This is a genomic window from Pseudomonas sp. Y3 TE3536 (assembly GCF_053629175.1).
The window spans coordinates 5,098,287-5,213,629 of the sequence record NZ_JBRJHU010000001.1 but is presented as its reverse complement, the minus strand read 5'-3'; the positions used below and the strand labels follow the sequence as shown (position 1 = coordinate 5,213,629).

Sequence of the window (115,343 nt, the reverse complement as noted above, 5' to 3'; positions counted from 1 at the left end):
CTTGAAGCGCTGTGCGCAGACGACTGCATCCTGGCCAGCAACACCTCGTCACTCTCGATCACCAGCCTGGCCGCTGGCTTGAAGCGCCCACAGCAAGTGGTGGGCATGCATTTCTTCAACCCGGCACCGTTGATGGCCCTGGTCGAGGTCGTTTCGGGGTTGGCTACCGACCCAGCCGTGGCTGCCTGCCTTTACGACACCGCCAAAGCCTGGGGTAAACAGCCGGTGCATGCCCGCTCAACGCCGGGCTTTATTGTCAACCGTGTAGCCCGGCCGTTCTACGCCGAGAGCCTGCGCCTGTTGCAGGAAGGTGCAGCCGATTGCGCCAGCCTGGATGCGCTGTTGCGTGACGCCGGCGGCTTTCGCATGGGGGCCTTCGAGCTCACCGACCTGATCGGCCATGACGTCAACTATGCCGTCACCTGTTCGGTGTTCGAGGCGTTTTATGGCGACTTCCGCTTCCAGCCTTCGCTCGTGCAAAAGGAGTTGGTGGATGCCGGGCGCCTTGGCCGCAAAACTGGCCAAGGTTTCTATAGCTACGCCGAAGGCGCCGAGCGCCCGCAACCTACAGCGCTGCAAAGCACGGCGCAGGTTGAGTCCTGCGTTATCGAGGGGCATCTGGGCGTCATGCAGCCCTTGGTCGAGCGTTTGCGCGACAGCGGCATCGCCGTGACCGAGCGCGCCGGCAGTGGCGTGATCCAGGTCGGCGATGCCACGTTGGCGCTTTCCGACGGCCGCCTGGCCACGCAGCGTGCCCGCGAAGAAGGCCTGCGCAACCTGGTACTGGTCGATCTGGCCCTGGACTACAGCACGGCTTCCCGCATTGCGATCAGTTGGTCTGCCGACACCACCCGTGAGGCCCGCGACCAGGCCGTTGGCTTGTTAACCCGCGCCGGCCTGAAAGTGACCGCAGTCGCCGACCTGCCTGGCCTGGTCGTGTTGCGTACGGTGGCGATGCTGGCCAACGAAGCCGCCGATGCCGTGTTGCAAGGTGTTGGCTCGGCGGCCGATATCGACCTGGCCATGCGCGCCGGCGTCAACTACCCCTGCGGCCCGCTGGCCTGGGCCTCGCGCATCGGCATAAGCCAGACCTTGCGTGTACTCGACAACCTGCAGCGCAGCTACGGCGAAAGCCGCTATCGCCCTTCCCTGCTATTGCGCCGCTGCGAAGCCCAAGGAGGCAATCTGCATGACTGAAATCGAGCTGGCACAAGCCTGTGCCGATGCCATGTTTTCCCGCGATCACGCCACCCAAGGGCTGGGCATCAGCCTGCTCGAAGCCGGCCCTGGCCAGGCGCGCCTGCGCATGCCGGTGCGCGCCGACATGATCCAGGGCCACGGCACCTGCCACGGTGGCTTCCTGTTCGCCCTGGCGGATTCGGCCTTCGCCTTCGCCTGCAACAGTTACGACCAGGCCACCGTGGCCCTGGGTTGCAGCATCGACTACCTGGCGCCGGCACTGCGTGACGACGTGCTGACCGCCACGGCCAGCGAAGTCAGCCGCAAAGGCCGTACCGGCCTGTATGACGTTCGCATCGAGAACCAGCGCGGTGAGCTGGTGGCGATGTTCCATGGCAAATCCTACAAAGTACGCGGCACGGTGCTCGCGCAGGAGACACAAGATGACTGAACACACCCTGGCCGATGCGCTGATCATCGACGCCGTGCGCACGCCGATCGGCCGCTACGCCGGCGCCTTGAGCGGCGTGCGCCCCGACGACCTGGCCGCCATCCCGCTCAAGGCCCTGATCGCCCGCCACCCGGAGTTGGATTGGGCGGCAGTGGACGACGTAATCCTCGGTTGCGCCAACCAGGCCGGTGAGGACAACCGTAACGTTGCCCGCATGGCCAGCCTGCTGGCGGGCCTGCCGATCGAGGTGCCGGGCACCACCCTCAACCGCTTGTGCGGCTCTGGCATGGACGCCATTGGCAACGCGGCCCGTGCCCTGCGCTGCGGTGAAGCCGGGCTGATGCTGGCCGGCGGCGTGGAGTCAATGTCGCGTGCGCCGTTCGTCATGGGCAAATCGGAGCAAGCCTTTGGGCGCGCCGCTGAACTGTTCGATACCACCATCGGCTGGCGCTTCGTCAACCCGTTGATGAAGGCCGAACATGGCACCGACTCGATGCCTGAGACGGCTGAGAACGTCGCTGCCCGTTTCGGTATCTCCCGTGAAGACCAGGACGCCTTCGCCCTGCGCAGCCAGCACAAGGCTGCCGCCGCCCAGGCCCGAGGCCGCCTGGCCCAGGAAATCGTGCCGGTCGAAATCCCCCAGCGCAAAGGCCCGGCCAAGCGCGTCGAGCACGACGAACACCCGCGTGGCGACACCACGCTGGAGCAGTTGGCCAAGCTCGGCACGCCGTTCCGTGAGGGTGGCAGTGTCACCGCTGGCAATGCCTCTGGCGTCAACGACGGTGCCTGTGCACTGCTGCTGGCGAGCAGCGCAGCGGCCCAGCGCCATGGCCTTAAAGCCCGCGGGCGCATTGTCGGCATGGCTGTGGCCGGGGTCGAGCCGCGCATCATGGGCATCGGCCCGGTGCCGGCTACCCGCAAGGTGCTCGAACTCACCGGGCTGTCGCTGGCCGACATGGATGTCATCGAGCTAAACGAGGCCTTCGCTGCCCAAGGCCTGGCGGTATTGCGCGAGCTGGGCCTGGCCGACGACGACAAGCGGGTCAACCCGAACGGCGGCGCCATTGCCCTGGGGCATCCGCTGGGCATGAGTGGCGCGCGCCTGGTCACCACCGCACTGCACGAACTGGAAGAAACCGCCGGACGCTACGCGTTGTGCACCATGTGCATAGGCGTTGGCCAAGGCATCGCCATGGTCATCGAGCGCCTCTGACCAACGGCTTGTTACCGAACGCAACGCAGCCGGTTATGCTGCGCCCATGACACTCACCGCCCGGCTGCGAACCCGCGCCGGTCGGCGTACAAGAACAATTCGAGTGAAGCCATGAACATGTACCATGATGCCGATCGTGCCCTGCTTGACCCTATGGAAACCGCCAGCGTCGACGCCCTGCGCCAGCACCAACTCGAGCGCCTGCGCTGGAGCCTGAAACACGCCTACGACAACGTGCCGCTGTACCGCAAACGCTTCGACGAATACGGCGCGCACCCCGATGACCTCAAGTCGCTCGACGACCTGGCCAAGTTCCCCTTCACCGGCAAGAACGACCTGCGCGACAACTACCCGTACGGCATGTTTGCCGTGCCCCAGGAAGAGGTCGTGCGCCTGCATGCCTCCAGCGGCACAACGGGCAAGCCGACCGTGGTCGGTTATACCCAGAACGACATCGACACCTGGGCCAATGTGGTCGCCCGCTCGATCCGCGCCGGCGGCGGGCGCAAAGGCGACAAAGTGCACGTTTCGTACGGTTATGGCCTGTTTACCGGCGGCCTCGGCGCGCACTATGGCGCCGAACGGCTGGGGTGCACGGTCATCCCCATGTCCGGTGGCCAGACCGAGAAGCAGGTGCAGCTGATCCGCGACTTCCAGCCCGACATCATCATGGTCACGCCCTCTTACATGCTCAACCTGGCCGACGAGATCGAGCGCCAGGGCATCGACCCGCACGACCTCAAGCTGCGCCTGGGCATCTTCGGTGCCGAGCCCTGGACCGACGAACTGCGGCGCTCCATTGAGCAGCGCCTGGGTATCCAGGCCCTCGACATCTATGGCCTGTCGGAAATCATGGGGCCCGGTGTGGCAATGGAGTGCATCGAAACCAAAGACGGCCCGACCATCTGGGAAGACCACTTCTACCCCGAAATCATCGACCCGGTTACCGGCGAGGTGCTGCCGGACGGGGAATTGGGCGAGCTGGTATTTACCTCGCTGAGCAAGGAGGCGCTGCCGATGGTGCGCTACCGTACCCGCGACCTGACCCGCCTGCTGCCAGGCACCGCGCGGCCGATGCGGCGGATCGGCAAGATCACCGGGCGCAGTGACGACATGCTGATCATTCGTGGGGTCAACGTGTTCCCGACCCAGATTGAGGAGCAGGTACTCAAAATAAAACAGCTTTCAGAGATGTACGAGATTCATCTGTATCGCAATGGCAACCTGGACAGTGTCGAGGTGCACGTAGAGCTGCGTGGCGAATGCCAGGCGATGGACGAGGGCCAACGCAAGCTGCTGATCGGTGAACTGACCAAGCAGATCAAGACCTACATCGGTATCAGCACCCAGGTGCGACTGCAGCCCTGCGGCACGCTCAAGCGTTCTGAAGGCAAGGCGTGCCACGTGTTCGACAAACGGTTGGCCAGCTGACTTATCAGCTGCCTTTTTACGGCCCCGGCTCAGTCCGGGGCTTTTTTTTGCCTGCCCTTTCGCAGTGCAAGGCTGCTCCTACAGGTGGTGCACGCCCTTGTAGGAGCAGCCTGGTGCTGCGAAAGGTCCGCAAAGCGATACATAAATCTTATTCGATACACATAAAACTGTTTGACGTTATGTTTTGTATCGCTTACAAATGACTCATGCCTTAGCAGGAGTCGGAACATGTACGCACAGCTAGTCGAAACCGGCGTCAAACGCGTCAAGTCCCTGGACGAAATGTCGCCCGAAGAGCGCGACTTCCAGGAAAAGATCGACGCCGAGATCAAGATCGAAGCCAAGAACTGGATGCCCGAGGCCTACCGCCAAACGCTGATCCGGCAGATCTCCCAGCACGCCCACTCGGAAATCGTCGGCATGCTGCCCGAAGGCAACTGGGTCACCCGCGCCCCAAGCCTGAAACGCAAGCTGCAACTGATGGCCAAGATCCAGGACGAAGCCGGCCACGGCCTGTACCTGTACAGCGCCATGGAAACCCTCGGCGCCGACCGCGACGAAGAGATCGCCAAGCTGCACAGCGGCAAGGCCAAGTACTCGAGCATCTTCAACTACCCGACCCTGAGCTGGGCCGACATGGGCGCCGTAGGCTGGCTGGTCGATGGCGCTGCGATCGTCAACCAGGTGGTGCTGCAGCGCACCTCCTACGGCCCCTATTCCCGCGCCATGATCCGCATCTGCAAGGAAGAGAGCTTCCACCAGCGCCAGGGCTACGAGCTGCTGCTGACCATGATGCGCCACGGTACCCAGGCTCAGAAGGACATGGTTCAGGACGCCATCAACCGCCTGTGGTGGCCGTCGTTGATGATGTTTGGCCCCAGTGACGAGCACTCCCCCAACAGCGCCCAGTCGATGGCCTGGAAGATCAAGCGCCAGACCAACGATGAGCTGCGCCAGCGCTTCATCGACCAGACCGTGCCACAGCTCGAGCTGCTCGGCTGCACCGCGCCCGACCCGCACCTGAAGTGGAACGAAGCCCGCGGCCACTACGATTTCGGCGACATCCAGTGGGACGAGTTCTACGAAGTCATCAAGGGCAACGGCCCCTGCAACCTGGAACGTGTCGCCACCCGGCGCAAGGCCATCGAGGACGGCGCCTGGGTACGCGAGGCCGCCGTGGCCTATGCGCGCAAGCAACAGAACAAGAACGCCGCCTGAGCGGCGATTGATGCGGAGATCGAAAATGTCTGTCTGGACCCTCTACGAAGTGTTCGTGCGCAGCAAGCACGGCCTGAACCACAAGCATGTCGGCAGCGTGCATGCCGCCGACGCCGCCATGGCCATCGAGAATGCCCGTGAGCTGTACACCCGCCGCAGCGAAGGCGTGAGCCTGTGGGTGGTGCCATCAGCGCTGATCACCGCCTCCTCCCCTGACGAGAAAGACCCGCTGTTCGCCCCCTCGGACGACAAGGTCTACCGCCATGCCAGCTTTTACGAGCTGCCCGACGAAGTCGGACACATGTGAGGTTGGCCATGCATAAAGAAGCGCTTATCCCCTATTTGCTGCTCCTGGGCGACAGTGCCCTGGTGCAGGGCCAGCGGCTCTGTGAATGGTGCGGCCACGCACCGGCCATCGAGGAAGAACTGGCCTTGATGAACGTCGGCCTCGACTTGGTCGGCCAAGCCCGCAATTGGCTGGACTACGCCGCCGAATTGCTCGACGACGGCCGTGACGCCGATGCCCTTGCCTACCGCCGTGACGAACGCGCCTACCGCAACCTGCTGCTGGTCGAACAACCCAATGGCGACTTCGCCGTGACCATGACCAAGCAGTTTTTCTACGACGCCTGGCACTTCGCGGTACTGCAGGGCCTGGCTGCGTCCCGCGATGAGCGTATCGCCGGCATTGCTGCCAAGGCACTCAAGGAGGTCACCTACCACCTGCGTCGCTCCGGTGAGTGGGTGCAACGCCTGGGCGGCGGCACCGACGAAAGCCGTCGGCGCATGCTAGACGCCATCCCGGCGCTGTGGCGCTTCACCGTTGAACTGACCGCGGGTAGCGACAGCGAAGTTCAGCTGGCCGAAGCCGGCATCGCTGCTGACCCGACCGCCGTCGGCGCGGCCTGGCTCAAGCAGGTAAGCGCGATTTTCGACTCGGTCGAGCTGCCACTGCCCAAGGCCGCCAGTTATTTCTACCTGGACGGTCGCAAAGGCCTGCACACCGAGCACTTGGGGCTGTTGCTGGCCGAAATGCAGTTCCTGCCACGGGCCTACCCCGATGCGACCTGGTGAGCTGATCGCCAGCGACCTCGGCGCCCGTGCCGCCCGAGGCGACGACCTGGCCCGGGCCTGGGCGGTGCTGGAGCAGGTCATGGACCCGGAAGTGCCGGTGGTGAGCGTGGTTGACCTGGGCATTGTCCGCGACCTGGACTGGCGCGCCGGCCACCTGCACCTGGTCGTCACGCCAACCTATTCCGGTTGCCCGGCGACCGAGGTGATCGAGGCCGATATCCGTGACGCGCTGCAACAGGCCGGTTTTGCTGCCCCCGCGCTGGAGCGGCGCTTGACCCCGGCCTGGAGCACCGACTGGATCAGCGACCTGGGCCGCCAACGCTTGCGCGCCTATGGCATAGCGCCGCCCGAAGGCAGCACCAGCAAGCGCAGCCTGCTCGGTGAGGCGCCCCAAGTGTGCTGCCCGCAGTGTGGCAGCGCGCATACCGAACTGCTCAGCCAGTTCGGCTCCACGGCTTGCAAGGCGCTGTACCGCTGCCGCGAGTGCCTGGAGCCGTTCGACTATTTCAAATGCATTTGAGCCGTGGAGAACACCATGAGCCAGTTTCACAGCCTGACCGTCAAGCAAGTACGCAACGAGACCCGCGACGCCGTGTCCATCGTCTTTGACGTACCCGAGCACCTGCAGACGCAATTCCGCTTCACCCAGGGCCAGTACCTGGTCATGCGTACCCAGCTGGATGACGAAGAAGTGCGTCGTTCCTATTCGATCTGCAGCGCCGTGCAGGACGGCGAGCTGCGTGTGGCTGTCAAGCGCGTGCCAGGCGGGCGTTTTTCGGCCTTTGCCAATGAAGTGCTCAAGGCTGGCCAGCAACTGGAGGTGATGCCGCCGTCGGGCAGCTTCTTCGTGCCGCTCGACCCCGCCCGCGAAGGTCACTACCTGGGCGTTGCCGCCGGCAGCGGCATTACGCCGATCCTGTCGATCATCGCCACCACCCTGGCCACTGAACCGCACAGCCGTTTCACCCTGCTCTACGGCAACCGCTCAAGCTCTGGTGCGCTGTTCCGCGACAAGCTCGAAGACCTGAAAAACCGTTACCTGGACCGCCTGAACCTGATTTTCGTGTTCAGCCGCGAGCAGCAGGACGTCGACCTGTACAACGGCCGGATCGATGCCGACAAGTGCGGCCAACTGTTCTCCCGTTGGCTGGACGTCGCCACGCTGGACGCTGCGTTCATTTGCGGCCCCCAGGCCATGACTGAAACCGTGCGTGACAGCCTGCAGGCCAACGGCATGGCCAAGGACCGCATCCACTTCGAACTGTTCGCCGCCGCGGGCAGCGAAGCGCGCCGCGAAGCCCGTGAAGCTGCGCGCCAGGTGGATTCGGCGCTCAGCCATATCACCGTGATCAGCGATGGCCGGGCGCTGAGCTTCGACCTGCCGCGCAACAGCCAGAACGTGCTGGACGCCGGCAACGCCATCGGCGCCGAACTGCCGTACTCGTGCAAGGCCGGCGTGTGCTCGACCTGCAAGTGCCGGGTGATCGAAGGCGAGGTCGAGATGGACAGCAACCATGCGCTGGAAGACTACGAAGTGGCGGCGGGGTATGTGCTGTCGTGCCAGACCTACCCGGTGAGCGACAAAGTGGTGCTCGACTTCGACCAGCTCTGATACCTGGCCTGTGTGGGAGCGGGCTCGCCCGCGAAGAGGCCCTAAGCACCACCGCAACGCCTGTGTGACCTCAAAAACAACTACAACACCAAGAGATCGCTTGCCATGACCCCCGAACGCATAGAAAGCATCGCCAACCATCCCGACTTCCAGCACCTGGTCCGGCGCAAACGTCGCCTCAACGGCACTCTGACCCTGGCCATGCTGGTGATCTACTACGGCTTCGTCCTGTTGGTGGCGTTCTCCCCCAGCACCCTCGGCCAATCGCTCAGCGGTGGCGTGACCACCGTTGGCATGCTGGTGGGCGTGCTCATGGTGCTGCTGTCGTTCGCCCTCACCGGCATCTACGTGCACCGCGCCAACAACGTGCTCGACCCGCTGAACGACAAGGTCAAGCAGGAGTGCGCGCAATGAACTGGACTGCCATTTCGATGTTCATGGTGTTCGTCTGCTTCACCCTGCTGGTAACCCGCTGGGCCGCACTGCGGACCCGCTCGGCGAGTGACTTCTACACTGCGGGCGGCGGCCTGACCGGCATGCAGAACGGTTTGGCGATCGCCGGCGACATGATCAGCGCCGCGTCTTTCCTGGGCATCTCGGCCATGATGTTCATGAACGGCTACGACGGCCTGCTCTACGCCCTGGGTGTACTGGCCGGCTGGCCAATCATCCTGTTCCTGATCGCCGAACGCCTGCGCAACTTGGGCAAGTACACGTTTGCCGACGTCGTGTCCTACCGCCTGGCGCAAACCCCAGTGCGCCTGACCTCGGCATTCGGCACCTTGGTCGTCGCGCTGATGTACCTGGTGGCCCAGATGGTCGGGGCCGGCAAGCTGATCGAGCTGCTGTTCGGCATCAGCTACCTGTACGCGGTCATGCTAGTCGGGGTGTTGATGGTCGCCTACGTGACCTTCGGCGGCATGCTGGCAACCACCTGGGTGCAGATCATCAAGGCCGTGATGCTACTGTCCGGCACCAGCTTCATGGCGTTCATGGTGCTCAAACACTTTGGTTTCAGCACCGAAGCGATGTTTGCCAGCGCCGTGGCCGTGCATGCCAAGGGCCAGGCGATCATGGCGCCGGGTGGCTTGCTGTCGAACCCGATCGATGCGATTTCCCTGGGGCTGGGCATGATGTTCGGCACTGCCGGCCTGCCGCATATCCTGATGCGTTTCTTCACCGTCAGCGATGCCAAGGAAGCGCGCAAGAGCGTGTTCTACGCCACCGGTTTCATCGGCTACTTCTACCTGCTGCTGATCGTCATCGGCTTTGGTGCCATCGTCATGGTCGGCACCGAGCCGTCCTACCGCGATGCGGCAGGCGCGATCATCGGCGGCGGCAACATGGTCGCGGTGCACCTGGCCCAGGCGGTGGGTGGCAACCTGTTCCTGGGTTTCATCTCTGCCGTAGCTTTCGCCACCATTCTTGCGGTAGTGGCAGGCCTGGCCCTGTCCGGCGCTTCGGCGGTTTCCCACGACCTCTATGCCTGCGTGGTACGCAAAGGCCAGGCCACTGAACAGGAAGAAATGCGTGTCTCGCGTATCGCCACCCTGGTGATCGGCTTGCTGGCAGTGGTGCTGGGGCTGGTGTTCGAGTCGCAGAACATCGCCTTCCTCTCCGGCCTGGTACTGGCCGTGGCTGCATCGGTCAACTTCCCGGTGCTGCTGCTCTCGATGTTCTGGAAGGGCCTGACCACCCGTGGTGCAGTGTGCGGCAGCATGGCCGGTTTGCTCTCGGCCGTGGTGCTGGTGGTACTCGGCCCGGCAGTGTGGGTCAACGTGCTGCACAACGAACAGGCGCTGTTCCCTTACAGCAACCCGGCGTTGTTCTCGATGAGCCTGGCGTTTTTCGGCGCCTGGGTGTTCTCGGTCACCGACACCTCCGCGCGTGCCAGCGAGGAGCGTGGACGCTACCTGGCGCAGTTCATTCGCTCCATGACCGGTATCGGCGCTGCCGGCGCCAGCAAGCACTGACTTCGAGAACAACCATGTCGGGTACAACAACAATGAACCGCACTCGCTTCTCTTCTGCCGCTTGGCTTGCCACGCTCGCCCTGCCCTTGCCGGCCATGGCCGACTTCGTCAGCGACAGCCATGCACGCCTGGAAATGCGCAACCACTACATCAACCGCGACTTCCGCCAGAGCAATGCCCCGCAGGCCAAGGCCGAGGAATGGGGCCAAGGCTTTACCGCCCGCGTGGAATCCGGCTTCACCGAAGGCCCGGTGGGCTTCGGCGTGGACGCCATGGGCCAGCTGGGTGTCAAGCTCGACTCCAGCCGCGACCGCCGCAACACCGGCTTGCTGCCCTTTGGCCCGAACAGCCACGAGCCTGTCGATGACTACAGCGAGCTGGGCCTGACCGGTAAAGCACGGGTTTCCAAGAGCACCCTGCGCCTGGGCACCCTGCAGCCGATCCTGCCGGTGGTGGTGTACAACGACACCCGTCTGTTGTCTTCCACCTTCCAGGGCGGCCTGCTGACCAGCCAGGAGCTCAATGGCCTCACCGTCAACGCCGGGCGCCTCACCAAGGCCAACTTGCGCGATTCGTCCGGCCGCGATGACATGGGCTACGGCGCAGCCAGCAGCGACCACCTGGATTTCGGCGGCGGCAGCTATGCCATCACCCCACAGACCAGCGTCAGCTATTACTACGCCAAGCTTGAAGACATCTACCGCCAGCAGTTCGTCGGCCTGGTCGATACCCGTCCACTGGGCGAAGGCCTGAGCCTGCGCAGCGACCTGCGCTATTTCGACAGCCGTAACGACGGCGCCGAGCGTGCCGGCAACATCGACAACCGTAACTTCAACGCCATGTTCACCCTCGGCGTCAGGGCGCACAAGTTCACCGCCACCTGGCAACAGATGTCCGGCGACAGCGCCTTCCCCTTCGTCAACGGCGGCGACCCGTTCACGGTCAACCTGGTGACCTACAACACCTTCACCCGCGCCGGGCTCGATTCCTGGCAGGTGCGCTACGACTACGACTTCGTCGCCGTGGGCATCCCTGGCCTGAGTTTCATGACCCGCTACACCGACGGCCGCCACGCCGAGACCGCCACGGTCAGCAACGGCCGTGAGCGCGAACGCGACACTGACCTCACCTACGTCATCCAGAGCGGCCCGTTCAAAGACGTCAGCCTGCGCTGGCGCAACGTCACCTTCCGTTCCGGCAATGGCCTGACCAATGCCGTGGACGAGAACCGCCTGATCATCGGCTACACCTTGGCGCTGTGGTAACAGCGCCCTTCCCCCATTAGAACAGCATGGAGAACAGCATGTCTGACGCCCCAACCCTGCAAAGCTTCATTGCCGGTCGCTGGATCGGCCAGCACGGCGCCCAGGCCCTGCGCAGCGCCTTGAACGGTCACGTTCTGGCCTACAGCCATGAAGAGCGCCCGAATTTCGCCGAAGCCGTGGACTTCGCCCGCGCCCGTGGCCTGGCCGCCCTCATGGCCATGGACTTCCAACAGCGCGCCGCCCGCCTCAAGGCCCTGGCCTTGTACCTGGCCGAGCGCAAAGAGCAGCTGTACGCCTTGTCCCACCACAGTGGGGCCACCCGCGCCGACAGCTGGATCGACATCGAAGGCGGTAACGCCACACTGTTCGCCTATGCCGGCATCGGCAGCCGCGAACTGCCCTCCGGCAACCTGGTGCACGAAGGCCCGGCCATACCGCTGGGCAAGCAAGGCCACTTTGCCGGCAGCCATATCCTGGTGCCGCGTGCCGGGGTCGCCGTGCACATCAACGCGTTCAACTTCCCGATCTGGGGCATGCTCGAGAAGTTCGCCCCGACCTTCCTGGCTGGCATGCCGTGCATCGTCAAGCCCGCCACCTCGACCAGCTACCTGACTGAAGCCGTGGTTCGCCTGATGAATGCGTCGGGCCTGTTGCCCGACGGCAGCTTGCAGTTGGTGATCGGCAGCACCGGCGACTTGCTCGACCGCTTGCAGGGCCAGGATGTAGTGACCTTTACCGGCTCCGCCGATACTGCTGCGAAATTGCGCGTGACGCCGAACCTGATCCGCAACTCGGTACCGTTCACCGCCGAAGCGGATTCGCTGAACTGCGCGATTCTCGGCCCGGACGTGACCCCGGACAGCGAAGAGTTTGACCTGTACATCAAGGAGGTGGCCCGCGAAATGACCACCAAGGCCGGGCAGAAATGCACCGCCATCCGCCGCGCCATCGTCCCGGCCAAGCACATCGATGCCGTCGCTACCCGCCTGCGCGAGCGCCTGAGCAAGGTGGTGGTGGGCGACCCTTCAGTGGAAGGCGTGCGCATGGGCGCCCTGGCCTCGCATGATCAGCAGCGCGACGTTGGCGAGCGTGTACGCAGCCTGCTGCAGAGCTGCGACCAGCTGTTCGGCGCCAGTGACGGTTTCGCGCCGCGTGGTGAGGGTGTTGCCGAGGGCGCGTTCTTTGCGCCGACCCTGCTCCAGGCCCGCGACCCGCATGCAGAAGGCGGTGCGCACGATATCGAAGCGTTCGGCCCGGTCAGCACGCTGATGGCCTACGATGACCTTGACGAAGCCCTGACCCTGGCTGCCCGCGGCAAGGGCAGCCTGGTGGCGACCCTGGTCACTGCCGACCGCGCCGTTGCCGCCAAAGCCATCCCGGTGGCGGCTGCCTGGCACGGCCGCCTGCTGGTGCTGGACCGCGAAGCCGCGCTGGAGTCCACCGGGCATGGCTCGCCGCTGCCGCAACTCAAGCACGGCGGCCCTGGCCGCGCGGGTGGCGGTGAAGAGCTGGGCGGCCTGCGCGCAGTCAAGCACTACCTGCAGCGTGCGGCCGTACAAGGCTCACCGAGCATGCTCACGGCAGTAACGGGCGAGTACGTGCGCGGCGCAGAAGTGATCGAGAGCGAAGTGCACCCGTTCCGTCGCTACTTCCAGGACTTGCGTATCGGCGAGTCACTGTTAACCCACCGCCGTACGGTAACTGAGGCAGACCTGGTCAACTTCGGCTGCTTGTCGGGTGACCACTTCTACATGCACTTCGACGAGATCGCCGCCAAGGAATCGCAGTTTGGCAAGCGTATCGCCCATGGCTACTTCGTGCTGTCGGCAGCGGCAGGCCTGTTTGTATCCCCTGGCGCCGGCCCGGTACTGGCCAACTACGGCCTGGATACCCTGCGCTTCATCAACCCTGTAGGCATTGGCGATACGATCCAGGCGCGCCTGACCTGCAAGCGCAAGATCGACCAGGGCAAGGCTAGCCCGTTGGGGCAGCCGCAAGGCGTGGTGGCGTGGGACGTTGAGGTTACCAACCAGCTGGGTGAGCTGGTGGCCAGCTATGACATTCTGACCTTGGTATTGAAGAAGGTTGACTGAGTAGCCTACCTGCCAAACGATGGGCTGCCTCGCAGCCCATCGCTCATTCATTCATCAACCCACCACGGCTGGGTCACCCACCGATTGATTGGGCTTGCTCCCGGAAATACGCCAGCTCACGGCAGTAATCCCATACCGTTCGGCCATTGGCCTGCTGACTTTCTTGATCTTTTCCCGCCCGAATTTCGGAATGATGCCGATGCCCGCATCACAGCTGGCCCAATGCCAGGCCTCGGCATTGTCCAACCGTTCCAGGCGGATGATGAAACTGCGCGGTTGGCCATGCAGTTGGTAGTCGATGATGTACAGCTGTGGACCAGGCATCGCAGGGGCCTCCTCTTCTCCATGGATGACCTTTTGATTGATCTGGGCAGTGCCAGAAAATTCAAAAAATTTGCCAACCTAGGTCAATCGTTACGATCGCCGTCCGCCGCCATGGCTGTTCTGGCCACCCTTGCGGCCGGCTTCAGCGGCGCGTTCACGGTCGTTGGCGAAGTTGCCGCCCGACACCTTGCCGCCTTTGTGCCCGGCGCGTGAGGCTTTTTCCCGGTCGTTGGCGAAATTGCCCGAGTTGGTTTCCTTGGTGCCGCCGCGCTGGCTGGTACGTTCTTGATCACGTGCCATGTGGTATCTCCTTGCGATGGAAAGGGTGCTGGGCCGTACCTTGATTCCGAGCCAGCAAAAACGGGCAATGCTCAATCGAATTGCACACGGCTGACGGGTGGCGCCAAACGTCCCCAGGCCAAATGCTTGCGTGGCGGCATTAGGCATGCACGCTCCACTGGGTGGAATCGGACTCGATCGGCAGTTCGTCGATGGCATGGATCAGCCCGCTCTCCAGTGCCTCCTCGGGCCCCAGTATCCGCGGGTAGGCCATCAGGTAACGGGGCACGTCCAGCACTTCGGCACTGCCTTCGGTTCGCTCTGCCACGATTTGAGCGTACAGCCGCAGGTCGTAATCCAGGCTCATGGCGTATTCGGCCATCCTGGCGTGGTCGACCGACCCGTGCAGCGTCCAATGGAAGGGGTGAAACAAGAATTTGCTGAACGCGCAGGCGGTGCGATGCTCGCCCGCCAGAAACAGGATGTTGCCCATCGATTCCACCGTCCCCAGGTTGTGGGTATGCAGCGGAATCGGCAGCGCCCGCAGGAAGTTGTACAAGGTAAACCCGTAGCTGCACTCCCCGCCCATGGTCGCGATGTTCAGTTGCAGCAGCTGTGCGCCCTGCTGCATGGCGCGCGAACAGGTGTTGATCAGGTTGCCGCAGGTGGATGAGTTGATCGGCCCGGTGAAATGGATGATGTGTCTGGCCATGTTTGCCTCCAGGGTTGGCGGTTCATGCCGGTGAATGGCCAATCCGTCATGGGGTGTAGTCGTCTTTTGCACCCGCTATGCGGTGGAGACGCCAACTGCGGCAAAGTTCAACTCTGCGTGCATTCCCCGTTGGTCAACCGTGCTGAACCTCACGGCCGCGCATCAGTCGCACCTTCAGAGCGACCTCTCAAAAAGCTGGCAATGAGGAAGGCAGCGTGAGCGAGATCCGTATTGGTATATCAGGTTGGCGCTATGGCCCTTGGCGCAAGGATTTCTACCCCAAAGGGCTGCGCCAGGACAATGAACTCGCGTTCGCCTCGCGGGCAGTCAACAGCATCGAGATCAATGGCTCGTTTTATAGCCTGCAGACGCCCGAACGGTATCGGGGGTGGCGTGAGGAGACGCCAGACGGCTTTGTATTCTCGGTAAAGGCACCGCGCTACATCACCCATGTACGGCGGCTCAAGGACATCGAAGCGCCGGTGGCCAATTTCTTTGCTTCCGGGCCTTTGTTGCTGGGCGACAAGCTGGGCCCGTTTCTGTGGCAGTTCCCACCCAACATGAAGTTCGACGAAGCACGCTTTGCGCGGTTTCTGGCGCTGCTGCCGCGTAACCGAAAAGCGGCGCGCGAATGCGCACAAGGGTGTGACGAGCGGCTCAAGGGCAATGGCGGCACTGACATCAAAGGCAACGCACGCTTGCGCCACGCCGTGGAAATCCGCCACGAGAGCTTTCTTTGCGAAGCCTTCGTGAAGCTGTTGCGCAAACACCGTGTGGCGCTGGTCGTGGCCGACAGTGCAGGGAAATGGCCCTATGTCGAAGATGTCACGGCCGATTTCGTCTACATGCGCCTGCACGGTGATGTGGAGCTCTACAGCAGTGGCTACACGGCGCAGGCCTTGCGCCGCTGGAAACAGCGCATTCTGCGCTGGAGCCAAGGCAGCCAGGCAGACGACGCACACACCGTGCTACCCGGGGCACCGCCCAAGCGGGCCACGCGTGATATCTACTGCTACTTCGACAACGACCAGAAGGTCCATGCGCCCTACGATGCCCGGCGCCTTCTGGAGAAGTTGAAGCTGGACTATGACCTGCTCACCGAACCCGGTGTCGAGCCGGAGGTTGAGCTGTGAACAAGACCTTGCCCACACCGCGCTGCATCATCGACAACGTCACCACGGTGCAAAGGCTGACCGTGCTGACCCTCAACGTGCACAAGGGCTTCACCGCCTTCAACCGGCGTTTCATCCTGCCTGAGCTGCGCGATGCCGTGCGCGCCACCGGCGCCGACCTGGTGTTTCTTCAGGAGGTGCACGGCAGCCATCAGCAGCATGCCGAGCGCCACGCAGCCTGGCCGGAAACGCCGCAGTACGAGTTTCTGGCCGACAGCATGTGGCCGCAGTTCGCCTATGGCCGTAACGCTGTGTACCCCCATGGCGACCACGGCAATGCCTTGCTGTCGAAATTCCCCATCAGCCAGTTCGACAACCGGGATGTTTCCATCGACGGCAATGAGCAGCGTGGCCTGCTCCATTGCCGCCTGGAGGTGCCTGGGCATAAAGAGGTGCATGCAGTGTGCGTGCACCTGGGCCTGCGGGAATCACACCGCCAGCGCCAGGTGCGCCTGTTGCTGGAGCTGCTCGACAGCTTGCCGCCCGATGCGCCGGTGATCATTGCCGGCGATTTCAATGACTGGCGCCTGAAAGCGGATGTGGCGCTGTCCGAACACCTGGTCGAAGCCTTTGGCGAGCGTTTCGGCACCCCGGCGCGCAGTTTTCCGGCGCGCTTGCCGCTGCTGCGGCTTGACCGCATCTACCTGCGCAATGCCATGCCGAGCAAGGCGCAGGTGCTGTCGAAGTACCCATGGTCGCACCTTTCCGACCATGCCCCCCTCACTGCGGAGATCAGCCTATGAACCGACCTTGGCTAGAGGGCAACAGCGTGCAGCTGTTGATCAATGGCGAACAGTATTACCCGCGCGTGTTTGAAGCGATGGCCCAGGCGCGGGAGGAAATCCTGCTGGAGACGTTCATCATCTTCGATGACAAGGTCGGCCAGCAGTTGCAGCAGGTGTTGATAGACGCCGCGCAGCGCGGCGTGCGCGTCGAAGTGGCGGTCGATGGTTACGGCACTGCCGACCTGCCCGACACGTTCATCTCGGCCATGACCGAAGCCGGCGTCAACTTTCATGCCTTCGACCCGCAGCCCCGGCTGGTGGGCATGCGCACCAACCTGTTCCGCCGCCTGCACCGCAAGATCGTGGTCATCGATGGGCAGCGCGCGTTCATCGGCGGTATCAACTACAGTGCCGATCACCTGGGCGACTACGGCCCCATGGCCAAGCAGGACTATGCCGTGGAGGTTACTGGCCCGGTGGTCGCGCAGGTGCATGCCACCAGCCGTCGCCTGATGTCCCCTGTGCTGCAGCCACCCAGTGAGGTGCGGCCTGTCACCGAGCCCACCGGGGCTATCACTGCCCTGCTGGTCGAGCGCGACAATGGCCAGCGCAGAACGGCCATCGAAGCCCAGTACCTGCAAGCCTTCCGCGCTGCCCGGCAGCGTATCGTGGTGGCCAATGCCTATTTCTTTCCGGGTTACCGGTTGCTGCGGGAGCTGCGCAATGCGGCGCGGCGTGGGGTGGACGTGACCTTGATCTTGCAAGGCCAGCCAGACATGCGCTGGGTGCGGGCCTTGTCGCGGCTGCTGTACAACTACCTGCTGCGTGACGGTGTGCACATTCATGAATACTGCCGCCGGCCTTTGCATGGCAAGGTCGCGCTGGTCGATGACCAGTGGGCCACTGTCGGCTCGAGCAATCTCGACCCCTTGAGCCTGTCGTTGAACCTTGAAGCCAACCTGTTCATCCGCGATCACGGCTTCAACCAACAATTGCATCAGCACCTGCAGTCGCTGGCCAGCGAACAGTGCAAGGCCGTCACCCTGGAACGCATGGTGCGCGGTTACTGGTGGCGGGCGCCGCTGATTTTCCTGTGCTTCCACGCCATACGTCACTTTCCGCGCATTGCCGGCTGGTTCCCGGCGCACCGCCAGCGCCTGCGCTCGGTGCAGCCGGAGGTGGAAGCCCACGGCGATATGCATGAGGGCCAGACGTGATGGCGGGTAAACGTTGGCAAATCTGGGCCAAGCGCCTGTTCACCTTGCTCTTCCTTTTGTTGATTCCAGCCTTGCTGTTCATGCTGGCGCGCAACCTGGACTGGAACGAGGTGCGCCAGTCGCTGCTGGCCTACAAGCCTGGCACTTTAGCGATCGGGTTGGCGGTTGCGCTGTTCAGCTACCTGACGTTTGCCAGCTACGACCTGCTGGCGCGTGCCTATACAGGCCACAACCTGCCTGCCAGGCAGGTGTTGCCTGTGGCTTTCGTCTGTTATGCCTTCAACCTTAACTTCACCACCTGGGTGGGCGGCGTCGCGTTGCGTTATCGGCTGTACGGCCGGCTAGGTCTGGATACCGCGACCATTACCCGCATCCTGACCCTTGGCTTACTCACCAACTGGATGGGCTACATGTTGTTGGCGGGTACGGTATTCGCCCTGCGCCTGGTAGACCTGCCGGACAGCTGGGCAGTCGGGGCAACGGGGTTGCAACTGATCGGTTTTGGCTTGCTGGCAATCGCCATCGGCTACTTGCTGGCCTGCGGCTTTGCGAAAAAACGCACCTGGCAATGGCGTGAACACGAAGTCACCTTGCCTGGCTGGCGTCTGGCGCTGGCCCAGGTTGCCCTTGGCGCCAGCAACTGGGCGTTGATGGCCCTGCTGATCTTCTGGCTGCTGCCTGGCGAAGCCTTCTACCCGTCGATCCTCGGGATACTGCTGATCAGTTGCGTGGCGGGCGTGGTTGCGCACATCCCGGCTGGGCTTGGCGTGCTTGAGACGGTGTTTCTGGCGTTGCTGCATGGCCAGATGCAACAGGGCACGCTGGTAGCGGCATTGCTGGGGTATCGCACGCTGTATTACCTGCTACCGCTGCTGTTGGCAGTGATCACGTACCTGATTTTGGAGAAACGCGCCAAGGCCATGCGCCAGCGTGATAATCCGGCCTAAGCCTCTACAAGGGCCTCGGCCCGGGAAATTGGGGCTGCTGCGCAGCCCATCGCAGCGGTTCGGCGCCCCGACAAGCCAGCTCCTACAAGGAATCTCGCTCTCCTGTAGGAGCTGGCTTGCCTGCGATGGGCCGCGCAGCGGCCCCGATCAATTAGGACTTATCTTCCTCATCAACCACATCATCGGTCCACGGCTCACCGTCCAATGGTGCCGAACGCGCCAGTTCAGCCTCATCCAACCCAAAACCACCGCCAATCTCGTTAGCATTGACCTGCCGCAACGACTGGTCTGCCGGCCCTTCGCCGTCACCCTCTTCAAACGGGTCGCGAGCACCGGTCTCGTCCAGCAAGGTATCCGGGCTCATGTCGTCATAGGTGACGTTATCCTCGTGCAGGCTGTCGCTCAACGCTTCGCCACCCGTCATACCGCTTTCGGCGACGCGCTGTGGCGGAAACTCCTGCTCATCTTCACGGGCAGGTCGTTCGTCGCCCACCCGCCCTTCGCGTTCGTCGTGACGGTCACTGAAGTCCAGCTCATGGACACTGCCCATGCGGTCTTCGGTGTCGTCGATTTCGGTAGGTGTGTAAGGCTTGGGTTCATCGGGGCGAGACATGTGCGTACTCCGTCAGTGGGCTATACACGGTCGACTGCGCTCACCACGGGAAAATTCAGAGTTTTTAAGCCGGGGGCTGGGCCGCTTGTTGCGCACGGTGCAGTTCATTGGTCAGGTGCAGCCGCATCGCTGCCCGGGCGGCATCGGCGTCCTGGTGCGCGAGTGCAGCATGAATCTGCTCGCGCTCACGCACCTGTTGTGCGCGTTGCTGTTGGGTGACGTTGCTCTGCGCGCCACGCATCAGGGTATCGGCCAGGTGGCGCATGGCATCGATAAAGAAGCTGTTGCCGGTGCACAGGGCAATTTGCAGGTGAAACTCGAATACGATGCGCGTGCTGTCCTGGTGCAACGGCCCCACGGCATTGGCTTCGCCCAGGGCGTCGGCAATGGCCTGCAACTGGCTTGACGTAGCACGCTGCGCAGCAAGCGCGGCGCACTCCACCTCCAGGCTCAGGCGCAATTCGATGAGCGCCACCGCATCGAGGGCGCTGCCCTTCTCGTGCTGGCTGTCCTGAAAGTCGCCTGGCCGGGTGGTGTCGACCACGAACGTGCCGATGCCTCGGCGGGTCTCGACCAGGCCCTCTGCCTGCAGCCGCGACATCGCTTCGCGAACCACGGTACGGCTGACCTTGCGCGCCTCGGTAAAGGCTTGTTCGGTCGGCAACTTGGTGCCTGCCGGTAGCTCGCCGGCCAGTATGCTACGCGACAGTTCAAGCACCAGTTGCTGGGCCAGGCTGACACGTCGTTCAGGGTTGACACGCTCCATCAGAGGATCCATTCAAAAACCAGACGATGAACGATTGTAACCGCAGTTTTACGTCAAAACGCACTATAATGCCCGCTGATCTCACAAGAGCACGATGATGTCTGACCTCACGGCTATTGCCCGAATCAAACCTCGCCGCCTGGCCGAATCGTTGGTCGAACGCTTTGCCCAACGCATGCGTGATGGCACCCTCAAACGCGGCGACAAACTGCCTACCGAAACGCAGATCATGGCCGCCGAAAGCGTCAGTCGCTCGGTAGTGCGTGACGCCTTGTCGCGCATGCAGGCGGCAGGCCTGGTCGAGACCCAGCATGGCGTCGGCACCTTCGTCCTCGACATGCCGGCCCCCGAAGGCTTCAACGTCGGGCCCGCCACCATTGTGCTGTTGTCCGACGTCCTCGACCTGCTGGAGTTCCGCCTAAGCCTGGAAGTCCAGGCTGCAGGCATGGCCGCCGAACGGGCCACGCCACAGGCCATCGACGAGCTGGAACAAGCACTGCACGCGTTGCTGCAAGGCCCGGAAAAGTCCGGTAGCACCACCAACGCCGACTTCCAGTTCCACCTGAAGATCGCCAAAGCGGCCGGCAACCCGTACCTCATCGACATCATGAAACACTTGGGCACCAAGCTGATCCCGCGCACCCGGATGAACTCCGCCTATACCGGGCAGAGCAACCGCAGCACCTACCTGGCGGGGATCAACGCCGAACACCAGCAAATCTTCGACGCCATCGTCAGCAAGCAGGTCGATGCAGCGCGTGCGGCCATGTTCCTGCATTTGAGCAATAGCCGCATGCGCCTGCGCGAGGCGCAGAAACACCAGGCTGTCTACAGCGAGTGAGCCGCTTCAGGCGCCGGTTGCACATCCTCGAAGACCAACCCGTCGCTGGCACTGACCTGCCACGGGTTGGCACTGCCGGTTCCGCTGAAGTGGACCGTGTCGAACCGTGAGCCCTTCAAACCATCGATCTTGGCCTTGGCCGGCCCGCTGAAACGCACCCGCTCGAAGGACAGGCCTTGGTGGTAAGCGCCGTGCAGGCTGTCGCCCTTGACCTCGATCGCCGCCAGTTGGGCATTCTCGACCGTTACATTGCTAACCCGCACATCGCGGAACTGGCCGGCGATGGTCGACTTCTTGTAGTCCAGCTTGGCGTTCGGGTCGTTGTAGTCGAGGGTGAAGATGAACGCCTGCTTGACCGTATTGCGCATCGCCGAATCGCGGAACACCACATTACGCGCGCCACCGCCCATGAAGTTGGTGCTCTTCATGCGTAAGCCGGTATCGGTGCCGTCAGACACGTTATCTTCGGCCAGGATGTTCTGGATCCACGCCCCCGTGTGGCTGCCAGCCACGACCATGCCGTGGCCCTTGCGGAAATAGTTGTTGAAGATCCACGCGTCTTCCTGGGGCTTTTGCTTGACCGCATCGGCGCCGGTGCCGGCTGCGAAGTTGACGCAGTCATCGCCGGTGTCGAAGAAGTTGTTGAACACCAGTGCGCCGCGGCTGTTGGCGAATTCGATGCCATCGCCGTTGTTGGCGTCGTAGGTCTTGTGCGTGGTGTTGGCCAGCACCACGTTCTCGGTCTCCAGGTTCATGATGCCGTGATAAGCCGGGTTGAGGACCGTGAAGCCGCCATAGAACACGTTCTTGACGTTGCGCAAGGTGACCAGCGACGAGCGCATTTGGCCATAGGCGTCCTTGACGTTCATGCCTTCGGCCACGGCGCGAGCGACCTGGGCTTTGGCCAGCACGCCGTCCTGCAGGTAGCGGGTGTTGTCGCTGGGCAGGTAGAACGGCAGCGGTTGGCCACGTTCATCGACGATGTCGGCGTTGCGCTTCCAGCCATTGCCATCAATGACCCCCTTGCCGACGATGCGTATGTTCTCGAATGCCTGGTGCGCACGCGGGTCACGCGGCAAGGCGTTGATCAGCGAGGCCGGGCGTACGGTGGTGGAGTACGGGTACTGGATATAGCCATCGCGGGGGTAGTCTTCGGCGCGCTCGGACCCGAGCAGGGTCGCGCCCTCGGCGATTTCCAGGGTCATGTTGCTTTTGAGGTACAGCGCGCCGCTTTTGTAGGTACCTGCTGGCAGCAGCACTTTGCAGCCGACGGTACAGGCGTCGATGGCCTTCTGGATGGCGGCGGTATCGAGGGTCTGGCCGTCGCCCTTGGCGCCATAGTGGCGCACGTTGAACAGTGCCGGCACGGCGGTGGTACGTTGGACGATTACCGGGCTGTCGGCCGATTCCTTGCCGGCGTGGTCCACCGAACGCACGGTGAAGCGGTATTCGGTGTCGGGCGCCAGGCCAACTGCGGTGTAGCTGTGGATGGCGATACGGTGGTGGAAATTGCGCGTGTCCTGCTCGTAGAAGCGGTCGATATAGGGTTTGGCCGGGGACACGTGCCCGTTGTTGGCGTTGCTGCCACCGAGCAGCTTGCCATTGGCGTAGACGTGGTAATCGGCGATGTCGGCAAGGTCGGCGGGTTTCTCCCAGACCAGGATTATCTGCTGGTCGTCGTAGGCCAGCGTCGGCACCAGGACTTTGCTCGGCGCTTCGAGTGCCCAAAGGGGTGAACTGAAGCCGAGTGCCAGGACAGTCAGCAGTGATCGGGTGGTCGCGGTGTTTGCATGCGGCATGGGGTTATCTTCCTTGTTATAGCGCTATGCACAGTCGTTGTAGGAGCAGCCTTGTGCTGCGAAGAGGCCATCCCAGCCCAAGAAAAACGGTGGGTAATACCGGCCTCTTCGCAGCGCAAGGCTGCTCCTACACAAAGCGTGTGTCAGCTGACGTTACGTACTGATTCAGCACTGAAATCGCGGCTGGCCTGCACCAGCATGCGGGTGTAGTCGTGGCTGGCCAGGTCCTGGCTCAAGGCTTGGCTGTCCAGGCGCTCGACAATCCGCCCCTGTTGCATCACCGCGACCTTGTCGCACAAATGGCTGACCACACCCAGGTCGTGGGTCACCATCAGGTAGGTGAGTTTCTCGCGCTGACGCAGGTCCGCCAGCAGGTTGAGAATCTCTGCCTGCACCGATACATCGAGCGCCGACGTCGGCTCGTCCAACAGCAACACCCGGGGTTCGAGAATCAGCGCCCGGGCGATCGCCACGCGCTGGCGTTGCCCGCCTGACAGCTGGTGCGGGTAGCGGTAACGGAAGCTGTCGTTCAAGCCGACCTTGACCAGGATGTCGTTGATGCGGTCATCGCGCTCGCCCAGGCCATGAATAGTCAATGGCTCGCGCAACGCGGTGTCGATGGTGTGCCGCGGGTGCAGCGAACCGTAAGGGTCCTGGAACACCATCTGCACCTTGCGAAAGTGCTCCTTGGGCAACTTGTGCTGCAGCGGGACGCCGGCAATGCTCAGCGCCCCGCTCCAGTGCCGGTACTGCCCTGCCAGGCAGCGCAAGACCGTGGTCTTGCCCGAGCCCGACTCGCCTACCAGGCCGAACGACTCGCCGTCTTCGACCGTCAGGTCGACATCGTGCAGCACCTGGTTGCAGGCGGCGCCCACACCAAAACTCAGGTTCAGCGATTGTGCTTGGATCATGCTCATGTCAGTTCCCTCAGCAGGTGAGCCACAGCGGGTCGCGTTGCAGGACCGGCAGGCGTGGGCGGCGGTTGTCCATGCTCGGCAGGGCCGCCAGCAGGCCACGGGTATAGGGGTGTTCGGCATATTGCAGGTCGCAGGCGGCCAGCGACTCGACCACCCGCCCGGCATACATCACCAGCACTCGGTCGCAGTAATTGCGAACCAGGTTGAGGTCGTGGCTGACGAAAATCAGCCCCATCTGCTGTTCCACCACCAGTTCTTCGAGCACATTGAGCACCTGCTGGCGTACCGACACATCCAGCGCCGAGGTCGGTTCATCCGCGATGATCACCTCCGGGTTGGTGATGACCATCATGGCGATCATGATGCGCTGGCCCATGCCGCCGCTGACTTCATGCGGGTAAAGGTTGTAGACCCGCTTGGGGTCACGGATGTGGACCTTTTCCAGCATCAGCAAGACCCGCTCGCGGGCCTCGCTGCGGCTGGCCTTGTGGTGCGCCAGGTAGGCTTCGGCAATCTGATCGCCCACCTTGACCACCGGGTTGAGCGAATACTTGGGGTCTTGCATGATCATCGAAATGCGCTGGCCGCGAATCTTCTGCATGGCCTTTTCGCTGGCACTGAGCAAGTCGACATCGCCGAACTGCAGGGCCTTGGCAGTGATCTGCGTGCTATTGGGGTGCAGCTTGAGCAAGCTGCGCCCGACGGTGGACTTGCCCGAACCGGACTCGCCGACAATGGCGAGCTTCTCGCGGCCCAAGGTGAACGACACATCGCGTACCGCGTGCATTTCTTTCTTGCCATTGACGAAGCGCACATTGAGCGAATCGACAGTGAGTTTGAGCGTCGACATAAAGCCTCCAGTTACTCGCTACGCGGGTCGAGAATGTCCCGCAGGCCATCGCCCAACAGGTTGAACGCCAGGCTCACCAGCATGATCGCGGCCCCCGGTACGGCCACCAGCCACCAGCATTCGAGCATGTAGCGTCGGCCGGTGGAGATCATCGCGCCCCACTCCGGCAACGGCGCCTGCGCGCCCAGGCCAAGAAAGCCCAATGCAGCCGCGGTGAGGATGATGCCGGCCATGTTCATGGTCAGGCGGATGATCACCGACGACAGGCACATCGGCACGATGTGGCGCAGGATGATCCGCGTCGACGACGCGCCCTGCAGCTCGACCGCAACGACGAAGTCAGCCTTGCGCAGCGACAGCGTTTCGGCCCGCGCCAGGCGAGCGATCGGCGGCCATGAGGTCAGCGCGATGGCGACCACGGCATGCTCCAGGCCAGGGCCGAGCGCGGCGATGAACGCCAGCGCCAGCACCAGGCTTGGGAACGAGATGAAAATATCGGTGATACGCATGAACACGGTGTCGACGACGCCACCGAAATACCCCGACACCGTGCCGATGAACAACCCGATCGGGCCGACGATCACGGTCACCAGGGTAATGATGTAAAGGGTGATACGTGAGCCATACACCAGCCGGCTGAAGATGTCGCGGCCGTACTCGTCGGTGCCGAACCAGTGCGCGGCACCGGGCGCCTGCAGGGCGTTGGCGAGGTTTTGCACGACCGGGTCATGGGTGGCGATCCACGGCGCGAAGGCGGCGACCACCACCAGCAGCAAGGCCACCAGCAGGCCAGCCAGGGTCATCGGGTTGCGCAGCAGGTGGCGCAGCACCCGCAGGCTGCTTTTGTACAGTGCATCGACACTTGAAGCGGGTGTGTTGTCGGCCTGCGGCTTGTCGCTTGAAACGGTAGAAGACAGGTTGGCAATCATCGGCATGTTCTCGATGTGAAATCATGGCCACCTGGGGCGCCCGCAGACGCCCTCGGCAGTGTTCAGCGTTGCTTGTAGACGCCCAGGTAACGGGTCGCCTCGGCGTCATCGCCGGTGAAGCCCTTGACGTCCACTGCACTGACGGCGGTGTCGGTCATCTGCGAGATCATCATGATCGGGCCGACCTGTTGGTCGTAACGCTGCTGTGCCTGGTGGTACAGGTTCAGGCGCTTGCCGGCGTCACGCTCGACCCCAGCCTGGTCGATCAGCGCATTCAGCTGTTGGTCGAAGAACGACGCGCGCCAGCCCTGGAAGTTGGGCAGCCCGGCGGCATCGCTGTTGTCGGGGTTGTAGACGAAGGTGCGCAGGCTGAAGTACGGGTGCGGGTAGCGTTCGGCCCCACGGGCCACGATCATTTCGAAGTTGCGCGCACGCATGGCGCCGTACACCTGGTTGCCGGTGCCGGTGACAATGCTGGCCTTGATGCCGCCTTCGGCCAAGGTCGATTGCATGCGCGCGGCAATGTCGATGAAGGGCGGTTCGGACAGCGTCCGCAGGGTGGTGCTGAAGCCTTGCGGGTAGCCGGCTTCGCTCAGCAACGCCTTGGCTTTGGCCACGTCGAGCCGGTAGCCAGGGTCTGGCAGGCGCGCGTCCAGGCCCAGTTGCATCGGCTGCTGGTTGAGCATGCCGTAATGCGGCATGACCTGTTCGTCGATGCCTTTGTAGTCGATCAGGTAACGTACGGCTTCGCGCACCTTCGGGTTGGCGAACTCGGGCTGCTTCATGCTCATCGCCACGTAGTACATGGTGCCGCGCTGCAGGGGCTGCACCTGCAACTGGTCAGAGCGCTCGACGGCTTTGATATCCGGTGCGGCCATGCCGTAAGCGAGGTCCAGGTCACCGCGTTCGAGCATCAGGCGCAGCGATTGCGACTCGGTCATGTGCCGCACCAGCACCCGCTTCATTTTCGCCGGGCCAGCCCAGTAGCCGTCAAAACGGTTCATCACCAACGCATCGTTGGCACTCCACTTGGCCAGCGTGAACGGGCCGCTACCCGCTTCATGGGTGACCAGCCAGGCGGCGCCGAGGTCGCCGTTTTTTTCGTGCTTCAGCACTTCTAGGCGGTCGACGATGACCGCACTGGGCGAGGTCGCCAGCGAGTCGATCAGCAGCAGCGGGTCGGTCGGTTGTGGCAAGTCGACCACCAGGGTCTGTGCATCGGTGGCGCGGATCAGCGCCTGGATGTTGTCGACGTTGTAGCCGTAGGCCTTCCAGGTGGTGGCCAGGCCGAAGTTGAGCTTCATCACCCGGTACAGCGACCAGGCCACGTCCTCGGCGGTCAGCGGGTTGCCGGAATGGAATTTGACGTCGTTGCGCAAATGGAAGGTGATCTGCTTGCCGTCTTCGCTGATGTCCCAGCGTTCGGCCAGCTGTGGCAGGTGTTTTTCCGGGTTGCCCTGGTCGCGCTTGACCAAGGTGTCGTACAGGTTGGCGTTGACCCCGGAGGCATCCAGGCCCGGCGCATTGGCCGGGTCGATGGAAAACAGGTTGACCATGCTCATGCCGATGATCAACTGGTCGGCAGGGGTCTTGGCCTGCACGGCGGCCATCGGCGCCAGGGCCAGGATTGCACCCAGCAGGCTCATGTGCAGCGGGGGAAGTGCAGTCTTCATGTGGGCGTCCTTCTTTTTATAGTTATGCAATGTGTTCACGCAGCCCCTGGGGGCTTAGCGGGTCCTTGGGTCGAACACCTTGTACAGGGCATCGCTGATCAGGTTGAGGGCGACGAAGATCAGGCCGATCACCAGCACGCAGCCCATCACTGCGTTCATGTCACCGAGCATCAGGCTGCTGGTGAGGTATTGGCCAAAGCCCGGCCAGGCGAACACCGTCTCGATCAGCACCGCGCCTTCGAGCAGCGAGCCGTAGGCCAGCGCCACCACGGTCAGCAGTTGCACGAGGATGTTGCGAAACGCATGGCCCCACACCACCTGGCGCCGCGACAGGCCCTTGACCCGCGCCGTGATGATGTATTCCTGCGACAACTGCTCGAGCATGAAGCTGCGCGTCATGCGGCTGATATAGGCCACCGAGTTCAAGCCCAGGATCAGCCCCGGCAAGATGATGTGGCGCAAGGCACTGCTGAACGCCTCCCAGTCACGCGCCAGGGCGGTGTCGATCAGCAGCAGGCCGGTCACGTCCGGGACCATGCCGTCGTAGGCGAGGTCGATACGCCCTGCCCCGCCCGCCCAGCCGAGCCAGGCGTAGAACACCAGCAGGCCCATCATGCCCACCCAGAAAATCGGCGTGGAGTAACCGAACAAAGTGATCACCCGGGCCACATGGTCACCCAGCTTGCCCTGGTTGCTGGCGGCAACCACACCCAGCGGCAGGCCGATGAGGATGCCGAACAGGATCGCCAGCGTGGCCAGCTCGATGGTCGCCGGGAACACCCGCTTGATGTCCTCCAGCACCGGGTGGCCGGTGAGCAGCGCATTGCCGAAATCACCGTGCAGCAAATCGTTGAGGTACAGCCCGAACTGGGTCCAGATCGGCTTGTCCAGGCCCATCGCCTGGTAGACCTGATCATAGGTGGAGCTGTCGGCGTCCGGCCCGACCACGGCCAGCACCGGGTCCAGCGGCATCACCCGACCAATGAAAAACGTCAGCGCCAACAGGCCGAGCAAGGTCACCAGGACCGTGCTGGCGCGTCGGGCAGTGGCAGACACGCGCGTGCCCAGCACAGAGGCAGTCGAAAGCAACATAACAGGCTCCTGAAAAAGCGTTCAGCAAACACCGAGGCGTAAGGGGCGCGGGCGCCCCCGTCCCGCTCATCGCGACTTGTAGACGTCTTTGTAACGGGTGGTGGCCGCGCTGTGGGCCTGATAGTTCTGCACGTCGTGGTACAGCACCACGGTGTCGGTCATCTGCGACACCGGCAGAATCGCGCCCACCTGGGCGTCCAGGGACGTCTGGATCTGCTGGTACTGGGCCAACTGCCGCGCCTTGTCCGGTTCCACTTCGGCCTGCTCGATGAGGGTGTTCAACTCAGGGCTGTAGAACGACGTGCGCCAGCCCTGGAAGTTGCTCAGCTTGGCTTCGTCACGGTTGTCCGGGTTGTACACCAGGGTGCGCAAGCTGGAATGCGGATGCCGCTCTGCACCGCCGCCGCCGCGGCCCACCAGGATGTCGAAGCTGCGTTCGCGCATGGCGCCGTAGATCTGGTTGCCGGTGCCGGTGACGATGGTGGCCTGGATGCCGGCCTGGGCCAGGGTGGCCTGCAGGCTGGAGGCAATGTTGATGAACGGGGGTTCGGTGAGCACGCGGATGGTGGTCTTGAAACCATTGGGGTAACCGGCTTCTGCCAGCAGTTTTTTCGCTTCGGCCACGTTCAGGCTATAGCCAGGGTCGTCCAGGCGTGCCGGCAGGCCCAGTGGCAGCGGGCGCTGATTGAGCTGGCCGTAATGCGGCATGACGGTCTGGTTGATGCCCTGATAGTCGATCAGCGAACGCACGGCCTTGCGCACGCGGGCGTCGTCGTAGGGTTTTTGTTTGACGCTCAGCGCCACGTAGTAGAGCGTGCCGCGCTGCACGGTCTCGGTGCGCACCTTGTCGGACTTCTCCAGCGCTTCGATGTCCGGGGCGGACATGCCCTTGGCCAGGTCAAGGTCGCCGCGTTCCACCATCAGCCGCAACGACTGCGATTCGGTCATGTTGCGCATGACGATGCGCTTGAGCTTGGCCGGGCCACCCCAATAGCCCTCGAAACGGCTCATCAGGATCACGTCGTTGGCACGCCAGTCGTTGAGGATGAACGGGCCGCTGCCAGCGGCATGGGTGGTCAGCCAGGCGGCGCCCATGTCGTCGCCCTTCTGGTGCTGCTGGACGACCTTGCGGTCGAGGATGAACGCGCTGGGCGAGGTCGCCAGGGTGTTCAGCACCAACAGCGGGTCGGTCGGCCGAGGCAGTTCGAGGACAAAGGTGTGTTCATCGCTGGCGCGCATGTACTGGGCGACGTTGCCCGCCGTGAAGCCGTAGGCCTTCCAGGTCGAGGCCAGGGCCAGGTTGAGCTTGAGGATGCGCTGCAGTGACCAGGCGACGTCCTCGGCGCTGAACGCGTTGCCGGACTGGAACTTCACGCCTTCGCGCAACTTGAAGGTGAGGGTCTTGCGGTCATCGCTGACCTGCCAGCTTTGCGCCAGCGCCGGCACCAGTTGGTCCGGTTGCTGCGCGTCCTGCACCAGCAGCATGTCGTACAGGTTGGCGTTGACCTCGGAAACGTCCAGCCCGGTGGCACCGGCTGGGTCGAGGGACAACAGGTTGATCATGCTCATGCCGACGATCAACTGGTCGGCCGGCGTCTTGGCGAAAGCAGCAGGTACCGAGGTCATTGCCAGCGATGCAGCAAGGACCCCTGCCCAGAATGTGGGGAGAACGCTCATGTGAGATTGCCTTTTTATAGTTATTGGACTCTCGGGCGGCACGCGAGGGCGCGTGCCGCCATGCACGAATCAGAAGCGTTGCAGCGTGTGGGTCTCGACGTAGTCGAAATCGATCTCTTCACCCAGGCCCGGCAGGTCCGACAGGTGCACGAAGCCGTCCTTGTCCATCGGGTCGACCAGGCGCTTGAGGTAGGCCGGTACTTCGTCGTAGTCGAGGAACGGGTGCAGCAGGCCGCGCTCGTACCAGGTGCAGTTCTTGATCGCCCCGACCACGGCCAGGTTGGCTGCGCCGTTGCCGTGGATCTCGCAATCCATGCCAAATGACTCGGCCATGTGCGCCACCTTCAGGCATGGGGCGATGCCACCGACCCCGGCAACCCCGGCACGCAGGATGTCACACACATCGTTCTTGACCCAGCTGGCCCGGCTCAGGTGCTTGCCACCCAGGCTTTCCGGGCCCAGTACCGGGATGTCCAACTGGCTGGACAGCCAGGCATAGGATTCGGCGGAGTCTTCCATCATCGGCTCTTCGAACCAGGCGAAGTCGAGCTTTTCCAGGGCACGGCCGATGGTCAGGGCGTCGGTGCGGCTATACCAGTGGTAGCCGTCGATCATCAGGGCGATGTCCGGGCCGACTGCCTCGCGCACCGCGGCGCAGGCCTTGATATCCATGCTCACGCTGGGCGCGAACGACACAGGCGGCATCCAGGTGTGCAGCTTGATCGCTTTATAGCCGCGCTTGACCAGTGTTTCGGCAAAGCGCCCGTATTCCTCAGGGGTCGACAGGCCACCTTCCAGCTCATCGCCACACATGGTCGAGCCGTACGCAGGCACCTTGTCGCGGTAGCCACCAATCAACTTGTGCACCGGCACATTGAGCTTGCGCCCGGCCCAGTCCCACAAGGCCTGCTCGACCAACGCCAGGGCGCGATCGGTCAACTGGCTGGCACTGCCGCGCTGCCAGTGGGCGAGGTCGTGCCAGATCTTCTCGCGGTCGAAGGCGTTTGCGCCGACCAGCACCTTGCGCACGAAACCGTCGAGCACGTAGGGGCGGATCAGTTCAGGGGCACCCAGTGCATAGCCTTCGTTACCGCATTCGGTGGTGATGCGCAGCAGCGCCATCTTGGCCTGGGTTACGTCACCGGGGTGGGCATGGCCGGCGCTGTCGACAGCACGGCGCGTGGGGTAGGAAAAAACCTGGACGTTTACAGCAGTGATGATCATGGACGTCTGAGCCTTCTTATTGGATTTGTGGCGGGTGAGTCACGCTCTGGAGGTCATCCTACGTCATCATACAACTTTTGAAAAGCACCCCTTAAAAACTTTCAAAAATGGCTTTGACGTCTGCTTTTTTACCTCTTTTGGGATGCCGATCGCATTCCAATGGTTGCACTAAAGCCTCTATATCAGGCATTTCAAAGGCGATCCGAAAGGTCATCCGACAACCACTGAAGAAATCGTAGACAACCGAAATGTTGTACGATAACTTTGCCGCATCTGATCGCGGCGCCCTGCCCCTTACCGCATCCGATCGTGACCACCCGCTTCAAAACGACCTCAACAAAAACAAGAAAAGAAGATCGAATGAACACCACACTCCGCAATCTCATTGCTGTCAGTACACTCGGCCTGTCGTTTTATGCCTGCGCAGACTCGGCCAGCATCAACTACCGCCACGGCTACACCGAAGACGACAGCATCCATTCCGACCGCATCAAGCTGAACTACCGGATGGACACTGGCCTGGGCTTCGCCGCCGAGATCAAGTACAAGACCGCCGGCGACCGCGAGGACGTGGCGTACGACAACATGGTCAACAACGGCCATGAGTTCACCGTGGACTACAACTACAAGCTGAGTCCCAAGTCGACCCTCACCCCCGCGTTCCAGATGGACAGTTCCAAGGACGCCACCACCTACAAGTTCGGTTTGAAGTACAACTACAAGATCAGCGACACCTGGTACGTCGCCACCCGTGTGCGGCACGACGCGCGCAACCTCGACCGCGACCAGATCGACCACTCCAAGGCAGACCGCGCCAAGGACAACCAGAACACCACTCGGCTCGAAGGCTGGCTCGGCTACACCCCGAAAGGGCCGTGGGCCTTCGAGTACCAGTACATTTATTTCGACACCGACTACATCCGCTACGACAACAAGAAGAGCGACTACGAGCAGAACCTGATCGTCAAGTACAAGCTCAACAAGCAGTGGGCGCCGTTCATGGAAGTGGGTGACATCAAGGTCAACGCCTATACCGACGACCGCCAGGCCCGCTGGCGCCTGGGCATCCAGTACAACTTCATGTAATGCCGCGCAGCCGGGTGCCTGCCAGGTGGCCCGGCATTGTCGCCCAACTACCCCCAACCACCCCTCACGCCAAGGCGCTCGCCATGACCACACCCTCCTCGCCCACCCTGGGCAAACCGTTCAACCGCCTGCTGCTGACCGGCGCCGCCGGCGGTCTCGGGCAGATCCTGCGCGAAGCCCTGCAGGCGCACGCCAACGTCGTACGGGCTTCCGATATCAGTGCGATGGCGCCCGCAGCGGGCGCACATGAAGAAGTGATCAGTTGCAACCTTGCGGACAAGGCCGGTGTACTGGCGCTTGCCCAAGGCGTGGATGCCATCGTCCACTTGGGTGGGATTTCCACGGAGCGTGCGTTTGAAGAGATTCTCGACGCCAATATCCGCGGCACATTTCATATCTATGAAGCCGCACGCAAGCACGGGATCCCACGGGTGGTGTTCGCCAGCTCCAACCACGTCACTGGGTTTTATCCGCAAGACGAGCAGGTGGATGCGCAGTCTGTGCGTCGCCCAGACTGTTATTACGGGTTGTCGAAATCGTATGGCGAAGACCTCGCCACCTTCTATTTCCACCGTTACGGCATCGAGACCGTGAGCCTGCGCATCGGCTCGTCATTCCCAGAACCGCGCAACATGCGCATGCTCTCGACCTGGCTGAGCTACGCAGACCTTTCGCACCTGGTAGAACGGGCCTTGCTCGCTGAGAACGTTGGCCACACCGTGGTGTATGGCGTGTCGGCCAACCGCGAGCTGTGGTGGGACAACCGCTACGCGGCGCACTTGGGCTTCAATCCGCAGGACAGCTCGGAGCGCTTTCGCGCAAAACTCGAGCAACAGCCAAAACCTGCTACTGACGATGCCAGCGCGCATCTGCAAGGTGGCGCCTTCACCGTCGCCGGCCCATTCGGCGACTGACCCCGCGCTCTGCCACCCTTTAAAGCCCCTTGCACCCGAGCGGTGCAGCGGGCTCATGCCATCAGAATGCTCACCAGCATCTGCGCAGGCCGGCTCAATTCCACGCCCTTGCGCGTGACCACTTCGTACGGCTCGCTGCGCGACTTCAGCTGCAGCGGCAGGCGCACCAGCATGCCATGGTCCAGTGCGACCTTGGCCACATCCCACGGCATCACAGCGAGCAAGCCCGGGTCCTGCAGCAGCATCGACAACGTGGTGAAGGTCGAGGACGTTTCAATCGGGTATTGCGGAAAGCTCAGGCCCGCTTCGCGGAATTCGCGCTCCAACGTCAAGCGCATGGGCATGTTGACTGGGAATACCACCCAGCGTGAACTGGCCAACTGCGCAAGGTTCAAAGTCTCGCTGCCGGCCAGGGCGTGTGCAGGGTTGGCCACCAGCACCAATTGCTCCTGGTGTTTCGGCACACTGTCGTAGGCGGCGGGCCGCGGGCTGACACTGGTCCGGCAGATCACCACGTCCAGGCGGCCCTGGTCGAGCAGGTTGAGCAGGCGGTCGCTGGTGTCCTCAACTACAGACACCGACAGGTCCGGCTGGCTTTCACGCAAGCGCGCCAACCCCTCCACCAATATCGGCACCGCCCCCATGATCGTGCCGACCGACAAACGACCCCCATGGCCCTGCAGAATACCCAGCATCTCTTCACGCAGGTGTGCCAGGTCGTTACTGATCAGGCGCGCGTAGCGCAGCACGCATCGGCCCAGGTCATTGGCCTCGAGGCCCTTGCTGGTGCGCTCGAACAGCACCGCGCCCAGGGTCGATTCAATCTCGTTGAGGGCTTTTGTCGCCCCCGGTTGGGTGATCGACATGGCCTCGGCCGCTTTGTGAATCGAGCCCAGCTCATCCAGGCTGATCAATAACCGCAACTGGCGCAGGCGAAGGCGCGAGGCCATGGAACTCAGGGGTGGCAGCATAGGGGATCACTTAAAGTTATCACGGGGTCAGCAGGTCTCATTAGGCAGCAACGGCGGGGAAAATTAAAGTGACCTGCATCTTCAACAAGAACAACACAGGAACCCGCATGCGCCTGATCCAATTTGAAACCGCACCCGGCCAACGCCACGTCGGCGTGGTCGAAGGCGACCTGATCCAGGTCGTGCGTGATACCCACTCCATGCGTGAGCTGGCCTTGGCCGCGATCCGCAACCACACCAGCCTGGCCGCCGAAGTGCTCGAACGCGGCCTGGACAGTACGCAACACAGTTACAGCCAGGCCCTCAGCGACTGCCGCGTACTGCCCCCGCTGGACCACGAAGACCCAGCCCATTGCCTGATCAGCGGCACCGGCCTGACCCACCTGGGCAGTGCTGCCACCCGCGACAAGATGCACCAGCAAAAAATCGACGATGCGGCGGCGTTGACCGACACCGCGCGGATCTTCCAGTGGGGCATCGAAGGCGGCCGCCCGGCACCGGGCGTCGCGGGCGTACAACCGGAGTGGTTCTACAAGGGCGACGGCTCCATTGTGGTCCGCCCTGGCCAGGCCTTGCAGCGCCCGGCCTTTGCCGAAGATGCCGGTGAAGAGCCCGAGCTGGCCGGCCTGTATGTGATCGGCGATGATGGCCAGCCCTACCGCCTGGGTTTTGCCATCGGTAACGAGTTTTCCGACCATGTGATGGAACGACGCAACTACCTGTACCTGGCTCACTCCAAATTGCGCAGTTGCGCCTTTGGCCCTGAACTGCGGGTCGGTGAGCTGCCGCGCCACCTCGATGGCATCAGCCGGATTCGTCGCGGCGACCAGGTGATCTGGGAAAAGGCCTTCCTCAGCGGTGAGGACAACATGTGCCACTCGCTGGACAACCTGGAGTATCACCACTTCAAGTACGCCCAGTTCCTGCGCCCAGGCGATGTGCACGTGCACTTCTTCGGCACGGCGACCTTGTCGTTCGCCGACCAGATCAAGCCCGCCGAGGGCGATGTGTTCGAGATCAGCCTGCCTGATTTCGGCGCCCCTTTGTGCAATGGCATTGCCGGGACGCCTTCGGCCATCTCACCTGGCGAGGTGAAGACGCTCTGAACCGACGGCGGCGCAGGGCCGCGCCGCCGCGGCATTTCATAACAATCACAACAGTGAGATGAGCATGAAACACACCCCTTACCCGGCGGCCACAACCGCCACGGCCAGCACAGACACCGCCAAGCCGACCACCGTGCGCTGGCGGATCTTCCTGATCCTGCTGTTGCTGGCAGCGATCAACTACATCGACCGGGCGTCGCTGTCGGTGGCCCTGCCCTTGATTTCTGCCGAGTTCGAACTCACCCCAGCACTTGAAGGGTTGATCCTCAGCGCGTTCTTCTGGTCCTATGCCCTGATGCAGATCCCGGCCGGTGTGCTGCTCGACCGCTTCCAGGTGCGCAACATCATTGGTGTCGCCACCATCGGCTGGGGCGCCTTCCAGGCGCTGGGCGGCTTTGCCCACAATTGGATCACCCTGCTGGTCACCCGCATTGGCCTGGGCGTGGCCGAGTCGCCGATCATGCCGGCGGGTGCCAAACTCAACGGCGCTTGGTTGACCCCCAACGAGCGTGGCCGCGGCGCCACCCTGGTCGACGGCGGCGCGCCGCTGGGCACAGCGTTTGGCGCGATCATCATCGCCGGGCTGATCACCTGGTTCGACTCCTGGCGCATCGCCTTCATCATCGCCGGTGTCGGCACCGTGGCTGCAGGCATCTGGGCCTGGTGGTACATCCGCAACCACCCCAGCGAACACCCGCAGGTCAACGCCGCCGAACTGGCCTACATCACCCAAGCCAACGACGCCGCGGCCCAGGCCAATCACCCAAGCCAACGACGCCGCGGCCCAGGCCAACGGCAACCGCAAGGCGGTACTCAAAGAGCTGCTGAAAAGCCGCTCGGTGCTGTGCATGTTCGCCGGCTACGCCTGCTACAACAGCGTGTTCTATGGCCTGCTGACCTGGATGCCAAGCTACCTGCACCAAGCCCACAACCTGGACATCAAGGCCATGGGTGGCGCGACCTTCCTGATCTTCATGTGCGGTTTTGTCGGCGAGCTGGTGGGCGGCTGGATCTCGGACAAGTGGAAAGCCAATGGCGGCCAGCCGAACACGGTCATGCGCAGCATGTTCGCAGGCTCCGCTGCCGTCGCCGCGCTGTGCATCCTGCTGGTGGCCTACACCCCCGATGCTGCACGGGTGATCGCCCTGCTGTGCGTGGCGCTGTTCTTCATCCGCTGGTGCGGCATGTACTGGTGCCTGCCGGCCATTCTCGGCGGTAAATCCAAAGCCGGCGTTCTGGGCGGCAGCATGAACTTCTGCGGCAACATGGTCGGCGTGCTGGTACCGATCCTGATCGGCCTGATCGTGCAGTTCACCGGTTCGTACTTCTTGGCCCTGATCTTCTTCGTGGTCATGGCCTTCGGCCTGATGCTGTTCTCTGGCCTGATCGACTATCGCGAGCGCGGGCTGGCCTGAGCCACGCGCCCTATTGAGGTAACTGTCATGCAACTCATTACAACAACAGGCAGTGAACGCGCTGCCCACGCCGTGATCCGTCTCAACCCGCTCGACGACGTGCTGATCGCCCGCCAGGCCCTGCCCGAAGGGTTGCTGCTGGACGAAGGCATCACCGTTCGCCAGCCAATCCCTGCCGGGCACAAGGTGGCGGCGCGCGACATTGCGGCCGGCCAGCCGCTGCGCCGCTACGGGCAGATCATCGGCTTCGCCAGCCAGGCCATCACCGCAGGCGAGCATGTGCACGTGCATAACCTGGCAATGGGTGACTTTGCCCGTGACTACGCCTTTGGCGTCGATGCCCGTGGCGCGCAGGCGCCCAACGACGACACCTTCAGGGGGATCGTCCGGGCCGATGGCCGGGTCGCCACGCGCAACTATGTCGGCATCCTCACTTCGGTGAACTGCTCGGCCACCGTGGCCCGGGCAATCGCCGACCATTTTCGCCGTGACATTCACCCCGAAGCGTTGGCGCCGTACCCGAACGTCGACGGCGTGGTGGCCCTGACCCACGGCGTCGGTTGCGCCGTCGACCCCTCTGGCGAGGCTTTGGCCATGCTGCGCCGGACCTTGGGCGGCTATGCCGTGCATGCCAACTTCGCCTCGGTGCTGCTAATCGGCCTGGGTTGCGAAACCAACCAGATCCCTGAGCTGCTCGCCGCCCAAGGGTTGGAAAGCAGTCACACCCTGCGCACCTTCACCATCCAAGGCACCGGTGGCACCAGCAAGACCATCGCCAGCGGCATTGCCCAGGTCAAGGCGTTGCTCGCCGAAGCCAACCAGGTCGAGCGCCAGCCAGTCAGCGTGCGCCACCTTACCGTGGGCCTTCAATGCGGGGGCTCGGACGGCTACTCGGGCATCACCGCCAACCCTGCGCTGGGCAATGCCGTGGACCGGCTGGTAGCCGCAGGCGGTACCGCGATCCTGTCGGAAACCCCCGAAATCTACGGTGCCGAGCACTTGCTGACGCGCCGCGCCGTAAGCCAGCAGGTTGGTGAAAAGCTGATCGCCCGCATCCAGTGGTGGGAAGCCTATTGCCAGCGCATGGGCGCCGAGCTGAACAACAACCCTTCGGCCGGCAACAAGGCCGGTGGCTTGACCACCATCCTGGAAAAATCACTGGGTGCGGTCGCCAAGGCCGGCTCCAGTGACCTGGTGGATGTGTACGAATACGCAGAGCCGGTGCGCGCCCATGGCCTGGTGTTCATGGACACCCCCGGTTATGACCCGATTTCGGCCACTGGCCAAGTCGCCGGGGGGGCCAACTTGATCGCTTTCACCACCGGCCGCGGTTCCGCCTACGGCTGTGCGCCCTCGCCGTCCATCAAGCTGGCGACCAACACGCGCCTGTGGGAAACACAGGAAGACGACATGGACGTCAACTGCGGCGGCATTGCCGACGGCAGCATGACCATCGAAGAGCGCGGCGAGCACATCTACCAGATGATGCTGCGCATCGCATCGGGGGAGCGCAGCAAGAGCGAACAGCATGGCTACGGGCAGAACGAGTTCGTGCCGTGGCAGATCGGCGCCATTACCTGACTGCTTGCCTTGATGTACCTGCCTCAACGTTTATCGGAGCCCTCATGACCCAGATCCTTGGTCACAATTACATCGGCGGCCAGCGCTCGGCGCAAGGCAATACGCTGCTCAAGAGCCTAGATGCCAGCACTGGCGAAGCGCTGCCCGGCGCATTCAGCCAAGCCACCGAAGCTGAAGTGGATGTGGCCGCAACGGCTGCTGCCGCGGCCTTCCCGGCCTACCGCAACCTGCCGGCCGAGCAACGTGCAGTGTTTCTGGAGGCGATTGCCGACGAACTCGATGCACTGGGTGACGCCTTCATCGCCACGGTATGCCGGGAAACGGCCCTGCCCGCCGGCCGAATCCAGGGGGAACGTGCCCGCACCAGCGGCCAGATGCGCCTGTTCGCCACGGTGCTGCGCCGGGGTGATTTTTACGGCGCCCGCATTGACCGCGCGCAGGCGCAGCGCCAGCCGCTGCCGCGCCCGGACATACGCCAGTACCGTATCGGGGTGGGCCCGGTTGCCGTGTTCGGGGCCAGCAACTTCCCGCTGGCGTTCTCGACCGCAGGCGGCGATACCGCATCGGCCCTGGCCGCCGGCTGCCCGGTGGTGTTCAAGGCGCACAGCGGCCACATGGCCACCGCTGAAGGTGTAGCGGATGCCATCTTGCGCGCTGCGACGCGCAGTGGCATGCCGGCGGGCGTCTTCAACATGGTCTACGGTGCGGGCGTCGGCGAGTGGCTGGTCAAGCACCCGGCCATCCAGGCCGTCGGTTTCACCGGCTCGCTCAAGGGCGGTAACGCGCTGATGCGCATGGCTGCGGAGCGGGCACAACCGATCCCGGTGTTTGCCGAGATGTCCAGCATCAACCCGGTGATCCTGCTGCCTGAAGCGCTGGCTCAGCGAGGCGCTGCACTGGCCCGCGAGCTCGCCGCGTCCGTGACCCTGGGCTGTGGCCAGTTCTGCACCAACCCAGGCTTGGTGCTGGGCATGCGCTCTGCTGCATTCAGCCATTTTGTCGAGCACCTGCAAGCACATATGGCCGAGCAAGGCGCCCAGACCATGCTCAACGCCGGCACCCTGGCCAGCTACCGCCAGGGCCTACAACACTTGCACGCGCACCCCGGCATCACCCACCTGGCCGGCGCCGAGCAAGGCGAGCGGCAGGCGCAGCCGCAACTGTACAAGGCCGATGTCAGCCTGCTGCTGAACGGCGACCCGCTGCTGCAGGAAGAAGTGTTCGGGCCCACGACCCTGGTCATTGAAGTTGAAGATCAGGCGCAACTCAGCGCCGCCGTGCAAGCCCTGCGCGGGCAACTGACCGCCACGGTCATTGGCGAAGCAGCAGAACTGACAGGCTTCAGCTGGTTGAGTGAATTGCTCCAGGAAAAGGTGGGCCGCGTGTTGTTCAACGGCTACCCCACCGGCGTCGAGGTGTGCGATGCGATGGTCCACGGCGGCCCATACCCTGCCACCTCGGACGCCCGCGGCACCTCGGTGGGGTCGCTGGCGATCGATCGCTTCCTGCGGCCAGTGTGCTTCCAGAACTACCCTGATGCGATGCTGCCCCCTGCGTTGCAGAACGCCAATCCACTGGGTATCTGGCGCTTGATTGATGGTGAGGGTAGCCGCTCAAGCTGCTAGAGGGCCTTGTGCCCCCGTCGAGCCGTCAGGCGCTCGACGGGGGGAAATTTTGAACTCCCCTCACCGCACCCTCTCCCACCTGAAGAGCCCCCGCGATTCTTCAGGACCCCGCCATGGCAAAGCCCCTGCAGGAATACCAGCGCAAGCGTGACTTCAATGCCTCGCCCGAGCCGAGTGGTAAACGTGGCCGGGGCCGGAAGCCTCATGCCCTGCAGTTCTGCATCCAGAAGCACGACGCCAGCCACCTGCACTACGACTTCCGCCTGGAACTCGACGGCACGCTCAAGAGCTGGGCCATCCCCAAGGGCCCGTCGCTGGACCCGAAGGTGCGGCGTTTGGCCGTGCACGTCGAAGATCACCCGCTGGACTACGCCGATTTCGAGGGCAATATCCCCGAAGGCCATTACGGCGCGGGCGATGTGATCGTCTGGGACCGTGGCATCTGGGAGCCTGAAGGTGATGCGCAGCAGGCCTACGCCAAGGGCAAGCTGCGCTTTCGCCTGCAAGGCGAGAAGCTCAACGGCGTCTGGAACCTGTTCCGCACCCACCTGGCGGGCAAGAAAGAGCAATGGATGCTGGTCAAGTCGCACGATGGCGAAGCCCGTAGCGAGGCCGATTACAGCATCGTCGAGGCCCAGCCCGACAGCGTGCTCAGCGAGCGCACCCTGGTCCCCAGGCGTAGCAAGCCTGCCGAAAAAGCGGCGCCGCGTACCCGCAAACGCAAGGCAGGCGCACAGAAGGCCCCGTTACCCGACACGTTGCAACCGCAACTGGCGACGCTGGTCGACTCGCCACCCGCCGGCGACTGGTTGTACGAGGTCAAGTTCGATGGCTACCGGATTCTCGCGCGCATCGACGGCGATGACGTGCGTCTTTTTACCCGCAATGGCCACGACTGGACCGCCAAGCTGCCCCATCAGCGAGATGCACTGCGCACGCTGGGCCTCGACTCGGCCTGGTTGGACGGCGAAATGGTGGTCAATGACGAACACGGTGTGGCCGACTTCCAGGCCCTGCAGAACGCGTTCGATGCCGAGGACGATCAGCACATTCTCTACTACTTATTCGACCTGCCCTTCCTGGGCGGCGAGGACCTACGCCAGTTACCGCTGCAAGCGCGGCGCAAAACCCTGCAGCAATTGCTTGAACAGGCCGACTCGCAGTGGCTGAGGTTTTCCGAAGGTTTCGATCAGCCGGTCGACTCCCTGCTCGACAGCGCCTGCCGCATGAACCTGGAAGGCCTGATCGGCAAACGCGCCGACAGCCCTTACACCGGGCGCCGCAGCGCCGACTGGGTCAAGCTCAAGTGCCAGCAACGCCAGGAGTTCGTGATTGTCGGCTACACCGACCCCAAGGGCAGCCGCAGCGCTTTTGGCGCCTTGCTGCTGGCCGTGCACGACGACAGCGGCGCGCTGCGCTATGCCGGCAAAGTCGGTACAGGGTTCAGTGCTGCCACCCTGGAAACCATTCATGCGCGACTCAAACCGTTGGAAACCCCCAAGCCGATGCTGAGCAAGCCGCCGACTGGCGCCGAAGCCCGGGGCGTGCACTGGCTCAAGCCGACGTTGCTGGCCGAAGTCGCCTACGCACAGATGACCCGAGACGGCGTGGTGCGCCATGCGGTGTTCCACGGCCTGCGTGATGACAAACCCGCGACCGCGATCGACCTGGAGCACGCCATGCCTGGCAAGTCCGTGGTTAAAACCAAGGCTCAGCACAAGCCCGAGGCGTTGGGCGAACTGCGCCTGACTCACCCTGACCGCGTCATCGACGCCACCCGCGCCACCACCAAACGCCAAGTCGCCGAATACTATGCGCAGGTGAGCCAATGGATCCTGCCCCAGCTTAAAAACCGCCCTGTGGCGCTGGTACGCGCGCCCGATGGCCTCGGTGGCGAGTTGTTCTTCCAGAAAAACGCTGGCCAACTGCACATCCCCAACGTGGTCAGCTACGACAAAAAACAGGCCGGCCAGGCTGCCATGGTCATCAACCGCGCCGATACCCTGCTGGGCGCGGTGCAGATGAACATGCTCGAACTGCACACCTGGAACGCCACCGACAAGGACTTCGACAAACCGGACCGCTTCGTGCTCGACCTGGACCCGGACCCGGCGCTGCCCTGGAAGGCCATGCTGGAGGCCACGCAGCTGACCTTGACCCTGCTCGACGAACTTGGCCTGAAGGTGTTTCTGAAGACCAGTGGTGGCAAGGGCATTCACATTGTCGTGCCGCTGACCCGAAAAGCGGGCTGGGACGAGGTGAAGGACTTCAGCCATGCGATCGTCGACTACCTGGCCAACCTGTTCCCCGATCGCCTCAGCGCCGTGTCGGGGCCGAAAAACCGGGTCGGGCGGATTTTCATCGACTATCTGCGCAATGGCAAAGGCGCCACCACCGCCTGTGCCTACTCCTTGCGTGCGCGGGAGGGCCTGCCGGTGTCCGTGCCGATCTGGCGTGAAGAGCTGGCCGGGCTCAAGGGTGCCAATCAATGGCACATCGGCAACCTGCACGAGCGCCTGGCCGAGGTGGACGACCCCTGGGCCGACATGGGCAAGACCCGTCAATCGATCACTGCGCGCATGCGCAAACAGCTAGGGCTGGGCTGATGAGCATCATTCAGGACTTTGATTTGAACACCCTCGACCGCCTGTTGCGCACCTTCACCGAAAGGCCGCAGGCGCTGAACCTCGATACCCAACTGCCAGCGCTGATGCAGGCGCTGCAGGCCGACCACCTTGACCTGCTGCCCCTGCCCGGCCAGGGCAACACGCTGCGCCGCTGGCAGAGCCTGGCCCGCATTGCTGGCTGTGACATGGCCTTGGCCAAGCTCTACGAAGGCCATACCGATGCCTTGGCGATCCTGGCCGAATGTGGCGCCGCGCACCATGCGCAGGATGGCATTTGGGGTGTATGGGCGGCGGAACCGCCAGATGCCCGCGCACGTATCGTCGAGCGCCAGGGCGAGCAGGTGCGGCTTTCGGGCCGCAAGGCGTGGTGCTCGGGCGCCTTGCAAATTGACCGCGCACTGATCACGGCATGGGGCGAAGACGACCAACCGCAGCTGGTGGCCATAGAGCTGTCCCACCCCAGCCAAGGCTTGCGTATCGAACAGTGGCAGGCGGTCGGCATGGCCATTACCGCGAGCGTCGAGGTCGAGTTCAACCATACGCCTGGTATCGCCATCGGCCGGCCCGGGCAGTACCTCTCCAGACCCGGCTTTTGGCACGGTGGCGGGGGTATCGCGGCGTGCTGGTACGGCGGCGCCGAGGCCCTGGCGGACTACCTGCGCGAACACTGTCGCAACCCGCGGCCAGACCCGCACGCCGACGCGCACTTGGGGGCTGTGGACGCCGCCTTGTGCGGAGCCAGGGCGGCGTTGCGCGAGTGTGCGGGCTGGATCGACCGCCAGCCGGGCGCAGACGCCTGTTTCGAAGTGCGGCGTACCCGCGCACAGGTCGAGCAGGCCGTCGAGCACGTGATCCATCACGTGGGGCGCGCCTTGGGCGCCTCGCCGTTTTGCCGCAGCAGCCACTTTGCCCGGTTGAGTGCCGACTTGCCGGTATTCCTGCGCCAGAGCCACGCCGAGCGTGACCTGGCCGCCCTCGGACAGCAGCTGGCTACCCTGCCGGCAGGAGCCTGGCAACTATGAATTTGATCGAGTCGAGTAGCGGTACCCCCTGGTCGGCCTGGCAGCACGCCGCGCACCTGGCCAGGGCCACCTGGATCGACCCAGAGCAACTGTGCCCGCCTGGCCGCCGGCTTGTACTGATCGCCCCGCACCCGGATGACGAAATTCTCATGGCGGGTGGTTTGCTGGCAGGCTTTCATGGGCGCGAGGACGACCTGGTGTTGGTCTCTGCTACCGATGGCGAAGGCAGCCACCCAGGCTCCAGCCACTGGACCGAGCACCGCTTGCGCAGGCAGCGGCCGCTGGAGAGCCGCCACGCCCTGCAACAGCTCGAACTTGACCTCAACCGGCTGGACTGGCGCAGGCTGCACCTGAAGGACGGCGCGCTGCCGCGGGACGAGGCCTTTCTAGTCAACCACCTGAGCCAGTTGCTCAAGCCTGACGACGTGCTGATGGCGACCTGGCGCAACGACGGCCACTGCGACCACGAGGCAGTGGGCAGGGCCGCCGCGCAAGCGGCAATGGCGCGCAAGGTGCAACTGGTGGAGGTGCCGGTCTGGGCCTGGCACTGGGCGCAACCTGATGACCCTCGCCTGCCCTGGCCACGGGCTCATCGCGTGCAGCTGGATGAAACCCGCCTGGCCCGCAAGCGCAAGGCCTTGGCCGCGCACACCAGCCAACTCGAGCCAGATGAAGGCCAACCGCCCGTGCTGCCAGCGAACTTGCAGGAGTGCCTGCTACAGCCTTTCGAATTGGTGTTCTTGTAAAGGGAGTTGTCATGAGCCTCGACGCACAGTATTTCGCCGACCTGTACGCCAGCAGCGAAGACCCTTGGGCCTTTCGCACCCGCTGGTACGAAAAGCGCAAACGCGAGCTGGTCATGGCCAGCCTGCCCCGCCAATGCTATGAGCGCGTGTTCGAGCCTGCGTGCGCCAATGGCGAGCTGAGTGCCTTGCTGGCCGAGCGGTGTGCAGACTTGTTGTGCCAGGACTTGAACCCAACTGCCGTAGGCCTCGCGCGGGAACGCTTGGCCGGGGTCAGCCACGCCTCGGTCGAACTCGGCAGGCTTCCGGGTGATTGGCCCGGTGGGCGCTTTGACCTGATCGTGCTGAGTGAGCTGGGTTACTACCTTGATCCCACCGATTGGTTGCAAGTGATCGAACAGTCAGCCGCCAGCCTCAGCGACGACGGCGGCCTGCTGGCCTGCCACTGGAAACACCCGATCGCGGGCTGCCCCCAGGACGGGCGTGAAGTGCATCGCATGCTGGGCAAGCATCTGCCGCTGTACCCCGTCTATCGCCATGAAGAAGCGGACTTTCTGCTCGAATACTGGTCCTGCCAGCCCAGCGTGGTCGACCTTGACGAGACCTGCCCATGATTGCCGTGGTCATACCCGCGCACAACGAAGCGCGCCGCCTGGGTCGTTGCCTCAAGTCCGTGCGGGCGGCTGCAGACCAGGCTGAGTTGGCGGGCTATCGGGTCGAAATACTGGTGGTGCTGGACCGCTGCAGCGATGGTAGTGCGGCGGTTGCCAGGCGGCACCAGGTGCAGACACTGGAAGTGCACGCAGGCAATGTTGGCATGGCGCGCAGTGCCGGCGCGGCACAGATGATCGAACAGGGCGCCAGCTGGCTGGCCTGTACCGATGCCGACAGCCAGGTGCCGCCGCATTGGTTGCTGTCGCAACTGGCGTGTGGTGCGGACGTGGTCTGTGGCACCGTGCATGTGGAGCGCTGGCAGCCCTGGCAGAAAGCCGCGTTGCGCCGGTTGTACCTGAGCCATTACCAGGCTCGAGAGGGGCACCGGCATATCCACGGCGCCAACCTTGGGGTCAGTGCGCAGGCGTATTTGCGTATCGGGGGGTTCCAGCCGTTGCCGGCGCATGAAGACGTACAACTGGTGCGCGACCTGGAGGCGCACGGTGCGCAGATCTCCTGGACGGCACGGCACAGCGTGGCGACCAGCAGCCGACGCGACAGCCGCGCGCGGGAAGGGTTTGGGGATTTTCTGGCAGGCCTTGAAGCAGCCCCCTCCTGAATCGCCGGCTTATGGAGATCCTTTTGTGGGAGCGGGCTTGCCCCGCGATGGAGTGCGAAGCGCTCCTGTACCCGATATCGACTAGCGTCAAAGTCGCCGCGAATTCAGGCTTTGCTACCGCGTTGCGGCAGATCGCGGGGCAAGCCCGCACAACGATGGATGACCATACTTTTCGTACAAAACTAGTGTGATGTTTCAGAAGTACCACTGAAAATTACTGGCCCAGTGCCCGAGCCGTACGGGCGACTGAGGCAAGGATGTTCTCAGCCTTTTAATGCCACCGAAATGGCTTCGGGTTTTGGTTGTAGGTTTCCATGTAGTACTCGATCGACGCCTCAAGATCCTTGACGCTAACGTGTGCCAGGCGCTTGATCCACTTCCCGCTCAGCATTGAGAAAAACCGCTCAACCAGATTCATCCATGACGCCGAAGTCGGCGTGAAGTGGATGTTGTAGCGCGCCTCGCCGCATTTTCGGTTTTGAGTGTTGCGTAGCTGTTCATGATCAGGTGAATCGGCATCTCAGCAGAGACTGATGCGTCGATTTCCCTCAGGAAAGCGAGGAATTCGGTGCATCGATGCTGGCGCTTCAGCCGGCCGATGACTTCACCGGTTGCCACACCCAGTGAGGCGAATTTCAGTTCAAAGCTTGGATCTGACTCTTCTCATCGACGCACAGCTCAAGCGCTCTCTCGGGCGGGTTTAAGTACAACCTAACGATGTCGTGCACCTTGTCGACAAACAGCGGATCAATAGCGTTGGCGCCAGCGTGACACGACATCCCCTCGTTGCCTGATTCGCCTCCGCATAGACAAGGATTATCTCGGCGCGCAGGCGTGCATCTTGGGCGCCCTTGCGGAGCTTTACCGACATAACAGCTCCGCTTTTTCGGTTTCAGAAAGGGTAATAACGGTTGCTGGTCGGCCCATGTCGATACACAACTCTTGATGAGTGAGCGTCTATAGAGCATAACCAACATCTTCAATGATACTTCTGAAACACCACACTAGATCGAAATCCCGCGCTTCGGCCTTGTGGGGTTGCTAGGCTTGGTTTCATCCACATATTTTGCCCATCTGATGAGCTTGTTAGAATCGCCCGGCTCGAGTTCTAAGTTGTTGTTGAACCCATGCTCAAGTACACTTTGCACACGCACCAGGACGCTGTCTTTTTGTATATGCGCTAAATATTCGCCTGAAGGATGCTGAGCTGTACGCTGAAACTCATCAAAACGGGTAGCTATTCCCTTATGTTTTGATAAAATAGCGCCTGATTCAGGGGGCATCCAAGGGCCCGAAATGGCTTCCATGCGTGAGTAGAATTTTACGTGGGCTTTTAGATGTGGGCTTGATTTTAATACTTCATCTGCGGATTTATATTGTATAAGCTTATGATGGTACTCCATACGCCCACCCTCAACCCCAGGTGTCGATTCCAATCTAAACGAAGATTTTTGCTTGACAGTAAAATAGTCACTTGGAATTAATTCCGAGTTGTCTTTTAACATACGCTTCGCCAGGTTTTGCAGCGTTGGCACCCTCCCTGTGGTATCCATATAGTTCACAGGATCTCCTAGGCAATACGCATAGCAATTTATCCCGCCGCGTAAAAATGGGCTAAAATCGTCGGGCGTTGTAAATCGCATGATAGTAGGCAAGTAAAGTCTTTTTCCTTTACCTAGATGATAGCCGTCACTCAACTTATCCCGCATTTCTCCATTAAACTTTAGCATGGACGATTCAGGCCGAGATCCGCCCCATCCATAGGGGGGGTAGCTTAATAAAAAAATCATATGTGGCTCCTGGTCGTAAGGTTTGAGCCTTCATTTTAACCACTCACCAACAATATGCGACTGGCAAATATATCAGGTGCGAGTCAGCGATGGTTCTGCGTGAAGATATTTTCCATTTTTAGCGGGCCGTGAGCGGGAGTTAGAATATGGCGGCGTAACTTTTCGCGTGCTTGTCGAAGCGCGTCACTATGGTTGTCAGGCCACCGCAACTGCGGCCTAGAGCGTGATCGGCAGGCTCGTCAGGTCCCCTTTTTTCCCGGCGCCAGCAGAGGCTCGGGTTGCGCGTACAGCGGTTGCAAGCGTTTAAGCATCAAAGGCTTTTTGTACAGAGCCTAGGCGAAAATCTGGGGCCGCTCCCACAGAGCTGCTAAATAGATGGAAGATCTGATCAAGAAACCTTGCGGGTCCGCTTGGCAGGCTTCTTCTTGCCAGTAGCCCCACCCTTGCCCCCCAAACTGCGCTTGAGCAACTCGGTAAGGTCGATGATGTCGGCACTTTTCTCCGCACTGCCGCCCTCGCCCTTCTCGACCACGCTGATCTTGCCTTTACTGGCCTTCTCTTCCACCAGGTCCATGATCGTCTGGCGGAACGCATCGTGGTATTCATCCGGCTGCCACGGCCCGCTCATGTCCTCCACCAGCCGCTTGGCCATGTCCAGTTCACGCTTGTCTACCTTGGTGTCGGTCACGCTCTTGTCCAGCTCCAGCGTCTCCAGCCCTCGCACTTCCTCTGGCCAGCGCAAGGTGATCATCACCAGTGCATCGTCGAGCGGGCGCAGCAGCGTCAGGTGCTGACGGGTATGCAACACCACCGTGGCCAAGGCCACCTTGCCGGTACTCGCCAGGGTTTCGCGCAGCAGCGCGTAAACCTTGCCGCCACGGCGGTCGGGGGCCAGGTAATACGGGGTATCAAAATGCTGAAGGGGGATTTCGCTGGCGTCGACGAACGAGAAAATATCTATGGTCTGGGTGGCTTCAGGCCGGGCTGTGCGGATCTCCTCCTCGCTGATCACCACATAGCGGCCTTTTTCATACTCCACACCTTTGACGATGTGCTCCTTGTCGATTTCCTTGCCTGTGACCTTGTTGACCCGCTTGTACCCGACCGGCTCCATGCTGCGTTTGTCGAGCCAGTCGAAATCCACCCGCTCGGTGCGCACAGCGGTATTGAGCGAGACAGGTATGTGCACCAGCCCAAAGCTGATCGCGCCTTTCCAGATTGCCCTAGCCATCGTTAATCACCTCCCGCCAGGCCCCGCGACTATCGGGGCTTCTACTGGAAGTGACTGCGGCGCGACGGGAAGGTTTAGTCAGGCTGCCCTGCGGCGGGCAGCGCCGTTGGATTAGCTGAACAGCACACGCTTGAAGGCTTCGGCGGCCAGATGCACCTGCACCGACCAGTCGTCTGCCGCGTCGCTGCCGGCATCGTCTGAAATGTACTTGAGGCAGACGAACGGAATGCCTTCGTCACGAGCGATCAGGGCCAGCACATAGGCTTCCATGTCGACGATGTCGTAAGGTGCCTCGCCGTGGCTGACCTCGAAACTGTCACCACTGCCGCAGGTGCCCAGGGCAAGCCCGGGGATTTCCTCGCCGTGTTCCAGCAGCACTGGGATGTCAGACAGCGGCGTCTCGTAGCGGGCGAAGCCCAATGGCGTGACGTCCATATCGCGCTGCACGAAACGGGTACAGCACACCACCTCGCCCTTGCCATAGCGCTGGCTGCCGGCAGAGCCCAGGTTGACGATCAACTTGGGCTTGCGCTGGGCAATGGCCTTGGTCAGGGCGATGGCGGCATTAACCTTGCCGATGCCGGTGAACACGGTGTTCACATCGGCAAACACAGTGCCCGCCTCTGCCTCGAGGGCGAAGACAAAAAGCGTGTCGGTCGGGGTGATCTGGGGAAATTGCTTGATCAGCATCATGGCGCAGGACGTTCCGAGTGGCTGCAAAGGGCGCGGCCATTTTCGGTCAACCCTGTCTAATTGCAACCCCAGCCGTTGGCAACGCTGCGTGTCCTTGCGTCACCACCTGCTCGACCACGGCCTGTAAAGCGTGTGCTGCGCTTTGCCCATCGGCGTGAGCGCGCTCCAGGCAGTGCAATTGCCGGTCCGCGCTGGTGCCCTCGCGCAGAATGCCGTGGGCATGCTGGAAGGCGCGTTCGGCGTCGACAGTATCGACCGGAAACTGGCCCTGCAACTGCCCAAGCCAGCCTTGCGCCGTGACCGGCTGCTGCGCATCGGCACCGATGAATTGGCCATGGCGCCCATAGCGCATGGCTCGCCAGTAGTTTTCCTGTGCGACCCAGCGCAGCTCGCGGTTGAAGGGGGTGCGTTCATGCCTTGGCTGCAGGTTGTGCTCGACCAAGTGGCGAAAGACGCCGGCAATGCTCAATGCGTCCTCAAGGCAAGGGCAACCATCGCAGATACGCAACTCGACTGTCGGAAAGCGCTGCGAAGGCCTGATCGCCCACCAGAAATCACCCTTTTCTGCCAGTGAGCCGGTCCTTTGCAGCAAGGCTCGGTAGCGCTCGTAGGCGGGCCAATCAGCTAATGGCTCTGGCAGCCCCATGTGCGGCCACTCGCCACAAATGACCCGCCGGTAGCTCATGTAGCCGGTCGCCTGGCCCAGCCATAAGGGTGACGATGTGCTGAGCACCAGTAGCAACGGCAACCAGGGCACCAGGCGATTGATCAGTTGCATGCGATCGCAGTCAGCCGGTACGCCTACGTGCACGTGCAACCCGTTGAGCAGGCTGCGCCGTGCCACATGCCGGTAGTCGTCGAACAGCTGGCGGTAGTGTGCCGAGGCTGCCGGCTTATGCCGTAACCAAGGTGCATTGGGGTGGCTGGCTGCGCCATACAGGCCCATACCCTGCGCCGCCAGTACGTCGGTCAGCCGCTGCCGCGCATGCACGAAGAATTCCCGAGCCTCGTACAGGTTCGAAAACACCGGCGAGGCGACTTCTATCTGGCTGCGGAACATCTCCTGCACAAAGTACGGCCCCACTGCCTCTCGGCAGTGCCTTGCCAGACTGCGCGCCGGCATCGCTGGGACTTTGCCGGTGGCAAGGTCCACCAACAAATACTCCTCTTCGATGCCGAACGTACAAGGCCGCGGCATAGGCCTTCAGCCGTTGCGAGTGACAGTGAGCGCTACGGCGGCAATGCGCTCCACCTGTTCATAGCCGGGCTCGGCCAGTTGTTCGCCGAACACATCGGGGTCCATTTCCCGGTAGACCCAAGACCACTCCGGGCCCGCCAGGCGTAAACGAACAGCTTCAAGCAAGGCATCGCGGCCTTCGACGATCGCAACACCGGTGTAGAGCAACAAGGTCCCCCGCGCACTCAAGCGCTCCAGCGCCTGCTCGACGATACGCAGCGACAGCGCTTCACCCAGCGCCCCACCGCCGTGGCGGTAGGTGCGCGCACTGAGGTCGAGCATGTAGGGGGGATTGGCGACAATCAGGTCGAAAGGCCCGGTTATGCCATCGAGCAGGTCACTGGCGGCCACCGACACGTTGTTGATACCCGCCAATGCGGCATTGATGGCGGTATAGCGTAGCGCAAGCGGATTGATGTCCACCGCGCTGACCTGCGCATGCTGGGCGGCGCGCGCGATGATCAAGGCGCCCACGCCGGTACCGCAACCGATGTCGACCGCATGCTCCACCCGAGACAAGCGGTGTTGCAGGTGATCGTGGATGACCTGGGCAAAGCGGTAACTGTCGGGGCCGAAGAAAACTGCGTCACTGGCGTGGGTCGGGTAAGCCGAATGGACCAGCAGTAGGTCGTCCAGGCTTGACCAGCGCACCGTGCTGGCCATCAGCTCGCCGCATCGCGTCAGCACCTGCGCGCGCTCCAGCTGGTGTAGTAGGTCAGCAGGCATCAGCGAAGGCGCGAAGGGGCGGCTCCAGCCGAACACGTCGCGCACGTTCGTCGCCTGCCTGGCGGCATCGCGGGCATTGTTGCGGGCATGGGTGGCTGGGCTGACGCAGGTAAAGCGGTAGCCTTCGGCACGCAGGCGCTTGCCTAATTGCAGCAAGGCCTCGTCTGCCTGGCCTTGAGACGAGTCGAGCACCATCAATGGCATCCCTCTTGAATCAGGCCGGTTGCGCGGACGAAGGCTTGAGTAGCCTGCAAACCTTCCGGCAACGCGTGACGGTTACCGGACATCCGCTCCATAAGGGTAGCAAGCGCTTCTGGGGCAATGCTGGCGTTCGGTACTTCGCTCAAAGCTGAAGGTGTGTCCCAACTGCCAGGCACGACGCGGCGGGTTGTGGCCTGCCAGTCGTCGGCGATCCAGTCATGCCACAATTGTTTTTCGTACGCCGTGAACACCCCGAACATGGCCGCCGTTGGCCCTTCGATCAGCTTCCACCAGCGACTGTTCGCCGGGTCCTCGCCGCGGCGAATCCAGCCCTGGGCCTGCAGGGCACTGACAAAGGCCGGGATGGCCCCAGGCTCGGCTAGCCATTGATTAATGGTGCGTTGCTGCAAGCGGCAATGATCGGAGTGCATGAACTGACCATACTGGCGCTTGCACTCCAAAGCCGCAAACAGCTGCGCTTGGAGGTCAAACTGGCTGACCAGGGTGGCAGCCGAGATGCCCAGGTCGTTCAGGCGGTAACCCCGCCGCACCCGCTGATAGAACGCCTGTGGGTCTTCTGCGGGGCACAGTTGGTGCAACGCCTGGATAGACAACTGCGCGTGACCACTGGCAGCGTTGTCGATGGTCACGTGCAACTGGAAGTAGTGGCCATCGATACCCAGCTCCGCCAGCTCGTAGGTGGTGATCAGCAAATGCAGCGGCGGTTGTTCGTAGCCAAGGTTGTAGCCCAGCACTTCGGGCAGAAATTCGTCGCAGTTCTGCCCCAAGGCCAGTTGCACGGCACCTTGCAGATAACGGTCGTGATCCAGTGGCGGCAGTTCCAGGCAGCCGAGGCGGCTGAGCAGCCGTTGGTAGATCAACACATGGTTACAGCGTGGGTCGCCATTGCCCAGCTCTTCCAGGTAGGTGCGGATCAGCCCGTGGTAACGCGGGTCTTGCCAATGCTGCAGCGTGCCGTGCAACCAGGCCCCGTCCACGGCCTTGGTCGGCGCAATTTGCTGGAGGAACCACAACGCATGGGCGCGGTTGCTGAAAAACTGGCGTGGCCCACCTTGATGGCGCTGCTGGAGGTATTCGGCATAGGCCTTGGCCACCTCAGCGGCATGCTGCGCGCTCCAGGCAGGCAGCTGTGAAGGGTTGGCCGGCAGGTCGTCGGAGGACTGCTCGACGCGGGCGATCTGTTCATTAAGCCACGCCGCGCTGGTGGCGTCGTGGCCTTGCAATAGGGTCTGGTACCGGTGCTGCAGGCTATGGCTTGCGGTCATAGACCTTTCATGAGTAACGGTCTTGCAGGTCATCACCGTCATGCCGTGCGCCTCTGAATGCAGTGCCAGGTCGCCCTGGCACTGCGGATCCCTCGGTTACAAACGACGGTTACGAACGACCGCCTTTGCGGCTGGTGTCGTGAGGCATGTTGCCCCCCGAAGACTGGCCGCCTTTACGCCCGGCTTCGGACGCTTTTTCACGGTCGTTGGCGAAGTTGCCTGGGTTCTTGCTGCCGCCTTGGCTGCCTTCCTTGCCTTGGGTGCCGGTGCGGCTGTTCTCTTTGTTAGCCATGGTCTTCAAGCCTCGTATGACTTCAGGATGCACGGCGCTGGGCCGTACATAGCTTCGGAGTTCGGCGATATCGAGGGATTCGTTTTATTGCCGCACGTTCGGACCGGTGGCGTTAAATAAGGGAAGGTTACGTATTTGGTGCGCCAAGCGACCGCCCGCCTCACTCGGCATCGGGTGCATCGAGCCGCGCCTGGCGGCGACCCAGCCAGGCGCCGGTGCCGGCCCAGCCCAACGCGATCGCCGCGCCAATCAGCATCGCCAACTGCGGGTGCTCCGCGATCACATCCAGTGCCCTCTTGAGCCAGCCGCTGAGGGCGTCACCGCCGCGGTAGACCACGGTGTCGATGAAGTTCTTGGCTTTGTACTTGTCTTCTGCCGACAAAACGGTGAAGAGCATCTCCCGTCCCGGCCGGACCAGCGCATATTCACCGGCCCGGCGCACCACCATCACCACCACGAAGGCGGCGAACACCGGGGCAACTGCCAGCCAGACAAAGCCTGCGGCCATGATCAACGGCACCGCCACCAGCAATATGCCCACGCCCATCCTTCGCGCTAGCCGCCCCGTCAGAAACACCTGCGTGAGAATCGCCAAGGCCTGGACCACGGTGTCGATCAGGCCGAACACCTGGGTTTGCCGGGTGCGGTCGGTGAAGGTCTCGCTGACGATGCGCGCCTGTTCGAAGTACAGGAACGTGCTGACACTGGCCAGCAGCACCACGAACAGCGCGATGCCCAACAGGTAAGGAGCGCGCAGCACGGCGGTAGCCCCCGCGAACGGGTTGCCACCCAACGGCTTGGACGTCGAGCGCTGCAGATGGGCCGGCAGCGGATGACGGTCTCGCCAGCGCTGCAAAAACAAGGCAGCGCCGGTGCTGCCTAGCAAACATAGCCCGGCCAGTACTAACAGGCCTGCATGCCCCAGCGGGCCCACCAGCAAGGTACCCAGGATCGGCCCGCAGAGGCCGCCCAGGCTGGCACCTGATGCCAGCAGGCCAAACAACCGTTTGCCTTGTTCGGTGGCAAACAGGTCGGCAAGCACGCTCCAGGCCAGTGAAATGGTCAGCAAGTTGAACACCGACAGCCAGATATAGAACGCGCGCGCAGTCCATACATCGTCCGGGGCCCGGGAAAACAGCACCGCGAACAGCAACAGGTTGCTGGTGAAGAACCCGTAGGTCCAGGGCAGGATTTGCCGCCGCCGCACCTTGGATGCCAGCCAGCCGAACAGCGGCAGACATGCCAGGGTGGCGACGAAGGTGCCGGTGAACAGCCACTGCAGGTTATCCACGCCACCGGCCACACCCATGGTCTCGCGCACCGGGCGCAGCATGAAGTAGCCGGTGAACAGCAAGTAGAACAACAACAACCCGGCAACCACCGCCGGCCCTTCACCCGGTTGTATGTTCAGCCCTTGGTCCAGACGCCGCCGCCAGCCTTGCATGGTGTCAGCCGAACTGTTCGATCAGCGCCTGTTGCTGCGCCTGGCTGAGCAATGGCGTATGCCCGGCCTTGAGCTGATCGAGCTGGCGATCAGGGCGGCTGGTGGCGGGAATGACCGTGGTCACTGCCGAGTGGCTGATGGCGAACTTCAGAAACAGCTGTGCCCAGCTGCCGATACCTACTTCCGACGCCCAGCCAGGCAACGGTTGGTCCTTGACCCGGGCAAACAGCCGGCCGTCATCGAACGCCCGGTTGATCAGCACCGCGACGCCCTTGTCTTGGCACAATGGCAGCAGCTCACGCGCGGCCTGTGGGGCGTTGACCGAGTAGTTGATCTGAATGAAGTCGAGCGGTTCGCTACGTACGATCCTGGCCACTTCATCCTGGCCGCTGTTCAGGTAATGGGTGATGCCGACGTAGCGGGTCTTGCCTTGCTGCTTTAGTTCACGGGCGTAAGGCAGTTGGGTCTGCCAATCGCGCAGGTTGTGGATCTGCAGCAAGTCGACTTTGTCGGTGCGCAAGCTGCGCAGGCTGCCTTGCCACTGCGCTTGTGCGTCGGCCTGGCTGTTGGCGGCGATCTTGGTGGCTAGAAAGCACTGCTTGTGCCAGCCCCCCTCTTCCAGCAACTGGCCCAGAATGCTGTCGGCCCCCCCGTAGTTGGGCGAGGTGTCGATGACCCTGCCGCCACCTTCGAAGAAGGCCCTGAGCACCGCGCCGAGCTGTTGGTACTGAGGCGAGCCGGCCTCGACCTCGAAACTGCCAGAGGTACCGGCACCGATGACCGGCAAAGCCTCGCCGGTGGAAGGGATAGTGCGCGTCAGCAGGCCACTCGCCGCCCCAGCGTGCAGCCAAGGGCTTGCGGCCAGCAACCCCAAGGCTGCACCGGCGCGTAGGACATCACGACGTGCATACATGGAAAAGCCCCCGTCATGAACCGGAAACTTTCAAGGCTAGCCGCTCTACCCCGCCTCGGCGAGTGATTCTGTATCTGGATGTTAGCGATCAGGCCTGCAACAGCAGGCGCAGGTCCAGGCCGGTTTCACCCATCGGCGGGCACCAGTAATAACCACCGGTCAGTGGCCGGCTGAAACGGTAGAGGCCGTCGATGATGCCGTCTTCCAGGCCGCTCATGCGCCGCAGTTGCACTTCGAAGGCATCGAAGCTGTGGCCCAGCGCCACGAAGGCAAGGCCAGCACCGCGGGCGTCAGCCCAGGCGACCGAGCGACGGACCATGAACGCCTCAGGTTCGAAGCTTTCCTGGGCGGTACGTTTGACGTGCGCGGACGCCGGAGCGTCGTCAAGCTCTTCGTTGTCGCTGAGGCGGCGGCCGATGATGTTGTCCTGGTCCGCCTGGGGCAGCGACTTGAAGTACTCCAAGTCATGCTTCCACAGTTGGAACGCGGCAAAGCTGGAACCGTTGAGGCCAGGGGGCGCGTCGTCAACGATGGCGGCTTGCACGGCGTCTTCGTCCACCGGGTTCTCGGTGCCGTCTTCATAGCCGGTCAGGTCGTGGCCACCCCGGTGCAAAAAGCCATCGACGCTGTCTGCCAGGCGCAACGCCGGTGCCAGCGCGTGTTCCAGGGCCTGGGCCCGCAGCAGCAGGTCGCCACGCTCGTTACCCCGCAGCCACAGCCACAAGGCGTGCTGGGTGCTGGGGTTCTCCACGGCGGCGTCCAGCAGCGGGAAGGCACGCAAACCCGGCACGTCACGGCCCAGGGCCTTGGCCAGGGTCGCGCCGACGCCCAGGATCAACTGTTGGCCGTCGACCTGCGGCAGCAAGGCGTCGAGTGCGGCGGGCAGCGCTTCGGGCGAGTGCAGCGTGAAGAACAGGTGGCGGGCATGGGCCGGCACCGGCGTGGCAAGCAGACCTTGCTGAAACGGCATGACAGGCTAATCCTCGGTAAAAGCGCGCATGCTACTGCGCCGGGACGCCCATCGCAACGCGGCATGCAGACGCTGCGCACGGTGCACTCGGTAACAAAAGGTTACCAAGAGGTGGCGCTTTGCAATTAGCTATCACTACAGTGCCACCTACACTCCTCGGAATCCTTTGTGCGACTCCCTGATCCGAGAGCCCCTTCATGACTGCCTCGCCCCTGCTCACTGCATTTCTGCCCCTGGCCCTGGGCATCATCATGCTCGGCCTCGGGCTGTCGCTGACCCTGGCCGATTTCGCCCGTGTGGTGAAATACCCCAAGCCTGTGGTGATTGGCCTGGTCTGCCAGATCCTGTTGCTGCCGCTGGTGTGCTTCCTGATCGCCAACGGCTTTGGCCTGGAGTCCGCCCTGGCGGTGGGGCTGATGCTGCTGGCGGCCTCGCCGGGGGGGACCACGGCCAATCTGTTCAGCCACCTGGCCCACGGCGATGTGGCATTGAACATCACCTTGACGGCGGTCAACTCGTTGATTGCGATCCTCACCATGCCGCTGCTGGTGAACTTGTCGCTGGGCTGGTTCATGGCCTCGGACCAGGCCATCCCGCTGCAGTTTGCCAAGGTGTTGCAGGTGTTCGCGATTGTCCTGCTGCCGGTGGCGCTGGGCATGTTGATCCGCCACTTTGCCCCGCGCTTTGCCGCACGCATGGAAAAGCCGATGAAGCTGGTGGCGGCGCTGTTTCTGGCCTTCACCATCATCCTCGCGCTGGCCAAAGACTGGCAGACGGTGGTCGAGTACGCCCCCGTGGTAGGCCTGGCTGCCCTGTTGTTCAACGTGCTGAGCCTGGCCGTAGGTTACTGGGTGCCCCGGCTGTTGAAGATTCCCAAGCGCCAGGCCATCGCTATCGGCATGGAAATCGGCATCCACAACGGTACCCTGGCGATCGCGCTGGCCTTGAGCCCTTCGTTGCTGAACAACGCCACCATGGCGGTGCCGGCAGCGCTTTACAGCCTGATCATGTTCTTCACGGCGGCAGGGTTTGGCTGGTGGGTGAGCCGCGGGCACGTGGCAGAAACCGTTGAGGCTGAGGGCAACGCGGTCAACTGACCGCAGTGACGGTCAGGGCCGCTCGCGTCGGTCGCGCAACTGGCGCTTGAGCACTGCAAGGGGCGGAGCGTAGAAAAAGCCGAACGACACGCTGCCTTGCCGGCCTTTGACCGCATGGTGAAGCCGGTGGGCGCGATGCAGGCGCTTGAGGTAGCGGCTGACTGGCCGCGGTTTTTTCGGCCAGTGGCGATGAAAGAAGCCGTCGTGGGCCAGCACATACAACAGGCCGTACCCCGCCACGCCCCCACCCACCCACTGCAAGGGGGCGTACCCGGCTTTACCCAGCGCCACCAGGCCGGCGGCGATCAGCCCCAGCGCAAGCAGGTAAATGTCATTGGTCTCGAGCATGCCCAGGTGTGGCTCATGGTGCGAGCGGTGCAGCCACCAGCCCCAGCCATGCATGATGTACTTGTGCGCCAGTGTGCCGACACCCTCCATGGCCACCAGTGTGCCGAGCAGCACGGCGAGATTGAACAGCATGTAACGGGTCCGGGTGATCGCAAGGGAAGGCGCAAGGTTACCGACTACCCGCCTATTTTTCCATGCAGGTGTGACGGGCTGTAGGCACTTTCCTGATGAAGCCCTTGTCATGTTTTTACCCTTGACCTCGCCTATCTCGGGGCGTAAGGTCCGCGACGCAATTTCGCATCCCCAAACAGGAGTCCTGCATTGGACAGTAGCCCCAGTCGCTTGCGACAGGCCCACTTGGCGAGCTAGTCCGGCAGTGCCCTGCCACTGTCTCGCCGTCATGGCTTGATGGTGGATTTCTTCAGCCCCCGTGGCTGCAGCCTTCCTCTTTTCTTCCCTTCTGTGGTCCTGCGCATTTTCTGGTTATTCAACCACGCCAACACCAGGTGGCGTTCATGCGGGCGTGTGCCCGTGGAAGAGGTTTGCTATGGATTGGAAAGTCTTTCTGCTGCGCGTCAGCATCGCCCTGCTGCTGGGTGCCCTGATCGGCGCCGAGCGTCAACTGCGTCAACGCCTCACGGGCTTGCGTACCAATGCGCTGGTCAGTACCGGCGCTTGCCTGTTCGTACTGATGACCCAGGCCGTACCGGGCATGGCCCCTAACGATGCCTCGCGCGTGGCCGCTTATGTGGTGTCGGGGATCGGCTTTCTCGGGGGCGGCGTGATCATGCGCGACGGTTTCAACGTGCGCGGCCTGAACACTGCCGCCACGCTGTGGTGCACGGCCGCCGTTGGCGTATTGTGCAGCCTTGGGCTGCTGCTGGAAGCGACACTGGGCAGCCTGGCCGTGTTGTGCGCCAACATCCTGCTGCGCGATATCGCCCAGCGCCTGGACCGCCAGGACATTGTCCCGGCCACTGAAGTGGAGCAGCGTTTCGAAGTGCGGGTTGTGTGCCGTGCCGAGGATGAAATCCAGGTTCGCAGCCTGATGCTGCACAGCCTCGGCGACCCGGAGCTGCGCCTGCAATCGCTGCACAGCGAGGACTTGCCCAACCCGGCGCGCCTCGAAGTACGCGCCGAACTGCTGGGCAACCCGCAGGCACCGGCGCAGCTGGAACGGCTGGTCAGCCGGGTGAGCCTGGAAAAAGGTGTAAGCTCGGTGCGCTGGCAGTTGCAGCCGCAAGAGGTGGCGGCAGACTGACGCCCACCCATCCCACGGTTTGCAGGACCCGACTGTGCATATACGCCCTACCCTCACCCGCGATATCCCCTGGCTGGCCGAGGTCGAGCGGTCAGCCGCTCAGGCCTTCACCCAACTGCCGGCGCTGGCGTGGCTAGCACAAGGTGATGTGCTGGACAGCACAGCGCATCAAGGATTCGTCGATGCAGGCGCAAGCTGGCTGGCGGAGGGTGACGCCGGGCAGGTCCTGGGCTTTGTGTGTGCACGGCGGGAGCAACAGGCATTGCACATTCATGAAATTTCCGTGCGCCGGGAGGCTCAAGGGCAAGGGATCGGGCGCCTGCTGCTGAATCAACTGGTCGATGCGGCGCAAGCAGCAGGCGTTCGGGAACTGACCTTGACCACCTTTGTCGACGTGCCCTGGAATGCACCTTTCTATGCACGCTTTGGGTTTGAAACTATTGATGAAGGCCTGCTGTGCTCGCGGCTGGGTAACATCCTGGCCAACGAGCGTGCCCACGGGTTTGTCGGGCGTTGTGCAATGCGCATGAGCATCGGTTGAACAGCGCCTGCCTTGCTCGCCCTTAATGGGCGATCATGGGTCTACACCTGCCGCGGCATTGTTCGCCACGCAGTAACCGTCCCGCCCCTGCCCCTTGGCCTGGTACAACGCGCTATCTGCCGCCGCCATCAGTCGCTCGGGCGTCATGGTTTGCCGAGCTGGGTCGCCGATCGCGATTCCGGCACTGAACGACACCCGCCCCAATGGGCTGCCGCCATGCTCGATCACATGGCGACGCAGCATATGCTGTATTTCCTGCACGACAAGCTCGGCACCCGGCGCATCGGTGTCGGGCATTAATAGCGTGAACTCCTCGCCACCAAAGCGCACCGCCAGGTCTGCCGGGCGCTTCAAAGCCTGTTGCAGCAGCTCGGCGAAACGCTGCAGGCATTGGTCGCCGGCAAGGTGCCCGTAACGGTCGTTGTAAGCCTTGAAGTAGTCGAGGTCGAGCATCACCAGCGCTACTGGGTAACCTTGCCGTCGAGCCCGCCGCACCTCGGGCTCGAACACCGCATCCAGCCGGCGGCGGTTGCCAAGGCCGGTCAGGCTGTCGGTCAAGGCCAGGGATTTCAGCGTCTGGTGCGCCTGGTGCAGTGCGCGCTCTATCACAATGCGTTCGCGCAGTTGGCGCAACACTACCCCGCCGAACGCTGCCAACCCCACCAACAACAGCAACAATACGGCCACTGATTTGATCGCGTCGTGCCGCCAGGGCGCGACAATGGATTCCCGCGACAGGCCAGCCTCTACCACCAACGGGTAACTCGACAGCGCCCGGTAGGCATATAGGCGAGGTGTGCCATCGACTACCGCCACTGCCTCGACCAGCCCTTCATCGGCATAGGGCAAGTGGTTGCGAAAGACTTCGCTTTTGGCCAATGTGCGCCCAACGACCCTCGAAACGAACGGGCGACGGACCAGAATCGTGCCGTCACGCTTGGCCAGTACCAGCGCGCCACGCTCGTCGATCTTGAAATCGCCGTAATAGCGCACGAACCAGTCCACTTTGATCGTGCCCAACAGCACCCCGGCAAAATGCCCGTCGGGGTATTCCAGGCGCCGCGAGATGGGAATGATCAAGTCGCCGGTCGAGCGGCTGCGCACCACCGAACCGATGCGTACCTGCCGGTCACGATGATTACGGTGGTAAACGAAATAGTCGCGGTCAGCATTGTTGAGGTTGGGCGGTAGGGTCGCCTGGTCGGTAACCAGCCAGCGGCCATCCGCGCCATACACGAACAGCCCGTGCAGCTGCGGCATGAGCGCTTTTTGTCGCGCGAGCAACGCCTGCAGGCGCGGGCGGTTCATATGCTCGAAACCATCGCCCTCCAGGCGCTCGGCCAAGGACGCGCTGACGACATCCACTTGGCGAATGGCGTCCTCGGCGTGTTGCGCCGTCGCCCGAGCCAGGTTGGTCACCATGTTTTCGGCATTGCTGAACGCGTGACGGTAATCACGCCAGATACGCCAACCTTCCACCATCACGAAGGCCAGCATCACCACCACCATGAATGCCAGGACCTGGCGGAACAATGCCACGGCGCGGCCCTCGCCCGCTACCGCGAGGTGCCCATCGTCATCCTGTTTCCTGGCTGCGCACATCCTATTCCCTTGTCGTCTCGCGTTCGCCGCTTATGACTATAGTTCAGCGCTGCTTACGCGAAGCCAGCTCGATCCACACCGGTGCATGGTCGCTGGCCTTGGGTTCGTTGCGTACCCAGGCATCCACGCCTGCGGTCTTGAGGTAAGGCGCAAGCTCAGGGTTGAGCAACACATGATCGATACGCAACCCGGCGTTACGCTGCCAGTGATTGCGAAAATAGTCCCAGAAGGTATAAACCCGCTCGTCAGGGTGCAGGTGGCGCAGCGCATCTGTCCAGCCCTGGTTGAGCAAACGCTGGTAGCAATCGCGGGTCTCAGGTTGCAGCAGCGCGTCCTTGAGCCAGGAGCGCGGGTTATAGATGTCGAAATCGGTGGGGACGACGTTGAAATCGCCGGCTAACACTGCCGGGTGCCCGCTCTTTTGCAAACTGGCCGCATGGTCGATCAGGCAGTGGAACCAGCGCAGTTTGTAGTCGAACTTAGGCCCGGGTTGCGGGTTGCCGTTGGGCAGGTAGAGGCAGCCGATGATCAGCCCCTGCACGGCTGCCTCCAGGTAGCGGCTCTGGGCGTCATCCTCCATGCCGGGTAGGCCGCGGCGCACTTCGAGTGGCTCACTGCCACGCGCGAGAATGGCAACGCCGTTCCACGAAGGCTGCCCTTGGTACAAACACCCGTAGCCCACTGCTTCAAGCGCTTCACGCGGGAACTGCTGGTCGGGCGCTTTCAGCTCTTGCAGGCAGGCAATGTCAGGCTTCTCTCGCTCTAGCCAGGCGATCAATGCCGGCAATCGGCTGCGAATGCCGTTGATATTGAAGGTGGCGATCTTTAGCGCTTTCATGCGTCAGGGTCGTCGACATGCGCCTGTACTGCATCTTCGAGCGCGTTGATGTGCGCCTGGTCGGCCAAGGCCTTCAGCTGCAACCAGTCATCCCAGTCGATGGCGCCGTCATCACGCAGGGCTTCGGCGGTGCGCACCAGTTCATGATGATAGGCATCTGGCGATTCGCGGCGGTAACTGATGTCGTCGTACTGCGCGTACCAGGCCTCAAGCTCGGGAATGCTGCGTTCGATGCTCATGTACGTGGCTCCTCGCTACCCGCTTTGAATGTGTGAGCGCAGGTCTTGGCCAACGTTCAACCACGCTGAGAAAGCAGAGGACAGAAAGGCGGTGCTGAACAACTACCGTGGAGAAAAAGCTGTGGCAAAGCGTCGATAATGTGACTACTACGGACTTCTGCGCTCAGCGCTACTATCGCTCCTCACGGGTGTGCCACAGTCGCAGCAGGTAAATAGTGGAGTCCACGATCTCGTAGCGCATTTCGTAATGACCTATCTGAATTCGGCGCACATCCCGGGGCTCGAACTCTTCTAGACGTTCACCAATGCGCGGGTTGGCGATCAACGTGGTCGGCGCTGCTGTAAGTTGCTGAACCGTGCGTGCAGCGGCAGGTTGATTCACAGATGCAAGAAACTCGTACAGCCTGGCAATGTCGGACAGCGCCTTGCTTGTCCACTTCAACACCATCAGCGCGGTACCGGCAACGGAGTATCGGTGCTGAGGCTGTCAGCCCAGGCCTGCACAGCTTGGTGGTCAATCACGCTACCCGCGTCAACATCAGCCAAGGCCTCTCGGGTCAGGCGGCTACGCTCTTCTTCTTGGTCTATCCAGGCGGACAGGGCCTGCTTGACTATCCAATTTTTGGAGCGCTCAAGACGCTCTGCCATTAAATCGACTTTTTGGGCGAGTTGCTCAGGGACATGAGCTGTGACAGTACGGGTTTTCGCGGCAGTTGCCATGATAGGGTTGCTCCTGAACATTACGTGATTCAAAGTTAATCATAGTGAGTAATCAAGTGCCGTCAAGAGCACTTTCAGGTGCTCAACTGCGCTCGACAAGCGCTCAATGCCTCATCGCGCTCTAGCAGCTCATCCTCCAGACGCTGCACTTGGCGCACCTGTTCGGCATACAGCTCGCGCTTGTCTTCCAGGTTTTGCGTTTGCACATCCAACTGCCGCCGCATTTCCTCGGTCGCCCCTTGGGCTTGAGCCAAAATCGTTCGCAGGCCCTGAATCTGCGCGTCCCGCTGTTCAAGCAGTTCGTCACGTGCCTTGCGTTCGTTGGTGGCCTGGCGATGCTCGCCGAGCAAGCGCTCGTTATCACGGTGCAGGCGGGTCAGTTCGTCCTGCTTGACCATCATGCCCTGCTGCAGTTGCCTTACTTCTACTTGCAGCTGTTGCAGTTGCGCCTCGTGGCGGCGCTGGTCCTGCTCGCGCTGTTCGCGGCTGGCGCTGCGGTAGTGTTCCAGGGCATCGCGGGCGTGGCGGTGTTTGTCTTCGAGTGACCGCACCTGCTCTTCCTTGTCGTTCAGGCGCAATTGCAGCTCGCCCAATGACTGGTTGAGGCTGGCACTGCGCAGTTGCTCAGCCTGCAAGGTGCTTTGCGTGGAAAGCAGTTTCTCCGATTCGGCAGCCAGTGCCGCGTCTTGGATCTTTTGCTGTTGATGCGCCGCAGCCAGCGCTTCTTGGGCCAGCTGCAATTGTGCTTCGAGCTGTTCGCGTTGCTGGGTGAAAACGCTTTCGGCCTCTTCGATGCGTATATCCGCCTCTTCCTGCAGCTGTGTTGCCAACTGCCCGACAAACCGCCCAAGCGTATCGCTCAACCCAGGGGCGCCCGCCGTGGCCACGGTTTGCTGGCCATTGAGCTCCTTCAAGTAGCGATGAATCGTGCTTTTCGAGCCGGTGTTGCCCAGCTCGATACGTACCGCATCGATGCTGGGGTTCTCCCCGCGGGCGATCAGCGCCTGACGCGCTTGCTGCACTACCACCTTGTTGATACCGCCCCGGGCCATGCGTGCTCCTACGATTTTGTACTGGAATACGTAATATGTAATTACGTACTAATTTTGACCGGTCAGCACCTCTAATTCAAGTGCTATCTAACATGGAATAATCACGGCTTATCGCATGTGAAGGGCTGAATAAGCGGTTTTTGACTAGGAAACGCGTACACGAAGCGCAGAAAGCAAAACGCCCCGCCTGGCAAAAGCCAGCGGGGCGTTGCATTTGAAGCGTGCAGCGGTGTCAGGCCAGGCGTTCGACCTGCGCCGGCGTGCGCCGCATCAGCACCTTGCCGTTGCGCACCGACACCAGCGCATGCCCCTGGCTGCGCACCATCTCGTAGTCATCCGGCGCCGACAGCAGCAGCAGGTTCGCCGGCCGCCCCACCTCGATGCCATAACGCTCCCCCAGGTTGAGCGTGCGGGCGCTGTTGTCGGTGATCAGGTCCAGGCAGCGTTGCAAGTCTTCATAGCCGAGCATGTGGCAGATGTGCAGCCCGGCCTCAAGAATGCGCAAGATGTTGCCATTGCCCAACGGGTACCACGGGTCGACGATCGAGTCCTGGCCAAAGCACACGTTCATACCTGCCCGGTCGATCTCCGCCACGCGGGTCACGCCGCGGCGCTTGGGGTAGCTGTCGAAGCGCCCTTGCAGGTGAATGCTCTCGGTCGGGCACGAGACGAAGTTGATGCCCGACAACTTGAGCAAACGGAACAGCTTGTAGCAGTAGGCGTTATCGTAGGAGCCCATGGCCACGGTGTGGCTGGCCGTGACCCGGGCGCCCATGTCGCGCACCCGCGCTTCTTCGGCCAGCACTTCGAGAAAGCGCGACTGCGGGTCGTCGGTTTCGTCGCAGTGCACGTCCACCAGGCAGCCGGTTCGCTCGGCCAGGTCCATCAGGAACTTGACCGACGACACGCCCTGGTCGCGGGTGTTTTCGAAATGCGGAATGCCGCCGACCACGTCGGCGCCGATGGCCACGGCTTCGGTCATCAGCGCCCGGCCGTTGGCGTACGACTCGATGCCCTCCTGCGGGAAGGCGACGATCTGCAGGTCGACCAAATGGCGCACCTCCTCACGCACTTCGACCATGGCCTTGAGGGCAGTGAGCTTGGGGTCGGTGACGTCGACATGGGTGCGCACATGCTGGATGCCGTGGTCCACCAGCATATTGATGGTCTTCTTGGCGCGGCCCTTGATGTCTTCGTGGGTGGTGATTTCCTTGCGCTCGGCCCAGCGTTCGATGCCTTCGAACAACGTGCCGCTCATGTTCCACTTCGGCTCGCCGGCCGTCAGGGTGGCATCCAGGTGAATGTGCGGCTCGACAAAGGGAGCAACCACCAGGTTCTGTTTGGCATCCAGGTCATCAGCGCCGCCTGGTGCCACCGGGTGGGCCTGTGGCGTGATGCTGGCGATGCGGTCACCGTTCAGTTCGATGCGAAACAGGCCAGCCTTGCCTCGCAGTTTTGCGTTGATGATGTTCATGGCGTTACTCCTTGCCTTGGGCTTCGGTCATGCGCCACACCAGCATGGCGACCGAAGCATTCATACGGAAAAGCGGGTCGTCCAGCGACTGCCCGCTCAGGTGTTCGATGCGTTGAATGCGTTGATTGATGGTATTGCGGTGCAGCCCCAAGCGTTGCGCGGCCTTCAGGCCGTTGCCGTTTTCCTTGAGCAAGCCATCGAGGGTATGCACCAGTGTATTCGGGTGCTTGCGGCCGGGCGCGATCAGCGGCCCTAGTGTCTGGGCGACGAAGTCGTCGATCAACGACCGATCGACGATCCCTTGCAACAAGCGCAGCACGCCCAGCTCGCTGAAATCGCAATAGCCATTGGTGGGACGCAGGTTTTGCGCCACTTCCAGGGCCTGGCGGGCCTCGTTGAGCGCGCGGCGGTAGTGCGCGCAATCTTCCGCGAGGCTCGACAGCCCCATATAGAGGCCCAGCTCCCCTGCCACGCCCGCCAATTGCCGGTGCAGCGCGGCCAGCGTAGCAGGCAAGCCCAGTGCATTGGGCAGCAACAGTACGAACAGGTCGCCCGGCAAGTGGGCCGTCACGGTGCCCGGCCGGCTCCGGCACCAGGCCTCGAGCTGGTCTTCAAGGGCTTGGCGAATGCCTTGCCACAAGCGCTCGCCTTGGGCCAGCCCATGGCGCTCGAATACGCCATCGACGCCCGACAAACGCAGCGCCAGCAGGCGTCGCGGCTCGTCCAGCGCCAGGGCCAGGTGCGTTGCCCGTTGCCGGGCGATGGCCAGGCTTGGGTAGTCGCCGGTCAACAGCTGCCCAAGGATGTCGTTGCGCGAGCGCCGCACCTGGGTCATCTGCACCAGGGCCGTGCCGATCAGGTGGGTGACCACGACCATTTTCAGCGCATAGGGCTGCTCGATCAACGGCAAGCCCAGTTGCTCGGCGCGGGCAACCACCGCTGGCGGGATAGCCTGGATGAAAGTGCCGCCAGTGAGGATCACCAAGCCGGCAATACCCACGGCCTCGCCGTCTTCCACCAGGCTCAGCAGGTTGGCCTCGCCACGCGGGTGGTTGATGCCGGTGACGAACACCAGTTCGCCGCCCATCACCCACTCGGCGATGCCCTCGTTCTCTGCGACGTAAGGCCAGCGCACCCGACGCTGCAGGTTGCGTGCGCCTGCGCGCACGGTCATCTCCTGCAAGCCAGGCAGGTGCAGAATGTCTTCCAGTGCCAGGCTCACGGCTCGACACCGGCCTCGCCCACCACCCGGCGTCGGCCGCTCAGTTCAAGCAAGAGGATGTAGCACAGCGCCGAGGCAGCAATACCTACCAACGGCGCAACCCACGGCGAGGCATACGCCAGTACTGCGCCGACGGCATAAGCACAAAGCCCCCTCAGGTTGTAACGTGGCAGGGTGGCTGTGGCCAATGCGGGATACTGGCCACGGTGGCGATACCAGAAATCGGCCATGATCACCCCACCTACTGGCGGGATGACCGAACCCAACAGCACCAGAAACGGAATCAGCAATTCGTACATGCCGCCAATCGCCAGCACAATGCCCACCCCTGCCGCCACCAGCGTCGCGGTCCGCCGCCGCTCACTGCGCAGCAGGTGGCAGGCAGCTGCCGACACGTTATAGATGGTCGGGCCCTGGATGGTCCAAAGGTTCAGGCAGAGCATCACCACCGCCGCGAACGACAGGCCCTGCAGCATCATCACCTCGACGATGTCGGCCTGCTGATACACCATCGCGCACCAGGCACCGGCAACCACCATCAGGCCGTTGCCCAGCAGAAACGCAACGATGCTGGCAACCACCGCCACCCGCCCGCTGCGTGCCAGGCGTGTCCAGTTGGTGGCCTGGGTGGCGCCGCTGGCGAAGGTGCCGAAGACCATGGTCACGGCCGCCGAAAAGGTCATGGTCTCGTGTGGCACCACCGCGGTAAGGCCAGCAAAGCCACCGGCATCGTGAGTGGCGATGTACATCGACACCAGCAATAGCAAGAACATCAAGGGCACTGATACCCGCGACAACAGGTCCAGCCCTTTGAAGCCGATAATGGCCGTAATACTGAAGCCCAGGCCGAACAGCACCATCAGCGGCACAGTGAAACCGCCCGCCAGGCCCAACAATTTGACCAGCACGATCGCTACGGTCGCGGTGCCCCAGGCGTACCAGCCCAGTTCAGCGAACCCCAGCAAGAAGTCGGAAAGTCGGCTGCCCGCTTCACCGAAACAGAAGCGGCCCATCAACACCGTATTCAGCCCACTGCGTGACGCGATGAACGCCAGGGTTGCGGCGTATAACGCCAACAGCGTGTTGCCGACCGTGGCAACCCACAGCATGTCGACGAAGTTGAAGGCCATGCCCAATTTGCCACCGGCGAACATCGTGCCAGTGAAGAATGTGAAGCTGAACAGCACCATCGCTATCGGTAGCAGGCCCTTGCGGGACGACTGCGGGGCTTCGCAAAGCGGGAATTCGGTTGGTGAGCTCATTGCACGGGGCTCCGGGTGGTAGACGGGAGCAGGAAGAGCAATATGCGGGCCGGTTTTACAAGGGCTGGAAACCGAAGCGCAACGGGCGAACAGCACAGACAATACTGTGCACTCTGCACATTTAAGCATCGAATGAGGCGAGATGATGTGTGCCAGCTGCCTTGATTTGAGGCATTTACGCACCAAAGGTGAACAGCGCTGAGTAGTTTTCACCCATGCTTCAGCCAGGGCTTTAGCCCGCAAGGCCCCAGCGTCACGGGCAAGCACACGCCTTAAATGCATTATTCAAATATCAGCGCTAATTTTTATTCGTAAAAATAATAATAAAAATAGATCAAAACAGTATTTCTTCCCGCCCCTACCCCCTTGCTACAGTCCCCTCAGACCCGACCCCTCGCATGGTGGAGGCCCCGATTCATCCACCTGCGAGCCCTGCCCTTGAAACGGCGGACATGGCAGAACGGATGATCGGCAAACGATCATTTCCTCCGTGAGGTACTGCCATGAGCCAACCTGCTGCGCGCCACAGTGTCGCCCGCCTGCCCAACCGTGATAATCGCCTGCAAATCACCGTTCCACCCGCTTTCAGCGACCCGTTCGCCGAGCGCCTGCACCGCAAGCAGCGCCTTGCAGCGTCCTATCGGCTGTTCGCCGAACTGGGCTTTGAAGTAGGCTTGGCCGGCCATTTCACGGCACGCGACCCGATCGAGACCGACCACTACTGGATCAACCCCTTGGGTGTGCCGTTCTCGCACATCCGCACCCGTGACCTGTTGCGGGTAAACGGCGAAGGCCAGGTGGTCGAAGGTGACGGCCTGCTTAATACCAGCGCCCTTGAGCTGCATTATGCGTTGCAACGCGCCCGGCCTGACGTGGTGGGTATTGCGCATCTGCATGGCTTCCATGGGCGGGTCTGGTCAGCGCTGGGGCGTTTGTTCCAGCCCATCACTGCAGAGTCGTCTGCCTTCGCCGGTGAGCAGGTGCTGTTCGACCGCCACGCCCTGCGCACGCCCGAAGGCGGCCTGCTGCAAGACCGCGACCAAGTGGCACAAGCGTTCGTCGAAACCTTCGCCGACAACAACCTGCTGGTCTGGCAGAACCACGGCCTGTGGACCACGGGCCAGACTGTGGAAAGCGCCGCCTGGCGCTTCATCCTCGCCGACGACAGCGCCCGCGCCCACCTGCTGGCTTACGCTGCCGGCCAACCGCGTATCCCGGACCTGGACGAAGCCCAAGTCGACCCTGCCCAGCGCGAGCTGTTCGGTTGGCTAAACTTCCTGCCGCTGTGGGACCGCATCGTCCAGCAACAACCCGACCTGTTGGACTGAGGCGCACCCCATGGCAATCAGCATCAGCCGCCGCACCTTCCTACGCCACAGCGCCATTGCCGGGCTGGCCGTAGGCTTGGCCCCCGCCCTGGCACGCGCCAATGAAGCCTTGCGGGTTTGGCGCTACAAGGGCCAGGCCGCGAGTTTTCTCGCCGACGCGGGCCAAGCGCAAACACCCTACCCGCTGCACTGGGTAGACGTGCCCGGGGGCGCCATGGTGCTGGAAGCCTTTGCCAGCAACAGCCTCGACTACGCCTTCATGAGCCCGGTGTTGCCGCTGTTCGCCAGCGTGGCCGGTAACCCGCTGGTGTTGATCGCCAGCTACCAGGGCGAGCAGAACCGCAGCAGTGTGATCGTCAAACGTGGCAGCGGCATCGCCTCCATCGCTGACCTCAAGGGCAAGCGCGTGAGCTTCGTCCGCGCCACCGACACCCACTACCTGATACTCAACCTGCTGCGCGACAACGGCCTGACCCTTGCCGATATCCAGGCCAGGCCCATGCCTGCCCGGGATGCGCTGGTGGCATTTCAAAACGGCCACCTGGACGCCATCGTCGCCGGCGGTATCGGTGCCCTGCAAGCGCAGACGGCCATGGATGGCGTGGCGCTGGCCGACGCCAGCCCCTATCACTGCGGCAACTACCTGATTGCAACCACCTCCCAGGCGTTGCAGCAGCCGGGCAAACAGGCCGCCATTCGCGACTTTTTGCAGCGCGAAAAAGCCACTTGGGACTGGGTCGAGCACAACCCCCATGAATGGGCTGCACGTAACCAAGCCCTTACCGGGATTTCCAGCGACCTCTATTTGCAACAGTTCGCGCAACGTCAGCAGCCCTGTCGGCTATTGCCCGTCAGCGAGGCAGACATCGTTGCCCAGCAACACATCGCCGACCTGTTCCACGACAGTGGGCTGATCCGCCAGGCACTGGATGTGCGGGGCTTCTGGGACGACCGCTTTACCCCCTTGCTCAGCGGCTAGAGACCCGCCGCGGCACACCGTACCGGCGCGCGCCGGACGATTCACAGGCACCTCAGCCACGGGAGCACCGGACCTCCTGCGGGCCAGGCTGCGCCTGCACTGCGTGAAACACCTTATGAGAGCCCGTTCGATCGCACATCCAGGGCCTGATCTGCCAATCGAACCCAAGGAACAGTCATGAAGTCTGTGTTTACCCCTTTAACGCTGGCACCCGCCGTATTCGCTGGCTACCTGCTCACCCCCCTGGCCATGGCAGCGGAGGATGATGCCGCCCTCGACACGGTGATCGTCACCGGCTCGCGGGGCAGCGAAGTGCGTACCGTCACCAGCAGCCCGGCACCGATCGACGTCATCGACAGCAAGCAACTGGAGCAAACCGGCGAGTCCAGCCTGCGCGGTGCCCTGCAGAAAACGCTGCCATCGTTTTCCCAGCGCCCTTCCGGCTCGTCCAATGACAGCATCGCCCGGCCCTATAGCTTGCGCGGGCTTAACGGCTCCAACGTACTGGTGCTGGTCAACGGCAAGCGCCGCCACAACAGCGCAGTGATCAACCTCGACTCCACCGCCGCCTACGGGACCAACCCGGTGGACCTGGACATGATCCCCATCAGTGCCATCGACCACGTCGAAGTACTGCGCGACGGCGCCTCGGCGCAGTACGGCTCCGACGCCATCGCCGGGGTGATCAACATCATCCTCAAGCAGCACGACAACGGCGGATCGGCCAGCACCCAGTACGGCCAATACTATGAGGACGGCGACGGCGGTAACCTGCGCCAAACCCTCAACCAGGGCCTGGCCCTGGGCGACAACGGCGGCTTCTTCAACTATGCGTTGGACGCCAAGTCGGTCCAGACCGCCACCCGCTCACGCGCCGCCACCGGCAACCTGTATTTCGCCGGCGACCCCCGCAACGACACCGCCGACCGCGAAGTGCAAAAAAACGGCCTGCCCAAGATCAAGGCCATCAACCTGTCGTATAACGCCGAACTGCCGGTGAGCGACGCACTGACCCTGTATTCCTTCTCGACCTTCAGCAAGCGTGATGCCCGCGGCGGGCAAAACTACCGCCGGCCCAATTCCACCAACATCATCCCTGAGATCTACCCGGACGGCACTGCCCCCTTCTACACCCTGGAAGAAACCGACTACCAGGCAGCCGCCGGTGGCAAGGGTGAATTCGCCGAATGGCACTGGGACCTGAGCTCCACCTTCGGCCGCGACAAAGGCCAAGCCGGTGCCGACGAAACCCTCAACGCCTCGCTCGGCCCGACCAGCCCGACCCGCTTCGACACCTATACCAATACCTTCGACCAGTGGACCAACAACCTCGACCTGACCCGCGCCTTCGAGGTTGGCCTGGCCAAGCCCTTGCAGGTTTCCTGGGGCCTGGAACACCGCCACGAACGTTACAAGACCGAGTCCGACGACCCGCTCTCGTACATCAACGGCGGCTACTTCTACCCCAGCGGCCCCTTGGCCGGCCAACCGGCAGCGGTGGGCGCCCAAGGCGCCATTACCCTGACCCCGGAGGATGAAGGCCAACTCAGCCGCAACAGCTACGCCAGCTACCTCGACCTGGGCCTGAACCCGACGGAAAAACTCTGGCTCGGCGTGGCCGCGCGCTTCGAAAAATACGATGACAGCAGCGGCAATACCCGCAGCGGCAAGTTTTCCGCACGTTACGACTTCACCCCAACCTTTGCCCTGCGCGGCACCCTCAGCAACGGCTTTCGCGCCCCGTCGCTGTCGCAGTCGGTCTACGCCCAGACCGCCAACCAGTACACCACCGTCGACGGTGTGGCGCAGTTCGTCGAAGCCAAGACCGTACGGGTGGATTCGCCGTTGGCCAAAGCCCTGGGCGCCGAAGACCTCAGCCCGGAAAAGTCACGCAACATCAGCCTCGGCCTGACCTGGCAACCCTTGCCGCAGGCCAGCGTGACCCTGGATGCCTACCAGATCGAAATCCGCGACCGCATTGCCTTGACGGGCTTCCTTTATGGCAACGGCGTCGATCAGCAACTGGTCGCCAACGGCTACAAGCCAGGCTACCGCGTCAAGTACTTCACCAACGCAGCTGACACCACCACCCGTGGCGTCGACCTAGTGGCCGACTACCGCGTCGACTACGGGCGCTTTGGCCGGGTCAAGTACGGCCTGGGGGTCAACTACAACAAGACCATCATTGACGACATCAAGCAGACACCGGCATCGCTGCGCGCCGCAGGCAACAACCTCGAACTGTTCGACCGCGTCGCCCAGGGTTACCTGACCGTGGCCAACCCCAAGACCAAGCTGATCCTCAGCGCCAACTGGCAGATCGAGCGCTTCACCATCAACGCCGGCCTGACCCGCTACGACAAAGTCATCGCCCGCGACGCCAACCCCGATTATGACGTGACCTACGGCGCCAAGTGGCTGACCGACCTGGAAGTCGCCTACGCCCTGACCGACCACTTCGATGTCGCCGTGGGTGCCAACAACCTGTTCGACGTGCGTGCCGACAACAATGGCTACCCCGCCGGCGATACCAATGGCTTCCCCAAGTTCGGTGCCATTTCGCCGTTCGACCCTTACGGTGGCTTCTGGTACACGCGCATCGCCTACAACTTCTGACCCACCCACACAGCGCCCGCCGTGTGTGGCGGGCGCCAGGAGAAGCACCATGAGCCACGGCCCGTTCATACTCGGCGCGTTCATCCCCGGCACCCTCAGCGGCAGCGCCTGGCGCCTGCCGGAGGCACCGCGCGATACCTTCAAGAGCCTGGAGCATTACCAATACATTGCCCGCAAGCTGGAAGCCGGGCGGTTTCACGCGCTTTTTTTCAACGACACCCTCGACGTCAAACTCGACCTGGCCCTGCAGCGTGGCCCCAACAGCGTGCGTTGGGACCCTTTGATCCTTGCCCCGGCGCTGGCCGCCAGCACCCGCCATATCGGCCTGATCGCCACGGCCAGCAGTACTTATAACGAGCCCTACAACATCGCCCGCAAATACGCTGCACTGGACCACCTGAGCGGAGGCCGGGCCGGCTGGAACCTGGTGACGTCGCTGGGCGGCGGCGAAAACTTCAACCGCCAGGAGCACGTCGAACACGATGACCGCTACGCCCGTGCCGAAGAGTTCTACGACGTGGTCAGTGGCCTATGGGACAGCTGGGCCGACGATGCCTTTGTCCAGGACAAGGCCAGTGGCACCTGGCTGGACATCGACAAACTGCATGTGCTCGAACATCAAGGCGAACACTTCCAGGTGCGCGGGCCGCTCAACGTGGCGCGATCGCCGCAAGGTCATCCGGTGGTCGCCCAGGCCGGCGCTTCTGTAGCTGGCAAGCGGCTGGCGGCGCGGGTTGGCGAATTGATCTTCACCGCCCAGCACACCATCGCCCAAGGCCAGGCGTTCTACCAGGAGACCAAGCAGGCCGCCGCCGGTTTCGGGCGCCGTGCCGATGCACTGAAAGTGTTGCCCGGCGTCTCGCCGGTAGTGGGCAAGACACTGGCTGAAGCCCAGGCCAAGTACGACCGCCAGCAAGAGCTCTTGGAACCCAAGGCCTTCCTCAGTTCCATCTCGCGCTTCGTCAGCCTCGGCTACGACCTCTCGGAGTTGCCCTTCGACGAAGCAGTGCCCCTGCCCCCAGAGACCTTCACCACCAACACCCACCAGAGCCGGCAAAAGCTGGTGTTCGACCTGATCCGCCGCGAGCGGCCAACCGTGCGTCAATTGTTCAACCAACTCACCTCCGGCGGCCATCGCATCCTGATCGGCACCCCGCAGAGCATCGCCGATGACCTGCAGGCCTGGTACGAAGCCGGCGCCGCCGATGGCTTCAACATCATGTTCAGCGGCCTGCACTCAGCCATCGATGACTTCGTAGATGGCGTGGTCCCAGAGCTGCAACGCCGCGGCCTGTTCCAGCGCGAATACGCCGGCACCACCCTGCGGCAAAACCTAGGCCTGCCTTACCGCGCCAACCGCTTCTTTTAAGGAGAGCCCATGTTCCGACCCCTGGCGACACTGAGCCTGGCCATCGCCCTGAGCCTGGCCGGCTGCGATGGTAAAAGCGCGCAGCAGGCCAACCTGGGCGCCCCGGCGCAGCCGCAGCATGGCGGCGTGCTGCGGGTGGCGTTCGACGGCGACCCCAACTGCATCGACCCGCAACAGGCGGGCAACAACACCGCCCTCAACGTTGGCCGGCAATTGGTGGACTCGCTGACCGACCAAGACCCGCAGACCGCCGAGATCGTGCCCTGGCTGGCCGAGCGCTGGGAAGTCAGCGACGACTCGCGCCAGTTCACCTTTCACCTGCGTGAAGGGGTGACCTTCAGCGACGGCAGCGCGCTGGACGCCGCAGCGGTCAAGGCCAACTTCGAGGCCATCGTCGCCCTCGGTGCCCAGGCACAACTGGCCAGTACTTACCTGGCTGGCCTTGAAACCGTCGAAGTCATTGGGCCGCTGAGCGTGCGCATCCGCTTCAAACAGGCCAACGCGCAGTTCCTTCAGGCGACCTCGACCATGAGCCTGGGGCTGCTGGCACCCAGTACCCTGGCACGTAGCGCCGAACAACGCTGTCAGGGCGCCTTGGTGGGCTCCGGGCCATTCAACGTAAAAAGCTTCGAGCACAACCGCCTGGTGCGCGTCGAAGCCCGCGCCGATTACGCCTGGCCGTCTTCGCTGGCCGAACACAAGGGCCGTGCCTGGCTGGAGGCTATCGAGTTTCACATCCTGCCCGAGTCCGGTGTGCGCCTGGGCAGCCTGCTGTCCGGGCAAATCGACGTGAACACCAGCGTGCCGGTACAGGACGAAGCGGTACTGCAGGCCCAGGGCATTGCGTCCATCGCGCGGTCTAACCCAGGCATCGTCTTCAACCTGACGCCCAACGAGTCCCGTCCGCCGCTGGACGATGCCAAGGTGCGTCAGGCACTGAACAAGGCGATCGACCGCAGCCAGTTCAAGGGCGTGATCTCCCGCTACCAGAAACCAGCAAGTTCTGTGCTCGCCAGCAGCACGCCCTACTACCAGGACCTAAGCGCGGTGCTTGCCTACGACCCACAAGGTGCCGGCCAATTGCTGGACAGCGCCGGCTGGCACAAGGGTGCCGACGGTTGGCGGCAGCGTGATGGCAAGCGCTTGAGCTTTGCTCTCGACTACTGGCAGGCCAGCACACCGGTGCTGGAACTGGTACAGCAGCAACTGCGCCAGGCCGGCATCGAGCTGCGCCTGAACAAGTCCACCATCGGCCAAGTCAGCCTGCTGCAGACATCGCTGAACTACGAACTGTGGTTCTTCAACCTGACCCGCGCCGACCCGGACGTGCTGCGCACGGTGTTTCTCGCCAGCGGGCGCAACGTCAACGTGCGAGGCCCGCTGGCACTGGACCAGACCCTGATCGATTCGGCCGCCAGCCTCGATGTGCAAACGCGCGGAGCGTTGATCCACCAGGCCAGCCGCGAGCTACTCGAGCAGGGCCACGTGATCCCGCTGGTCGAGGCCGCTACGGTCACGGCGTTCCGCGATGCGGTGCGCGGCCTGCATTACGAGGCCTCGACCCGCTTGCAGTTCTACGACACCTGGCTGGCACAACCGGGGAGTCACTGACCGATGAACGCCCTGAACCATCACCCCGCGCACCTGTGGCGCCTGGCCCAGTCACTGCTGGTGCTGTGGGCAGCGTTTAGCCTGTCGTTTGCCATCCTTTATGGGCTGCCCGGTGACCCGGTAGCGATCCTGCTGGCGCAAAGCGGCGAACCGGGCTCGGCAGACCCGGTCAAGGTCGCTGAACTGCGCGCTCGCTATCACCTCGACGGCAGCCTCTGGCAGCAGTACACCGGTGCCCTGTGGCGGTTGCTGCAGCTAGACCTGGGTACTTCGCTGCAGACCGGCAAGCCCGTCACCGCAGCACTTGCAGCGGCATTGCCGGCCACCCTGGCGTTGGCCTTCACGGCGCTTGGCCTGGCGCTGCCACTGGGCATCTGCCTAGCGCTCGCGGCCCATCGCGTACGCCAGCGACCGTTGCAGAGCGTGCTGCACAATGCCCCTGCCGTGGTGGTGTCGCTGCCGACCTTCTGGGTCGGGCTGGTGCTGCTGCAACTGTTTTCCTTTCAACTGCACTGGTTGCCGGCCATGGGTGGGCAAGGCCTGGCCAGCCTGGTTCTGCCGGCCGTGACCTTGGCCCTGCCGTGCGCGGCGATGATCGCCCAGGTGCTTGGCCGCTCGATCGCCACGGTCAGCCAACAGCCCTTTGTGCAGGCCCTGCGCAGCAAGGGTGTCGGGCCGTGGCGGCTGCTTGGCGGGCATATTCTGCACAACGCAGCGATCCCCTTGCTGAGCCTGGCCGGCACCCTGCTGGGCAACCTGCTGGCCGGCGCGGTGGTGACCGAAACCGTGTTCTCCCGTGATGGCATCGGGCGCTTGGCCCAAGGTGCTGTCGCCAGCCAGGATATCGCCGTGGTCCAAGGCGTAGTACTGCTGGCTGCCGCCTTGTACGTGCTGACCAACCTGCTGACCGACCTGGCCTACCCGTTGCTCGACCCCCGTATCCGCCAAGGAAGCCGCCCATGATCCTGCAACCTGCCTACCGCCTGGCACGCCCCGTGCGCTGGCCAAGCCTGCCACTGACGCTGAGCGTGGCCCTGTTTATCGTGGTGCTGGGCTGGGCCTTCTGGCCGAACCTGTTCAGCAGCGCCGACCCGCTGCTGGCTGACCCGAACCAGGCCCTGCAAGCCCCCTCCGCCGACCACTGGTTCGGTACGGACCACCTGGGCCGCGACCTGTATGCGCGTTGTGTGCATGGCGCGGCACTGTCGCTGCAGGCCACCAGCATCGCGGTACTGATCGCCCTGGTCGCCGGCAGCCTGCTGGGGGGCATTGCCGGCTGGTTCGGTGGCGTCGCCGACCGGCTGCTGGCGATGGGGGTGGAAGTCCTGATGGCGATTCCTGCCTTGTTGTTGGCGATGGCCATCGTCACTGCCCTGGGGTTCGGCACGCTGGAGATCGCCCTGGCCGTGGGGCTTTCCTCGGTGGCGATGTTCGCCCGCCTGGCACGTGGCGAAGTCTTGCGCTGGCGCCGCCGCAGCTTTGTCGAAGCGGCGCAGGTGGTCGGGGTTGGCAGTTGGACCAACCTTTGCCGCCACGTGCTGCCACATGCCGCGGGGCCGTTGCTGGCCCTGGCCGCACTGGAATTCGCCAGCGCTGTGCTGGCCGTCTCGGCGCTTAGCTTTCTGGGCTTCGGCGCGCCGCCGCCCCAGCCGGAATGGGGCTTGCTGATCGCCGAGGGGCGCAACTACATGGTCGTCGCCTGGTGGTACACCACCTTGCCGGGCCTGGTGGTGGCTGCGGTGGTCCTGGCTACTCAACAACTGGCGCGTAGCCTGCAACAACTTCAAGGAGCAGCGTGATGAGTTCGCCACTGGTTCGTATCCGCCAGTTCCGCGTCGACTACCCCGGCAGCCAACAACCCGCCGTGCAGGCGCTGGACCTGGAGATTGGCGGGGGCGAAATCGTCTGCCTGGTCGGCGAGTCCGGCTCAGGCAAGTCCACTACCGCGGCCGCGCTGGCGGGTCTGTTGCCGGCTACAGCACGGCAAAACGGCCAACTGTGGCTACAGGGCCAGGCGCTCGACACCTTCAATGAGCGCGACTGGCAAACACGCCGTGGCCGCCTGGTCGGCTTCGTGCCACAAGACCCAGGCACGTCGCTGGACCCAGTCAAGACCATCGGCGCGCAGGTGATCGAAGCCATGACCGTGCATGGCGTAGCGCACAGTGAAGCCCATGCCAAGGCGCTGGTCTTGTTGCAGCAAGTTGGCCTCAAGGCACCTGAGCAACTGCTGCGGTGCTACCCCCATCAGTTGTCGGGCGGCATGTGCCAGCGGGTATTGATCGCCATCGCCCTGGCCAATGACCCGCCGCTGCTGATCGCCGACGAGCCCACCAGTGCCCTCGACGTGAGTGTCCAGCGGCAGATCCTCGACCGTTTGCAGCATTTGGTGCGCGCGCGCGGCAGCAGCCTGTTGCTGATCACCCATGACTTGGCGGTGGCGCTGGACCGGGCCGACCGTATTCTGGTCATGCGCCACGGCCAACTGCTCGAAAGCGGCACGCCCGAACACCTGTGGCATACCCCCAGCCACCCCTACACCCGCCAGTTGCTCAATGCCTCACCCTTGGCACGGTTGCAGCAGCGTCGTACCCGCCCGGCCGATCACCCTGCGGCGCCCTTGCTGCAGGTCACTGGGCTGCAGCGGCGCTTCAACCGCCAGGGGCCGGCGGCGGTAGCGGATGTCAGTTTCAGCCTGCCTCGTGGCAGCACTACCAGCCTGGTTGGTGAGTCGGGCTCTGGCAAGTCCACCACGGCGCGCATCATCCTGGCCCTGGAGCAGGCCGACGCAGGCAGCGTGTTGTTCGATGGCGAGCAAGTGCTTGGCGCGGGGCGCAAGCAGTTGCAGGCCTATCGGCGCCGGGTGCAGTTGGTCTACCAGAACCCTTGGGCTGCACTCGACCCGCGGCACAACCTGCTGGACATCATCAGTGAACCGCTGCGCGCCTTCGCCATCGGCAACCGGCGCGATGATCGCCAGCGGGTGGTCGAGCTGCTGGGGCGTGTCGGGCTACCTGCCGACTTGCTGCAGCGGCGCCCTGGCGAGTTGTCCGGTGGGCAACGGCAACGGGTCGCCATCGCCCGTGCGCTGGCCGCCGAGCCGGAATTGTTGGTACTGGATGAGCCGCTGTCGGCGCTGGACGCACCGGTGCAGGCGCAAGTGCTGGAGCTGTTGCAGACCTTGCAACGCGACCTGGGCCTGACTTACCTGTTCGTGTCCCACGACCTTGCCACGGTACGCGGCATCAGCGACCAGGTGCTGGTGATGAGCCAGGGCAGGCTGGTGGACCAAGGGCCTACCGAGCAGGTATTCGAGCAACCAGCGAGTGAGTACACACGCCGCTTGCTGGCGGATATGCCAGGGTGGCGAGGCCTGCAGCCGGCCCCACTAGCCCTGCCTTCCCGTCAAGCGCGATCCGGGTAGGAGCAGCCTTGTGCTGCGAAGAGGCCAGTGGCAGCAGCGAAGATTAACGGTGTCTTCACCGGCCTCTTCGCAGCGCAAGGCTGCTCCTACCTGGAATTGAGCGCCCCCCCCAAACCGCATTCAAGCAGTCCACCGTCCAGGCATTCCTGCAGCGCGGGAGGCTTTTGCTACATCGCAGCCAACCCACTAGCCCTGCCTTCCCGTCATGCGCGATCCGGGTAGGAGCAGCCTTGTGCTGCGAAGAGGCCAGTGGCAGCAGCGAAGATTAATGGTTTTTTCACCGGCCTCTTCGCAGCACAAGGCTGCTCCTACCTGGAATTGAGCTGCGCCCCAAACCGCATTCAAGCAGTCCGCCGTCCAGGCATTCCTCCAGCGCGGACGTGGCTTTAGCCACATCGCAGCCAACCCACTAGCCCTGCCTTCCCGTCAAGCGCGATCCGGGTAGGAGCAGCCTTGTGCTGCGAAGAGGCCAGTGGCAGCAGCGAAGATTAATGGTGTTTTCGCCGGCCTCTTCGCAGCGCAAGGCTGCTCCTACCTGGAATTGAGCGCCCCCCCAAACCGCATTCAAGCAGTCCGCCGTCCAGGCATTCCTGCAGCGCGGGTGGCTTTTGCTACATCGCAGCCAACCCACTAACCCTGCCTTCCCGCCATGCGCGATCCGGGTAGGAGCAGCCTTGTGCTGCGAAGAGGCCAGTGGCAGCAGCGAAGATTAATGGTGTTTTCGCCGGCCTCTTCGCAGCGCAAGGCTGCTCCTACCTGGAATTGAGCTGCGCCCCAAACTGCATTCAAGCAGTCCGCCGTCCAGGCATTCCTCCAGCGCGGACGTGGCTTTAGCCACATCGCAGCCAACCCACTAGCCCTGCCTTCCCGTCAAGCGCGATCCGGGTAGGAGCAGCCTTGTGCTGCGAAGAGGCCAGTGGCAGCAGCGAAGATTAATGGTGTTTTCGCCGGCCTCTTCGCAGCGCAAGGCTGCTCCTACCTGGAATTTCCAATGATCAACGAGGACCATTGATCCCTACTTCGCGCCATCCAGCCCCATCTGCCAGAAATCGGCCTCCAGGCTCGACGCCTGGCCAAAAATCCGTGCCAGCTCCACGAACCGTTGCTCGGTCATGCTCCGCGCGGCCAGTTCATCCAGGTGCTTGCGGGCATTGGCCGCCACCTGCTGATACCCTTCCCCGGCATACTCAGCGATCCACTCACGGTAAGGGTGATCGCTCAGGTCACCAATCCGTTCAGCCAACGTCCGGCCAATTTCTGCGTAGCCGATCACACAGGGCGCCAACGCCACATGCAGCTCCAGCAAATCGCCGGCGGCGCCGCAGTCGAGCACATAGCGGGTATACGCCACCGTGGCCTGGTGCTCGGGTGCGGCCTGGATATCAACCTGGGTCAGCCCCCAGCGCGCGCACAGGCGCAGGTGCAGCTCGGTTTCGTCGAGAATCGCCGCGAGGCCCGCCTGGGCGGCGCGGATGTCGGCCGGCAGGCGGCTCTTGTAAGCGGCCAGGGCCCAGGCGCGGGCGAACTGGATCAGGAACAGGTAGTCCTGCACCAAGTACGTCCGGAACGCCGCCTCGCTCAGCGTGCCTTCGCCCATCTGCTGCACGAAATCATGCTCGACATAGCGGTGCCACTCGCCCGTGGTGGCGGCCTTGAGGCGATTGAAAATATCCATGCTCACACCTCCCCCTCGTAAACCGCATCGAAGAAGGCCAGCTCCAAGGCCACGGTACGCAGGTAGAAATCGGTGCTCAGCTCGGCTTCCTGCGGCCCGACGCGGTCCAGTTCGGCCTGCAGGAAGGCGACGAACGCCTGGAACGCCGGGTTGTCGTGCAAGGTGATCCACTCGGCATGCACGAAGTGATCAGGCAAGGGTTTCGGCGCCTTGAGCGCCCAGTCCAGGTACAACCCTTCGGCGACATTCAATACTGCCAACGCGGCAGCATATGAGCGGGTGGCGGCCGCTTCACGCATGATCGCCTTGAAGCCTGCGGTAGGCGCAGTGTCTGCGGCCTCTACGCGTTGCGCCGGGCTGACGTCCAGCGCCTCGAAGGCGCGCAGGAAATAGGTGTTCTCATCGCTGGAGATCATCCCGGCGAACTGGCCGAAGCGCAGGCGTGCCTCGAAGGTGTCCGCAGTGGCGATCGCAGCGCCGAGCAGGGTCAGGAAGCTGTCGAGAAAGCGGTGGTCCTGGACCAGGTAGCGGACCATGATCGGGTCCGGCAGGCTGCCGTCGCACAGTTGGCTAACGAAGCGGTGCCCGACGGCCGCCGACCAGGTCGGCTCGCTCTGACGGCGCAGGGTTTGCGTGAAACGTTCGGTCATGATGCTGTCCTCTGCAGGGGGTGACAGCGAGACCGTTGAAGCTGGCATGGACTGGCCTCGCAGTGAGGCCGGCAAAAAGGCAGGTTTCAAGTCCCATCCCTTCGCCGGCATGATCCGGATCAGGTTCGAAGGGTCACCGCGCTGCAACGCTCAGCGGTTTCTCAGCCCGTTGCCGGGCTCCCCTTGGTGGCCCACAGGTATACAGCAGGTAGGAAGGTGCTGTCACGCCCCAAACACTGGGCCTTGGGTGACCCGCTTGTGGGTGCCTGTCCCCAGCCCTGGCACGCCATTATTTAGCGCGACTCAGGTTTTTAAAGGATTTGTTTAACAAAGCATTACCGAAACATCTGTTGGCACAGCCGTTGCTCAGGCCCCTTAACCAGGCAAAACGCCATTGATGGCCCCAAGCCATAACGCCGCGAGCGAGGCACCAGGCAATGAAAACACCTGCCGTGAGTCACCCAACCAGGCACACATTCAAACTGTCTGCCGTCACCGTGCTGATGCTCAGCCTTGGGCTGAACCCGGCAATCGCGTCTTCCCTCGATGACGTCGGCCAGCCGCCGCCGACCGACCCCTCGGCCTATACCGACCAGCCGGACGACCCAAACCCGGCGCTGCTCAACCTGTACACCTTGCCGGAAGCCAACGAAGGCTCGTTGGAGCTGACCGATGGCGTCCATGGCGACCGCTCTACCGTGCGCCAGGACAACGTACTGCCGCCCGCGTTGCAAACCTCTGAAAAGTACCCCACCAACGGCAAGCCCAGCCCGTTGTTCGGTGCGCAGCCGTTCACCCAGCAACTGCTGTTGTTCGAAGAATTCGGCCCGGAAAAGCTCGACCCCAGCATCCCGGCACCTGACCTGACCTTCCCCGTACCAACCCTAGGCGCGGCCCCCGCGCAAGACCCCAATGTGGTCGCCCGCAGCGGCCCCAGTGGCACCGCCCTGGAAGCCTTCCTCAAGCAACCGGGCCTGTACCCCTTCCCTACCCAGTTCTCCAACGTGCTCGACCGCAACCCGTGGAAAGCGCAGATAGAGATGTTCCTCAACCGCCACCCGGTCGGCTCGCCGGCTGAAGGCCGCCCACCAGGAAAGGGCTGGTCCCATCAGCGTTGGAACGAGTTCTACCCTCAGGCTGCGTTCAAGACCGCCCAAGCTGGCGCACGCATCAACCTCGGGCTGCGTGACCGCAAGCAAATGCACAACTATGCGGTCGGTGAGTTCGCGCCAGGCGGGCTGTACTACCAGACCTCGGACATCCCCACCACGTTGGGCACCACCAAGGGCATCGACACCCGCTTCCACCCAAGCTTCCCTCTGCAAAACCACAAATCGCTGTGGACCTTCGACGGCACCTTCCCGCCCAAGCTGCTGATGGTCCGCTATGGCCAACCGATCTTGATGCGCCATTACAACGCCTTGCCGATCGACCCGTCGGCCAACGGCGGCTTTGGCCTGCACACCATCTCCACCCACGAGCACAACGGCCACTCCCCGGCCGAGAGCGATGGCTTCGCCAACGCCTACTTCTTCCCCGGCCAGTACTACGACTACCGGTGGCCGGTGCAATTGGCCGGTTACGACACCATCAACACCCGCGCCCAGGACCCACGCGCGGCGTTCCCCTGCGCACCGGGCGAAACGCTGTACGTCAACGACGCCTCACCGGGCCTTAAAACCTGCGAAAACGGCAGCATCAAGATTCGTGGCGACTGGCGCGAAACCATGAGTACCCACTGGTTCCACGACCACATGATGGATTTCACGGCGCAGAACGTCTACAAAGGCAACGCCGTGATGATGAACTACTACAGCGCCCTGGACCGCGGCAACGAGGCCCTGCAGGATGGCGTCAACCTGCGCTTCCCCAGTGGTTCGGCCATGCCGTGGGGCAACCGCGACTATGACGTCAACCTGGTGATTGCCGACAAAGCCTGGGATGCCAATGGCCAATTGTGGTTCAACCCGTTCAATACCGACGGCTTCCTCGGCGACCAGATCCTGGTCAACTGGCAGTACCAGCCCAAGCTGAAAGTACGGGCGCGTAGCTACCGCTTCCGCATCCTCAATGGGTCGGTGTCGCGCTACTTCAAGTTCGCCGTGGTGCGTGAAATCGCCGGCAGCAGCGGCGAATTCAAGGGCCCGTCCGGCTCCAACGTGTCGTATGCCCGCGTGCCGTTCCACATGATCGCCAACGACGGCAACATCATGGAACATGCCGTGCCATTCGACGGCACCTTGGACCTCAACGGCGACGGTGACCTGAAGGACAACAACGGCATTATGCCGCTGCAAGGCATCGCCGAGCGTTACGACATCATCATCAACTTCGCCAAGAACGGCATCAAGGCAGGCGACAAGCTGTACTTCGTCAACCTGATGGAGCACCAGACCGGCAAGGGCCCGAACCAGGCCATTTCCCTGGCCGATGTGCTGTCGGAGAAATACAAGGCGGTCATCAAGCAGACCAGCAAGGGCCCGCAGTGGGACAAAGGCGACCCGGTGGTGGGCAAGTTCATGCAACTGCTGGTGCAGCCTTACAGCGGCCAGGACCTGAGCATGGACCCAGTCGCTTATGAACCGGCCAAGCCGGGCAAGGCCGCAGGCCTGAAGATGATCCCGCTGACCCTCGACCGCAACGCCGTGGCCGACCAGGCCAAGCTCAAGGATGCCCGCCACCGCGAGTTCATCTTTGGCCGCTCCGACGGCACCGACACCACCCCCTGGACCATCAAGACCGATGGCGGCTTCGGCTACAGCATGGACCCACGGCGCATCAACGCAGCGCCGCAACTGGCCAGCGAAGCCACCCCTGGCGGCTTCAGCGGCGACGGCACGCTGGAAGTGTGGAAGATCAAGAATGGCGGCAATGGCTGGAGCCACCCGGTGCATGTGCACTTCGAGGAAGGCATCGTGCTCAGCCGCGACGGCAAGGCACCGCCAGAGTGGGAAAAGTGGGCGCGTAAGGACGTCTACCGCATTGGGCCGGATGCCGACTCGTCGGAAGAAGTGGAAATGGCCATCCGCTTCCGCGAATTTGCCGGTACCTACATGGAGCACTGTCACAACACCCAGCACGAGGACTCGTCGATGCTGCTGCGCTGGGACCTGGAACACCCTGGCCAGTTCCAGGTGATGCCTACCCCGTTGCCGGGTTGGGACGGTGTGGAATACGTCGCTTCTGTAGGCCTGCCGACCTTCCGCACGTCTGGCCACAATGATAACGACGATACCAACAAGCCACCGGTTGCGGTTAACGACAGTGCTGCCACCACGGCCGGCAAGGCGATCACGCTCAATGTGCTGGCCAATGACACCGACCCCGAGCGCAACCTGCCCTTGACCGTCACTGGCCTCAGCCAGCCGGATTCGGGCATGGGTACCACCAGCACCGACGGCACCACGGTGACCTACGACCCTACACCCCACCGGCCACCGTCGCTACACCGTTCACCGCCAGCTTCAACTACTCGGCGCGCGACGCCAAAGGTGCCGAGTCGGTCGCCCCGGCGGCGGTCAGCATCGCGGTGAGCCCGGCATTACCGGTCGACAACATCCAGGTCAGCAGTGCCTCGGTGCAAGTGCGCAGCGGCAACCGCTACACCTGGGAGCTGTCGGGCACCACCTCGGTGGCTACCGGCAATGCCATCAACGTGACGGTGGCCACCACCAGCGGGCCGTTGAACCTGGGTGCTGCCACGCTGACCGCGGCCACCACGGGTGCCCGTTGGCGGTTGTCGGCTACTACCACCGGCAACGGCCCGGCAACACCGGCGACAGCGACCGTGACATCGACGCTGGGGCAAAGCGTGACAGCGCCAATCAGCATCAAGTAAGCAAAGCAGGTGTAGGAGCAGCCTTGCGCTGCGAAGAGGCCAGTGACAACACAATGCCATTTTGGTGCTTTTACTGGCCTCTTCGCAGCACAAGGCTGCTCCTACAACGGTTTGTGTAGGATCTTTTACGGAGGAGTGCTTCATGACCGGCTCATGGCGTGTTCTGCTCGTGCTGTCGCTGTTCGCTGCCAGCATCCCGTTCTGGCCCGTGCAACCCCGGCAAGCCCCACCCCAAGAAACCGCCACCCCCTGGGGCGCCGACTACTTCCCCAATACCCCCCTGCTGACCCAGGACGGTGAAAAAGTGCACTTCTTCGATGACCTGATCAAAGACAAGGTCGTCGCCATCAACTTCATCTTCACCGGCTGCTTCGACTCCTGCCCGGTGGAAACCGCGCGCCTGCGCCAGGTGCAGAAAATCCTCGGCGACCGGGTCGGCAAGGACATATTCCTCTACTCCATCAGCATCGACCCCTACAACGACACGCCGGCCACCCTCAAACGCTACGCCGAAAAATTCGCCATCGGCCCCGGCTGGACCTTGCTCACCGGCGAGCCTGCCGACATCGAGCAATTGCGCAGAAGCTTGGGCCTGTACATAGAAGGCCTGGAAAACGGCCGCTCCAAAGACCACAACCTGAGCCTGATCATCGGCAACCAGGCCACCGGCCGCTGGATGAAAGCCTCGCCCTTCGAGAGCCCCTACATCCTCGCCGACCGCCTGGGCAACAGCTTGCACAACTGGAAGCAAGCCAGCGCCATGGCCAACGACTACGCCCATGCGCCGGAAGTCCGCTCGCCCAGCAGCGGCGAGCAGATCTTCCGCACCCGCTGCTCTTCCTGCCATACCCTGGGCGACGCCGAGCCAGGCGTGCAACGGGGCATCGGCCCCGACCTGTTGGGTGTAACCCGGCAACGCGATGCCAGCTGGTTGAGCCGATGGCTGAAAGAGCCAGATCAGATGCTTGCGCAAAAAGACCCGCTGGCGATGCTGCTGTACGAGCAATACAACCGCCTGGCGATGCCCAACATGCGCCTGGGCGATGCCGAGGTCGCTGCGCTGATGACCTACATCGAAGAAGAAACCACACGCTTGCAGACGCCTTTGGCGGACACGGCAAAACCTTAGAGGCACTTAGCCATCAGTCATCGACCTGTCATCATACTGTCGTATGTTTTCAGCATCACCCAGGGTCGGGATTATCAGTCGTGATTCGCCGTTCGCTCTCTTCCGCCAGCCTTCTGCGCCTGTTGATCCTGATGCTGTGTGCCGCCACCCTGGCATTTCTCTGGGGGCTGCACTTCTCCCAGAAAGCCGCTGCGCGCCAGGATGCAGTGTCGGCCAAGGCGGCCGAGCACCTGAACCTGGCCAGCATCGTCGCGCAAAGCCTGCGCCAGTTGGTCGACCGTGCCCAGGCCGTGGGCCGCGTCACCCAAGGCGACCTGAAGGCCCCGCGCCAGGGCAACGCCAACCTGGCCCGGTTGCTGGCCGAAGACCCGTTGTTCAAACGCATGAGCCTGTACGACCGACACGGCCGGCTCGTGTCGGCCAGCCACGCCGACGACGCCGCAACGCTGCCTGAAGACTGGCTGCGGCAGTTGCAATTGCACGTTGCCCGCTACGGCTTCAAACCCTTCATGCCCAGTATCGAGGTGCAAAGCCCGCTTAGCGCCCTGCCCAACTGGCGTCTGCCGTTCATATTGCCGTTGACCGACCTACCCGGCCGCGAAATCGACAACATCCTGGTGGTGCAGCTGGACATCGGTTACCTGGCGGTGCTGTTCCAGCGCATCGACCTGGGCAGCACCGGCCTGATGCGCCTGCTGCAGGACGATGGCCACGAACGCCTGCGCATCGACTCCAGCGGGGTGATCGTGGCCGCCGACAGCCTGGAGCCTGATTTACCGCAGGCCGGGCCTGACGCGGGCGCGTTCACGCAGTATTCACCCGGCGGCCCCTACCAGAGCCTGTACCGGCGCGAGGCCGAGCGAGGCTTTAGCGTGGTGGTCAGCCAACGCTACGAAGAAATCCTGGCGCCGACGGCCTTGGCCTACTCACGGCAGTTCTGGCTGAACCTGAGCATGACCCTGATGATTCTGGCCAGCCTGGTGTGGACGTTGCGCCTGCTGCGCAAACGCCAGGAAGCGTTCAGCGCCCTGGAGCACGCACAGCAGGTCAACCAGCAACTGATAGAGCGGCTTGAGGACGAACACCGGCGCAGCAGCCACGCCGCGGCCACTGACCACCTCAGCGGCCTGCACAACCGCCGCCAGTTCGTCGAAGTCGCTGGGCTTGCGCTGACCCAGCAACGGGGCAAACGCCGGTTGATGGCCATCCTGTTCATCGACATGGACCGTTTCAAGTCGATCAACGACTCACTCGGCCACAAGATCGGCGACCTGCTGCTGCAAGCCGTGGCCGGGCGAATTCAACGGTTGCTGGAGCCGGGCGACGAAGCCTCGCGTTTTGGTGGTGACGAGTTCGTGGTACTGCTGGCCGGTCAGCGCAGCGAAGAGCAGATCAACGCCTGGGTACGCGAGTTGGTGCAGAAACTCTCGACCACCTATGCGCTGGATGGCCAGGAGGTCAACACCAGCCCCAGCGTCGGCGTCAGCATTTGCCCACGCGATGGCCAAGACATCGACAGCCTGATCCGCTGCGCCGATGCCGCGATGTACTCGGCCAAGCAGGCCGGGCGTGCCCAGTACCGCTTCTTCGACCCGTCGCTGAACCTTTCCGATATCCATGCCTTCACCCTCGAGCAAGCCTTCGGCGCGGCGTTGGCCGAGCGCCAGTTCATCCTGCATTACCAACCGCAGATCCGCCTCGATACCCACCAGGTGCTGGGCTACGAGGCACTGGTGCGCTGGGACCACCCTGAATTCGGCCTGCTTTACCCGGACCGCTTCATCGGCCTGGCCGAGCGCAGTGGCTTTATCATCGAGCTTGGCTGGGAAGTGCTGCGCCTGGCTTGTGAGGCGCTCGCCCGTTGGCACGCGCAGGGCCGCGAAGCGCGCCTGGCGGTCAATGTTTCGGCGCTGCAGTTGCGCCAGGCAGGCTTCAGCACGCGGCTGCTGAACAAATTGCAAAGGTACGGCATCGCCCCACACCGGTTGGAGCTGGAAATCACTGAAACCACCATCCTTGACCCCGAGGGCACGGCGGTCGAGCACCTGCAGCGCTTGCGCGAAGCGGGCCTGGGCATCAGCCTGGACGATTTCGGGCGCGGCTATGCAGGGTTCGCGCACCTGCACTCGCTGCCGTTGAGCAAGCTGAAAATCGACCGTTCGTTGATTGCGCCGTTGTCCAACAGCCATGACGACAGCCCGATCGTCTCCTCCACCATCATCCTGGCCAAGCGCCTCGGCCTGGAGGTGGTGGCCGAAGGTGTGGAGACCCGTGAGCAAGTGGTGTGCCTGAAGCTCGCCGGTTGCGACATTGCCCAGGGGTATCACTTCAGCCGCCCACTGTCGGCGGCACAACTGCTCGACTACCCACCCTTCAACGGCATCGATGAAAAGGTAGGTGTCTACTAAAGAGGGACGAGTGCTAGGACAGGCAAGCCGATTCGGTTTATCGTGTCACCACTGAATACCGGCTACTGCACCATGACCGACATCGAGCGCTACGTCCGCGCCGCCACCCGTGACAACACGCGGCGCAGCTACCAGGCTGCCATCGACCATTTCGAGACCCAGTGGGGTGGCTTCCTGCCGGCCACCGCCGAGGGCGTGGCCCGTTACCTGGCCGACCACGCCGAGCAGCACGCGGTGAGCACCCTACGTCAACGCCTCGCGGCCCTCAGCCAATGGCACATCAGCCAGGGCTTCCCCGACCCGACCAAGGCGCCGCTGGTGCGCCAGGTACTGCGCGGTATTCGCACCCTGCACCCGACACCGCCAAAACAGGCTGCACCGCTGTTGCTGCAACACCTGCAAACCGCCGTGCAATGCTTCGAGGACGAAGCCCGCCAGGCACGCGAATGCCACGACTTGACCACCCTGCGCCGAGCGCGTCGCGACACGGCGCTGCTGTTGCTGGGGTTTTGGCGAGGGTTTCGGGGGGACGAGCTGGCGCGCCTGCGCGTCGAGCACATCCAGGCTGAAGCCGGTGTCGGCATCACCTTGTTCCTGCCTCGCAGCAAGGGTGACCGCGAAGCGCTTGGCGTGCAGCACCGCACGCCAGCACTCAAGGCGTTGTGCCCGGTCAGCGCGTACCTGCAGTGGATCGAAGTGGCCGGCATCGCCCATGGCCCGGTGTTTCGCAAGCTCGACCGCTGGGGCAACCTCAGCGACGCGGCGCTCAACAGCAACAGCCTGGTTGGGCTGCTCCGGCGCATGCTGGAGCGTGCCGGGGTACCGGCGGCGTTGTACACCGGCCACTCGCTGCGCCGTGGTTTCGCCACGTGGGCCACGGCCAATGGTTGGGAACTGAAGTCGTTGATGAGCTACGTGGGTTGGAAGGACGCCAAGTCAGCACTGCGCTACATCGACTCGGCGCAACGCTTTGGTGAGCTGGCCGTGTTACCGGCCAGCCAGGTGCACAACCTCATTCCTTGAAGGCGTGGCGCGCAATGCCGCCGATTTCCGGGCGGATCGCATAGAGGTCGCCGGCATCCGGGTAGTGCCGCAGCTCTACAGCGTTCATGCCGAACCGCGCGGTGGTGATATACAAGGTGGTCATCCCTTCACCGCCAAAGCAGCAACTGGTCGGGCGCGTCACCGGCATCACCACCTGGTCGGTCAGGTGGCCGTGACGGTCGTAACGCAGCAGGCAACTGCCATTGAACTGGCACACCCACAGCCCGCCTTCGCGGTCTAGCGCAATGCCGTCCGGGCGCCCCAGCTCAGCAGGCGTTTCGGCAAACAGCGTAACCTCGGTCAAGCGGCCTTCGGGCAGGTACTCGGCGCGGTAGATGGCACGGGCGACCGAGTCGACGAAGAAAACGCTTTTCCCGTCTTCCGACCAGGCCAGCCCGTTAGGCAGCGCCATGCCATCGTGGATCACCTGGTCGCTCAGTTCCGCGTCGAAACGGAACAAGGCGCCGGTCTTGCCACTTGGGGCTTCGTCCATCAGGCCGCTGACGAAACGGCCCTGGGGGTCGCAGGCACCATCGTTGAAACGGTAGGTGGAACGCGGGTGAACCGGCACGGAGTATTGCCGCACCTTGCGCGCGTTCACGTCCAGAATGGCGACACTGGAATCCTCGGTGAAGATCAGGTTGCCCTGGTCGGTCAGGGCCAGGGCGCCAATGCGTGCGGCCGACTCATACAGGCTTTCGACCTCGCCGTCCGGGTTCAGCCGATTGATGCGCCCATCGGTGATATCGACGAAGTACAGCGCGCCGCTGCGCGCGTCCCAAACCGGGCTCTCGCCCAGGTCGGCGCGGGTGTTGGCGACCTTGACCGGTACGTAGTGGCATTCCTTGATGCGGCTCCAGCGTTCGGCCACTTCCTTGAAGTTGCCCGCCTGTACCCGCGCCAGGTCGCGTGGGTAGCTGACGCCGCTGTTCTCGGTGAAACGGGTGGCGGTGAACTGCCCGTTGCTGGCACGCAGGATGTAGCCCGTGTCGCGGCACAGCGAGCTGGCCAGGTACAACAACCCTGGGGTGACCCATTCGGGCTTGAGCTCTTCCGGTGCCTGGGTCACGCCCCACATGCGGGTCTTGGCCACGGGCGAGATGGCATTGACCAGGATGCCGTGCTCCATCCCTTCCATGCTCAAGGCGTTCATGATGCCGACCTGGGCCATCTTGCCGGCTGAGTAGGCGACCAGCCCCGGCTGCGAATAGCGCTGGTACATGGCGCGGTCCGAGGTGGTCAGCACCACGCGCGGGGCGGCGGAATGCTTGAGGTACTTCCAGGCATGCTTGGCCAGCCACACCGGGGCGTGCACGCTGATGCCCAGCGCGCGCTGAAGAAAGGCTTCTTCCTGCGCTTCGATGCCCTGGTAATCAACCCAGCCTGCATTGTGAATGAGGATATCCAGTGCGCCAAACTGCTCGATGGCCAGCTCGATCAATTGTTGGCAGGCGCGTTCGTCTTCCAATTGCCCGGCATGGGCGATCGCGTTGTAGCCCTTGGCCTGCAGGGCCGCGAGTGCCTGGGCCAGTGCCGACGGGTCCTCGCCCTGGCCTGCCCGGTCAGTCCCCAGGTCGCTGATGACCACGCGGGCGCCTCGCTCGGCCAGTGCCATGGCGTAAGCCAGGCCCAGCCCTTGGGCAGCACCGGTGATGATCGCGACTTTGTTCTTGAATGGGTCTGTGATTGGCATTGCAGGGCACCTTCGATTCTCCTTTTTTACGATAACAATAAAAAAATCAATGACTTAATATTAAAAGCATGCAACTTTGATATCTCAGGGATATCACCGAGGCTTTGTCACTCGGTGGCCACGCACTATGATGGCCGCCTTGCAGGGGTGGCGCCTGCCAGGCACCCCGGCAAGTCGATGAAGGAACATAGAATGATCGAGACACGTTTGCTCAGGCAGTTCATCGCCGTAGCCGAAGAACTGCACTTCCACAAGGCCGCCATCCGCCTGCACATGGCGCAGCCGCCCCTGAGCCAAGCGATCAACCGCCTTGAAGAAAAGCTCGGCTTCAGCCTGTTTCTGCGCAACAAGCGCGGGGTCAAACTGACTGCCGCTGGCATGGCCTTTCTGGAAACCGCCTACCGCACGCTCAAAGAGCTGGAGCAAGGCATCGAATACGCGCGCAATGTCTCGGAAGGCATCTGCGGCAAGCTGACCATCACGGCCATCTCCATTGCGTATTACGAGTCGCTGCTCACGACCTTGCGCAGGTTCCGCGAGGTCTACCCCAATGTACGCCTGACCATCCGCGAGATGCCCTCAGCCTCGCAGGCCAAGGCCTTGATGGCCGGCGAAGCCGACATCGGTTTCATGCGCAAGCTGCCGATGCCGCCCGATACCATCGAGTCGCGGCTGTTGCTCAACGAGCAGATCATCATGGCCCTGCCCGCCAACCACGCCAGGGCACATCAGCCGCTGGTCGACCTGCGCGATTTTGCCGAAGAGGACTTCGTCTTCACCCCGCAAGCCCTGGGCAGTGGCTACCACAGCCAGTTGATCGCCCTGTGCGAGTCGGCCGGTTTCTACCCCAAGGTGGTGCAGGAGGCGGCGCAGATCCACACCCTGATCGGCCTGGTCGCCTGTGGCTTCGGCGTGGCCCTGGTGCCGGAATCGATCGCTTACTCGACGCTGCGTGAGCGCGTGCAATTCCGCCCGATCCGCCCGATCAAGGACCAGCCCACCCCAACCATGGGCCTGTACATGAACTGGAACATCCAGAACGCTTCGCCGGCCCTGGGCAGTTTCATCGCCATGCTCGACCAGGGCGCGCCGAAGCGCTTCAGCGACACCCTGCAGAACCCTCTGATCCTGTAGCCCTACACCGTCAACCGGTACTCACGTAGCCAAGTGTCCAGCGCCAGGGCCGTCTCCAGGTTGTTACGCCGCAGTTGCGAGTTGAAATAGCCCTCGGGCTGGCGCAACTCGGCGGCCAGCCGACCGTGGTCGATGACCTGGAACACGGGCCGGACTGGCGCCTTCAGCAACTGCCGAATGCGCTCGCGCAGAAAGCGCTCATAGGCCAGGTTCGCCGAGGTCGGGTACGGGCTTTTGCGCCGTTGCAACACCGCAGGCGGTACCCGGTCGGCGCCGGCCTGCTTGAGCAACCATTTTTCCTCGCCATCCTTGCCCTTGATCGACCACGGCACGTTGTACACGTACTCCACCAGTGAATGATCAGTGAACGGCACCCGCACCTCGAGGCTCGCGGCCATGCTCAGGCGGTCCTTGCGATCGAGCAGAATCGGCAGCCAGCGCTGCAGGTGCATGTGGCAGATTTCGCGCATGCGCCGTTCCTGCGGGCTGTCCCCTGGCAGATGCTCGACGCTGTCCAGGGCCTGGTGATAACAGCTGTCCTGATACTGGGCAAAATCGCAGGCCCGGTTGAACTCAGGGTTGATCAGCTCGGGCTGCAGCAGTTGCATGCGCGACAGCCAAGGGAAGCGCGCTGCGGCCACGGCCTGCGGGTCGCGGAACCAGGCGTAGCCGCCAAACACTTCATCTGCCGCCTCACCGGAGATGGCCACCGTGGAATGCGCGCGGATCGCCTTGAACAACAGGTACAGCGAGGTGTCCACGTCGCCGAAGGTGGCCGCGCTGTCGTTGGCGCGGTACACCGCCAGGCGGGCCGGGTCCGACACCAACTCCCGGTTGTCGATGAGGATGGTCTGGTGCCGGCTGCCGATGTACTGGGCCGCCGCCAGGGCATAAGGCTGGTCACGTTCGGGGCGAAACGCATCACCCTGAAACTGCTCGGCCTGGCCGACGAAATCCACCGAGAACGAATTCACCGCCCCGCCCTGCTCGGCCGCTAACCGCTGTTGCGCCATGGCGGTCAGCAGGGTCGAGTCCAGGCCACCGGACAGCAGCGAGCAAACCGGCACATCGGCATGCAACTGCTCCCCCATGGCATTGTCGAGCAGCTCGCGGGTGCGTTCGACCGTGGTCGCCAGGTCGTCCTGATGCTCGCGGCGTTGCAACTGCCAGTAGCGGCTGATCTTTACCTGCCCCTGGGGCCGCCAGGACAACCGATGCCCCGGCGGCAATTCGCTGACCCCGCGAAAGGCAGTGCGGGTGGTGCCCCGGGACAGGCTCAAGGCATCCACCAGGCCTACCGCGTCCAGGGTGCTGGCAACCTCGGGGTGGGCAAGAATCGCCTTGATCTCGGAGCCGAACAGCAGCCCCTGCTGGTGACGGGCGTAGTACAGCGGCTTGACCCCCAAGCGATCACGCACCAGCAGAAAGTGGCCATCGCGCCCATCGAACACGGCGAAGGCGAACATGCCGTTGAGGTGGTCGCAGCACTGCTCGCCCCACTCCAGGTAGGCGTGCAGTACCACCTCGGTGTCGCTGCGTGTTTTAAACACATGCCCAGCCTGGCGCAACCGTTCACGCAGGGCATGGTGGTTATAGACCTCGCCGGTGTACACCAGCGCGACGTCTTCACCCGTGGCGAAGCGGTAGGTCATGGGCTGCACGCCACCGCTCAGGTCGATGATGGCCAGGCGCCGATGCCCCAGCAAGGCGTTGCGGTGCTGCCAGCTGCCGCTGGCATCCGGCCCGCGCAAGGCCAGGGTATCGGTCATGGCGCCGAGCACCTGGCGCTGTTGCGCGAGGTCGCGGGTGTAGTCCACCCAGCCTGTAATTCCGCACATGGTTCGCCCCTTACACCTGAAGACGACGGGTAGGCAGCAGGCCGATCAGCGCCTGCACACGTTTGGCGATGTCCAGCAACTGCAGCTCGCTGTCGCGTCGGCCCATGATCTGTATCGCCAGGGGCGCCTTGCCGTCAGCGCTGAGGGCGATCGGCACGGTAATGGCCGGCAGGCCGCTGAAGCTGGCCAGAGGGGTGAAACCGATTTTCTGGGCGTAGTCGTGATCGTCCGGTGACGGAATGGTCGAATCACCTGGTTGTGGGCTGCGCCGGTCGAAGGGCCGGTTCGGGTCCATCGGGAAAATAACGACATCCACCTGGGCGGCCTCGAACCAGGCATCGATACCCGCCCGCACGGCGTCCATGCGGGCATGAATGCGCGAGTAGTCGCTGTCGCTTACCCCTTCACCTACCTTGAGCGCGCTAAGCGTTGACCAATGCAGTTCGCAGTCGAAGCGTCGCGCCCAGGCCGCAGATGCCAGCCAAGCGTCGCGCGCGCACAGCTGCCAGGCATCGCCACGGCAGGCCCACAGGTCGGGCATGGCCACTTCACGCGGGGCCATGCCCAGGTCGGCCAGTGCAATACGGGCCTGGCTCAACATGTCGAGCATTGGTGCGCTGGTCAGCGCAGGGTCGAGCGCGTGTTCAAGCACGCCGACACGGTACTGCTGCTTGAGCGGTTGCTGATCGCCCAGCAACGGCCCCAAGCCCAGCATCGGCAGCAGCAGGGCAAGGTCGTCGGCGCTGCGGGTCACCCAACCCAAGGCGTCCATGCGTGGCGACAGCGGGAATACTCCGGCCAGGCTGGCGGCCTTGTGGGTCATGCGCAAGCCGACCATGCCACAGTGGGACGCCGGCCAACGCACCGAGCCCAGCACATCGGTACCCAACGAGATGTCGCACAGGCCTGCAGCCACGGAAACCGCAGACCCGGTGCTGGAACCCGACGGGTCGATGGTCGGGAAATGCGGGTTGCGGCAGCCTGCGCCGAACGCGATGTTCAGCTCGGTGGTCGCCACCTTGCTGGTCAGCGCGATACGCGGGTCGAGGTGGCTCAGCGCCTCGGCGCTGCGTTGCGGGTAGTGACGGTAGCTGCGCAGCCCCAGGCGGGTCGGTAGGCCGGCGACGTCCACGGTGTCCTTCACCCCCAGCCGGACCCACGGCGCCTCAACTGGGCGGGTGCTGGTCAGGCAGCGATAGTGGCTGTCGGCGTGATCGCGCCAGGCCTCATACTGTGCAGCCCAATCAGCCGCCAGTGCAGGGCTGCGTTCCAGCAGTTCGAGGCGCTTGCGCAGGCTTAGGCCGAGGTATTCGGGCTGTTCGCGGCCACTGGTCAGCGGCGCACCGCAGTGGTTCAGGTAATGGGCGATGGTGCCCTGGGTATCAGCGTGGCTCATGGGTGTATTCCTTGACAGTTAATGAGGCGGCCCACGGTTGGGGCTTGCCGGTGGTAGACAGCGGCAGGTGTGCGACCCGGCGCACGGCGACCGGTCGCGGTTGGTGCGCAGGCCAGTGCGTGAGCGCTTCGCGCACGGCCTGCTCGGTCAACGTTGGCGAACTGAACAGCACTTCGAACGCTTCGGCGCGCAACCCATCGCGCACCGGCACGCAGGTCAGGTTCGGGCACTGCAGGCGTTGGCCGAGCTCGCAGGCCAGGCGCGCCAGGTCGAGCCGAACCCCGTTGACCTTGATCAGGCTGCTGGCCCGGCCCAGCCATTGAAAGCGTCGCGCGTCCAATGGCAGCACCAGGTCATCGCAACGGTGATGGTGTGCCGGGGTTGCAGCGCCCTGCTCCCGCGCGATACGTGGGCTGCTGACGTCTAGCGGGCCGGCAGCGCCGATCGGGCTCAGCAACTCGACATCGCTCAGCAGCGTCCACGGTTGCTCTGCGGTACTTTGCGCATCCAGCGCGCGATAGGCCATGGCGCCGGTTTCGGTGGCACCCAGCAGCTCGATGAAGCGCACCTGCGGCCCTGCAAAGCGGTGCACGGTGGCCAACGCGTCCGGTGGCAACAGCGATGCGCTGTGCACCACCAGTACCGAACGCCGTGCTGACAGGCGCGCCAGCAGTGCAGGCAAGAGCCGCCAGGTACTGGCAATGGCGAGGATCACACAGGGCCCGTCGCCATCGAGTTGCGGTAACTGCTGCTGTTCCAACGAGCAGGCCTGCAACCGCGCGCTCAGCCATTGCGCACCGACCTCGCCCAGGATCATCCCGTAGCTGTGGCAGCTCGGCGCGAACGACAGGACCTCGGTCGCGTCAGCCGCCCAGCGGCCGAGAATCAGCGCGGCCTCGTCGACCATTTGCGCGTGGCTGCGTAGCCAGTGGCGTGGCGCGCCGGTGGAGCCCGACGTGGTGAACAGATGATCGCCGCTCACGGGGTGGCCTGCAGGGTCAATTGGTCTTCGCGTTTCTGGGCGACGAACTGCTCCATCTTTTCCAGTGTTTCAAACCAGTAGCGAACGTCGTCACTCAGGTAATCCACTTCGATGGCGAAACAGCCTTCAATGGCGGTGATGACTTCGACGGCCATCAGGCTGTCGAAGCGTTCGCCTAGAAAATCGCGGAAGCTGTCGCGCTTATCGATGGCGTTGACCTCGTCGCCGAGTAGTTGCGCCAGTGCCTGACGAATCTGCTGCTCAATAGAAAGGTTGCTCACGCGCCTGGTTTTCCTTGTTGATGGTGGGCATTGATCAATGCCGTTCCCGCGCTGTAGAACACGTGTTCTGGCAGGATCGGATCAAACTGCAAATAGATGAAAGCGTTCGGGTAGTGACTCACCAGGCAACGGTGCAGGCCTTCGGCCAAGGCCGCATGGGCCAGCCCGTCGCGCGCCACCGACAGGGTGATGCGCAGGTAGAACTGCAACGCCACACCGTTGCCATCCGCGGTCGGCAATGGCATGCCGGCGCTGAACACACACCCCGGTTCCAGCGGGTTGAAAAACACCATGCAATGCGCGGTATCGGCGCCCTGCGCTTTCAGCAGACGGGTGAACGCCAGGGCCAGGCGCTTGCGCTCGAGGGGCTGCAGTGGTGCGCAGGTAACAGTAATGGTTGGCATGCCTGCTCCTCACGACAGTTGCAGGTTGGGCAGGTGCTGACGCTTGCCTTCGGCAAACCCCTGCAACAAGCGGCCGAGGCAATCGGACAGTGCGTCGTGGCCCTCCAGGTACAGCGGCGACCAGGCATGGCCTTGGCCGCTGCGCACTTTGTCGAGAAAGAACTGCAGGTGCGCGCGGTCGACCGGCAACCCCTGCGCGGCGCCAAATGCCACGGCTTGGTAGGTGCTGAGCAAATCAGGGATGCGCTGCCCGAGGTTGGCGAAGCCGCCCTGGCGCACCTTGTGTGCAACCAGCAGTTCGTTTGCCTGCTCGCGCACATCCCAGCCCACATGGTGCAGGCAGATCAAGGCTTGCAGGCTGGCACGCAAGGACGCCTGCCCTCGTGGGTAGGCGGCGTGCCCACCTTGTTGAGCGCAACTGGCCACAAAGGCCTCCAGCGCCACAAGGTCGACCCCAGCGTTGTTGCCCAGTTGCTGGAGGATCGCCACCGCAGACGCCGTGGACACCAGGTCCGACCCGCGTCCCTCCCAGAACCCGAAGCCACCATCGGGGTTCTGCAACGAGGCCAGCCAGTGCCCGACCGCCTTGCGCGCCGCTGGCTGGCCGGCGAAGGCGCCCGCCGCCAGGCCCCAATTGGTGCAGCGGACTTCGGCGCCCCGCCCTGGCATGTACATGAGCCCAGGCTCGTTAGGCATCTGGCAGCCTTCGATCCAGTGCAGCGCTGCCGCCCGCTGCGCAGCGCTCAGCTGATCGCCAAGCACGGCAGCCGCTGTGCTCAGCACATCCGCCGCGCTGTCGACTTGCCGATAGGTGTAGCCACCCTGAGGCAGCGCCAAGGTCGCGATGAACCGTGCAATGTCATCTGCCAGGTGGGCCACCGGCTCTCCCAACGCCTTGAGCGAGCCCACCGCGCAAAAAGCGGCCCAGACGTCCTCGCCGTCATAGCCCTGCCAACGCACGAAAGCGCCACTGGGCCGACGCAGTGCGTCGATCCAGGCGATACACGCGTGGCGCGCCAAGGGCTGCGCATGCAATGCCGCAAGGCTCGCCGTGGCGCGGTAGGTCGCCCACAGGCACGGCTGCTCGGCAGCCTCGCTGAAGCGAAAGCCGCCGCTTTCCACCTGCTGCGCCTGCAACCAGGCAATCAACCGCGGCAGGTCCCACCGCGGTGCTGGCAGCCCTTGATGGGCCAGGGCTCGCGCGGCCATCACGCCGTAGAAGCAGGCTCGGGTGTCAGCCAAATTGCGCCGGGCAAAGTCCGCCGACCAACTGAGGCCGCCATTGCTGCACTGCAGCCCTTCCAGCCAGGCGTACAACGCCGGGGCATCGGCCACTTGCCCCTGGCACACCTCGATTAACGTGCGCACGGCATAGTGGGTGGCCCAGACATCCGCCGTCTGCCCGGGGCACATGGCGTAGGCATCACCGTCGAACAGCGTTTGCAGCCAATCGGCGGTTTGGGCGCCATGGTCGATGGCGATACCCAGGTCCTTGAGGGTTTCGGTGCAATAAAAAGTCGCCCAGGCGTCGGATGGCATGCCCTTGCTCCAGGCGAACCCCCCGTCGCGGTTACGCCGGGACTGGATATAGCTGTGCAGGGCCGGCGTATCGACGCTGTCGAGGCGCTCGACCCAGGCCAGGCTGCGGATCGCGGCGTACGTGCACCACAAGTCAGGCTGGCCGTTGCCCAGGCCGTGCCCTTGGGCAAGGGGTGACGTGGTCATTGCTTGCCCCCCACGAAGCGCAGGTTGGTCTTCTTCCAGCTTTTTTGCGAGCCACCGCTCTTGTTGATGGCCGACAAGTTGTTGACGAACAACACACGGCTCCAGCGCAGCCCCATCAGTTGCTCGGAACGTGCCAGCAGCTGCGCTTGCAATGGGCCTTCCTGGGCGTTGTCCCAATGCACGTCACGCTCAAGGATCAACGCGGCGCTGTCGTTCTGGCGGTCGATTTCGATCACATAGCCGGTGGCGTCGCAGGCGCCGTAGACCACCTCTTCGACGGCGCGAATCTCAAGGTCCACCCCGGCCACCGCGATGCTGTCGCTGTCGCGGCCATTGACCAACAGGCTGGGGCTGCTCCGCCCGGCTTGCCACGGCGCGGTAAGGGTGACGCTGTCGCCAGTGTCCAGCCGCAGTAACGGGCGCGCGTACAGGTTCAGCGGGGTGACGACGAGGCGGCCTGTCAGGCCTTCGGCGGGCGTTACCAGCCTGCCGTCCGGCAACAGCAGCTCGAAATAATTGGTGGCCGTGGCCAGGCGCATCTGCAGGTCCCCGCCTACGGCTGCCAGCGTGCCGGTCTCGGTACTGCCATAACTGGCGTCGTGTACCTCGCAGTGCCACCCGCGGGCCAAACGGTCACGAAACGGCTGGGTGTTGACCTCGCCCAGCAGCATGATCGTGCGCACCGACTGGGCAAACGTGTCGAGCAGCTCCCGCTGCTTGAGGTAGCGGGTCAGTTGCACCAGTACGCCGGGGGCGATGAACAGCACCGTGGGCCGGTAGGTGTCGAAGGTCGTGCACACCCGTTCCCAGTCGGTGATGCCGGTGGTAAAGGGATAGAGCCGTACATGCGACACGTCGAGGTATTCGCAGACGTTAGCGATCAGGTCGCCGACCGGCACGATGTCCGATGGCATCAGGTTGGCCACCCGCGCCCCGGGCTGCAGCACCGCTCGCCAGTGGCTGGCGACGCTGACGGCATTCCAAATGATGTCGTGTTTCAGGCGCGGGGTTGGGGTTGGCTCGCCGGTGGTGCCGGTGGTGGCGTAGTACTTGGCCGCATCGCCAAGGGCTACGGTGCAAAACGCCAAGGGTTGGCTTTTCAGCGCGGCCTTGGCGGTCAGCGGCAATTGCTGGAACGCTGTGAAGCTGTAGGGGCCAATCCCTGCGTAATGGGTACTGTGTTGCGCACGCGTCCAGACTGCTTGCAACTTGCGTTCATAAAATGCGGCATCGGGCACGCGCCCGACCTGCTGTTGAAGTTCGCCCTCGGCATCCTTCAACACGCCGAAATCCTTATCGCCATGAACTAACATCGACTCGCCCTCTCGAATAAACAGTGCAGAGAATTGGCGAGCGACGGGGGTTAAGTAAAATACTTAATAGTAAGTAGCGGTGAGAGTCGGACGGTATTACTGGGCCGAAATAGAGCCTTTTGCGTGTGTTGTATGTAGCGCTTTTCTGATCAAAATCAGCGATTCGGCCTTTGTTTATGGCGAGATATCAAACAAAGATAATTTCCATATTTGCCAAGTCTCATAACTTCGGCATGGACGTGTAGGCGCGGCCTTAGGGCGCGAAAGGGCTGCAAAGCAGCCCCCACGCTAGTTGCACTTACACGGAAATCTCTGACCGCGCTTACACCGCGCAGCGCCACAGCCGGGCGATATCACCGGCGCGCGCCTGCAGCAGCTCGCGGGCGTTGGCGCACGCCTGCTCCAGGCTCATCGGCCCGCTGGCCAACGCAAAGGCCGCGTCGATGCCGTGGCCATACAACTGTTGATACCCCTCCCCCAGCGTGCCCGCCAGCACCACCACCGGTACACCATGGCGCTTGGCGACCCGGGCCACGCCCATTGGCGTCTTGCCACGCAGAGTCTGGGCATCGAAACGCCCCTCGCCGGTCAGCACCAGGTCGGCGCCTTGTACCAGCGCGTCCAGGCCGGCCAGCTCTGCCACCACCTCGACGCCAGGGCGGAACTGCGCGCCCATGAACGCCTTGGCCGCAAAGCCCATGCCGCCTGCAGCGCCGCAGCCCGGGAAGTCACGCACGTCCTCACCCAGCAGTTGCGCGCAGTGATCAGCAAAGTGCCCCAGTGCCTGGTCCAGTGCTTGTACTTGCTGCGGGTTTGCCCCCTTCTGCGGGCCGAAGATCGCCGAAGCGCCATTGGCACCGCACAGTGGGTTGTCGACGTCGGCAGCAACCTCGACCTGGACCTCGGCCAGCCGAGGGTCGAGGTCGCTGGCATCGATACGTGCCAGCTTTGCCAGGGCCAGCCCCCCTTCGTCCAGTGCTTGCCCCTCGGCATCCAGCAGCCGCAGCCCCAGGGCGCGCAGCATGCCACTGCCGCCGTCATTGGTCGCGCTGCCGCCAATGGCCAAGACAATGCGGCGGGCACCCGCAGCCAAGGCGGCGGCGATCAGTTCGCCCGTGCCCCAGGTGCTGCTGCGGCAGGCATCACGCTGCTGGGTGGGCACCAATTGCAGGCCGCTGGCCTGGGCCATTTCGATGATCGCCGTGCGGCTCTGCGGCAGCCAACCCCAGCCGGCCTCGACGCTGTGCCCCAACGGCCCACGCACAGCCAGGCGGCGTAATTCGCCCTGGCTGGCGGCCAAGATGGCGTCCATGGTGCCTTCACCGCCGTCGGCCATGGGGCATTCGACGAGCTCGGCATCAGGCCACACCTCGGCCAGGCCGGTGGCAATAGCGCGGGCGACACCGGCAGCGTCGAGGCTGTCCTTGAACGAGTCGGGGGCGATGACGATCTTCATGGGGATTCTCCTGTCCAGATGAGCGGCATGCTGACAGTTGCCTGGCAAGGTGGCCTCGGTCAAATGCACAAGACGGCGGAGGCGTTGTTTGGGCAAATGCCTTCGGCCAGCGCTTCACTCAGCTCGCAACAACTGCAACCCCAGGTACAGGCTGAGCATACCCTCCATCCGCAAGGGGTCGACCTCGCCCAGTTCGGCGATCCGCTCCAGCCGGTAGCGCAGGCTGTTGCGGTGAATGCCCAAGGCGTCGGCACAGGCCTGGCTCTGGCCATCATGGGCACACCAGGCGCGCAAGGTCGTAATCAGCTGACCACTGGCGTCCTTGGCGCGGATGCGTTGCAGCGGTTGCAGCAGCTCATCCAGCGCATCGTCATTGCGATGCCGCCACAGCAAGGCCGGTAGCCGGTACCGCTCAAGGCTGAGCAGGCGCTCGGCCGGCAGCACCTCTTGCCCATAAGCCAGCAGGTCGCGCACCCGGCGATAACCACGGCGCAGTTGTTCCAGGCTTTGCGCCACGCACCCCAGGGCCAAGCGCTCAACCTGCCAGCCGTGACGCTCGAGGCGCTCCAGCAACCGCGCTTCGTCCAGCACCAGACCCGCCGGGCGACACCACAGCAGCGATTGCCGTGCGGGACTGACGCACCAGCTGTCCGGGTAACGGCTCATCAGCCAGGACGACAGGGCTTCGGCAGGCGGCCCTGATTCCAGCTCGAACAGGCAAGGTACCCTTGGCAGTTGCGGCTTCAGGCCGAGCTGACGGGCTTCATCGAGCAGCCGAGGCGAATCGCCGCTGCCGCCTAACAGCAAGGCCAGCAGGTCGTCGCAGCGTTGCCGCCGCCATTGCTGTTCAACCTGCAGGTGGCGCTGGGCCAGGAGCATTTCAGCAGTCATGCGCACCAGTTCGCCATAGGTGCGCAGCTGCTGCGGGTCGCCGGTCAGGCCCAACACCCCCATCAGCCGGCCATCGAGCATCAATGGCAGGTTCACCCCAGGCTGCACGCCTTTGAGGCACTTGGCCGCGTCCACGTCGAGCTCGACAATCCGGCCGTTGGCCAGCACCAGTTGCGCGCCTTCGTGGCGGGTGTTGATGCGCTCCGGCTCGCCACTGCCCAGGATCAACCCCTGGCTGTCCATGACATTGACGTTGCACGGCAAAATGGCCATCGCCCGATCAACGATATCCTGCGCCAGGTCATGGTCGAGTTCGAACATTCAAGGGTCCTTAGGGTGGTAGGCTTTGGTCCCGGGCACAGCGCCCCTGGTCAATCGCTGTGCAAAAGCACAAAGACAGGCACGCCGCTGTCCCCGAGACTCGTCAGGGCGAGCGCCGGAACAGGCGACGCGGTGACAACCATAACAACAGAGAACCCGATCATGGCACACAGCCCCGCCCCTGACCAAGGCACGGACACCACCCGCAATGCGCTGTACCGGCGCATCACCTTGCGGCTGATTCCGTTCATTTTCATCTGCTACCTGTTCAACTACCTGGACCGCGTCAACGTCGGCTTTGCCAAGCTGCAGATGCTCGACGCGCTTAAATTCAGCGAAACGGTATACGGCCTTGGCGCCGGTATCTTCTTCATCGGCTACGTCCTCTGCGGCCTGCCGAGCAACCTGGCGCTCAACCGCTTCGGCCCACGGCGCTGGATCGCGCTGATGATGATCGCCTGGGGCAGCCTCTCGACCTGCCTGCTGTTCGTCACCACCCCCACCGAGTTCTACACCCTGCGCCTGCTGACCGGCGCGGCTGAAGCCGGCTTCTTCCCTGGCGTGGTGCTGTACCTCTCGCGCTGGTTCCCGGCTGCCCGTCGCGGCGGCATCATGGCCTTGTTCATGTCGGCGATCCCGGTGTCGGGGCTGTTGGGCGGGCCGTTTTCCGGCTGGATCCTCGAACATTTCGCCGCCGGCCAGCATGGCCTTGCCGGCTGGCAATGGCTGTTCCTGATTCAGGGCCTGCCCACCGTCGTGCTGGGTTGCCTGGCAATCCGACTGCTCAGCGACGGCTACCAGAAAGCCGCCTGGCTGAGCCCGGCCGAACGCCAATTGATCGAAGCCGACCTGAAGGCCGATGCCGCGAGTAAACCCGCCACCACCGGTGACGGCGTGCTCGCGGTGTTGACCAACCCGTTGATCTGGACGTTCGGCTTCGTCTACTTCTGCATCCAGAGCGGTGTGTACGCGATCAACTTCTGGCTGCCGTCGATCATCAAGAACATGGGCTTCGACAACCCTTTGCTGATTGGCTGGCTGAGCGCCATTCCGTATCTGCTGGCGGGTGTGTTCATGATCGTCTGCGGGCGTTCGGCAGACCGGCGCAACGAACGTCGCTGGCACTTGGTGGTGCCGATGTTGATGGGCGCCATTGGCCTGTTGATTGCGGTCAACTTCGCCGGCAACCCGACCATCGCCATCCTTGGCCTGTCGATCGCCACCATGGGCGCCCTCACCGGCCTGCCGATGTTCTGGCCAATGCCTACCGCCCTGCTCAGCGCAGGTGCGGCCGTGGCCGGCCTTGCGCTGATCAACTCTGTGGGCCAGATGGCCGGCTTCCTCAGCCCGTACCTTGTGGGTTTCATCAAGGACCAGACCGGCTCGACCGATGCTGCGCTGTATTCGTTGGCGGCATTGATCGTGGTCGGTAGCCTGGTGGCGCTGCGGGTAACGCGCGCAGGGGCGTTGGCCACAGCCAAGGCCAACTAGGACGCCTGTGTAGGAGCAGCCTTGTGCTGCGAAGAGGCCGGTGAAAACATAGCGAATCTTCGCTGCTGTCACCGGCCTCTTCGCAGCACAAGGCTGCTCCTACAGGGCAATGCCCCCGATCGTCGGCTCGGGTCAGCAACTCATCACCACAGGCGTCAAATGGTTCCAAAGGCCCCTTTGGAGAACCCCCATGACCCAGCACGCCGTGGCCCGCCTCGATCAGCTCGATCCCAACCGCCCCCTGCGTGTGCAGGCCGGCAGTGAAGAACTCATCCTGATCCGCCAGGGCGACCTGGTGCATGCTTACCAGGCCAACTGCCCGCACGCTGGCGCCCCGCTCGAAGAGGGCGTGATCTGCTCGGGGCTGCTGGTCTGCCCATGGCACAAGGCGGCGTTTGCCGTGGACGAAGGTGCGGTGTGCGAACCGCCGGCACTGGCCGACCTGCGCCGCTACCGTGCGTGGGTCAAAGGTGATGAGGTGTGGGTGGATGACCAACCCCTGGCCAAGGCCGAGCCCCCGCGGCACAGCGATGCCCGTTGTTTCGTGGTAGTCGGTGCCGGCGCCGCCGGCAGTGCCGCCGTCGCTACCTTGCTGCAGCACGGTTTCGCCGGTCGTCTGGTCTGGCTCGACCAAGAACACCAGCCAGCCTACGACCGGACCGCGCTCAGTAAATTCGTCATTGCTGGGCAAATGCCACCTGATGAAGTCCCTGCCCTGCTCGAAGCGGATGACTTGCGCAAAGGCCACCTGATCCGTCAGCACGGCAAGGTCCGCACACTCAACAGCGAGAAACGCCAGATCATCCTTGCCGACGGCCAGCACATCGACTATGACGCTTGCCTACTGGCAACAGGCGGTAAAGCGCAACGCCCACCGCTCCCCGGGGCAGACCTGCCGGGTGTATTCACCCTGCGCTCACGTGAGGACGCCGCGCTGTTGCTCGACGCCGCAGAACCCGGGCAGCCGGTGGTGATCGTCGGCGACGGTTTCATCGGCCTGGAGGCCGCCGCTGCACTGCGCAAGTACGGCCTGCAGGTGCACCTGGTCACCCGCCATGAGGTGCCGTTGGCCAAACAATTGGGTGAACGTATCGGGCGCAGCATTCGCGAACTGCACGAACGCAAAGGCGTGGTCTTTCACGGCCCCACCGAAGTCGAACGTTTCGAAGGCCAGGGTAAGGTGGAGGCCGTGTTGCTGGCCAACGGTGAACGGCTGCAGACGCCATTGGTATTGCTGGGCACCGGGGTCAAACCTGCCACGGCCTATGTGCAAGGGGTGGCGCTGGCCGACGATAAATCGCTGCCGGTCAATGCCGAAATGCGTGCGGCACCCGGGCTGTGGGCCGCCGGCGATATCGCCACCTTCCCCCTGGCTGGCCGGCCCGTGCGCATCGAACACTGGCGCCTGGCCCAGCAACACGGCGTGATCGCTGCGGCCAACATGCTCGGCGAGCAGCGCCGCTACGAAGATGTGCCGTTCTTCTGGACCTACCAGCATGGGCGCACCTATGAAGTCCTGGGGCATGCACGGGACTGGAACCGCATCGAGTATGTCGGCCAGCCAGAGCAAGGCGACTTCGTCGCGCTGCAATGCGTGGATGAGCAGGTCGAGGCCGTCATCGCCAAGGGCTACTCGGATGCCATGGCGCACCTGTCGCAGCGGATGAAGCGGCCGTTGCGGCTGGACGAGGCGCTGAAGCTGATTGGCTGACTTTTTCGGGAAAAAATCAGCTATGGTTTCCCCACCTCTAATAACAAGCATTTCGTGGAGCGCCCATGGCCGCGCACACCCCTTCACCCCGCGCCAGTGAACTGGCCGCCTTCGTCGACTGCCACTTCGCCGAGCGCGGCCTGACGCCAGAACCGGTGATTGCCGAATCCTGGTACCGCAGCATCACCCAGCACCGCCTGGACCCCGAGCTGCGCCACGTCGACAACATCCTCAGCGCTGCCGAAATCCGCCAGCACCAGGCCCAACACGAGGCCTACCTGAGCATCGCCAGCCAAGGCGTCAGTGGCCTGGCAAGGCGTGTGGTGGATGCCGGTTTCGCCGTGCTGCTCAGCGACGCCGACGGCATCACCCTTGATGCCCGCCTGCCAGCCGACCACCAGCGTTACACCCGCTCCGGGTTGATCGTCGGCGCGCGCTGGGACGAGTCGATCGCCGGTACCAACGGCATCGGCACTGCACTGGCCTCGCAGCAAGCGCTGACCATCCACCGTCAGGAACACTTCCTGGCAACCAACGCCCGGCTCAGTTGCTCGGTCGCGCCGATCTTCGATGCCCACAACCAACTGCTCGGCTGCCTCAACGCGACCTGCCTCTATAACGACGGCCCCAAGCAGGCCCAGCACCTGACCTTGCAGTTGGTGACGCTGTACGCCCGGCTGATCGAGAACAGCCATTTCCGCCAGCGCTACCGCGACTGCCTGACCTTGGCCATCAAGCCGCGTGATGATTTCTCCGACCTTGCCGCCGAGCAACTGCTGGCCCTGGACGAAGGCGGTCGGGTGATCGGCGCCAATAGGGCGGCCTTCCTGGCGCATGCCGGCACGCTGTTGGGCGTGGCGATCGAGCAACTGCTGCCCGCCAACATTGACCAGTTGCTCGACCTTACGCGCGGCGGAGCCCGTGGCACTCAATTGCACGGGCATGTGCAAGCGCATCTGCTGGACGTCGGCCTGCGCATACCGGCCGGTTACCGCCAATCCACGCCGCCGCGGCCCCTGCCCGCACGTGCGGCTTACCCCACGCTTGAGCAATTGGCCGGCGAGGATGCACAGTTGCAACAGGGGGTGAAACGCCTGCGCAAGGTGCTCGACAAGGACATCGCCATTTTGCTGAACGGCGAAACCGGTACTGGCAAGGAGGCCTTCGCCCGTGCCTTGCACCAGGCTAGCCAGCGCCACGCCAAACCCTTCGTCGCGCTCAACTGTGCAGCGATACCCGAGTCGCTGATCGAAAGCGAACTGTTCGGCTACCGCGCTGGCAGCTTTACAGGTGCCAATCGCAAGGGCATGAAAGGCAAACTGGAGCAGGCCAATGGCGGCACGTTGTTCCTGGATGAGATCGGCGACATGCCAACGCACCTGCAAACGCGCCTGCTGCGGGTGCTTGCCGAACGCGAACTGGTACCACTGGGCGCAGATGCGCCGGTGACGCTGGATATTCAGGTGATTTCGGCGACGCACCAGGACCTGCAAGCCATGATCGGCGATAAAGGCTTTCGCGAAGACCTTTACTACCGGCTATGCGGCATGCGTATGACGTTGCCGGCATTGCGTGAGCGCAGTGACCGACGTGAATTGATCGAGCGGTTGTTGGCGGGGTTGCCGGGAGGGGCTGGTTTGCGTTTGAGCGATGAGGCCCGGCGTTGCTTGCTGGGGTATGCCTGGCCGGGGAACGTGCGGCAGTTGCTCAATACGTTGCGCCAGGCGGTAGCGCTGGCGGAAGGTGGGGTCATTGAGCTGGCAGATTTGCCGGAGGAGCTACTGAACCGTGCAGTGCCTGCCAGGCCAAAAGTGCTGGAACAGCAGGTCGAAGATGCCGAGGCGCGGCACTTGCTGGAGGTTTTGAAGCGAGAGCGCTGGAACATGAGCCTGGCGGCAGAGGCTGCGGGGATTTCGCGGTCGACGTTGTATCGGAAAATGAAGCGGTACGGGATCGTTCAGCCGAACCAGTTGGGGTGACTGTACCGGCCTCTTCGCGGGCAAGCCCACTCCCACAGGAAAGTCCACAGGCTTGAAAACTGTGGTGTACCTGTAGGAGCGGGCTTGCCCGCGAAGAGGCCAGTAAAGCCAACCCTTATCCCTGGATGTACACCACCTGCGTACGCGTGTACTCATACAACCCGTGCTTGCCATCCGCCCCGCCGATCCCGGACTTGCGCGCCCCGGCATGGAAGCCCTGCATGGCCTCGAAGTTCTCGCGGTTGATGTAGGTCTCGCCAAAATCGATCTCGCGGCTAGCCTTCAATGCCGCGTTCAGGTCGCGGGTGTACAGCGAAGACGTCAGCCCGTACTCGCTGTCATTGGCCAAGGCAATCGCCTCGTCCAGGTCATCGACCACCTGGATCGGCAGCACCGGCCCAAAAATTTCCTTGCGCATGATCTCCATGTCGGCGGCGCAGCCCGCGAGCACGGTCGGCTGGTAATGGAACCCGGCCCCCAGGTCCGCTACCTGCCCGCCGGTCACCAACTGGGCGCCCTGCCCGACCGCCGTGCGCACCATCTGCGCTACCTTGTCGAGCCCGGCCTGGTTGATCAGTGGCCCCATGTCCAGGTCGGCCTGGCGCGACGGGTCGCCGTAACGGGTCGCGGCCATGGCCTGGGCCACCTTGTCGACGAAGGCGTCGGCTACCTTGCGCGCCACATACACCCGCTCGGCGCAGTTGCACACTTGGCCAGTATTGATCACCCGCGAGGCAACTATGGCTTTCGTCGCCAAGTCCAGGTCAGCGTCCGCCAGCACGATCGCCGGAGCCTTGCCGCCCAGTTCAAGGTTGAGCTTGGTGATGTTCGGCGCTGCCGCCGCCATGATCCGTGCCCCCGTAGCGACGCTGCCAGTAAAGCTGACCAGGTCGATACCAGCATGGCTCGACAGCCCATGGCCGACGCTGGCCCCCTTGCCACCGACCACGTTGAACACCCCCGCTGGCAGGTCGGTCTCGGCCACCAGCTTGGCGAATTCATAGCAATTGATGGGCGTTTCTTCACTGGGCTTGATCACGATGGTATTGCCCGTGAGCAGCGCCGGCGCCATCTTGCGGGCGATGAGGAAGAACGGGAAGTTCCAGGGCAGTATCCCAGCTACCACACCCAGCGGCTTGCGCATCAGGAAAATGTGCTCGTTGGCGCGGTCGCTGGTCAGCACCTCGCCTTCAAGGCGCCGCGCCCATTCCGCCATGTAGTCGAGGTAGTCGGCGGTGAAGTTCACCTCGACCTGCGCCAGCCCCGGCACCTTGCCGCCTTCCTGGGTGATGATGCGCGCTAAGCGGTCGGCATTGGCACGCACCTTGGCGGCGATCTGGCGCAGGTAGCCGGCGCGTTCGATGGCAGGTTTCGCTGCCCAGCCTTTTTGCGCGTTGCGTGCCGCAGCAATGGCCCGCTCCACCTGTTCGACCGGCGACTCCGGCACACGCCCCAGTAACTGCGCGTTGGCCGGGTTGTACACCTCGATCAGCCCCTCGCTGGGTACGAAGGCGTTGTCGATGTAGTTCTGGTAGATCGCTTCAGTCATGGTCATCTCACTCCTGTGACGGGTTGTCGGCCAGTGACGGCTGGGCAGCCGGCTTGGCGCTGAATTGCTGCCAGGCGTTGCCTTCGCTTTTCAGGTCATGGGCACGCTTGATGAGGTACTGGTGCACCTGCTCGACTTGCTCGGGCTTGAGGTTGTCGGCAAACGCCGGCATCCCATCCGGCACGCGGCCGCCATAGAGGATGCCGAGGAACATCTGGTGTTTATCAGCACTGAGTTTGCGCAGGTCTGGCAGTACACCGCCGCTGACGGCATGGATGCCGTGGCACTGTGAGCAGTTGCCGTCGTACAGGGCCGCACCGGCGGCTACAGTCTTGGCGTCGGCGGTCAAGGGTGGGGGTTCGGGCGCATTGGCGGGCGGCGCTGGCTCACGCAATTTGGCGGTACCGCCAATCTTGTAGGTCAGCACTTGCGAGAACGGCTGTACCCCGGCACGCAACGACAACGCCCCGGCAAACGTCGAGAAGGCCCCGCCCCAGCCGGCCATGAAGGTGACGTACTGCTCGCCATCGACCGAATAGGTGATCGGCGCTGCCATCACGCCACTGGCGGCGGGCGATTCCCACAGCTTCTTGCCGGTGTCAGCGGCATAGGCGATCACACGGCCATCGGCGCTGCCCTCGAACACCAGGTTGCCGGCGGTGCTCAGGGTGCCGCCGTTGAAGATGGTGATGTAGGGCACCTCCCAGGCCGGCGCCTGTTTCACCGGGTCCCAGGCGATCAGCTTGCCGGACCAGGTCTTGGCCATCTCCAGCAGGCCATCGGCACCCTCGGGCATCATGCCGGTGCGTAAGCCCAGTTGGTACACGCTTTTGAACGGGTTGCGCTTGGGCGCCTCGGGGATGTGCTCGTAATAGGCCGACATGATATGCGCCGGGATATACACCAGGCCGGTGTTGGGGTTGTACGACATTGGGTGCCAGTCATGCGCACCCCAGAATGCCGGGGTCACCAGCTTGCGCTTGCCGTCCTTCCAGTAGGCCGCTGCCTCATCGTCGAGAATCGGCCGCCCGGTTTTCATGTCGATGCCCTTGGCCCAGTTCACCGGCACGATATTCTTCGCGGACAGCAACTCGCCGGTGGCCCGGTCGAGCACATAGAAGAAGCCATTCTTGGGCGCCTGCATCAGCACCTTGCGTTGTTTGCCGTTGATCGGCAGCTCGGCGAGGATCATGTGCTGGGTGGCGGTGAAGTCCCAGGCATCACCGGGGGTGGTCTGGTAGTGCCAGGCGTATTCGCCCGTATCGGCATTGACGGCGACAATCGACGACAGGAACAGGTTGTCGCCTTTGGCCTGGCTGCGCCATTTAGGGTCCCACATCGAGCCGTTGCCAACGCCGATGTACAACAGGTTCAGCTCAGGGTCGTAGGCGAATGAATCCCAGGCCGTGCCGCCGCCGCCCCACTCGACGAAGGCATCGCCGTGCCAGGTCTTGCTGGCAATCTCCATGGCCTTGTCTTCAGGCGGCAGCTTGGGGTCACCCGGCACGGTGAAGAAGCGCCAGGCCTGCTTGCCGGTTTCGGCGTCATAGGCCGTCACATAGCCACGCACACCAAATTCCGCCCCACCGTTGCCAATGATGACCTTGCCATTGACCACCCGCGGCGCACCGGTGATGGTGTAACTGCGCTTATGGTCGTCGCGGGTGTCCACCGACCACACGCGCTGGCCTGTCTTGGCATCGATCGCCTCCAGGCGCCCGTCCAGCACGCCGACGTAGACCTTGCCCTGCCACACGGCCACGCCGCGGTTTACCGCATCACAGCACGCCTCACCGGCGCGATTGCGGTCTGACTGCGGGTCGTATTTCCACAGCAGCTTGCCGTTGCGGGCATCCAAGGCATACACCACGGAAAACGGCCCCGTGGTGTACATCACCCCATCGACCACGATAGGCGTGGCTTCTACACCCCGGTCCAGGTCGAGCTTATAGCTCCAAGCCAGGCCCAATTGATTGACGTTGTCCTGGTTGATGGCCTTGAGCGGGCTGAAGCGTTGTTCATCGTAGGTACGGCCGTGGCTCATCCAGTTGCCAGGTTCCTGGTCGGCCTGGATGATCCGCTTGCCATCCACTTCTGCAGCAAAAGCGGTTGCGCAGCACGCCAAGGCAAGGGCCAGGCAGCCCAAGGCGTGCGGAAGGGGCCGGCGGTACGGGCCTGTTCGGTTCATGGTCGGTTCTCCGTTCTTGTTATGGCGACACCGCATCAGGCGTCGATAACAGACAGAGCAACGGCTGTGCCAGCATCACCCGGCACCCTCGAAACAGGTATTACAGAGCGGTTGCTAGCCAAACGGCCGGGCAATGGCTGAGGCCTGCACATGCAGCAGCCATGGCACAGCTGATGCAGGCATGACACAGGTGTGTCAGCCACTGTGGCGGGCTTTCAATGGCGTGCGGTTGTGTGTAAAACAGGCAGACAAGCCCACTGCAAAGGACTCAACCGCATGATCTACCGTCCCCTTGGCCAGAGTGGCCTGCAGGTTTCCGCCCTTACCCTGGGCAGCATGATGTTCGGCGAGCAGACCAGCACCGAGGACTCACTGCGGATCATCGAAAAAGCCTGGGACCAGGGCATCAACTTCATCGACACCGCCGATGTCTACAACAGCGGGCGTTCGGAAGAAATCGTCGGTGAAGCCGTGGCTCGCCATCGCCAGGACTGGATAGTGGCGTCCAAGGTCGGCTTTGGCCCGGCCGACGGCCTGCCCAACCGCAGCGGGCTTTCGCGCAAGCACATCTTCAATGCCATCGACGCGACGCTCACGCGCATGGACCTGGACTACCTCGACGTTTACTACCTGCACCGCGAAGACCACAAGGTACCGCTGGAAGAAACCGTGCAAGCCATCGGCGACCTGCTGCGCCAAGGCAAGATCCGCTATTGGGGCGTGTCCAACTTCCGCGGCTGGCGCATTGCCGAGCTGTGCCACCTGGCCGAGCGACTGGGCGTGGCCAAACCGGTGGTGAGCCAACCGCTGTACAACATCGTCAACCGCCAGGCAGAGCCCGAACAGCTGACCGCTGCGGCTTACCATGGCCTGGGCGTGGTGCCGTTCAGCCCCTTGGCCCGCGGTGTGCTCAGCGGCAAGTACGCACCCGGCTCGGTGCCAGATGCCAGCAGCCGTGCCGGGCGCCAGGACAAGCGGATCATGGAAGTGGAATGGCGCCAGGAATCATTGGCCATCGCCCGCCAGATCCAGGCGTATGTCGAAGCCAAGGGCGTGGGCATCGTCGAGTTCGCGATTGCCTGGGTACTTAATAACCAATTGGTGAGTTCGGCCATTGTCGGGCCGCGCACCGAAGCACAATGGGACACCTATGCCGGCGCACTGGACGTGAAGATCACGGCGGAGGATGAAGCGTTCATCGATTCGCTGGTAACGCCGGGCCATGCCTCGACGCCAGGCTTCAATGACGTGGCGCACTACGTGAGTGGGCGACTGGCGCGCAATTGATGGCAGCCGTTTGATTGAAGCCAAGGGGCCGCAAAGCCGCTTGGCGGCTCTACCGCGCTGCGGCAGATACAAAAAAAGCTCCCTATCTTTCGATACGGAGCTTTTCTTTACACGCCACACAATTGCCAGGCTTCACGCCGTTCGATCAAGCACCCAGGTCAACCCGCAAGGTTGCAAGCACCTGTTCGAACGCCGAGCCGGCGGGTGCGTGTCTTACTCAGGTCGCACTTGGGCGGCCTGCATGCCTTTTTGCCCTTTTTCGGCAACAAAGCTAACAGTCTGGCCTTCTTTCAGCGACTTGAAGCCGTCCGATTCAATGGCTTTGAAATGAACGAAGAGGTCGTCGCCACCACCCGCTGGGGTAATGAAGCCGAACCCTTTTTCATCGTTGAACCATTTAACTGTACCGGTTTGTCTGTTGGACATGCTCTGAGCCCTCGATGGCTTATTTGATGCGTTTTACGTGAAATTACAACGAGGGCCTTATCAAACAACCAGCCCCTGCAGTGGCATATTGAGCGCTTTGGCGACGATAAGCTACTAAGAATTCCACCAAGCCGCAAAATAGCTGTGCCCTGTACCCGATTTCCCCCGCAAAATGGGGGCTGCGGCGGTAAACAGAATCTTCGTTTAATCGCCCCGGGGCGGTACTGCAGCCGGCCCCAGGTAGCGCGAAGTCCACTCAGCCAGTGGCAATGGGGGTTGCTGATCGACGATACGCCGCCAGATCAAGCCCAGGTCATGCCCGTTGAACATCGATGCCACCCCTGCCCCTCGCCACGCCGTGGGCGTGTCGGCAATCCAGTGCCCCTGGCTGTCACGGTGGGCCATGTTGAAGCGGAAGGTGTAGTTGCCGGGGATGCCCATGCGCAGGTCGGTCACCACCAGCGCCCCGTCGATTTCGTCATAGCGCAACCAGTCATCAGTGAACCAGCGCAGGCGCTGATGCAAAGGCGCACCAGCAAGCGCAGCGGCCAGCTCAAGGTTGCGTGGCAGGCGCTGCATTTCTGGCGGTTGCTGGTCGAACCCACTGCTGACACCTTCGTAGTAGTCGCCGTCCGGCATCTTGGCCAGCACGCGCCAGATCAGGCTGTTGAAGGCAATCGGCACGGCACGTACGTCGCTGACCGTGATGCCCTGCTGGTCCAACGCGGCCTGAAAGCGTTGCTCCGCCTGCATGCGCCCAGCCAGGCCAAAGCCGAGGTAGGCCGTACTGAAAACCAGTGCCAGGGTCAGCAGCCGCACCGCAGTGCCCGTCACGCCCTTGGCGAGGGTGTAGATCACTGCCGCCAGCAGCGGCACGGTGTAGACAGGGTCGATGATGAACACCGCAGCCCAGCTTTGCGGGGTCAGCGCCAACGGCCAGAACAGTTGCGTGCCATACACGGTAAAGGCGTCCAGCACCGGGTGCGTGACCAGCACCAGCCAGAACGCCAGGAACGGCGCGGCACGGTATAGCCTTTGCCTGGCCAGCACCGGTTGACGCACCAGGCCAGCAGCAGCGCCAGCCCGGTCAGGACGAAAAGGGAGTGGGAGAACCCCCGGTGGTAGGTCATCTGCGACAC

The 115,343-nt window shown here is 63.2% G+C and carries 94 protein-coding genes, 8 pseudogenes and 1 riboswitch (2 of these 103 cut by a window edge); of the genes and pseudogenes, 49 read left to right on the top strand and 53 right to left on the bottom strand.

Annotated features, from left to right (window positions below; genetic code table 11):
- The 13 genes from paaH to paaZ form a co-directional block, all read left to right on the top strand.
- Positions 1-1,197 carry the 3' portion of a 3-hydroxyacyl-CoA dehydrogenase PaaH gene (paaH, locus tag AB7M33_RS23380; RefSeq protein ID WP_454243733.1) on the top strand. Its footprint begins 321 nt before the window's first position, so the window shows 1,197 of its 1,518 coding nt (coding positions 322-1,518); its start codon lies beyond the left edge, outside the window; its stop codon occupies positions 1,195-1,197.
- The gene (paaI, locus tag AB7M33_RS23375) at positions 1,190-1,630 is read left to right on the top strand and encodes a hydroxyphenylacetyl-CoA thioesterase PaaI (protein ID WP_027593247.1); all 441 of its coding nucleotides are present in this window, start codon (positions 1,190-1,192) and stop codon (positions 1,628-1,630) included. The genes paaH and paaI overlap by 8 nt, the downstream gene beginning before the upstream one ends.
- A complete protein-coding gene (gene pcaF, locus AB7M33_RS23370) occupies positions 1,623-2,843 on the top strand; it encodes a 3-oxoadipyl-CoA thiolase (protein WP_454243732.1) in 1,221 nt (406 codons plus the stop codon). Before paaI ends, pcaF begins: the two co-directional genes overlap by 8 nt.
- A gap of 111 nt (positions 2,844-2,954) precedes the next feature.
- On the top strand, positions 2,955-4,274 hold the full coding sequence (gene paaK / locus AB7M33_RS23365; RefSeq protein ID WP_454243731.1) for a phenylacetate--CoA ligase PaaK: 1,320 nt from the start codon (positions 2,955-2,957) through the stop codon (positions 4,272-4,274).
- 228 nt (positions 4,275-4,502) lie between these two features.
- The gene (gene paaA / locus AB7M33_RS23360; RefSeq protein WP_099429341.1) at positions 4,503-5,492 is read left to right on the top strand and encodes a 1,2-phenylacetyl-CoA epoxidase subunit PaaA; all 990 of its coding nucleotides are present in this window, start codon (positions 4,503-4,505) and stop codon (positions 5,490-5,492) included.
- A 25-nt stretch (positions 5,493-5,517) separates the two neighbouring features.
- On the top strand, positions 5,518-5,799 hold the full coding sequence (gene paaB / locus AB7M33_RS23355) for a 1,2-phenylacetyl-CoA epoxidase subunit PaaB (protein WP_004374528.1): 282 nt from the start codon (positions 5,518-5,520) through the stop codon (positions 5,797-5,799).
- An 8-nt stretch (positions 5,800-5,807) separates the two neighbouring features.
- Entirely contained in the window at positions 5,808-6,566 is a 759-nt protein-coding gene (gene paaC, locus AB7M33_RS23350; protein WP_454243730.1) for a 1,2-phenylacetyl-CoA epoxidase subunit PaaC, read from the top strand.
- A complete protein-coding gene (gene paaD, locus AB7M33_RS23345; protein ID WP_186702865.1) occupies positions 6,553-7,086 on the top strand; it encodes a 1,2-phenylacetyl-CoA epoxidase subunit PaaD in 534 nt (177 codons plus the stop codon). The genes paaC and paaD overlap by 14 nt, the downstream gene beginning before the upstream one ends.
- Positions 7,087-7,101: 15 nt before the next feature.
- Positions 7,102-8,178, top strand: a complete 1,077-nt coding sequence (gene paaE / locus AB7M33_RS23340) for a 1,2-phenylacetyl-CoA epoxidase subunit PaaE (protein WP_454243729.1) — start codon at positions 7,102-7,104, stop codon at positions 8,176-8,178.
- Between the two features lie 105 nt (positions 8,179-8,283).
- Positions 8,284-8,592 carry a DUF485 domain-containing protein gene (locus AB7M33_RS23335; RefSeq protein ID WP_027593240.1) on the top strand — a complete coding sequence of 103 codons (309 nt, stop codon included), beginning with the start codon at positions 8,284-8,286 and terminating at the stop codon, positions 8,590-8,592.
- Entirely contained in the window at positions 8,589-10,151 is a 1,563-nt protein-coding gene (locus AB7M33_RS23330; protein WP_099429343.1) for a cation acetate symporter, read from the top strand. The genes AB7M33_RS23335 and AB7M33_RS23330 overlap by 4 nt, the downstream gene beginning before the upstream one ends.
- Positions 10,152-10,183: 32 nt before the next feature.
- Positions 10,184-11,416 (top strand): OprD family porin, encoded by a 1,233-nt coding sequence (locus tag AB7M33_RS23325; RefSeq protein ID WP_265967556.1) that lies wholly within the window; start codon positions 10,184-10,186, stop codon positions 11,414-11,416.
- Between the two features lie 38 nt (positions 11,417-11,454).
- Positions 11,455-13,509 carry a phenylacetic acid degradation bifunctional protein PaaZ gene (gene paaZ / locus AB7M33_RS23320; RefSeq protein ID WP_454243728.1) on the top strand — a complete coding sequence of 685 codons (2,055 nt, stop codon included), beginning with the start codon at positions 11,455-11,457 and terminating at the stop codon, positions 13,507-13,509.
- A 54-nt stretch (positions 13,510-13,563) separates the two neighbouring features.
- On the opposite strand, the gene AB7M33_RS23315 is transcribed toward paaZ, so the two are convergent.
- From AB7M33_RS23315 to AB7M33_RS23305, 3 genes and pseudogenes are all read right to left on the bottom strand, one after another.
- Positions 13,564-13,833 carry a DUF6555 family protein gene (locus tag AB7M33_RS23315; protein ID WP_027593236.1) on the bottom strand — a complete coding sequence of 90 codons (270 nt, stop codon included), beginning with the start codon at positions 13,831-13,833 and terminating at the stop codon, positions 13,564-13,566.
- 90 nt (positions 13,834-13,923) lie between these two features.
- Positions 13,924-14,079, bottom strand: a pseudogene (locus tag AB7M33_RS23310) (general stress protein); the annotation flags it as partial.
- 193 nt (positions 14,080-14,272) lie between these two features.
- The gene (locus AB7M33_RS23305; RefSeq protein ID WP_027593234.1) at positions 14,273-14,824 is read right to left on the bottom strand and encodes an ATP-dependent Clp protease proteolytic subunit; all 552 of its coding nucleotides are present in this window, start codon (positions 14,822-14,824) and stop codon (positions 14,273-14,275) included.
- A gap of 215 nt (positions 14,825-15,039) precedes the next feature.
- Here AB7M33_RS23305 and AB7M33_RS23300 point away from each other — a divergent pair, with 215 nt between their 5' ends.
- From AB7M33_RS23300 to AB7M33_RS23285, 4 genes are read left to right on the top strand one after another with little or no spacing between them, the layout of a single operon-like run.
- Entirely contained in the window at positions 15,040-15,957 is a 918-nt protein-coding gene (locus AB7M33_RS23300) for a DUF72 domain-containing protein (protein ID WP_454243727.1), read from the top strand.
- Complete coding sequence (locus tag AB7M33_RS23295; RefSeq protein ID WP_027593232.1) at positions 15,954-16,739, top strand: endonuclease/exonuclease/phosphatase family protein; 786 nt, start codon at positions 15,954-15,956, stop codon at positions 16,737-16,739. The genes AB7M33_RS23300 and AB7M33_RS23295 overlap by 4 nt, the downstream gene beginning before the upstream one ends.
- Positions 16,736-17,938, top strand: coding sequence for a cardiolipin synthase ClsB (clsB, locus tag AB7M33_RS23290; protein ID WP_027593231.1), 1,203 nt, complete (start codon positions 16,736-16,738; stop codon positions 17,936-17,938). The genes AB7M33_RS23295 and clsB overlap by 4 nt, the downstream gene beginning before the upstream one ends.
- Positions 17,938-18,885 carry a lysylphosphatidylglycerol synthase domain-containing protein gene (locus AB7M33_RS23285; protein WP_099429349.1) on the top strand — a complete coding sequence of 316 codons (948 nt, stop codon included), beginning with the start codon at positions 17,938-17,940 and terminating at the stop codon, positions 18,883-18,885. The genes clsB and AB7M33_RS23285 overlap by 1 nt, the downstream gene beginning before the upstream one ends.
- Before the next feature lie 151 nt (positions 18,886-19,036).
- Here the strand turns inward: AB7M33_RS23285 and AB7M33_RS23280 are convergent, their stop codons facing one another.
- Both AB7M33_RS23280 and AB7M33_RS23275 read right to left on the bottom strand, forming a co-directional pair.
- Complete coding sequence (locus AB7M33_RS23280) at positions 19,037-19,498, bottom strand: hypothetical protein (protein ID WP_027593229.1); 462 nt, start codon at positions 19,496-19,498, stop codon at positions 19,037-19,039.
- 64 nt (positions 19,499-19,562) lie between these two features.
- Entirely contained in the window at positions 19,563-20,264 is a 702-nt protein-coding gene (locus AB7M33_RS23275) for a FadR/GntR family transcriptional regulator (protein WP_454243726.1), read from the bottom strand.
- A gap of 97 nt (positions 20,265-20,361) precedes the next feature.
- Here AB7M33_RS23275 and AB7M33_RS23270 point away from each other — a divergent pair, with 97 nt between their 5' ends.
- Positions 20,362-21,105: a FadR/GntR family transcriptional regulator gene (locus AB7M33_RS23270; protein WP_099429352.1), complete on the top strand. Its 744-nt coding sequence runs from the start codon at positions 20,362-20,364 to the stop codon at positions 21,103-21,105.
- Here AB7M33_RS23270 and AB7M33_RS23265 read toward each other — a convergent pair.
- From AB7M33_RS23265 to AB7M33_RS23230, 8 genes are all read right to left on the bottom strand, one after another.
- Complete coding sequence (locus tag AB7M33_RS23265) at positions 21,093-22,904, bottom strand: glycosyl hydrolase family 28 protein (RefSeq protein WP_454243725.1); 1,812 nt, start codon at positions 22,902-22,904, stop codon at positions 21,093-21,095. The two genes, AB7M33_RS23270 and AB7M33_RS23265, sit on opposite strands and share 13 nt — an antisense overlap.
- 143 nt (positions 22,905-23,047) lie before the next feature.
- Positions 23,048-23,821 (bottom strand): ABC transporter ATP-binding protein, encoded by a 774-nt coding sequence (locus AB7M33_RS23260; protein ID WP_027593225.1) that lies wholly within the window; start codon positions 23,819-23,821, stop codon positions 23,048-23,050.
- A gap of 10 nt (positions 23,822-23,831) precedes the next feature.
- Positions 23,832-24,671: an ABC transporter ATP-binding protein gene (locus tag AB7M33_RS23255; protein WP_099429354.1), complete on the bottom strand. Its 840-nt coding sequence runs from the start codon at positions 24,669-24,671 to the stop codon at positions 23,832-23,834.
- An 11-nt stretch (positions 24,672-24,682) separates the two neighbouring features.
- Positions 24,683-25,600, bottom strand: coding sequence for an ABC transporter permease (locus AB7M33_RS23250; RefSeq protein WP_033694009.1), 918 nt, complete (start codon positions 25,598-25,600; stop codon positions 24,683-24,685).
- Positions 25,601-25,662: 62 nt separating this feature from the next.
- Entirely contained in the window at positions 25,663-27,273 is a 1,611-nt protein-coding gene (locus AB7M33_RS23245; protein ID WP_454243724.1) for an ABC transporter substrate-binding protein, read from the bottom strand.
- Positions 27,274-27,327: 54 nt separating this feature from the next.
- A complete protein-coding gene (locus tag AB7M33_RS23240; protein ID WP_027593221.1) occupies positions 27,328-28,365 on the bottom strand; it encodes an ABC transporter permease in 1,038 nt (345 codons plus the stop codon).
- Positions 28,366-28,431: 66 nt separating this feature from the next.
- Positions 28,432-30,042: an ABC transporter substrate-binding protein gene (locus AB7M33_RS23235; protein WP_454243723.1), complete on the bottom strand. Its 1,611-nt coding sequence runs from the start codon at positions 30,040-30,042 to the stop codon at positions 28,432-28,434.
- 69 nt (positions 30,043-30,111) lie between these two features.
- Positions 30,112-31,266 carry a mandelate racemase family protein gene (locus tag AB7M33_RS23230; protein ID WP_085272840.1) on the bottom strand — a complete coding sequence of 385 codons (1,155 nt, stop codon included), beginning with the start codon at positions 31,264-31,266 and terminating at the stop codon, positions 30,112-30,114.
- A 360-nt stretch (positions 31,267-31,626) separates the two neighbouring features.
- Here AB7M33_RS23230 and AB7M33_RS23225 point away from each other — a divergent pair, with 360 nt between their 5' ends.
- Together AB7M33_RS23225 and AB7M33_RS23220 are read left to right on the top strand one after the other, a co-directional pair.
- Positions 31,627-32,352 (top strand): oligogalacturonate-specific porin KdgM family protein, encoded by a 726-nt coding sequence (locus tag AB7M33_RS23225; RefSeq protein ID WP_027593218.1) that lies wholly within the window; start codon positions 31,627-31,629, stop codon positions 32,350-32,352.
- 83 nt (positions 32,353-32,435) lie between these two features.
- Positions 32,436-33,266, top strand: a complete 831-nt coding sequence (locus AB7M33_RS23220; protein WP_027593217.1) for an NAD-dependent epimerase/dehydratase family protein — start codon at positions 32,436-32,438, stop codon at positions 33,264-33,266.
- Positions 33,267-33,319: 53 nt separating this feature from the next.
- On the opposite strand, the gene AB7M33_RS23215 is transcribed toward AB7M33_RS23220, so the two are convergent.
- Positions 33,320-34,237, bottom strand: coding sequence for a LysR family transcriptional regulator (locus AB7M33_RS23215; RefSeq protein ID WP_099429358.1), 918 nt, complete (start codon positions 34,235-34,237; stop codon positions 33,320-33,322).
- 107 nt (positions 34,238-34,344) lie between these two features.
- Between AB7M33_RS23215 and araD1 the strand changes: the two genes are divergently transcribed.
- The 9 genes and pseudogenes from araD1 to AB7M33_RS23170 all read left to right on the top strand — a co-directional run bounded on the left by araD1 (position 34,345) and on the right by AB7M33_RS23170 (position 45,629).
- Positions 34,345-35,343: an AraD1 family protein gene (gene araD1 / locus AB7M33_RS23210; protein ID WP_454243722.1), complete on the top strand. Its 999-nt coding sequence runs from the start codon at positions 34,345-34,347 to the stop codon at positions 35,341-35,343.
- A gap of 64 nt (positions 35,344-35,407) precedes the next feature.
- Positions 35,408-36,758: pseudogene (locus AB7M33_RS23205) on the top strand (MFS transporter).
- Between the two features lie 27 nt (positions 36,759-36,785).
- Positions 36,786-38,339: a UxaA family hydrolase gene (locus AB7M33_RS23200; protein ID WP_265967549.1), complete on the top strand. Its 1,554-nt coding sequence runs from the start codon at positions 36,786-36,788 to the stop codon at positions 38,337-38,339.
- A gap of 44 nt (positions 38,340-38,383) precedes the next feature.
- Positions 38,384-39,964, top strand: coding sequence for an aldehyde dehydrogenase (NADP(+)) (locus AB7M33_RS23195; RefSeq protein WP_454243721.1), 1,581 nt, complete (start codon positions 38,384-38,386; stop codon positions 39,962-39,964).
- Between the two features lie 113 nt (positions 39,965-40,077).
- A complete protein-coding gene (gene ligD, locus AB7M33_RS23190) occupies positions 40,078-42,570 on the top strand; it encodes a DNA ligase D (protein ID WP_454243720.1) in 2,493 nt (830 codons plus the stop codon).
- The gene (locus AB7M33_RS23185; RefSeq protein WP_027593210.1) at positions 42,570-43,613 is read left to right on the top strand and encodes an acyl-CoA dehydrogenase family protein; all 1,044 of its coding nucleotides are present in this window, start codon (positions 42,570-42,572) and stop codon (positions 43,611-43,613) included. Before ligD ends, AB7M33_RS23185 begins: the two co-directional genes overlap by 1 nt.
- On the top strand, positions 43,610-44,359 hold the full coding sequence (locus tag AB7M33_RS23180; RefSeq protein ID WP_099429363.1) for a PIG-L deacetylase family protein: 750 nt from the start codon (positions 43,610-43,612) through the stop codon (positions 44,357-44,359). The genes AB7M33_RS23185 and AB7M33_RS23180 overlap by 4 nt, the downstream gene beginning before the upstream one ends.
- A gap of 11 nt (positions 44,360-44,370) precedes the next feature.
- Positions 44,371-44,970 (top strand): class I SAM-dependent methyltransferase, encoded by a 600-nt coding sequence (locus AB7M33_RS23175; protein ID WP_085272833.1) that lies wholly within the window; start codon positions 44,371-44,373, stop codon positions 44,968-44,970.
- Entirely contained in the window at positions 44,967-45,629 is a 663-nt protein-coding gene (locus AB7M33_RS23170) for a glycosyltransferase (RefSeq protein WP_454243719.1), read from the top strand. The genes AB7M33_RS23175 and AB7M33_RS23170 overlap by 4 nt, the downstream gene beginning before the upstream one ends.
- Before the next feature lie 271 nt (positions 45,630-45,900).
- On the opposite strand, the pseudogene AB7M33_RS23165 reads toward AB7M33_RS23170, so the two are convergent.
- From AB7M33_RS23165 to AB7M33_RS23110, 12 genes and pseudogenes are all read right to left on the bottom strand, one after another.
- Positions 45,901-46,378: pseudogene (locus AB7M33_RS23165) on the bottom strand (transposase); the annotation flags it as partial.
- A 255-nt stretch (positions 46,379-46,633) separates the two neighbouring features.
- On the bottom strand, positions 46,634-47,419 hold the full coding sequence (locus AB7M33_RS23160) for an RHS repeat-associated core domain-containing protein (protein ID WP_454243718.1): 786 nt from the start codon (positions 47,417-47,419) through the stop codon (positions 46,634-46,636).
- Positions 47,420-47,609: 190 nt separating this feature from the next.
- Positions 47,610-47,716, bottom strand: a pseudogene (locus AB7M33_RS23155) (IS5/IS1182 family transposase); the annotation flags it as partial.
- Positions 47,717-47,807: 91 nt separating this feature from the next.
- Positions 47,808-48,650: a non-homologous end joining protein Ku gene (gene ku, locus AB7M33_RS23150; protein WP_454243717.1), complete on the bottom strand. Its 843-nt coding sequence runs from the start codon at positions 48,648-48,650 to the stop codon at positions 47,808-47,810.
- Positions 48,651-48,761: 111 nt separating this feature from the next.
- Positions 48,762-49,343, bottom strand: a complete 582-nt coding sequence (locus AB7M33_RS23145) for a phosphorylase family protein (protein WP_027593205.1) — start codon at positions 49,341-49,343, stop codon at positions 48,762-48,764.
- Positions 49,344-49,389: 46 nt separating this feature from the next.
- Positions 49,390-50,541: a carboxylate-amine ligase gene (locus tag AB7M33_RS23140; RefSeq protein ID WP_454243716.1), complete on the bottom strand. Its 1,152-nt coding sequence runs from the start codon at positions 50,539-50,541 to the stop codon at positions 49,390-49,392.
- Positions 50,542-50,547: 6 nt separating this feature from the next.
- The gene (locus AB7M33_RS23135) at positions 50,548-51,501 is read right to left on the bottom strand and encodes a methyltransferase (RefSeq protein WP_454243715.1); all 954 of its coding nucleotides are present in this window, start codon (positions 51,499-51,501) and stop codon (positions 50,548-50,550) included.
- On the bottom strand, positions 51,501-52,835 hold the full coding sequence (locus AB7M33_RS23130) for an iron-containing redox enzyme family protein (protein WP_454243714.1): 1,335 nt from the start codon (positions 52,833-52,835) through the stop codon (positions 51,501-51,503). Before AB7M33_RS23130 ends, AB7M33_RS23135 begins: the two co-directional genes overlap by 1 nt.
- Before the next feature lie 67 nt (positions 52,836-52,902).
- A pseudogene (locus AB7M33_RS23125) lies at positions 52,903-53,022 on the bottom strand (general stress protein); the annotation flags it as partial.
- A gap of 223 nt (positions 53,023-53,245) precedes the next feature.
- Entirely contained in the window at positions 53,246-54,529 is a 1,284-nt protein-coding gene (locus AB7M33_RS23120) for an NTP/NDP exchange transporter (RefSeq protein ID WP_099429368.1), read from the bottom strand.
- A gap of 4 nt (positions 54,530-54,533) precedes the next feature.
- A complete protein-coding gene (locus AB7M33_RS23115) occupies positions 54,534-55,442 on the bottom strand; it encodes an aldo/keto reductase (protein WP_454243713.1) in 909 nt (302 codons plus the stop codon).
- Between the two features lie 88 nt (positions 55,443-55,530).
- Entirely contained in the window at positions 55,531-56,412 is an 882-nt protein-coding gene (locus tag AB7M33_RS23110) for a Dyp-type peroxidase (protein WP_085272827.1), read from the bottom strand.
- A 197-nt stretch (positions 56,413-56,609) separates the two neighbouring features.
- Here AB7M33_RS23110 and AB7M33_RS23105 point away from each other — a divergent pair, with 197 nt between their 5' ends.
- Positions 56,610-57,509: a bile acid:sodium symporter family protein gene (locus AB7M33_RS23105; RefSeq protein WP_027593198.1), complete on the top strand. Its 900-nt coding sequence runs from the start codon at positions 56,610-56,612 to the stop codon at positions 57,507-57,509.
- A gap of 12 nt (positions 57,510-57,521) precedes the next feature.
- Here the strand turns inward: AB7M33_RS23105 and AB7M33_RS23100 are convergent, their stop codons facing one another.
- Positions 57,522-57,989: a sterol desaturase family protein gene (locus AB7M33_RS23100; protein ID WP_027593197.1), complete on the bottom strand. Its 468-nt coding sequence runs from the start codon at positions 57,987-57,989 to the stop codon at positions 57,522-57,524.
- Between the two features lie 415 nt (positions 57,990-58,404).
- On the opposite strand from AB7M33_RS23100, the gene AB7M33_RS23095 reads away from it, so the two are divergent.
- Both AB7M33_RS23095 and AB7M33_RS23090 read left to right on the top strand, forming a co-directional pair.
- Positions 58,405-59,118, top strand: a complete 714-nt coding sequence (locus AB7M33_RS23095) for an MgtC/SapB family protein (RefSeq protein WP_099429372.1) — start codon at positions 58,405-58,407, stop codon at positions 59,116-59,118.
- A 34-nt stretch (positions 59,119-59,152) separates the two neighbouring features.
- On the top strand, positions 59,153-59,659 hold the full coding sequence (locus AB7M33_RS23090; protein ID WP_454243712.1) for a GNAT family N-acetyltransferase: 507 nt from the start codon (positions 59,153-59,155) through the stop codon (positions 59,657-59,659).
- Positions 59,660-59,692: 33 nt separating this feature from the next.
- Here AB7M33_RS23090 and AB7M33_RS23085 read toward each other — a convergent pair whose 3' ends face one another.
- From AB7M33_RS23085 to codB, 9 genes are all read right to left on the bottom strand, one after another.
- Entirely contained in the window at positions 59,693-61,261 is a 1,569-nt protein-coding gene (locus AB7M33_RS23085; protein ID WP_454243711.1) for a sensor domain-containing diguanylate cyclase, read from the bottom strand.
- A 43-nt stretch (positions 61,262-61,304) separates the two neighbouring features.
- Positions 61,305-62,099, bottom strand: a complete 795-nt coding sequence (gene xth / locus AB7M33_RS23080) for an exodeoxyribonuclease III (RefSeq protein ID WP_265967533.1) — start codon at positions 62,097-62,099, stop codon at positions 61,305-61,307.
- Complete coding sequence (locus AB7M33_RS23075) at positions 62,096-62,338, bottom strand: hypothetical protein (protein ID WP_099429376.1); 243 nt, start codon at positions 62,336-62,338, stop codon at positions 62,096-62,098. The genes xth and AB7M33_RS23075 overlap by 4 nt, the downstream gene beginning before the upstream one ends.
- 172 nt (positions 62,339-62,510) lie before the next feature.
- Positions 62,511-62,786, bottom strand: a complete 276-nt coding sequence (locus tag AB7M33_RS23070) for a type II toxin-antitoxin system RelE/ParE family toxin (protein WP_454243710.1) — start codon at positions 62,784-62,786, stop codon at positions 62,511-62,513.
- Positions 62,786-63,058, bottom strand: a complete 273-nt coding sequence (locus tag AB7M33_RS23065; RefSeq protein ID WP_027593190.1) for a CopG family ribbon-helix-helix protein — start codon at positions 63,056-63,058, stop codon at positions 62,786-62,788. Before AB7M33_RS23065 ends, AB7M33_RS23070 begins: the two co-directional genes overlap by 1 nt.
- 74 nt (positions 63,059-63,132) lie before the next feature.
- A complete protein-coding gene (locus AB7M33_RS23060; protein ID WP_454243709.1) occupies positions 63,133-64,110 on the bottom strand; it encodes a DNA-binding protein in 978 nt (325 codons plus the stop codon).
- A gap of 232 nt (positions 64,111-64,342) precedes the next feature.
- Positions 64,343-65,584, bottom strand: a complete 1,242-nt coding sequence (gene codA / locus AB7M33_RS23055) for a cytosine deaminase (protein WP_275744336.1) — start codon at positions 65,582-65,584, stop codon at positions 64,343-64,345.
- Between the two features lie 4 nt (positions 65,585-65,588).
- Complete coding sequence (locus AB7M33_RS23050) at positions 65,589-66,806, bottom strand: PucR family transcriptional regulator (protein ID WP_454243708.1); 1,218 nt, start codon at positions 66,804-66,806, stop codon at positions 65,589-65,591.
- The gene (gene codB, locus AB7M33_RS23045; protein WP_454243707.1) at positions 66,803-68,068 is read right to left on the bottom strand and encodes a cytosine permease; all 1,266 of its coding nucleotides are present in this window, start codon (positions 68,066-68,068) and stop codon (positions 66,803-66,805) included. The genes AB7M33_RS23050 and codB overlap by 4 nt, the downstream gene beginning before the upstream one ends.
- Positions 68,069-68,571: 503 nt before the next feature.
- Here codB and AB7M33_RS23040 point away from each other — a divergent pair.
- The 8 genes from AB7M33_RS23040 (at position 68,572) to AB7M33_RS23005 (ending at position 79,395) form a co-directional block, all read left to right on the top strand.
- Entirely contained in the window at positions 68,572-69,396 is an 825-nt protein-coding gene (locus AB7M33_RS23040; RefSeq protein ID WP_454243706.1) for a class II aldolase/adducin family protein, read from the top strand.
- A 10-nt stretch (positions 69,397-69,406) separates the two neighbouring features.
- Positions 69,407-70,375, top strand: coding sequence for an ABC transporter substrate-binding protein (locus AB7M33_RS23035; protein WP_454243705.1), 969 nt, complete (start codon positions 69,407-69,409; stop codon positions 70,373-70,375).
- 177 nt (positions 70,376-70,552) lie between these two features.
- Positions 70,553-72,991 carry a TonB-dependent receptor plug domain-containing protein gene (locus tag AB7M33_RS23030; protein WP_454243704.1) on the top strand — a complete coding sequence of 813 codons (2,439 nt, stop codon included), beginning with the start codon at positions 70,553-70,555 and terminating at the stop codon, positions 72,989-72,991.
- Positions 72,992-73,040: 49 nt separating this feature from the next.
- Entirely contained in the window at positions 73,041-74,360 is a 1,320-nt protein-coding gene (locus AB7M33_RS23025) for an LLM class flavin-dependent oxidoreductase (protein ID WP_265967528.1), read from the top strand.
- Positions 74,361-74,369: 9 nt separating this feature from the next.
- Positions 74,370-75,971, top strand: coding sequence for an ABC transporter substrate-binding protein (locus tag AB7M33_RS23020; protein WP_454243703.1), 1,602 nt, complete (start codon positions 74,370-74,372; stop codon positions 75,969-75,971).
- Positions 75,972-75,974: 3 nt separating this feature from the next.
- Entirely contained in the window at positions 75,975-76,934 is a 960-nt protein-coding gene (locus AB7M33_RS23015; RefSeq protein ID WP_265967526.1) for an ABC transporter permease, read from the top strand.
- Positions 76,931-77,770: an ABC transporter permease gene (locus AB7M33_RS23010; protein WP_454243702.1), complete on the top strand. Its 840-nt coding sequence runs from the start codon at positions 76,931-76,933 to the stop codon at positions 77,768-77,770. The genes AB7M33_RS23015 and AB7M33_RS23010 overlap by 4 nt, the downstream gene beginning before the upstream one ends.
- Complete coding sequence (locus AB7M33_RS23005; RefSeq protein ID WP_454243701.1) at positions 77,770-79,395, top strand: dipeptide ABC transporter ATP-binding protein; 1,626 nt, start codon at positions 77,770-77,772, stop codon at positions 79,393-79,395. Before AB7M33_RS23010 ends, AB7M33_RS23005 begins: the two co-directional genes overlap by 1 nt.
- 1,015 nt (positions 79,396-80,410) lie before the next feature.
- On the opposite strand, the gene tenA is transcribed toward AB7M33_RS23005, so the two are convergent.
- Both tenA and AB7M33_RS22995 read right to left on the bottom strand, forming a co-directional pair.
- Positions 80,411-81,070, bottom strand: coding sequence for a thiaminase II (gene tenA, locus AB7M33_RS23000; RefSeq protein ID WP_454243700.1), 660 nt, complete (start codon positions 81,068-81,070; stop codon positions 80,411-80,413).
- A gap of 2 nt (positions 81,071-81,072) precedes the next feature.
- Positions 81,073-81,720, bottom strand: coding sequence for a TenA family protein (locus AB7M33_RS22995; RefSeq protein WP_454243699.1), 648 nt, complete (start codon positions 81,718-81,720; stop codon positions 81,073-81,075).
- Positions 81,721-81,799: 79 nt separating this feature from the next.
- A riboswitch (TPP riboswitch) is annotated at positions 81,800-81,914 on the bottom strand.
- Positions 81,915-82,157: 243 nt separating this feature from the next.
- On the opposite strand from AB7M33_RS22995, the pseudogene AB7M33_RS22990 reads away from it, so the two are divergent.
- From AB7M33_RS22990 to AB7M33_RS22975, 4 genes and pseudogenes are all read left to right on the top strand, one after another.
- Positions 82,158-85,558: pseudogene (locus tag AB7M33_RS22990) on the top strand (Ig-like domain-containing protein).
- Between the two features lie 142 nt (positions 85,559-85,700).
- The gene (locus tag AB7M33_RS22985) at positions 85,701-86,687 is read left to right on the top strand and encodes an SCO family protein (protein WP_454243698.1); all 987 of its coding nucleotides are present in this window, start codon (positions 85,701-85,703) and stop codon (positions 86,685-86,687) included.
- A gap of 80 nt (positions 86,688-86,767) precedes the next feature.
- Positions 86,768-89,095, top strand: a complete 2,328-nt coding sequence (locus tag AB7M33_RS22980) for a putative bifunctional diguanylate cyclase/phosphodiesterase (protein WP_454243697.1) — start codon at positions 86,768-86,770, stop codon at positions 89,093-89,095.
- A gap of 42 nt (positions 89,096-89,137) precedes the next feature.
- Positions 89,138-90,118 carry a site-specific integrase gene (locus tag AB7M33_RS22975; RefSeq protein ID WP_218186931.1) on the top strand — a complete coding sequence of 327 codons (981 nt, stop codon included), beginning with the start codon at positions 89,138-89,140 and terminating at the stop codon, positions 90,116-90,118.
- Here the strand turns inward: AB7M33_RS22975 and AB7M33_RS22970 are convergent.
- Both AB7M33_RS22970 and AB7M33_RS22965 read right to left on the bottom strand, forming a co-directional pair.
- Complete coding sequence (locus tag AB7M33_RS22970; RefSeq protein ID WP_371098215.1) at positions 90,108-91,160, bottom strand: SMP-30/gluconolactonase/LRE family protein; 1,053 nt, start codon at positions 91,158-91,160, stop codon at positions 90,108-90,110. The two genes, AB7M33_RS22975 and AB7M33_RS22970, sit on opposite strands and share 11 nt — an antisense overlap.
- 27 nt (positions 91,161-91,187) lie before the next feature.
- Positions 91,188-91,832, bottom strand: a pseudogene (locus tag AB7M33_RS22965) (SDR family NAD(P)-dependent oxidoreductase); the annotation flags it as partial.
- Positions 91,833-92,024: 192 nt separating this feature from the next.
- Between AB7M33_RS22965 and AB7M33_RS22960 the strand changes: the two are divergent.
- Positions 92,025-92,966 (top strand): LysR family transcriptional regulator, encoded by a 942-nt coding sequence (locus AB7M33_RS22960; RefSeq protein ID WP_027595404.1) that lies wholly within the window; start codon positions 92,025-92,027, stop codon positions 92,964-92,966.
- Between the two features lie 2 nt (positions 92,967-92,968).
- On the opposite strand, the gene asnB is transcribed toward AB7M33_RS22960, so the two are convergent.
- The 9 genes from asnB to AB7M33_RS22915 all read right to left on the bottom strand — a co-directional run bounded on the left by asnB (position 92,969) and on the right by AB7M33_RS22915 (position 103,573).
- Positions 92,969-94,804, bottom strand: a complete 1,836-nt coding sequence (gene asnB / locus AB7M33_RS22955) for an asparagine synthase (glutamine-hydrolyzing) (protein ID WP_454243696.1) — start codon at positions 94,802-94,804, stop codon at positions 92,969-92,971.
- 10 nt (positions 94,805-94,814) lie between these two features.
- Positions 94,815-96,200 carry an amidase gene (locus tag AB7M33_RS22950; RefSeq protein WP_454243695.1) on the bottom strand — a complete coding sequence of 462 codons (1,386 nt, stop codon included), beginning with the start codon at positions 96,198-96,200 and terminating at the stop codon, positions 94,815-94,817.
- Positions 96,187-97,182 (bottom strand): AMP-binding protein, encoded by a 996-nt coding sequence (locus tag AB7M33_RS22945; protein WP_454243694.1) that lies wholly within the window; start codon positions 97,180-97,182, stop codon positions 96,187-96,189. The genes AB7M33_RS22950 and AB7M33_RS22945 overlap by 14 nt, the downstream gene beginning before the upstream one ends.
- On the bottom strand, positions 97,179-97,463 hold the full coding sequence (locus tag AB7M33_RS22940; RefSeq protein WP_099429397.1) for an acyl carrier protein: 285 nt from the start codon (positions 97,461-97,463) through the stop codon (positions 97,179-97,181). The genes AB7M33_RS22945 and AB7M33_RS22940 overlap by 4 nt, the downstream gene beginning before the upstream one ends.
- Positions 97,460-97,867 carry a hypothetical protein gene (locus AB7M33_RS22935; RefSeq protein ID WP_454243693.1) on the bottom strand — a complete coding sequence of 136 codons (408 nt, stop codon included), beginning with the start codon at positions 97,865-97,867 and terminating at the stop codon, positions 97,460-97,462. The genes AB7M33_RS22940 and AB7M33_RS22935 overlap by 4 nt, the downstream gene beginning before the upstream one ends.
- A 9-nt stretch (positions 97,868-97,876) precedes the next feature.
- Positions 97,877-99,592 carry a prenyltransferase/squalene oxidase repeat-containing protein gene (locus AB7M33_RS22930; protein ID WP_454243692.1) on the bottom strand — a complete coding sequence of 572 codons (1,716 nt, stop codon included), beginning with the start codon at positions 99,590-99,592 and terminating at the stop codon, positions 97,877-97,879.
- On the bottom strand, positions 99,589-100,875 hold the full coding sequence (locus tag AB7M33_RS22925) for a phenylacetate--CoA ligase family protein (RefSeq protein ID WP_454243691.1): 1,287 nt from the start codon (positions 100,873-100,875) through the stop codon (positions 99,589-99,591). The genes AB7M33_RS22930 and AB7M33_RS22925 overlap by 4 nt, the downstream gene beginning before the upstream one ends.
- A 352-nt stretch (positions 100,876-101,227) precedes the next feature.
- Entirely contained in the window at positions 101,228-102,361 is a 1,134-nt protein-coding gene (locus AB7M33_RS22920) for a glycerate kinase (protein WP_454243690.1), read from the bottom strand.
- 114 nt (positions 102,362-102,475) lie between these two features.
- Positions 102,476-103,573, bottom strand: coding sequence for a sugar diacid recognition domain-containing protein (locus AB7M33_RS22915; protein ID WP_454243689.1), 1,098 nt, complete (start codon positions 103,571-103,573; stop codon positions 102,476-102,478).
- 162 nt (positions 103,574-103,735) lie between these two features.
- Between AB7M33_RS22915 and AB7M33_RS22910 the strand changes: the two genes are divergently transcribed.
- From AB7M33_RS22910 to AB7M33_RS22900, 3 genes are all read left to right on the top strand, one after another.
- Entirely contained in the window at positions 103,736-105,064 is a 1,329-nt protein-coding gene (locus AB7M33_RS22910) for an MFS transporter (RefSeq protein ID WP_027595414.1), read from the top strand.
- Between the two features lie 190 nt (positions 105,065-105,254).
- Entirely contained in the window at positions 105,255-106,775 is a 1,521-nt protein-coding gene (locus tag AB7M33_RS22905; RefSeq protein WP_454243688.1) for an FAD-dependent oxidoreductase, read from the top strand.
- A gap of 65 nt (positions 106,776-106,840) precedes the next feature.
- Positions 106,841-108,754 (top strand): sigma-54-dependent Fis family transcriptional regulator, encoded by a 1,914-nt coding sequence (locus AB7M33_RS22900; RefSeq protein ID WP_454243687.1) that lies wholly within the window; start codon positions 106,841-106,843, stop codon positions 108,752-108,754.
- 115 nt (positions 108,755-108,869) lie between these two features.
- On the opposite strand, the gene aldA is transcribed toward AB7M33_RS22900, so the two are convergent.
- Together aldA and AB7M33_RS22890 are read right to left on the bottom strand one after the other, a co-directional pair.
- On the bottom strand, positions 108,870-110,303 hold the full coding sequence (gene aldA, locus AB7M33_RS22895) for an aldehyde dehydrogenase (RefSeq protein WP_454243686.1): 1,434 nt from the start codon (positions 110,301-110,303) through the stop codon (positions 108,870-108,872).
- 7 nt (positions 110,304-110,310) lie between these two features.
- On the bottom strand, positions 110,311-112,491 hold the full coding sequence (locus AB7M33_RS22890) for a PQQ-dependent dehydrogenase, methanol/ethanol family (protein ID WP_454243685.1): 2,181 nt from the start codon (positions 112,489-112,491) through the stop codon (positions 110,311-110,313).
- A 276-nt stretch (positions 112,492-112,767) separates the two neighbouring features.
- Here AB7M33_RS22890 and AB7M33_RS22885 point away from each other — a divergent pair, with 276 nt between their 5' ends.
- Complete coding sequence (locus tag AB7M33_RS22885; protein ID WP_186681646.1) at positions 112,768-113,778, top strand: aldo/keto reductase; 1,011 nt, start codon at positions 112,768-112,770, stop codon at positions 113,776-113,778.
- A 213-nt stretch (positions 113,779-113,991) separates the two neighbouring features.
- Here AB7M33_RS22885 and AB7M33_RS22880 read toward each other — a convergent pair whose 3' ends face one another.
- Both AB7M33_RS22880 and AB7M33_RS22875 read right to left on the bottom strand, forming a co-directional pair.
- Positions 113,992-114,204 carry a cold-shock protein gene (locus AB7M33_RS22880; RefSeq protein ID WP_027595420.1) on the bottom strand — a complete coding sequence of 71 codons (213 nt, stop codon included), beginning with the start codon at positions 114,202-114,204 and terminating at the stop codon, positions 113,992-113,994.
- A gap of 204 nt (positions 114,205-114,408) precedes the next feature.
- Positions 114,409-115,343: pseudogene (locus AB7M33_RS22875) on the bottom strand (metal-dependent hydrolase); it runs 96 nt beyond the window's last position.

Coding starts and splice junctions, on each gene's coding strand:
- AB7M33_RS23110 (WP_085272827.1), bottom strand. CDS start 56,412: ATGCCGTTTCAGCAAGGTCTGCTTGCCACGCCGGTGCCGGCCCATGCC.
- paaZ (WP_454243728.1), top strand. CDS start 11,455: ATGTCTGACGCCCCAACCCTGCAAAGCTTCATTGCCGGTCGCTGGATC.
- AB7M33_RS23280 (WP_027593229.1), bottom strand. CDS start 19,498: ATGTCTCGCCCCGATGAACCCAAGCCTTACACACCTACCGAAATCGAC.
- AB7M33_RS23025 (WP_265967528.1), top strand. CDS start 73,041: ATGAGCCACGGCCCGTTCATACTCGGCGCGTTCATCCCCGGCACCCTC.
- ligD (WP_454243720.1), top strand. CDS start 40,078: ATGGCAAAGCCCCTGCAGGAATACCAGCGCAAGCGTGACTTCAATGCC.
- AB7M33_RS23100 (WP_027593197.1), bottom strand. CDS start 57,989: ATGCTGTTCAATCTCGCCGTGCTGCTCGGCACACTGGTGGCCATGGAG.
- AB7M33_RS23315 (WP_027593236.1), bottom strand. CDS start 13,833: ATGCCTGGTCCACAGCTGTACATCATCGACTACCAACTGCATGGCCAA.
- paaA (WP_099429341.1), top strand. CDS start 4,503: ATGTACGCACAGCTAGTCGAAACCGGCGTCAAACGCGTCAAGTCCCTG.
- AB7M33_RS23105 (WP_027593198.1), top strand. CDS start 56,610: ATGACTGCCTCGCCCCTGCTCACTGCATTTCTGCCCCTGGCCCTGGGC.
- AB7M33_RS22900 (WP_454243687.1), top strand. CDS start 106,841: ATGGCCGCGCACACCCCTTCACCCCGCGCCAGTGAACTGGCCGCCTTC.
- AB7M33_RS23325 (WP_265967556.1), top strand. CDS start 10,184: ATGAACCGCACTCGCTTCTCTTCTGCCGCTTGGCTTGCCACGCTCGCC.
- AB7M33_RS23140 (WP_454243716.1), bottom strand. CDS start 50,541: ATGCCGCGGCCTTGTACGTTCGGCATCGAAGAGGAGTATTTGTTGGTG.
- paaB (WP_004374528.1), top strand. CDS start 5,518: ATGTCTGTCTGGACCCTCTACGAAGTGTTCGTGCGCAGCAAGCACGGC.
- AB7M33_RS23020 (WP_454243703.1), top strand. CDS start 74,370: ATGTTCCGACCCCTGGCGACACTGAGCCTGGCCATCGCCCTGAGCCTG.
- xth (WP_265967533.1), bottom strand. CDS start 62,099: ATGAAAGCGCTAAAGATCGCCACCTTCAATATCAACGGCATTCGCAGC.
- AB7M33_RS23200 (WP_265967549.1), top strand. CDS start 36,786: ATGCAACTCATTACAACAACAGGCAGTGAACGCGCTGCCCACGCCGTG.
- AB7M33_RS23250 (WP_033694009.1), bottom strand. CDS start 25,600: ATGATTGCCAACCTGTCTTCTACCGTTTCAAGCGACAAGCCGCAGGCC.
- AB7M33_RS23255 (WP_099429354.1), bottom strand. CDS start 24,671: ATGTCGACGCTCAAACTCACTGTCGATTCGCTCAATGTGCGCTTCGTC.
- AB7M33_RS23230 (WP_085272840.1), bottom strand. CDS start 31,266: ATGATCATCACTGCTGTAAACGTCCAGGTTTTTTCCTACCCCACGCGC.
- paaE (WP_454243729.1), top strand. CDS start 7,102: ATGAGCCAGTTTCACAGCCTGACCGTCAAGCAAGTACGCAACGAGACC.
- AB7M33_RS23005 (WP_454243701.1), top strand. CDS start 77,770: ATGAGTTCGCCACTGGTTCGTATCCGCCAGTTCCGCGTCGACTACCCC.
- AB7M33_RS23180 (WP_099429363.1), top strand. CDS start 43,610: ATGAATTTGATCGAGTCGAGTAGCGGTACCCCCTGGTCGGCCTGGCAG.
- AB7M33_RS22885 (WP_186681646.1), top strand. CDS start 112,768: ATGATCTACCGTCCCCTTGGCCAGAGTGGCCTGCAGGTTTCCGCCCTT.
- AB7M33_RS23065 (WP_027593190.1), bottom strand. CDS start 63,058: ATGGCAACTGCCGCGAAAACCCGTACTGTCACAGCTCATGTCCCTGAG.
- AB7M33_RS22915 (WP_454243689.1), bottom strand. CDS start 103,573: ATGTTCGAACTCGACCATGACCTGGCGCAGGATATCGTTGATCGGGCG.
- AB7M33_RS23240 (WP_027593221.1), bottom strand. CDS start 28,365: ATGTTGCTTTCGACTGCCTCTGTGCTGGGCACGCGCGTGTCTGCCACT.
- AB7M33_RS23035 (WP_454243705.1), top strand. CDS start 69,407: ATGGCAATCAGCATCAGCCGCCGCACCTTCCTACGCCACAGCGCCATT.
- AB7M33_RS23040 (WP_454243706.1), top strand. CDS start 68,572: ATGAGCCAACCTGCTGCGCGCCACAGTGTCGCCCGCCTGCCCAACCGT.
- AB7M33_RS23170 (WP_454243719.1), top strand. CDS start 44,967: ATGATTGCCGTGGTCATACCCGCGCACAACGAAGCGCGCCGCCTGGGT.
- aldA (WP_454243686.1), bottom strand. CDS start 110,303: ATGACTGAAGCGATCTACCAGAACTACATCGACAACGCCTTCGTACCC.
- AB7M33_RS22985 (WP_454243698.1), top strand. CDS start 85,701: ATGACCGGCTCATGGCGTGTTCTGCTCGTGCTGTCGCTGTTCGCTGCC.
- AB7M33_RS23010 (WP_454243702.1), top strand. CDS start 76,931: ATGATCCTGCAACCTGCCTACCGCCTGGCACGCCCCGTGCGCTGGCCA.
- AB7M33_RS23265 (WP_454243725.1), bottom strand. CDS start 22,904: ATGCCGCATGCAAACACCGCGACCACCCGATCACTGCTGACTGTCCTG.
- AB7M33_RS23220 (WP_027593217.1), top strand. CDS start 32,436: ATGACCACACCCTCCTCGCCCACCCTGGGCAAACCGTTCAACCGCCTG.
- AB7M33_RS23305 (WP_027593234.1), bottom strand. CDS start 14,824: ATGGCCAGACACATCATCCATTTCACCGGGCCGATCAACTCATCCACC.
- codB (WP_454243707.1), bottom strand. CDS start 68,068: ATGAGCTCACCAACCGAATTCCCGCTTTGCGAAGCCCCGCAGTCGTCC.
- AB7M33_RS22935 (WP_454243693.1), bottom strand. CDS start 97,867: ATGCCAACCATTACTGTTACCTGCGCACCACTGCAGCCCCTCGAGCGC.
- AB7M33_RS22920 (WP_454243690.1), bottom strand. CDS start 102,361: ATGAAGATCGTCATCGCCCCCGACTCGTTCAAGGACAGCCTCGACGCT.
- AB7M33_RS23120 (WP_099429368.1), bottom strand. CDS start 54,529: ATGCAAGGCTGGCGGCGGCGTCTGGACCAAGGGCTGAACATACAACCG.
- AB7M33_RS23070 (WP_454243710.1), bottom strand. CDS start 62,786: ATGGTGTTGAAGTGGACAAGCAAGGCGCTGTCCGACATTGCCAGGCTG.
- AB7M33_RS23060 (WP_454243709.1), bottom strand. CDS start 64,110: ATGGCCCGGGGCGGTATCAACAAGGTGGTAGTGCAGCAAGCGCGTCAG.
- AB7M33_RS23330 (WP_099429343.1), top strand. CDS start 8,589: ATGAACTGGACTGCCATTTCGATGTTCATGGTGTTCGTCTGCTTCACC.
- AB7M33_RS23030 (WP_454243704.1), top strand. CDS start 70,553: ATGAAGTCTGTGTTTACCCCTTTAACGCTGGCACCCGCCGTATTCGCT.
- AB7M33_RS23285 (WP_099429349.1), top strand. CDS start 17,938: ATGGCGGGTAAACGTTGGCAAATCTGGGCCAAGCGCCTGTTCACCTTG.
- AB7M33_RS22880 (WP_027595420.1), bottom strand. CDS start 114,204: ATGTCCAACAGACAAACCGGTACAGTTAAATGGTTCAACGATGAAAAA.
- paaI (WP_027593247.1), top strand. CDS start 1,190: ATGACTGAAATCGAGCTGGCACAAGCCTGTGCCGATGCCATGTTTTCC.
- AB7M33_RS23335 (WP_027593240.1), top strand. CDS start 8,284: ATGACCCCCGAACGCATAGAAAGCATCGCCAACCATCCCGACTTCCAG.
- codA (WP_275744336.1), bottom strand. CDS start 65,584: ATGAACATCATCAACGCAAAACTGCGAGGCAAGGCTGGCCTGTTTCGC.
- AB7M33_RS22950 (WP_454243695.1), bottom strand. CDS start 96,200: ATGAGCCACGCTGATACCCAGGGCACCATCGCCCATTACCTGAACCAC.
- araD1 (WP_454243722.1), top strand. CDS start 34,345: ATGCGCCTGATCCAATTTGAAACCGCACCCGGCCAACGCCACGTCGGC.
- tenA (WP_454243700.1), bottom strand. CDS start 81,070: ATGGATATTTTCAATCGCCTCAAGGCCGCCACCACGGGCGAGTGGCAC.
- AB7M33_RS23175 (WP_085272833.1), top strand. CDS start 44,371: ATGAGCCTCGACGCACAGTATTTCGCCGACCTGTACGCCAGCAGCGAA.
- clsB (WP_027593231.1), top strand. CDS start 16,736: ATGAACCGACCTTGGCTAGAGGGCAACAGCGTGCAGCTGTTGATCAAT.
- AB7M33_RS23245 (WP_454243724.1), bottom strand. CDS start 27,273: ATGAAGACTGCACTTCCCCCGCTGCACATGAGCCTGCTGGGTGCAATC.
- AB7M33_RS23260 (WP_027593225.1), bottom strand. CDS start 23,821: ATGAGCATGATCCAAGCACAATCGCTGAACCTGAGTTTTGGTGTGGGC.
- AB7M33_RS23145 (WP_027593205.1), bottom strand. CDS start 49,343: ATGATGCTGATCAAGCAATTTCCCCAGATCACCCCGACCGACACGCTT.
- AB7M33_RS22995 (WP_454243699.1), bottom strand. CDS start 81,720: ATGACCGAACGTTTCACGCAAACCCTGCGCCGTCAGAGCGAGCCGACC.
- AB7M33_RS23015 (WP_265967526.1), top strand. CDS start 75,975: ATGAACGCCCTGAACCATCACCCCGCGCACCTGTGGCGCCTGGCCCAG.
- pcaF (WP_454243732.1), top strand. CDS start 1,623: ATGACTGAACACACCCTGGCCGATGCGCTGATCATCGACGCCGTGCGC.
- AB7M33_RS23135 (WP_454243715.1), bottom strand. CDS start 51,501: ATGGTGCTCGACTCGTCTCAAGGCCAGGCAGACGAGGCCTTGCTGCAA.
- AB7M33_RS23215 (WP_099429358.1), bottom strand. CDS start 34,237: ATGCTGCCACCCCTGAGTTCCATGGCCTCGCGCCTTCGCCTGCGCCAG.
- asnB (WP_454243696.1), bottom strand. CDS start 94,804: ATGTGCGGAATTACAGGCTGGGTGGACTACACCCGCGACCTCGCGCAA.
- AB7M33_RS23075 (WP_099429376.1), bottom strand. CDS start 62,338: ATGAGCATCGAACGCAGCATTCCCGAGCTTGAGGCCTGGTACGCGCAG.
- AB7M33_RS22960 (WP_027595404.1), top strand. CDS start 92,025: ATGATCGAGACACGTTTGCTCAGGCAGTTCATCGCCGTAGCCGAAGAA.
- AB7M33_RS23195 (WP_454243721.1), top strand. CDS start 38,384: ATGACCCAGATCCTTGGTCACAATTACATCGGCGGCCAGCGCTCGGCG.
- AB7M33_RS23275 (WP_454243726.1), bottom strand. CDS start 20,264: ATGGAGCGTGTCAACCCTGAACGACGTGTCAGCCTGGCCCAGCAACTG.
- paaC (WP_454243730.1), top strand. CDS start 5,808: ATGCATAAAGAAGCGCTTATCCCCTATTTGCTGCTCCTGGGCGACAGT.
- AB7M33_RS23160 (WP_454243718.1), bottom strand. CDS start 47,419: ATGATTTTTTTATTAAGCTACCCCCCCTATGGATGGGGCGGATCTCGG.
- AB7M33_RS23185 (WP_027593210.1), top strand. CDS start 42,570: ATGAGCATCATTCAGGACTTTGATTTGAACACCCTCGACCGCCTGTTG.
- AB7M33_RS23225 (WP_027593218.1), top strand. CDS start 31,627: ATGAACACCACACTCCGCAATCTCATTGCTGTCAGTACACTCGGCCTG.
- AB7M33_RS22930 (WP_454243692.1), bottom strand. CDS start 99,592: ATGACCACGTCACCCCTTGCCCAAGGGCACGGCCTGGGCAACGGCCAG.
- AB7M33_RS23270 (WP_099429352.1), top strand. CDS start 20,362: ATGTCTGACCTCACGGCTATTGCCCGAATCAAACCTCGCCGCCTGGCC.
- AB7M33_RS22905 (WP_454243688.1), top strand. CDS start 105,255: ATGACCCAGCACGCCGTGGCCCGCCTCGATCAGCTCGATCCCAACCGC.
- paaD (WP_186702865.1), top strand. CDS start 6,553: ATGCGACCTGGTGAGCTGATCGCCAGCGACCTCGGCGCCCGTGCCGCC.
- AB7M33_RS22890 (WP_454243685.1), bottom strand. CDS start 112,491: ATGAACCGAACAGGCCCGTACCGCCGGCCCCTTCCGCACGCCTTGGGC.
- AB7M33_RS23085 (WP_454243711.1), bottom strand. CDS start 61,261: ATGTGCGCAGCCAGGAAACAGGATGACGATGGGCACCTCGCGGTAGCG.
- AB7M33_RS23095 (WP_099429372.1), top strand. CDS start 58,405: ATGGATTGGAAAGTCTTTCTGCTGCGCGTCAGCATCGCCCTGCTGCTG.
- AB7M33_RS23115 (WP_454243713.1), bottom strand. CDS start 55,442: ATGTATGCACGTCGTGATGTCCTACGCGCCGGTGCAGCCTTGGGGTTG.
- ku (WP_454243717.1), bottom strand. CDS start 48,650: ATGGCTAGGGCAATCTGGAAAGGCGCGATCAGCTTTGGGCTGGTGCAC.
- AB7M33_RS23130 (WP_454243714.1), bottom strand. CDS start 52,835: ATGACGGTGATGACCTGCAAGACCGTTACTCATGAAAGGTCTATGACC.
- AB7M33_RS22910 (WP_027595414.1), top strand. CDS start 103,736: ATGGCACACAGCCCCGCCCCTGACCAAGGCACGGACACCACCCGCAAT.
- paaK (WP_454243731.1), top strand. CDS start 2,955: ATGAACATGTACCATGATGCCGATCGTGCCCTGCTTGACCCTATGGAA.
- AB7M33_RS23235 (WP_454243723.1), bottom strand. CDS start 30,042: ATGAGCGTTCTCCCCACATTCTGGGCAGGGGTCCTTGCTGCATCGCTG.